Below are 115343 nucleotides of genomic sequence, written 5' to 3' on the forward strand. Positions count from 1 at the left end.
CGCCTACGGCGCCGAGAGCCACTCCGGCTCGCACTCGTTCAAGGGCACGAGCGGATCGGTCACCTACGCCGACTCGACCATGGCGGTCAACGGCTGCGCCGGCTACGCGCAGGCCCGCTCCTTCGCCACCGTCACGGTGAACACAGACACCGTCACCAGCACCACCACCCTGTGGGGCCAGCCCTTCAGCATCGGCTGAGACCACCCCACCCTTCCAGCGCTTCGCGCAATGCCATGAATTGCGGGCGGCCCCACCACCCAGTGGTAGGGCCGCCCGCCCCTCACCACAAGCTCTAGGAGACCTGATGACCGAGGCACTCTCACCGCCTGCCGGTGCGCGGTGACCGACGATCTCGCCGCCTACCGTCGGGACTTCGAAGCGATCGAGCATCGCGTGGCCCGCGAATTCGACACGGGGCGGCGACTGCCCGTACTGATCGGAGCGGTCGCCCTCCTCGTGGTGGGCCTGTTTCTCCCGCACGCCGAATCGGTGTCGGGGTGGACAGCACTGACCGACACCTCGGCGGTCCACCGCTGCACTGTCACTGCACCGCTACGTCTGTTCGTCTGTTTCATGGTGGTGTTCGGGATTGTCGCCTCCACCGTCGCCTTGTGGACGCGACGATGGGCACTGGCGTGGTTCGCGATGGCCGGCACCGGGGTGGGGACCGTGCTCGGGCTCCTTGCCTGTTGGTCGCAGCAGAGTCTTCCGGTCGGCACTCGGCCCGACGGCCTCCCGTACGGGTTGGTCATGACCTGGGCCGTGATGGCCGTGCTGACCGCGCTGTGGGTCCCGGTGGTGTGGAGTCGCACGAACGTGATGCAGGACGACCCGATGTGACCGATTGCACGCACCCGGGCCGTTCGCCGACGCGGCCCTCGATGGCAGACTGAACGTGTCATCACCCACAACCCGGGGACCCGCACTGGGCCTCGAGGCACGAAAGGGACACTGATGTCCGAGAACTCTGTCTACGGATCCGCGACCGCCGCATCGGCGCCGAAGCGAACCAAGATCCGCACCCACCACTTGCAGACCATGAAGGCCGAGGGTCAGCGCTGGGCCATGCTCACCGCGTACGACTACTCCACCGCGCGGATCTTCGAGGAGGCCGGCATCCCGGTACTCCTGGTCGGCGACTCCGCCGCGAACGTGGTCTACGGCTACGACACCACCGTCCCGATCACCATCGACGAGCTGATCCCGCTGGTCCGCGGCGTGGTGCGCGGCGCCCCGCACGCCCTGGTGGTGGCGGACCTGCCGTTCGGCAGCTACGAGTCCTCCCCCGCGCAGGCCCTGGCCACCGCCACCCGGTTCATGAAGGAGGGCCTCGCGCACGCCGTGAAGCTCGAGGGCGGCGAGCGGATGGTCGACCAGATCGCGGCGATCACCGCGGCCGGCATCCCCGTGATGGCCCACGTCGGGTTCACCCCGCAGTCCGTGAACAGTCTGGGCGGCTTCCGCGTCCAGGGTCGTGGCGACGGCGCCGAGCAGTTGATCGCCGACGCCATCGCGGTCCAGGAGGCGGGCGCCTTCTCCGTGGTCATGGAGATGGTCCCGGCCGAGGTCGCCGCGCAGGTCACCGGCAAGCTGACCATCCCGACGATCGGCATCGGAGCCGGCGTCGAGTGCGACGCCCAGGTGCTCGTGTGGCAGGACATGGCCGGCTACACCAGCGGCCACACCGCGAAGTTCGTCAAGAAGTTCGCGTCCGTCGGCGACGAGTTGCGTGGCGCCGCAGCGGCATACGCCGCCGAGGTCGCCGCCGGGACCTTCCCCGCCCAGGAACACAGCTTCTGACCCCTCACGCTCGCACCCCGTTCCCCGGCCGGGTGGCACACTCGGTTGTGCTCACCCGCCAGGGGAACGTCTTCCGACAGGGCCGCTCCACCCGACCGACTCGTCCTTCGCCAGACACGTCCTTCGACAGACAGGCTGCCTACATGTCCTACCGCCGTTTCACAGTCGTGGCCGCCGGAGCCGTCGCCGCCCTCGCCCTCACCGCGGGCTGCGCGACCGAGAACACCCCGACCACCCCCAGCGCCGGCGACCACGCGCTGCCCTCGAGCACCGTCGCCCCCGCCCCCGCCCCGGCACCCGGCGCCGACGCCGCGACCGGGGGCGTGACCGCCGACCAGGCGGCCAAGCTGTGCTCGGACATGCAGGCGCAGCTGCAGAGCTGGCGCACCTACACCCCGACCATCGGCAAGGGCGGCCTGAACACCGTCGTCGGGTCGTGGGCCGCCCAGAACGGCATCAACATGATCGACCTGATCGCGCACAAGGCGCGGGTGGACGCGATCACCCAGCAGTACTGCCCCGAGGTGCGGCAGGGCGCGATCGAGGCGCTCGAGATTCCGGACCTGGCGTCGGGCCTGATCGGGTTCTGACCGCCGTGCGCACGCCGTACCCGGAGCTGGAACCGCACCAGTCCGGCCTGCTCGACGTCGGCGACGGCCAGCGGATCCACTGGGAGGTCAGTGGGAACCCCGACGGCAAGCCGGTGGTGTTCCTGCACGGCGGGCCCGGCGGCGGCACCACCGCGGACCACCGCCGCTTCTTCGACCCGGCCGCGTACCGGATCGTGCTCTTCGACCAGCGCGGCTGCGGGCGTTCGATCCCGCACGTCGCCGACGGCGCCGACCTCTCGGTGAACACCACCGCACACCTGGTCGCGGACATCGAGTCGCTGCGCACCCATCTCGGGGTGCAGCGCTGGCAGGTCTTCGGCGGATCGTGGGGTTCGACACTGGCACTGGCCTACGCGCAGACCCACCCCGACCGGGTCACCGAAATGGTCCTGCGCGGCATCTTCCTGTTGCGGCGCAGCGAGATCGACTGGTACTACAACGGCGGCGCCAGCGCGCTCTACCCCGACCTCTGGGAACAGTTCCTGGCGCCGGTCCCGGAGTCGGAACGCGACGGCGACCTGGTCGAGGCCTACCACCGGCTGCTGCACTCGGACGACTCCGAGGTGGCGCTGGCCGCAGCGGTCGCCTGGTCGTCGTGGGAGGGCGCCACCAGCACGCTGCTGCCCACGCCCGAACACGTCGAGCGGAACGCGGAGCCGCGCTTCGCCTTGGCGTTCGCCCGGATCGAGAACCACTACTTCCGCCACCACGGGTTCCTCGACGAGAACCAACTGCTGCGCGACATCGCCTCGGTCGCGTCGATTCCGGCCGTCCTGGTGCAGGGCCGCTACGACGTGGTGTGCCCGGCGACCAGTGCGTGGGCGCTGCACCGGGCGTGGCCGTCGTCGCGACTGGTGATCGTCGACGACGCCGGTCACGCGGCGAGCGAACCCGGCATCACCCACCACCTGGTCGAGGCCACCGACGGGTTCCGCTGACGCCGGCGCCGCACCGCCTCGACGGGACCGGGCGGGTGCGGTAGACCTGACGGCATGGGGAGCAAACGCGACAAGGCAGACGCCGAGCGGGTGATCGCCGCGGTGCGCGGGCACCGCGAGCGGCTGGACTCCCTCGCCGACACGGTCCGCCGGGACGACGAGGACGCCGTCCACCAGATGAGGGTGTGCACCCGGCAGCTCCGCAGCCTGCTCGGCACCTTCCGCGACGGGTTCGGCCGAGAGTCGGTGAAGCCGATCCGGTCCGAGTTGCGTTGGCTGGGGACCGTTCTCGGACAGGCGCGGGACGAGGAGGTACTGGCTGCCCGGTTCCTGGCGCTGCTCGACGCCCAGCCGCCGGCGCTGGTCCGCGGTCCGGTGCGCTACCGGTTGGTGACCGCCCACGCCGCCGGGTACGCGGCGGCGCACCGCGGCGCGGTCGCCACCCTCGACGGCGACCGGTACCGACGCCTGCTCGCCGACCTCGACGGCCTGCTCGCCCACCCACGACCCCCGGGCGACCTCTCGGTCGAGGAGTCGCTGCACAGGGCCGTACGCGAGGTCCGCAAGACCGGCCGGAAGGCCGGGCTCCGGGGTCCGGGCGGGGCCGGGGACGACGCCCCGCCGGAGTTGCTGCACACGGCTCGCAAACGCGCCAAGGCCCTGCGCTACGCGGCCGAGGCCGCCGCCGGTTCGGGGCGTCGACGGTCCGCCCTCGCCAAGGCCGCGAAGAAGCTGCAGACCACGCTGGGTGAGCACCAGGACGCAGTGGTCGCGGGTCGGCAGCTGCTGACGGCGGCGGACAGGGCCCGCGCCGCGGGCGAGGACACCTTCACCTACGGCCTGCTGGTCGCGGCCGAGTCGGCGTGTGCGGACCAGGCCCGCCGCGACGCCCACGGCCGCCTGCGGGACCTCAGGTCGCGGGCTCGGAAGCTCTGAGGTCGAACTCGAATTTCACTGCGCGGGTGTCGATGTCGGCCTGCACCAGACGAACCGACACCGGCACACCCTCCGGTGGGGTGCCCGCGCACTTGGCGATCACCGCCGGCTCGGGCACGAAGATTTCGGCGTCCCGCTTGCTCTCCGAGGCGCGCAGGACCACGGCATCGAAGCGCTCGCCCTCGCGACCGGACAGCAGCGTGGCCTCGGTCAGGTCCACGCACGCACGGTCCACCTTGGCTGCCAACGAGTCCGACCCCTTCATCAGATCGGGCAGCGCCGGCAACGCCTCGCGAACCCACTGCGGCACCGCCGTTCCCGCGGTCAACGCCAGGCAGACCTCGGTGCTGAACCGGTCGGAGAGGCGGCGCAGCGGCGCGGTGACGTGGGCGTAGGGCGCGCCGATGCCGGAGTGCTCGAGCAGTTCCGGCAGCGTGCCGTCGAAGGCCGCGTAGCCGGCGCCCCGCAGCAGGGCGGTGGCGTCGCTCATCATTACCAACGTGTCAGGGGTGCTCGGCTCCAGGCCTGCCAGCAATTCACCGACCGAAACGTCCTGCGGCCATTCGATTCCCAGGGCGCGGGCGGTCCGGCGCAACGCACGCACGGCGTCCGATGCGGGTTTCGGGAGGGTTCGCACCAGCCCGACCCCGCCGTCGATCATCAGTCGGGCCGCACACATCCCGGTCAACAGCGACACCTCGGCGTTCCAGTCGTCGGCCTCGGTCCGGGGCTGGAGGTCGAGCCGCCAGCCGTCACCGTCGGCCACCACCTCCTGCTCGGGCAGCTTGAGCTCGATCGCGCCACGGTCGAGCGCCGACGCCAGGCGCAGCTTCCCGAACTCGGGCAGTGCGGCGATCGACGGGTGCAGGGACCCGGACTCCGAATCGGCCTGCACGCCGGCGTAGTCGAAACGTGCCACCGACCGCACCAGCGCACGGGTGACGCCGAACGAGACCGGCTCGGCCCGCTGGTCCAGTTCGATCCGCCACAGGGCGGCGGGGCGCGCCTGGTCCGGCAGCAGGCTCGCCGCGGCCTCCGAGAGCACCCGCGGGTGCAGAGGCACCGAGCCGTCGGGCAGGTAGAAGGTCTGGCCGCGGCGCCGGGTTTCCTCGTCGAGGCGCCCGCCGGGGGCCACCACCGCCGCGACGTCGGCGATCGCGTAGTGCAGCACGAAGCCGGTTTCGGTGCGCTCGAGGTGCAGCGCCTGGTCGAGGTCCATCGAGGTGGGCGGGTCGATGGTGACCAGCGGCAGGTCGGTCCGGTCGACGCGTCCGGCGGCGTGGCGGTCGACGGCGGCCTCGGCCTCCGCCAGCGCCCCCGCGGGAAAGTCGGCCGACACCGCGAAGTCGGTCCTGATCGCCCCGAAGTCGATGCCCCGGGCGGAAATGCGCGTCATCACAAGTGCCGAGCCTAGCCCCGGGCCACGTCCGAAACCCGGCGCGCCACGAGCGGTGCGCCGGTGGTGACGACGGCGGTTACTTGTTCCAGTCGTCGTCGGAGTCGTCGGCGGCCTTGTTCCGCTGCGCGGCGATCTCGAGCGCACGGGCCGCGGTCTCACGGTCCGGATAGGGCCCCATCCGATCGAGTCCGCGGGCGTCCTTGCCCTGGCGAACCGAGCCGTCGGACACGCAGTAGTACCAGAGGTTCTCGTCGTCGCTCATGGCTCTCAGTGTGCCCGCCCGGAGCCTCTCAGGCCACGTGTATCGGTCCGCGAAAGACATTTCTGGGAGACCGCTTGTTGACGACTCACAAGCATGAGATTCTTACGCGCGGCCAACGCTCGCGTGGCGATTTGAAGATCGCACCCGGGACAACGATCTTCGTGGATCGACGTCGGACCGCATCACCACAGTATGAAACGGAGAAACGCCAGCATGTCCCCCATGTCCTACATCCTGTTCGACGCACTCGTCCCCCATCTCGGACCCGAGGCCGCCACCCACTGGGCGACGACGTTCGTGATCAACCCGGTCTGACGACCCCGTGAGCAATGCCCCCACTCTGGATCAGGTGGGGGCATTGCCATGTGCGGGACCGGAAGTCGCCGACGGCGACCGTCCACACAGCCCGGTCACCTACCGGGCGACGCTAGCGGCGCGCCGCCGATGCGTTCGGGCCGCGCTCCCCGACCTCGCGCCCGGCGCCGGGGTCGGCAGGATCGTCCCTGCCCTCCCGGCGGAGCCGACGCAGTTCGAGCAGGAACGTGGCGCACACCGTGCCGTAGACACCGAGCACTCCCAGCACGGCGATGACCGGGGTCAGGACGAAGAGAAGTTCCACAGGTACCTCCCACGGGCGATGCTGGTCCGGGGGTGGCCGGTCGATCCGGTCTGCCCACCGGAAGGTCACAACCCGACGGTAGGCAGGCCGACGCCGTCACGGGGTAACGCCGACGTGAACAGTCCTGTGAGCCGCGTCACCCACCCGGGCGCGGGCCGACCGGATTTGTCGGCGCGGCCAGCCGGGGCATCGGCTCGGTCAGCGGATCGGCCGGGCGACCCGGCCTCGGCCGACCGCCTGCGGTCAGCCCTACCCCGGTGGCAATCGGCATCGTAATCGCTTCGCCACCAGGGATTTGCCGCAGGATCTCGGTGTCCTCGCCGACCTCCGCCGCGGGTGTCGAGCGGTCCATGGCGGCGAAATCCGGGATGTCCGCCGGCATCCGCTCGTCGTCGAGGATCGGCTCGCCGAGGCCGAGCTTCTCCTGGAAGCGCTTCATCCACGCGGGCGCCCACCAGCAGTCGTCGCCGAGCAGCTTCATGGTCGCCGGGACCAGGAACATGCGGATCAGGGTGGCGTCGATGATCAGCGCCGCGATCATGCCGTACGCGATGTACTTCATCATCACCAGCTCGGAGAACGCGAACACGCCGGTGACCACGATCAGGATCAACGCGGCCGCGGTGATGATCCGGCCGGTGTGCGCGGTGCCCACCCGCACCGACTCGGCGGTACTCGCTCCCTGAGCCCGCGCCTCGACCACCCGGGACAGCAGGAACACCTCGTAGTCGGTGGACAGGCCGTAGACGATCGCCATGATCAGCACCAGCACCGGCGACATGATCGGGCCGGGAGAGAAGTTCATGAAACTGGCACCGTTGCCGTCGATGAAGATCCACGTCAGGATGCCGAGGGTCGCGCCGAGGCCGAGGGCGGTCATCAGCACGGCTTTGATCGGCAGCACCAGCGACCCGAACGCCAGGAACATCAGCAGCGTGGTCAGCAGCACCACCATCGTCACCATCAGCGGCAGATTGTCGAGCAGCGCCGCAATCGAGTCGTGCTCGATCGCGGGGGTGCCACCGACCAGCACGGTGACTCCGTCGGGGACGTCCATCGCCCGCAGGTAGCCGATCGTCGCATCGGAGTCGTTGCGGTCCACCAGGCCGGCCTTGAAGACCGTCACCCCGTCCTTGGTCGGGTTGTCGATCGTGAACTTCTCGACCAGCCCCGGCGCCGCGCTCGCCTCCTTGACGATCCGGGCGATCTCCGCACCCTGGGCCCCGTCGACCACCAGCTTGATCGGCTCGGAGCGGAAACTCGGGAACAGCTCGTCGAACTGCTCCTGGGCGACTCGGGTGGGATTGTCCGGGGGCAGGTAGGTCTCGTTGATCCCGCCCAGCTTGATGCCCGCGATCGGAAGGGTGAGCAGCAGCAGCCCGACCACGATCGGCACCACGACCTTGACCGGATGCTTCATCACCCACTGCGTCAGCCGACCCCAGATGCCGTTCTCGATCTCGTCGGCGGTCCTGGTCTTGCGCATCGCCTTCAGCCCGAGCGCGTCCACCCGACGACCCAGGATCCCCAAGATCGCCGGCAGCACGGTGATCGAGACAAGTGCGGCCAGGACGACCGCGGCGATCGCGCCGTACGCCATCGACTTGAGGAAGCCCTGCGGGAAGATGAGCAGGCCACCGAGGCTGGCGACGATCATCGTCGCGGAGAAGACCACGGTCCGGCCGGCGGTCGTGACGGTCCGTCGCACGGCATCGGCGGTGCCGTACCCCTCCGCGATCTCCTCCCTGAACCGACTCACCATGAACAGGCCGTAGTCGATCGCCAGGCCCAGACCGATCAGCGAGACCACAGACAGGACGAACCCGTTGACCTCGGTGAACTGGGCCAGCGCCTTGACCACGCCGTTGGCGGCGATGATCGTCAGGCCGCCGACGATCAGCGGCAGGGCGGCGGCCACGACGCCGCCGAAGATGAAGAACAGCAGCACCCCGACGGCCGGGATGGCCAGGATCTCCATCCGGTGCAGGTCGTCGGCCATCGTGTCACTGATCGTGCCGGTCACCGGCTGCAGCCCGGTGAGCTGGGCATCGACGCCGGGTATCGCGAACTGGTCTCGGACCTTCTTGAAGTTGGCCGCGACCTCGGTGTCGTTGTCGCCCTTGACGGCCACGCTGGCGATGGCGTGTTGCTTGCTCGGGTCGGCCATCAGGGCGAGCCTGGTGGACCAGTAGCTGCCGTTGACCCGGAGAATCTCGTCGGGGTTGTTCGCGGCAAGGTCCCCGAGGCTCTGGGTGATCGTGGCGGCGAACGCCGGATCGTCGACCGTCTTGCCGTCGGGCGCGGTGTAGAGGATCACCACGTCGGCCTTGGTGTCGCGTCCGAAGGTGCCGTCGGCCAACTCCGCGGCGGCCACGGACTCCGAGCCCGGGTCGACCAATCCGCTTTGGCTCAGGTGCTTCTCGACTCCGAGGCCGTACGCCGCGAGGCCGAGCAACAACGCAACCATCACCCCGATCACGGTGAACCGCAGCCGATAGGCCAGCCTCCCCCAGGTAGCGAACACCTACTGCACTCCCCCCTCGTGGTGCAGTTGCCCAGGTCGGACCCGGAGCCCGGCGTGCCTCGTCGAACATGCCGATGCCGTTGTCCCGCCAGGGGCCTCGACCAGCCGAGCGCTGCGCTGACCACCGTACGCAGGACTCCCACTCCCGAGGCCGGAGTGCGCTCTAAGAAGTTGCTAAGAACTTGCGCAGACCAGCGCGGTCGCCCGCCGGACCACCGAACCGCCGCGGAAATCACGGAAGACCGGCCCGGAAAGGTCACCTGCCCGTCACAACGGGCCACGGATCCGCATCGCTCATGTAATTAACTGCACCACAACGCTATTGACGAAAGAAGTCCGCTCCGAGGTGCGTTACGAATGCAGCAGGCGCCCGAAAGCGGCGTCACCACGAAGCAACGCGTCACGGCCGACAAGGAGTAGTTCAAGGGTCCCTCAGCAGCAGAGCTCGGCCAGGTAGCGGCCAGCGCACCCTCCGCGCGAGGTGGGTTCGGCCGTCTGCCTGACCCAAATACCAGCAGCAGGCGGTTACGTTGGCTAGGTTGAGAATCGGATGGCGACAGCGTCGGGCACGACGAGAGAACACGGGGGCTGGTCGCGCGCATGATAGCCACCTTCGATGCCGTGCAGATTTCTCGACAAGGAACGCCGTGACCCGCACACCCCCGGATGCCGAGAGCGCCCCGCCCCTCGCCGTGTTCTCTCACCAGAACGAGGCCTGGCTGCCCAGCGTGCTCTCGCGCGGCCCGTGGGATGCGCGGGCGCAGCACGGCGGCGCGCCCAGTGCCCTGTTCGCGCACCTGGCCGAGGCCGCCCTGCCCGAACCCGGCTGGCAACTCGCCCGCCTGAGCATCGAACTGGTCAAGCCAGTGCCGGTGGCCCCACTGACGGTGCGCCAGGAGACCTTTCCGGGACGCTCCACCACACGGATGACCATTGACCTGCTCGCGGACGATGCACTGGTGACTCGTGCACACGCACTCCTCCTGCGGGGCAAACCACTGACGCTGCCTCCGGGGTTGCCCGGCTGGTCGCCAGCCGAGTTGCTGCCCCCACCCGCCGACTGCCGGGAGCGGCTTCGAATTCCCGGCATCCCCGGCGGGACCTCGTTCTACGAGTCCGCGATGGAGATCCTCGTGGCACAGGGCGGACCGGCAAGCCCGGGTCCGGCCGCCGCCTGGTTCCGGCTGACTGTCCCGCTGGTGCAGGACCAGCCCACCTCGCCCGCCATGCGGGCAGCGGCCGCCGCCGATTTCGGCAACGGGCTGAGCTGGGTTCTGCCGCTCGACCGTTATCTCTTTGCAAACGCAGACCTCAGCCTGCACCTGCACCGCCAACCCGAGGGCGAGTGGATCGGCCTGATGTCGGAAACCCAGGCCGACGGCGGCGGTGCGGGCACCACGCTCTCGCGCCTGTACGACGTCCGTGGGCCGATCGGCGTGGCCACCCAGACCCTCGTGATTCGCGAGCGGCCCACGCCGTCGCCGCCCCCTGTCGCACAGGGTTCGGCAGGATCTGCCCCGGATTTCGGGGCCGATCCTGCCGAGTAAGCGGCGCCCTGACGTAGGGCCGGAGAATGGGGCGGACGAGTCGGCCTGTAAGCCGGATCCTGTTCCCGACACCGAGGCGTCGGGCGACGACCATCCATCTGGGCACACCGTTGCCGGGTACCTCGAGCGGTCCACCCGCAGGCTCGGGCGAGCAGCCCTCGAACACCTGCGCAGCCGCACCCCGAGGGGTGCGGCCTTTGACCTTGCTCCGGGCGGGGTTTACCTAGCCACCCCAGTCACCTGGGGTGCTGGTGCGCTCTTACCGCACCGTTTCACCCTTACCGACGCTTGCGCGCCGGCGGTCTGTTCTCTGTGGCACTGTCCCGCGGGTCACCCCGGGTTGCCGTTAGCAACCGCCCTGCTCTGTGGAGTCCGGACTTTCCTCGGCGGTGGGCCTGCGCGCTGATGCGCACGGTTCCCCTCGCCGCGGCCGCCCGGCCAACTCGTCCGCCGGTACAGACTACTGGGTTCTCGGCACCCCTTTGCACATTCGAACACTTGTGCCATTCCAGCGGCGGCGCTACTGTCGGCCCATGGCACGATTCGTAGCGTTGCTCCGGGGCGTCAACGTCGGCGGCATCAACATCAAGATGGCCGACCTGAAGGCCGCGGTCGAGGCACTGGGGCTGACGAACGTCAAGACGGTGCTGGCGTCCGGGAACGTCCTGTTCGACAGCGAGCGAACCGATCTGGCGGCGCTGAAGGCAGAGATCGAGACCTGCCTGCGCAACCGGTTCGGCTACGAGGCGTGGATCGTGCTGCTGGATCAGTCGACCCTCGCCCGGATCGTCGAGGACTTCCCCTTCGAGGCCGACCGCGAGGGCTGGCACCCCTACGTCCTGCTGTCCTCCGACCCCGCGTCGCTCCGGGACCTGCTCGCCTCGGCCGACGGCCTCGACACCGCCGACGAGGGCATCCAGATGGGCGACGGGGTGCTCTACTGGCACGTCGAACGCGGCCGGACACTGGACAGCCCGTTCGGGAAGCTCACCGGCAAGGCGAAGTACAAGTCGACCACCACCAACCGGAACCTGCGGACACTGCGCAAACTGCTCTGACCGAGGCGCCGACCGACCACATCCGGACACCTACCGGGACGGTCGTCGTGGTGGCTGCCCCCGGACGCGACGCGGGGCCGGACCGAGGCAACCGGTCCGACCCCGCGTGGGCGTGCGCGCCGGGTCAGACGAGGGCGGGCACCTTCTCCGCCACGTCCTTGCCGCCAGTGTTCTTGCCGTCGGCGTTCTCACCGGCTGCGTCCGTGCCGTCGTTCTCAGCCGTGACCTCCGCCGCGGCCCGCTGCTCGAGCAGGTCCTCGTCGGCGAACGGGTCGCCGTTGCGGGGCGCGTTGTAGAGCTCCTCGTCGAGGATGCCCTCCCGCTTGGCCACGATGGTCGGCACCAGGGCCTGACCGGTGACGTTGACCGCGGTGCGGCCCATGTCGACGATCGGCTCGACGGCCAGCAGCAGGCCGACGCCGGCGAGCGGCAGTCCGAGCGTGGACAGCGTGAGGGTGAGCATCACCGTCGCTCCGGTGGTGCCGGCGGTGGCGGCCGACCCGATCACCGAGACCACCACGATCAGCAGGTAGTCGGTGATGCTGAGCTCGATCCCGTAGAACTGCGCGACGAAGATCGCGGCGATGGCCGGGTAGATCGCGGCGCAGCCGTCCATCTTGGTGGTCGCGCCGAGCGGCACCGCGAAGGACGCGTACTCGCGCGGCACGCCCAGGTTGCGCTCGGTGACGCGCTCCGTCAGCGGCAGGGTGCCGATCGACGAACGCGACACGAAGCCCAGCTGGGTGGCGGGCCACACACCGGAGAAGAAGCGGCGGACCGAGAGCCCGTGCACGCGAATGAGAACCGGGTACACGACGAAGAACACCAGAGCCAGGCCGATGTAGATGGCGACCGTGAACACGCCGAGCTGACCGATCGCGTCCCAGCCGTAGGTGGCGACTGCCTTGGCGATCAGCGCCGCGGTGCCGATCGGGGCGAGGCGGATGATCCACCACAGCACCTTCTGCACGATGGCGAGCAGCGAGGCGTTGAGCTTGAGGAACGGCTCCGCCTTCTCCCCGACCTTCAGCGCGGCCACTCCGACCGCGACGGCGATGACCAGCAGCTGCAGCACGTTGAAGCTGAGCGCGGTGGTCGCGGTGACACCGCTGATCGAACCGTCCGCGGCGACCTGTCCTCCGGTCGCCGTCGTCTTCGCGCCGAGGGCGAGGACGTTCTGCGGGACCAGCCCGGTGAGGAAGGCCCACCACGAGCCGGAGCCCTTCGGCACGGCGGCGTCGTCGGGGTTGACCGTGGTGTTCGAGCCCGGATGGGTGATCAACCCGACCGCGATCCCGATGATCACCGCGATCAGCGCGGTGATCGCGAACCACAGCAGCGTCTGCACGGCGAGGCGGGCGGCGTTCGCGACCTGACGCAGGTTGGCGATGGAGCTGACGATGGCGGTGAAGATCAACGGGATCACCGCGACCGTCAGCAAGGAGACGTAGCTGGAGCCGATCGTGGTGACCGTGCCGGTCAACCAGTTCGCGCTGCCGTCGTCGGCCTTGGGCATCGAGCGGGCCAGCAGGCCGATCAGGACGCCGGCGAGCAGGCCGGCGACGATCTGCGGGCCGAAGGCGGTGGCCCAGCTGGGCAGGCGGCGGGGGCGGGCGGCGGCTGGGTGGGCACCGGGGGCGCGGGTGGGGGCCGACATTCGACGGGCCTTTCGTCAAGGATGCGCAGCGCCGTACCATCCGGCCACAGGGGCACGGCGGTCAGGGGCGCGCAGAAAGAGCGTGCGGAGGGTGAATGCAACTCGCGGCCTCAGGCAGCAGTCCCGGGACGTGTTCGTCAACCAGGGATCGGGGCAGGGCCAGGCGTCAGCGCGGACAGACAGCGCTCTGCTGCAGACAGTTGTCGACGTACCGTCGACTGGTCAGCAGTGAGTTCACGCGGGCAATGTTACCTCAGCTAAAAACCCGCGACGCACCGGTGCGGGTCCGACGGCCCGAGGGCCCGCACCGGCGGCGGCCGGCTAGAGGTGCGAGGTGTCGTTGACGAGGCGCACCGAGGCGCCGCCGTCGGGGTAGAACTCGGCGACGGACAGCGATGCGAGGTCCAGGTGCAGCCGGTAGAGCAGCGACGGCCCGACGTCCAGCGCCAGCTGCAGCAGCGTCTTGATCGGGGTGACGTGCGAGACGACCAGCACGTTCGCCCCGGGGTACTCGGCGAGCAGGTCGTCGCGCGCCGCGGTGACCCGGGTGCGGACCTCCTCGAAGCTCTCCCCGCCGGGCGGGTGGACCGAGGTGTCGCCCAGCCAGGCCCGGTGCAGTTCCGGGTCCCGCTTCGACGCCTCCGAGAAGGTCAGGCCCTCCCACTCGCCGAAGTCGGCCTCGATCAGCCCCTCGTGCACCTGTACGGGCAGGGACAGTGCGGCGGCCACGGCCTCCGCGGTCTGCCGGGTGCGACCCAGCGGGGACGACACGACGGCCGTGATGCCGCCGCGGGCGGCGAGCCGGGCGGCGGCGGCGTTCGCCTGCGCCTGTCCGACCTCGGACAACGCCGGGTTGCCGCGGCCGGAGTAACGCCGCTCCACCGACAGCGGGGTCTGCCCGTGCCGCAGCAGCAGCAGCCGGGTCGGCTTGCCGATGGCCCCGGTCCAGCCCGGTGCGGTCGGGGCCTTGGTGGCCGCCGCCCCGCCCGCCGGCGCCGAGACGACCGGGGTCGGGACGACCGGGGTCGAGGGCGCCGAGGACTGGCCGGCGTTGCCGTCCATCGCCTCGTTCGCGAGCCGGTCCGCGTGCGAGTTCTCCGCCCGCGGGATCCAGGTGTACCGGACGGAGTCGAACTGCTCGGCCAGCTCGCCGGCCCGCCGCGCGAGCGGAATCATGTCCGGGTGCTTGACCTTCCAGCGCCCGGACATCTGCTCGACCACCAGCTTGGAGTCCATCCGGACGTCCACCGTGCGCGCGCCGACCTCGGCGGCCGCGGTGAGCCCGGCGATCAGGCCCCGGTACTCGGCGACGTTGTTGGTCGCGAAGCCGATGGCCTCGTTGCGTTCGGCGAGCACCCGGCGGCTGTCCCCGTCGAACACCACGGCGCCGTAGCCGGCCGTGCCCGGGTTGCCGCGGGAGCCGCCGTCGGCCTCGACGACGACGCGGTCCGGAGCGGAGCCCGCAGAGCGAGCCCCTTGTCCAGCCGAACTCACAGACCGGATTCCTTGGTGCGCACCATGATCGCGCTGCACTCGGGGCAACGGACGACGACCTGCGGGTCCGTGGCGGCGATCCGGGCGATCTCGCCGCGGTCGATCTCGATGCGGCACGCGCCGCACCGGCGCGCCTGCAGCAGTGCGGCGCCGACGCCGCCGGTGCCGCGCTGGCGCTCGTACACCGCCAGCAGCTCCTCGGGGAACTCGTTGACCAGGGCGGCCCGCTCCCCCAGGTGGCGCTGTTCGACGCTGTCGAGGTCCGCGAGCGCGTCGTCGCGGCGGCGGGTCGCGTCGATCATCGCGTCCTCGATCTGGCTGAGCTGTCCGCCGGCGTGCTCGTAGTCGGCCTGGGTAGCCTCGCGACGCTCCATCACCTCGAGCAGCTCGTCCTCGAGGACGCCCTGACGGCGTTCGAGGCTGCCGAGCTCGTGCTGCAGTTCCGAGAGCTGCTTGGCGGCGATGGTGCCGCTCTGCAGCATGGTGCGGTCACGGTCGCCGCGCTGACGAACCGCGTCGACCTCGCCCTCGAGCTTCTTGATGTCCCGGTCCAGGTCGTCGAGGACGATCTGCACCGCTACCGCGGCGTCCTTGCGCTGCACGCGGTCGGACTCGAGGCGCTGCACCTCTTCTGCCTCGGGCAGCGTCTTGCGCCGGTGCGCGACCCGCGTCAGCTCGGTGTCCAATGCGGCGAGGGCGAGCAACTTTGCCTGAATCCGGGGTTCGACGTTCACGCGTGCGGGCTCCTGCTGTGGTGCGGATGTACGGGGGGTGTCGCTAACCGTACCGCCCGCCGACCGGTGCCCAGTACCGCCGCGTCGGACCGGTCAGTGGCAGCCGACCGTCCACGGGTCGGTGCGCGTGGTGGACACCGCCGCCGACCACTCCGGCATGCCCGCGAATCGGGCGTCGAGCACCGCGGCGGCCTGCGCGCACCAGGGCTGTTCGCTCGCCCAGTGCGCCACGTCCACCAGCGCCGGGCCGCCCCCGCGCAGGTGTTCGTCGGCGGGGTGGTGACGCAGGTCCGCGGTGACGTAGGCGTCGACCCCGAGCGACCTGGCGGCGCCGAGCATCGAGTCGCCGGAGCCGCCGCACACCGCGACGGTGCGGATCGGTGCGTCGGGGTCGCCGGCCGCCCGCACCCCCCACTCGGTGACGGGCAACGCCCGGTGCACCCGCTCGGCGAACTCGCGCAGCGTCTCGGGCTCGGGCAGCACGCCCACCCGCCCGATGCCCAGCGAGGACCCCAGGTCGGCGAGCTCGAACACGTCGAACGCCGGCTCCTCGTAGGGGTGCGCGGCCCGCAACGCCGCCAGCACCCGGCCGCGCAGCGACCGCCGGGCCACCACCTCGACGCGGTCCTCCGCGACGTGTTCGAGGCGGCCCGCCTCGCCGAGGGTGGGGTTGGCGGCCGCGGACGGCAGGAACTGCCCGGTCCCGGCGACTGTCCAGCTGCAGTTCCGGTACTCCCCGATCTCGCCGGCGCCGGCCGCGAACAGCGCGTCGCGCACCGTCTCGGTGTCGGCCGCGGGCACCAGCACCACCCACTTGTCCAGCCGCTCGGACGGCGCCGGCTGCAGCGGGCCGGTCACCGTCAGGCCGAGCGCCGCGGCCAGCGCGTCGGAGACGCCGGGGTCGGCCCGGTCCGCGTTGGTGTGAGCGGTGTACAGCGCGCAGCCGGACCGGATCAGCCGGTGCAGCAGCGCCCCCTTGGGGGTGTGCGCGCCGACGGTGTCCACCCCGCGCAGCAGCAGCGGGTGGTGCACCAGCAGCAGCTGCGCGCCCCCGGCGATCGCCTCGTCCACCACCGCCGCGGTCGCGTCGACGGCGATCAGCACCCGCGTCACCTCGTCGGCGGGGTCCCCGCACACCAGGCCCACCGAGTCCCAGGACTCCGCCAGCGCCGGCGGGTAGGCCGCCTCGAGCACCGAGATCACCTCGGACAGAAGCACACTCATGCCAGAACCCCGTTCCTCTCGAGAAACACCGTCATCCCAGCACCTCCGCGAGCGCCGCCACCAGCCGCCGCGCCTGCGGGGCCGCGCGGACCGCGACGCGCAGGTGGTCCGGGCCCAGCCCGGGGAAGGTCTCGCCGCGCCGGACCGCGACGCCCCGCTCCCGCAGACCCTGCCGGACCCGCTCGCCGTCCGGGACGTGCAGCAGCAGGAAGGGCCCGCGGGCCGGTTCGTGCACCGAGATGCCAGCCCCGGCGAGCAGCGCCACCATCTCGGCGCGTTCGGCGTCGATCACGTCGGCCTCGCGCTGCGCCCACGCCACCGCCGCGGGCTCGCAGCAGGCCCGGATCGCCTCGACCTGCAGGCTGCCCAGCGGCCAGTGCGCGCGTCCGACCTGCAGCCGGGCCAGCAACTCCGGCGGGCCGAGGAGGTAGCCGCAGCGCAGTCCGGCCAGCGCGAAGGTCTTGGTGAGGCTGCGCAGCACCAGCACGTCCGGCAGCGACACTCCCGCCAACGACTCCGGCTCCCCGGGCACCGCGTCGCCGAAGGCCTCGTCCACCACCAGGATCCGGCCGGGACGGCGCAGCGCCAGCACGTCCGCGGCCGGGTGCAGCACCGAGGTCGGGTTGGTGGGGTTGCCCAGCACCACCAGGTCGGCGTCCGCCGGGACCGCGGCGTCGGCCAGCCGGTACGGCGGGGTGAGCCGCACCTGCGTCGTCGGCACCCCGGCCTGGCGCAGCGCCCACTCCGGCTCGGTGAACGAGGGATGCAGCACCGCCGCCAGCGAGGGCGTCAGCCGCGGCAGCATCGCGAAGCCCTCGGCGCCGCCGGAGAGCAGCAGTACCTCCTCGCGACGGCGGCCGTGCCGGGCCGCGACCTGGTCCCGGGCCGCGTCGTCATCGGCGGCGGACGGGTACCGGCCGAGGGTCGTCAGGGCCCCCGCCAGTCGGTCGCGCAGCCACTGCGGCGGGCCGTCGCCGCGGACGTTCACGGCGAAGTCGAGCAGTCCGGGCTCGGCGTCGACGTCGCCGTGATGGCGGAGGTCGGTCAGGTCGGCGGGGCGGGTGTGCACGAGGTGAGCTTATGGCGGCGGCCGGCCGCGTCCGGCTGCCGGGCAGGATGGAGGGGTGAGCACCAGCCCTTCCACCGCCACGGTGACCCTGTTCGACCTCGACGGCACCCTGACCGACTCCGCACCCGGCATCGTCGCCGGCTTCCGGCACGCGCTGGCCGTGGTCGGCGCCGAGGCACCCGACGGCGACCTGGAGGAACTGATCGTCGGCCCGCCGATGGCGGACACGCTGCGCACCCTCGGCCTTGACGAGCCGACCGTGGCGACCGCCCTGGCCGCGTACTTCGCCCGGTACGACGAGATCGGCTGGGCCGAGAACGCGGTGTTCGACGGCATCGGGGACCTGCTCGACGCAGTCGGTCGGGACGGCGCGCGCCTGGCCGTCGCCACCTCGAAGTCGGAGCGGTTCGCCCGCCGGATCCTCGAGCACTTCGGGCTCGCGCACCACTTCGAGGTGATCGCCGGGGCCAGCGCCGACGGCACCCGGCGCGCCAAGGTCGACGTGATCGAGCACGCGCTGCGCGGGCTCGGCCTCGCTCCCACGGCCGCCGCCGACGGCGGGACGGCCGGGGTGGTGATGGTCGGCGACCGCGAGCACGACGTGCACGGCGCCGCGCACTGGGGCATCCCCACCGTCTTCGTGGGCTGGGGATACGGCTCCGCCGAGGAGGCCGCCGGCGCCCGCTGGAGCGCGGCCACCGTCGCGCAACTCGGAAGGATTCTCGATGTCACACCCTGACGCCGCCCCGCTGCACATCACCTTCGTCTGCACCGGGAACATCTGCCGGTCCCCGATGGCCGAGAAGATCCTGCTCGGCCGCCTCGCCGCGGAGGGCCTCGGCGCACGGGTCCGGGTGACGAGCGCCGGCACCGAGGACTGGCACGTCGGCAGGGAGGCCGACGAGCGCACCAACCGGGTGCTGGTCGGCCACGGCTACCCGACCGGCCACAGCGCCGCGCACCTCGGCGCGGACCACCTGGGCGCCGACCTGGTGGTCGCGCTGGACACCGGACACGACCGCGCGCTGGCCCAGCTCGGCGTGCCCACCGAGCGCCGTCGCCTGCTGCGCAGCTTCGACCCGGACGCGGACGGCGACTCCGTGCCCGACCCGTACTACGGCGACTTCACGGGCTTCGAACTGGTGCGTGAACAGATCGAGGCCGCCCTGCCCGGCCTGCTGGACTGGGTGCGCGCCCAGCCCTGACCGCGGCACCGGCCGGTCGGGCCGCGGCCGTCAACGGCTACCGTGGAGACGTGCAAAGGTTGAAGTTTCTGCTGCGTCCGGGCTGGTTGGTACTGGCAGTGATCGTCGCCGGCTTCGCCTACATGTGCTTCACCGTGCTGGCGCCGTGGCAGCTGGGGAAGAACACCAGCACCGAGCACCGCAACCAGCTGATCGAGCAGTCGGTGTCCGCGGACCCGGTGCCCGTCGAGTCGATACTGCCGACGTCCGGCCCCCTCGCCGACGACGACGAGTGGCGCCAGGTCACCGCCAGCGGCAGGTACCTGCCCGACACCGACGTGCTGATCCGGCTGCGGTCGGTCGAGGCGGCCCCGGCCTACGAGGTGCTCACCGCCTTCGAGCTGACCGACGGCCGCGTCGTGCTGGTCAACCGCGGCTACGAGCGACCGATCGAGGGCACCCGCGCGCCGCAGATCGAGCCCGCCCCGACCGGACCGGTCACCATCACCGCCCGCACCCGCCAGTCCGAGGGCACCGTGCCCGGCAAGGACCCGCTCGTCGAGGACGGCCTGCGTCAGGTCTACTTCATCGACGCGCCGCAGATCGGTACGACGCTGGGCCTGGCCCCGGCGGACCTGTACCTGCAGCTGGCCGGCGATCAGCCCGGCTCGCTGAACCCGATCCCGCTGCCGCAGCTCGACGCCGGGCCGTACCTCTCCTACGGGCTGCAGTGGCTGGCGTTCGGCATCATGGCCCCGCTCGGCCTGCTCTACTTCGCGCGCGCCGAGATCAAGGAACGCCGACGGTCCAAGGCGCGGTCGGCCGCCGGGACCAGCGAGCCCGCCGAGGCTCCTGCCGTTCCCACTGTTCCCGAGGCAACCGACGCACCGGCCGCCCCCGCGGCGACGGTCACCGACGAGGCCGCGGCCCCCGACGACTTCGTGTTGCCGCGCCGACGGTTCGGCCGGTCACAGCCCGCCGAGCCGACGACGCTGACCGCGACGGAAGCGAAGCTCGCCGACCGCTACGGCAAGAGCCGCTGAGCCGAGGGCGGCGCCCAGCTGCACCGCCGCGGACAGCCGCGCGGCCCGGCGCACGTCGGCGATCGCCGGGGCCGGTCCGTCTCCGAGCGTCGGGCGCTGCTCGACGCCGTGCGGGTACTCGGTGCGCCCCCCGAGGCGCACCCCCAGCGCCCCGGCCATCGATGCCTCCGCGACGCCCGCGTTGGGGCTCGGGTGTGAGCGCGCGTCGCGTCGCCAGGCCCGCACCGCGTCCTCCGGCGCCCCGCCGACCACCGGTGCGGCCAGCACCGCCAGCACCCCGGTGACCCGGGCCGGCGGCAGGTTCACCACGTCGTCGAGCCGGGCCGCGGCCCACCCGAACCGCAGGTAGCGCGACGAGCGGTACCCGATCATCGCGTCGAGGGTGTTGACGGCGCGGTACCCGAGCACGCCGGGAACGCCCGCGACGGCCGCCCACCAGAGCGGGCCGACGGTGGCGTCGGAGGTGTTCTCCGCCACGGACTCGACCGTTGCCCGGGTGACCCCGGCCGCGTCGAGGGAGTCGGGGTCGCGCCCGCACAGCGACGGCACCAGCAGGCGGGCAGCGCCGAGGTCGCCGTCCTCGAGCCGGGTCGCCATGTCGGCGCCCACCCGGGTCAGCGAGGTCCCGCCGAGCGCGGTCCAGGTGGCGGCGGCGGTCACCGCGGTCTCCCCCAGCCAGCCGAGCCGACCGGCCGCCCGCGCGGACACCGCCCCCGCCGCGACCACTGCGCCGGCCAGCACCGCGGTGTGCGCGACTCCCGCCGGCCGGTGGTCGCGGTAGCTGCGGGTCTCGAGCCAGGCCGCGGCCCTGCCGAACCCGGCCACCGGGTGCCAGCGCACGGGGTCCGCGAAGGCCACGTCCGCCGCGTACCCGAGCAGAATTCCGGCCGCTCTCGCCGTTCCACGGCCGCTCAACTTCACGAGGACTAGTTGTATCAACACCGGTCGGGGCGACCTGCGCGGGACCGTCTAGACCGGCAGGTCCTTCACCCGCCGGGCCGGGTTCCCCGCGTAGAGGCCGTTCGGCGCGCAGTCCTTGGTGACCACGGCGCCGGCGCCGACGATGCAACCGGTGCCGACAGTCACGCCGGGCAGCACCAGCGCGCCGGCCCCGATCCAGGCGCCGTCCTCGACGACGATCGGCAGGTGGTAGACGCGGCCGCCGCGACCGTCGGGCGGTCCGACCTCGTGGGTGCTGGTGATGAATCGGGCACCGTGTCCCACCGCGACCTGCCGGCCCAGCGTGATCGGCGCGGTGCAGTCGAAGAGCACGCCCCGGTTGACGAAGGTGCCCAGGCCCATCCGAATGTCCTTGCCGCCGAAGTGACATCCGGCGTAGATCCCCGCACCCCAGACCCGTGCTCCCCCGATCAGCAGCAGCACGATGCGCAGCCACACAGGGACGAGGCGCCAGGACTGGACGATGTTGATGAGCCGCACGAGCAGTGAGGATAGCCCCGTCAGGCCGCGCCCCTTCGGCCGAACACCGGTTCCAGAACCGTCCGAACCGGCCAGTTCAGGGTCTGCCCGTACCGGGCGAACAGCTCGTCACGCGAGTCGAACTCGCCGAGCGTGGCGGCGACGTACCCCGAAAGGTCCAGGCAGCCGGGCGAACTCGTCGGCCTCCAGCTGACCGGGCTGCGGGCGACGGCGTCGAAGAGCGTCTCCTCCCCGCTGTTGGTGAACTGCTGCGGCGCGGCGCAGGTCGCGTTCGGGAAGGCCTGCGAGACGTCGATCCACTCGCCGTCGACCTCGAAGCTCGGCCAGGCCAGCAGGACCCGGTCGGGCACCAGCGCCCGGAGCCGGCGAAAACGCGGGTACCAGAACTCCCCGCGCAGCACGAGGCCCTCGACCTTGGTGGCGATTCCGCGGCGCCGGGCCAGCGCCTCGACCACCGCCAGCCGCTGGCTGCACGACCCCCGGCCCCGGGTCAGGGTCACGAACGCCGGCTGCGTGTCGTCGAGCGCGTACACGGCACGCACCCGCTGCCCCGCGAAGCGGTGTGCGGCCCGCAGGAATTCGACGCTCGCCCCGTCCGCGGGAAGGTCGACCGCCGAACTCGCCGCGTCGAACACCGGGTCGTGCCAGTCGAGGATTCGGGTCGCCGCGGAGCCCCCGGCGGCCGCCGCGCCCGAGGGCCGCAACTCCCGGCCCCGCCACGTGGTGACCAGCGCACATGTCATCGGATCAGGCTAGCCGACCGGCCGCGCCCGATTTCGTGTCACACGGCCTGGTCGTTACTTTGGATTGGCATCGTCTTGCAGAGGGGCTGAGGCGAGGTCCGGGGGGAGGGACTGTTCATCATGCGTGGGGGCACCAGAGATCTGCCGGCACCGGACTCCGATGCCACCGGCACCCGAGGTGATCGGCGGCTGGCCGCACGATGGCCCGCACTGGCCGGGATGGCCCTCGCCGCGATCGCGACGACGGTGCTGCTGGTCGCCACCGTCGACCCGTGGCTGCCCAACACGGGACTGTTCATGGGTGGCATGGACCTCGACGTGTACCGGAACGGCGCCCGCCACGTCCTGGCGGGACTGCCGCTCTACACCGAGCCGGTGATCCACGGCCTGCTCTACACGTACACGCCGTTCTCGACGCTGATGTTCGTCCCGGTCGACCTGCTGCCGGACGAGGCCGGCCAGTACATCTGGATGGGGTTCAACCTCGTCGTGCTCGTGGCCGTCGTCACGCTGTGCTGGCGGATCCTCGGCTACCGCATCACCGGCCGGGTCGTCGGCGTCTCGGCGTTGCTCTCCCTCGCGTGCGTGTTTCTCGAGCCGGTGCGCACCACGCTGTTCTTCGGCCAGATCAACCTGGTGCTGATGCTGCTGGTGTTGTGGGACACCTCGCGGGGCGAGACGAGTCGGCTGCGGGGCGTCGGCGTCGGCATCGCGGCGGGCATCAAGCTGACGCCGGCGTACTTCGTCCTCTACTACCTCGCGCTGCGGCAGTGGCGCGCCGCCGCGGTCTCCACCATCACGATCCTCACGACCATCGCGGTGAGCTGGGCTGTGCTGCCGAAGGATTCGCAGCACTACTGGACCGCGACGTTCTTCGATTCCACCCGCATCGCCGACGAGGCGCACGCCGCGAACCAGTCGCTGCGCGGGGCACTCACCCGGATCATCGGCGACCCCGCACCCACGTGGCTGTGGTTGCTGCTCGCGGCAGCCGTCGTCGCCGTGAGCATGTGGGTGGTGGCCCGACTCCACCGCCGCGGGGAGGCCCTGCTCGCGGTCACCGTCGCCGGCTTCACCGCCGCGGTGGTCTCCCCGTTCTCGTGGAGCCACCACTGGGTGTGGTTCGTCCCGCTGCTCGTCTGGACGGTGCACCGCGCCCTGACGAACACGTGGTGGTGGCTGGGGTTGGTCGCGCTCTTCGGCGTCGCCGGATCGTGGGCCTACCACTTTCCCGACCGGTTGGTCGTCGGGCTGTACCTGTTCCCCGCCAGCTGGATTCCCTGGGACGTGCTGGTGAACCTCTACGTCGTGGCCTACGCGGTCGTCCTGGTCGGCGCGGCCGTCATCGCCGTCCGGCCGCCCCCCGATCGCCCGCGGCCGCTCACCCTGACGGAAGGCTCGCAGCCACCCATCGGGCTCTCCGTTCCCGAACCGGACGCCGCGACACCCGTCCGGTGAGCCGTCGGGCGCGCCCGGCGCGGGCGCAGGTACCGCGAATCGGGCCGACGAGGTGGCAGTATCCCCGGAATCGGGAGGCAGCGAATGGAGTGTCGGTGGTGGTGACGGCAACAACCGTGAAGACCGCACGTAAGCGTTTGAAGGACCTGGTCCGGCGGGTGAACGACGACACCGTCGCCGTCGAGATCGCCGGCAAGAACGCCAACGCCGTCCTGATCTCCGCGGCCCGTTACAGGACGCTGCAGGAGGCGACCTTCCTGCTCCGCTCCCCCGAACTGATGGACAGCCTGCGCCGCAGGGCGGCCGCCGAGTCGCTCCGCGAGTCCACTCCGACGCTCGCCGTCGACCCGGCGACGCGGCCGAGGAAGTCGAAGAAGGCCGGCAAGAAGAGAAAGCGGAAGTTGCGTGCGGCGAAGCACCGGTGACCCGCACGCCGCCCGAGGTGATCTGCGGTAGGGCGACCGGTTCGCCCCGGGTCACGCACCGCCGAGATCGTGCAGCAGGTCGACGGCCGCGCGGGCGTACTCGCCGATCCAGCGGTCGTGGATGCGTTTGATCGGCAGCGGCGCGAGAGCGAGCCGACGCTCGCGTCCGACCTTGCGGCCGGTGACCAGCGCCGCCCGCTCGAGCACGCGCAGGTGCTGGAGCACCGTCGTGCGGTCGAGCTCGGGAAAGTGCGCGCAGAGTTCGCCCGTCGTACAGGAACCACCCTTGAGCACGTCGAGCATCCGTCGCCGAGTGCCGGACGCCAGCGCCTTGAACACCCGGTCGTCGTCCTCACCCTCACCACTATTCATGTTGTAAAATTACAACATGAATGACTCGACGAACCTGACCGAACTCTCGTTCACGGTCTCCGGTCACGTCTCCCGCCCCTGCGCCGAGGTGTACGAGGCGGTCGCGGACCCGGAGCAACTCTCCCGGTACTTCACCACCGGCGGCGCCCGCGGACGCCTCGAGGCCGGCGCCGAGGTCACGTGGGACTTCCACGACTTCCCCGGCGCCTTCCCCGTCTCCGTGATCGAGGCGCAACCGTCGCGGCGCATCGTCATCGAGTGGGCCGGCACCGCCACCGCGAGCGAAAACGGCCGGACCACCACGACATTCGAGTTCGAGCCGGTGGACGACGGCACCCGCACACTCGTCACCATCACCGAATCCGCCTGGCTCCCGACCCCCGACGGCGCCACCAACGCCTTCGGCAACTGCCAGGGCTGGACCGGTATGCTCGCCGCCCTGAAGGTGTGGGTGGAGCACGGCATCAACCTGCGCGCCGGCTTCTACAAGTAGGCCGCTCCGCGACTCGTGCGCGCACGAAGTGCCTGGTTTCTCCACTTTTCTTACAACGTCTAAAGTTCAACTGAACGAGCCGGTTCCGGCTTCCGGCCCTGCAACACCGCCCTCGAGGACATCTTGAACACACGACTCGGCGGCCGCCCGAACCGCCCGACACCCGATGCCCGGCCCACGATCACCCCGCCCTGGCTGCGACGTCTGGTCCCACCCACGCCTCGCGCCGCACCCGGCCCCACGCCTCGTGCCGCACCCGGCCCCACGCCTCGGCCGACGTACCCGGCGCCACCGTTCGAGCCGTCGAGGCCGGTGCAACCTCCCGGACGGACGCCGGGACCGTGGCCCGGTCCCCCCGGCGCTCCGGCGCCCACACCGCCCGACACCGGCCGCCGGGCCACCTGGCTCCGCTGGGGCAAACGGGCCGCGATCGCGGCCCTGGTCTGGATCGTCGTGACACCGGTCGTGTTCCGGGTCTGGACCCCGCCGCGGACGATGTTCATGCTCACCGACGAGGCCGGCGGCCCCACCGTCTTCCAGGCGGTGTCGCTCGACCACATCAGCCGGCACTACGTCGCGGCCGTGCTCGTCCACGAGGACGCCCGGCTGGGCACCCGGACGGGCCCGTTCGACGTCGGCGTGTTCAACGAACGCGTCGGGGCGTTCCTGTCCGGCGAGGAGGACCCCTCCGGTTCGACGATCCCGCAGCAGCTGGTGAAGAACATGTTCCTGATCCGGGGCGAGTGGCAGATCGTCAAGGCGGCGCGAAAGGTCGCGGAATCGGTCCTGTCCTATCCGTACAACCTCATGGGCGACAAGCGGCAGCTCGAGCTGTACCTGAACTACGCCCAGTTCGGCCCGAACCTGTACGGCGTCTGCGCCGCGAGCTGGTACTACTTCAACCGTCCGCCGTGGGACGGAAACCCCTGGGACGCAGCCACTCTGGCCGGCCTGCTGCCACTGGGCGAGGATGTCCGGCGCGCTCCCGGCGGCGGCGTCGACATCGAGAGCGACGGGACGTGGCTGGTGGCCAGCACCGTCGCCAACGCCCGGAACAAGGTGCCCCAGCGGATCCGCGAGATGGGCGGCTGGGAAGGCGTGGTCGCCACGGTCGGCATCACCGACGCGGCCGGCGACCACACGCTCGGCGACGACGCCGGCAGCTGCTCCGCGATGCCGCAGAGCGTGGCCGATCGCCTGGAGGCGGAGGGGGCCCGGTGAGGTCCTGTCGAACTCGATCGCAAGGCCAGCACACGGCAGTCCGGTAGGCGGCTACCGTTGAATTCGGTACCGCACGTCGGGGGTAGGTGCCGAGCAGTCGTTCACCGAACGAAGGGTTCACCCCATGTTCGAATCCGCGATCGCCACAGCGCTGACCCTCGCCGCCCTTGCGGCCGCCCCCCTCGCCATGAGTACCGCAACGGCGTCGGCGACGACAACCATGCCGTTCCAAATTCCGAGGGTGTGGGGAATCAACATCTACGGGCTCTGCGAGCCCGCCTGCGTCGACTACCCGGTCGCAGTTGTGGGCGAGACGGACGGCGTCGTGACCTTCCCGGCACCCCGACCCTTCGCGGTCCCCGGCGCGTACGCGGTTCACTGGAAGAACATCTCCACAGGTGCGGCCGGCACCTCGGCGATCGACACATTCCATCCGGCCGTCGCCCGCACGGGGCCAGGGGTGGTGACCGCGACGGTAACCACGGGTGACTCACTCGAGTACCTCAGCGCTCGCGGAATCTTCCTCGTGCCCTGAAGCCCCGATGACGGCCGTCCGCTCCCGGAAACGCCGCGGCACAGGGGATCTGCCCATTCCATGACCGGATCATCACGAAGCCAATAGCGTGTCCTGACTGACCCCGACAACCACGAGGAGAACGTCAGTGCGCAGAACCACGGGAATCATCGGCGCCACCATCGCAGCGGTCGGCCTCACCATCGGCACCGCCGGCCTCGCCAGCGCGCTGCCCACTGCCATTCCCGGCACCACCGGCCACCCCTACGTGGCCGGCGTCGACGTGGAGTCGGGGTCCTACATGTCCTTCAACTCGGACGCCACAGGCCTGAGCTGCTACTTCGGCGTCACCCCTGGAGGCAATGGTCAGCCGAACTCCAGCTTCGGTCCCGGTTTCAGTTTCGTCACCCTGGAGAGCGGCGACCGGTTCGACTCCGCCGGTTGCGGCGACTGGTTCCTGCTGCCGGCGGCGCTGGGTTCGGTCGGCTCGGTGGACTCGACCGGTTCCTGACGAACAATTCCGTCGCGATCCAAGACAGAATGAAACCCCCTGCCTCGTCGAGACAGGGGGTTTCCTCTGTGCGACAGCGAGATCGACGATCGCGACTGTCGGGGCTGCGGTGGGCGCGGAGGGTTTCGAACCCCCGACCGCTGGTGTGTAAAACCAGAGCTCTACCACTGAGCTACACGCCCGAAATTCGGCGGGCCGGAGCCCGCCGAATGACACTCAGGAATCTAGCGCGGCAAGCGCATTCTCCCAAGCCGCCTGGTCACGGGCCTCGCCGGGGCCGTTCATCTCGGCGAACCGGATGATGCCCTCCTTGTCGACGACGAAGGTCCCGCGGTTCGCGAACCCGGCCTTGTCGTTGAACACGTCGTAGGCCTGGGCGACCGCACCGTGCGGCCAGAAGTCCGAGAGCAACGGGAAGGTGTACCCCTGCTCGGACGCCCAGATCTTGTGCGTCGGCGGCGGGCCGACCGAGACGGCGAGCACGGCGGCATCGTCGTTCTCGAACTTCGGCAGTCCGTCACGCACCCGGCAGAGCTCACCCTGACAGGTGCCGGTGAAGGCCAGCGGGTAGAAGACGATCAGGACGTTCTTCTTGCCGCGGTAGTCCGCGAGCGAGACTTCCTGATTGTTCTGGTCCTTGAGCGTGAACTCCGGCGCGACTGCACCAACCTCGAGAGGCATGGAGACTCCTTCGTGATCGGCGGGTCAGCGCTTGGCCGGTCGGGCCTTGGGCTGCACCAGGCGACTGCCGGTCCATGCACCGAGATTCGCAGCCGACGTCTGCGTCAGGCCCGCGGTGGGTGCGGATTCGGCGATCTCACTGGGTTCGACATGTCCGGGTTGACCGGTCTTCGGGCTCAGGACCCAGACGAATCCCTCGTCCGAGAGGGGCGCGATCGCGTCCATGAGCGCGTCGACGAGGTCCCCGTCGCCGTCCCGCCACCACAGCAGGACTACGTCGATCACCTCGTCCGAATCCTCGTCAACGAGCTCTCCACCGATGATGTCTTCCACCGATGACCGCAGGTCATCGTCGGTGTCCTCGTCCCATCCCAGTTCCTGGACAACCATGTCGTTGGTAATGCCGAGCTTCTGGGCGTAGTTCTGGGCGTCCGCCGCGGCGACCACGGTGGTGTCCTCCTTTTGTTGACAGGGCTGCAACCTCCAGCACCCGTTCCGTGTGGATCAGTAGTGAAAGCGAACAGGGTAAACGCGTCTCGCGCAAGCGGACCGCGCCGAAAACTTCCACAAATGTTTTCCGAACCCCCCGGATGGAGCCTCGGATGCCACGTATGCGGGGGCATGCGGCAAGATTGAGGGAGATCACCATCAACGTCAGACGTGGTCCGCCGTCACACGGGTGGACCACCAGGATTGGATGCCGCACCCGAGCGTCCATCGCGGATGAGGAGCACAGTTGTCCGACCACACCCAGGACCCCGTAACACCGCCATCGCAGCGTCCCGTTCCCAGTGCCGACGGCCGGGTTCGAGTCATTCGCGAGGGCGTGGCGTCCTACCTCCCCGACATCGATCCGGACGAGACCGGCGAATGGATCGAGAGCTTCGACGACCTGCTGCAGCGGTCCGGCCCCTCCCGCGCCCGGTACCTCATGCTGCGACTGCTCGAGCGCGCCGGCGAGAACCGGGTCTCGATCCCCGCCCTCACCTCGACGGACTACGTCAACACCATCCCCACCGAGAACGAGCCCTGGTTCCCCGGCGACGAGGAGGTGGAGCGCCGCTACCGCGCCTGGATCCGCTGGAACGCCGCGATCATGGTGCACCGCGCGCAGCGACCCGGCGTCGGCGTCGGCGGGCACATCTCCACCTACGCGTCTTCCGCCGCGCTCTACGAGGTCGGCTTCAACCACTTCTTCCGCGGCAAGGACCACCCCGGCGGCGGCGACCACGTCTTCATCCAGGGCCACGCCTCCCCCGGCATCTACGCCCGCGCCTTCCTCGAGGGCCGGATCCCGGCCGAGCAGATGGACGGCTTCCGGCAGGAGCACAGCCACGCCGACAAGGGCGGCGGACTGCCGTCGTACCCGCACCCGCGGCTGCTGCCCGACTTCTGGGAGTTCCCCACGGTGTCGATGGGCCTGGGCCCGATGAACGCCATCTACCAGGCGCGTTTCAACCACTACCTGCACGACCGCGGCATCAAGGACACCTCCGACCAGCACGTGTGGGCGTTCCTCGGCGACGGCGAGATGGACGAGCCCGAGTCGCGCGGCCTGGCACACGTCGCGGCCACCGAGGGCCTCGACAACCTGACCTTCGTGGTCAACTGCAACCTGCAGCGCCTCGACGGACCGGTGCGCGGCAACGGCAAGATCATCCAGGAGCTGGAGTCGTTCTTCCGCGGCGCCGGCTGGAACGTCATCAAGGTGGTGTGGGGCCGCGAGTGGGACGCGCTGCTGCACGCGGACCGCGACGGCGCGCTGGTGAACCTGATGAACATCACCCCGGACGGCGACTACCAGACCTACAAGGCCAACGACGGCGCCTTCGTCCGCGACCACTTCTTCGGCCGCGACCCGCGCACCAAGGAGCTGGTCAAGGACCTCAGCGACCAGGAGATCTGGAACCTCAAACGCGGCGGCCACGACTACCGCAAGATCCACGCGGCGTACGCCGCGGCGATGGCGCACAAGGGCCAGCCGACGGTGATCCTGGCGCACACGATCAAGGGCTACACCCTGGGCAAGCACTTCGAGGGCCGCAACGCGACCCACCAGATGAAGAAGCTGACGCTCGACGACCTCAAGGCGTTCCGCGACCTTCAGCACATCCCGATCTCGGACGCCGAGCTGGAGAAGGACCCGTACCTTCCCCCCTACTACCACCCGGGCCCGGACGCCCCCGAGATCCGGTACATGCTCGACCGGCGCAAGGCCCTGGGCGGGTTCCTGCCCTCGCGCAACACCGACGCCGCACCGCTGCAGCTGCCGCCGGACTCGACCTACGACCCGGTCCGCAAGGGCTCCGGCAAGCAGGAAGTGGCCACCACCATGGCCCTGGTCCGGACCCTCAAGGAACTGCTGCGCGACCCGGTGATCGGCAAGCGGATCGTGCCGATCATCCCGGACGAGGCCCGCACCTTCGGCATGGACTCGTGGTTCCCGTCGCTGAAGATCTACAACCGCAACGGCCAGCTGTACACCTCCGTCGACGCCGAGCTGATGCTGGCGTACAAGGAGAGCCCGATCGGCCAGATCCTGCACGAGGGCATCAACGAGGCCGGCTCGACGGCGTCGTTCACCGCGGTCGGCACCTCTTACGCCACCCACGGCGAGCCGATGATCCCGCTGTACATCTTCTACTCGATGTTCGGCTTCCAGCGGACCGGCGACGGCCTGTGGGCGGCGGCCGACCAGATGGCGCGGGGGTTCGTGCTCGGCGCCACCGCCGGCCGCACCACGCTGACCGGCGAGGGCCTGCAGCACGCCGACGGGCACTCGCTGCTGCTGGCGTCGACCAACCCGGCCGCGGTCACCTACGACCCGGCGTTCTCCTACGAGATCGCGCACATCGTCAAGGACGGTCTGCGCCGGATGTACGGCGGCACCGAGGGCGTCGAGGGCTTCGGCGGGGAGAACATCTTCTACTACATCACCCTCTACAACGAGCCCTACGTGCAGCCCGCCGAGCCGGCGGACCTCGACGTCGAGGGCCTGCTCAAGGGCATCTACCTGTTCCGCAAGTCCGACGAGGACGGCCCGAAGGCGCAGATCCTGGTCTCCGGTGTCGCCATGCCAGAGGGCCTGCGCGCGCAGCAGCTGCTGGCCGACGAGTGGGGCGTCTCGGCGGACGTGTGGTCGGTGACCTCGTGGGGCGAGCTGCGCCGCGACGGCGTGCTGTGCGAGCGTGAGGCGCTGCGCCACCCCGGCGAGGAGGCCCCGGTCCCCTACGTGACCACCGCCCTGTCCGCGGCCGAGGGCCCGGTCGTCGCCGCGTCGGACTGGATGCGTTCGGTGGCCGACCAGATCCGGCAGTGGGTGCCGAGCGACTACACCACCCTGGGCACGGACGGCTTCGGCTTCTCCGACACCCGGACCGCCGCCCGCCGGTACTTCAACGTCGACGCCGAGTCCATCGCGGTGGCCGTCCTGGTCGCCCTCGCAAAGGAGGGCCGGATCGACCGGCTGACCGCGGTCACCGCCGCGCAGCGGTACCGGATCGACGACGTGCTGGCCGCGCCGACGTCGCTGAAGGACCCCGGGAGCGCGTAACCGCCGCGACAAATCGCACCCACCGGACGCCCCGGACACCGTTTTGCCGGTGTCCGGGGCGTCCGTCGTCGGCGCCGGGGCGTAGGTTGCGGAGTTATGGGTGAGCAGCAGCCCCGACCCGGGGCGACGCCGGGCGACGGCGAGGAGACGGTGACGGTGGCCGCGGCGGCGGTATTCTCCCGCAACCGTCAGCCCCGCGAGCCGCTGCCGGACGCGCTGCTGCGCCGGGTCAAGCAGTTCTCCGGGCGGCTGTCCACCGAGGCCGTCAGCACCATGCAGGTGCAACTGCCGTTCTTCGCCGACCTCGACGCCGACCAGCGCGCCAGCGTGCAGATGCTGGTGCAGACGTCGGTGGTCAACTTCCTCGAGTGGCTGCAGAACCCGCAGAGCGACATCCGCTTCAGCCTCGACGCCTTCCAGGTGATCCCGCACGACCTCGCCCGACGGCTCACCCTGCGGCAGACCGTCGACATGGTCCGGGTGGCCATGGAGTTCTTCGAGCAGTGGCTGCCCGCGCTGGCCCGCAACGAGCGGCAACTCGTGGCGCTCACCGAGGCGGTGCTGCGGTACGGGCGCGAACTCGGGTTCGCCGCCGCGTCGGTCTACGCCAGCGCCGCCGAGTCCCGCGGCGCCTGGGACACCCGGCTCGAGGCGCTTGTGGTCGACGCGGTGGTCCGCGGGGACAGCGGCCCCGACATGCTCTCGCGCGCGGCGACGCTGAACTGGGATGCGAACTCCCCGGCGACGGTCCTGGTGGGCACTCCGCCGCCCGACCAGGGCGTGTCCGTGGTGAGCACGATCCACACCATCGCCCACAAGCACGGCAGGGCCGCGCTCGCGGTGGTGCAGGGCTCGCGGCTGGTCGCCGTGGTCAGCGGTGAGATGCAACCTTCACCCGAGAGCCGGCAGTTCATGGCCGACCTGTTGACCAGCTTCTCCAGCGGCCCGGTGGTGATCGGCCCGTCCACCCCCACCCTCGGCGCCGCCCACTTCAGTGCCGTGGAGGCGTTGGCGGGAATGGAGGCGGTTGCCGGCTGGCGCGGAGCGCCGCGGCCCGTGCACGCGGCGGAACTGCTGCCCGAGCGCGCGCTGATCGGCGATCACGCGGCGTTGGACCTACTCAACGATCTGCTGGTACAGCCCCTGGCCGCCGCTGGTTCGTCCCTCTCCGACACCCTCGACGCCTACCTGGACTGCGGGGCGGCCGTCGAGACGTGCGCTCGACAACTGTTCGTCCATCCAAATACGGTCCGCTACCGGCTCAAGAAGATCGCCGAGATCACGCGCCGGGATCCGACCAACCCCCGCGACGCCTACGTGCTCAGAGTGGCGGCAACCGTGGGCCGACTGGCCCCAACAGGTAACAGAACGATGAATTCTGCCACTTCAACAACAGCCGCAACTTTTCCCGGCAGACGGGTGTAACGAAGACCGGGCCACTTCCGATGGGAAATGCCGACGTGGCCGTTTGTGGGAACCCTACAAAACACTTGTCCAAGGTTCAGTGTCAACAACACCTCGCAGGTTGGCCTGAACGGTGTTCTCTTAGCTTGTGATTGCGTTGCTTGCCCCCGGACAGGGCTCCCAGACCCCCGGCATGCTCAGCACCTGGCTGGAGCTGCCCGGCACCGCCGACCGCCTGGCCATCTGGTCGAAGGCCTCCGGCCTCGATCTCGAGCGCCTCGGCACCACCGCGACCGCGGAGGAGATCACCGACACGGCGGTCACCCAGCCCCTCGTGGTGGCCTCCGCGCTGCTCGCCTTCGAGGAGATGGAACGCCGGGGCCTGGTGCCCGCCGACGTCGTGGCCGCCGGGCATTCGGTCGGCGAACTGGCCGCCGCGGCCATCGCCGGCGTCATCTCCGCGGACGACGCGGTCACCCTGGCCGCGATCCGCGGTTCGGAGATGGCCAAGGCCTGCGCGCTCGAACCCACCGGAATGTCGGCCGTGCTCGGCGGCGACGAGGAGGTCGTCCTCGCCCGGCTCGCCGAGCTGGGACTCGAGGCCGCCAACCGCAACGCCGCAGGTCAGATCGTGGCAGCGGGCCTCCTCAGCGCGTTGGAGGAACTGGCGGCGACGCCTCCGGAGAAGGCTCGGGTCCGGGCACTGCCCGTGGCAGGCGCGTTCCACACCGCGTTCATGGCGCCGGCACAGGACGCGGTGAGCAAGGCCGCGTCCCAGATCACCCCCGCCGAACCCACCCGCATCCTGCTCTCCAATTCCGACGGTCAGCCGGTCGCCTCCGGCGCCGACGCACTGACCAAGCTGGCCGCACAGGTGACCAGGCCCGTGCGCTGGGACCTGTGCACCGACTACCTCCGTACCGCCGCGGTGTCCGCCATCGCGGAACTTCCGCCGGCCGGAACCCTGGTCGGCATTGCCAAGCGCGAGATGCGCGGCACCCCGACCCTGGCGCTGAAGACGCCGGCAGACCTCGACGGTCTCACCGCGCTCACCTCCGCCGGTTAGTATCCTGCGTCGCCGCTTCGCGGTGACGGACCGAAACATTTCGGCCGGTGTCCGCACCGTCCGAAAGTTGGACCCACGATTCACCAACCAAGAAGGGAGCCACCCAAGTGGCACTCACCCAGGCAGAAATCATCGCCGGCCTCGCCGAGATCATCGAGGAGGTCACCGGCATTGAGCCGTCCGAGGTGACCATCGAGAAGTCCTTCGTCGACGACCTGGACATCGACTCGCTGTCCATGGTCGAGATCGCTGTCCAGACCGAGGACAAGTACGGCGTCAAGGTTCCGGACGAGGACCTGGCCGGCCTGCGCACCGTCGGCGACATCGTCGCGTACATCGAGAAGCTCGAGGCCGAGGGCGGCGAGACTGCCGAGGCAGTCAAGGCCAAGCTCGACTCCACCAACGAGGAGTGAGTCGGTCCGTGACTTCCACCAGGAACTTCCCCAACGTCGTCGTCACCAGCCTCGCGGCTACGACGTCGCTCGCTGGTGACGTGGATGCCACGTGGAAGGGCCTGCTCGCTGGTGAGTCCGGGATCGGGATCCTCGACGATCCGTTCATCGAGGAGTTCGATCTTCCGGTCCGCATCGGCGGCCACCTGAAGGTAAGCCCCGACGATTCCCTCTCCCGTGTCGAGATCCGGCGGATGAGCTACGTCGAGCGCCTGGCGCTCGTGCTCGGCCGTCAGGTGTGGGAGAACGCGGGCAGCCCCGAGGTCGACAAGGATCGCCTCGGCGTGGTCCTCGGCACCGGCCTCGGCGGCGGCGAAGCCCTGATCGACACCGTCGACAAGATGAAGGCGGGCGGCTACCGCAAGGTGTCCCCGTTCGCCGTCCAGATGGTGATGCCCAACGGTCCGTCCGCGGTGGTCGGGCTCGAGCTCGGCGCCCGCGCCGGTGTCATCACCCCTGTGTCGGCGTGTTCGTCCGGTTCGGAAGCGATCGCGCATGCGTACCGGATGCTGATCATGGGCGACGCCGACATCATCGTCACCGGCGGTGTCGAGGGCGTCATCGACCCGGTCCCGATCGCGAGTTTCGCGATGATGCGTGCCCTGAGCACGCGCAACGACGACCCGAAGGCGGCGTCGCGGCCGTTCGACAAGGACCGCGACGGGTTCGTCTTCGGTGAGGCCGGGGCCATGATGGTCCTCGAGACCGAGGAGCACGCGAAGGCGCGCGGTGCCACCATCCATGCACGACTGTTGGGTGCGGGCATCACCTCGGACGGGTACCACATCGTGGCACCCCACCCCGAGGGTCTCGGCGCGGCGCGGGCCATGACCAGGGCCATCCAGACGGCCGGCCTGGTCAAGACCGACATCACGCATGTCAACGCGCACGCCACCGCGACACCGATCGGCGACATCGCGGAGGCCGCGGCCATCCGGGCCGCCGTCGGCGATCACGCCTCGGTGTACGCACCGAAGTCCGCACTGGGCCACTCGATCGGCGCCGTCGGCGCCCTCGAGTCGGTGCTGACGGTCCTGAGTGTGCGGGACTCCGTCGTCCCGCCCACGCTCAACCTCGAGAATCAGGATCCAGAGATCGAGCTGGATGTCGTGAAGGGTGAACCCCGTCAGGGCCAGATCGATTTCGCAATCAACAACTCGTTTGGATTCGGTGGGCACAACGTCGCGCTCGCCTTCGGAAGGGCCTGACAGGTCGGCACAGCCCGAACGGTGGGGGTTCCACAGCCAGCGGGACCCCCACCCCGACCACCGCCCGTAGGCGGCTCGCACAAGGAGGACCGGCGATGACCATCCTGGAACCGATCAGCAGATCCGAGACCCCGCTCGATCCCCGTGACCCCTTGGCGCGGCTGGAACAGCTCTTCGACCCTGGTACCACGGTCCCCCTGCACCCCCGCGACAAGTCGGGCGTGCTGGCCGCCGCGGGCACGATCGACGGTGTGCGCACCGTCGCGTACTGCTCCGACGCCACCGTGATGGGCGGCGCCATGGGCGTCGAGGGCTGCAAGCACATCGTGAACGCCATCGACACCGCAATCGGCGATCAGTCACCGATCGTCGGGATCTGGCACTCGGGCGGCGCCCGCCTGGCGGAGGGCGTCGAAGCCCTGCACGCCGTGGGCCTCGTGTTCGAAGCCATGGTCCGCGCCTCCGGACTCGTCCCCCAGCTTTCCGTCGTCCTCGGCTTCGCCGCGGGCGGCGCCGCCTACGGTCCCGCGCTCACCGACGTGGTGATCATGGCGCCCGAGGGCCGCGTCTTCGTGACCGGCCCCGATGTGGTGCGGTCCGTCACCGGCGAGCAGGTCGACATGGCCTCGCTCGGCGGCCCCGACACCCACACCAAGAAGTCCGGCGTCGCGCACATCGCGGCCACCGACGAGCCCGACGCCTTCAACCGCGCCCGCCGTCTGGTGTCGATGTTCTGCGACCAGGGCGCCTTCGACCTGGTGGCCGCCGAGCACGGCGACACCGACCTGCGCGCGCTGATGCCGGCCTCCGCCAAGCGTGCCTACGACGTCCGCCCGATCCTGCACGAACTGCTCGACAACGTGGACGGCGAGTCCGACTTCGAGGAACTGCAGGGCAACTACGCCCGCAGCATCGTCACCGGCCTCGGCCGGCTCGGCGGCCGCAGCGTCGGCGTGATCGCCAACAACCCGCTGCGCCTGGGCGGCTGCCTGAACTCCGAGAGCGCCGAGAAGGCGGCCCGCTTCGTGCGGTTGTGCAACGCCTTCGGGATCCCGCTGGTGGTCGTCGTCGACGTTCCCGGCTACCTCCCCGGCGTGAGCCAGGAATGGGAGGGCGTGGTCCGACGAGGCGCGAAGTTGCTGCACGCGTTCGCCGAGGCCACCGTCCCCCGGGTCACCCTGGTGACCCGGAAGATCTACGGCGGCGCGTACATCGCGATGAACTCCCGGGCGCTCGGTGCGACCGCGGTGTTCGCCTGGCCCGAGGCCGAGGTTGCCGTGATGGGCGCCAAGGCCGCCGTCGGCATCCTGCACAAGCGGGCCCTCGCCGCAGTCCCGGAGGAGGAGCGCGAGGCCCTGCACGACCGCCTGGCGGCCGAACACGAGGCCATCGCGGGCGGCGTCGGACGCGCCATCTCGATCGGTGTCGTCGACGAGCTGATCGACCCGGCCAAGACCCGCAGCACGCTGGCCGCCGCACTGGCCGCCGCCCCCGCCGGCCGCGGACGGCACAAGAACATCCCGCTGTGAGCTGACAGCGCGGCAACACAGCAGCAGGCCCCCGACATCTCGTCGGGGGCCTGCTGCTGTCAGTGCGGCGCTGGTTCGTGCAGCTCAGCGCGGCGGCACTATACGACCGTGGCCGGTCAGAGCGGGCGCACGGAGGCGGCCTGCGGACCCTTGGGTCCCTGCACCACCTCGAACTCCACCTGCTGGTTCTCGTCGAGGCTCTTGAAACCAGAGCTTTCGATCTCGGAGTAGTGGACGAAGACGTCCGGTCCGTCGGCGCGGGCGATGAAGCCGAAGCCCTTCTCCGCGTTGAACCACTTCACTGTTCCCTGAGTCATGTTTTCTCCTTACAGGGCTGGGATGCGGGACCCACACCGTGTGGCGTCCCGGGCCGGTTCGAAACTCGGCGTCTCCAGATTCCTGAAGGCAGACAGAGCATGCGCAACAAATGTTCCGCTCGACAAAAGTTCCTTGCGAGCGTGCAAAAACACAGACACAGAAAAACTACGACCATCAGGGTCAACCGCACCGGCGCCGGGTTCATTCCCGGTGCCGGTGACGAGGCCCGGGTGCCGACGCGCACCGACCGCGTCAGCCGACGGCAACCAGCACCCCACGGCGGCCCGTGCGCCCGGCCTCGTCGACCAGGGCGACGCGAGATCGGCGTACGAAAAGGCCGGCGCACCCGCCACGTTCCCGACCGGTCCCGGCGCGGCCGAGGCCGTCGACGAGGGCCCGGGCGGCGGCGACGTAGAACTCCGTCGACGGGACGTCCATGCGCGCCGCGGCGCTGATCGCGACGCCCGGGCCGCACACGAGTTGCGGGCCGGCGCCTAACCGACGTCGCGGTGCAGCCAGGTGACCTCCGCGCCCTCGCCGCCGCTGCGGTAGGGCTCGAGCTCAGTGTCCCAGTCGGAGCCGAGTGCGACATCGAGTTCCGACGCCAGGTCGCCGGTGTCCCGGTGCGCCGCGATGATGGCCCGGAGCCGCATCTCGCCGAGGATGACGTCGCCGTTGGCGCTCATCGATCCGTGCCAGAGCCCGAGTCCCGGTACATGACTGAATCTTTCGCCGTCCACGCCCTCGCTGGCGTCCTCGGTCACCTCGAACCTCAGCATCGGCCAGGGCCGCAGCGCGTTGACCAGCCTGGCGCCTGTGCCGACCGGCCCCGTCCAGTTGCTGGTCGCGCGCAGCAGTCCTGGCGAGGCGGGCTGGGAGGACCACTTGAGATTGGCCCGGCAGTCCAGGGTCGCGGTCAGCGCCCACTCGACGTGCGGGCATACGGCCGCGGGCGAAGAGTGCACGTGCAGTACACCATTCGTGCCTTCAGCGAACTGATTCAACGCGTGCACGGGATACCTCCAGCTTCGACGAGGGACGTCTTCCCCAACGACCTCGTGTCGGCTCCGCGCGCTTTCGAGGTATCAGTGTGCACCAGGGGCCAGCTTTACGCATCACGAACAAATAACCGGCAGTTACCCGACGGTCCGGCGCCTTCTCGGCTACGGTCCGGACGCCTCCGCGAGCACCGCGTCGCTCAGCGGCGGCCAGGCCTGCTTCGCCCAGTCCCCGAACGGCTTGTCCGCCAGCGCCACACACGCGAGCGACCGCGCGGGGTCGACCCACAGGAAGGTGCCGGACTGTCCGAAGTGCCCGTACGTGGCAGGCGAGTTCGCGGCGCCGGTCCAGTGCGGCGCCTTGCCGCCCTTGATCTCGAACCCGAGCCCCCAGTCGTTGGGCCGCTGCGAGCCGTAGCCCGGCAGCAGGCCGTCGAGTCCGGGGAACTGGACCGCGGTCGCGTCGGCGGCGGTCTGCTCGGAGAGCAGGGTCGGGCGCAGCAGTTCGCGGGCGAAGCGAGACAGGTCGGCGACCGTGGAGCGAGCGCCGTGCCCGGCCGGGCCGTCGAGCGTGGACGCGGTCATGCCCAGCGGCGCGAACACCGCCTCGCGCAGGTACTGGGGGAACTCGATCCCGCTCTCGGCGGCGACCAGGTCCGCGAGCACCTCGAAGCCGGCGCTGGAGTAGATCCGCTTGGCGCCGGGCGCGGCCGCCACCACGTTCTCGCCGAACGCGAGGCCGGAGGCGTGCGCGAGCAGGTGCCGCACCGTGGACCCGGGCGGTCCGGCGGGCTGGTCGAGCTCGACGGCGCCCTCCTCGACGGCGACGAGCACCGCGTACGCCACCAGCGGCTTGGTCACCGACGCCAGGGCGAACACCCGGTCCTGCTCCCCCGCCACCCCGATCGGGCCGTCCGGACCGATCACCGCCGCGGCGGCATGGTCGACGGGCCACTGGGCGATCGCATTGAGGCTCTGCACCCGGTCAGCCTACGAGGGTGGTCCGACACCGGACACGACGACGGCGCCGGGCCGCTCAAATGAGCTGCCCGGCGCCGTCGAGTGGTGCGAGGTCTAGCGGTCCGCGTCGGTGTACTTGATGACGCCGCGGAGGTTCTTGCCGTCCAGCATGTCCTGGTAGCCCTCGTTGATCTGCTCGAGGCTGTAGGTGTTGGAGATCATGTCCTGCAGGTTCAGCTGACCGGACTTGTACAGGTCGAGCAGCATCGGGATCTCGTGACGCGGGTTGGCGCCACCGAAGACGTTGCCCTTGAGCGTCTTCTGCAGCATCGCGAAGAGGAAGAGGTTCATCTTCACGTCCATGTCGGACATGTTGCCCATGGAGGTCACGACGCAGGTGCCGGCCTTGGCGGTCAAGGTCAGCGCCGGGTCCACCAGCGCGCCGTCCATCTCGCCCATGGTCAGGATGACCTTCTGGCACATCTTGCCCCAGGTCAGCTCCATGACCGGGACGATGGCCTCCTCGAGGCTCGCGTAGGCGTGGGTGGCACCGAACTTGAGGGCCTGCTCGCGCTTGAACGGGACCGGGTCGATGGCGATGACGTGGCGTGCACCCGAGACGACCGCGCCCTGCAGCGCGGCCATGCCGACGCCGCCGACGCCGACGATCGCGACGGAGTCACCGGGACGAACCTGCGCGACGTTGGTCGCCGAACCCCAACCCGTCGTCGTGCCGCAGCCGACGAGCGCGGCGACCTCGAACGGGATGTGCTCGTCGATCTTGACCGCGGAGTACTCGTGCACGGTCATGTAGGGCGAGAACGTGCCGAGCAGGGACATCGGGATGACGTTCTGGCCGCGGGCCTGGATGCGGAAGGAGCCGTCGGAGATGGACTGGCCGGTGAGCAGGCCCATGCCGAGGTCGCAGAGGTTCTGGTGACCCTGCGTACACGGGTCACAGGCGCCACAGGCCGGGATGAAGGACAGGACGACGTGGTCGCCCTCCTTCAGCCTCTTGACGTTCGGGCCGACCTTGGTGACGACGCCCGCACCCTCGTGCCCGGCCAGGACCGGGAAGGACGGCAGCGGGGTGGCGCCGGTGACGAGGTGGTAGTCGGAGTGGCACATCCCGGCCGCCTCCATGCGGATCTGGACCTCGCCCTCCCGCGGATCACCGAGTTCAATCTCCTCGACCGAGAACGGCTCGTTCAGTCCCCACAACAGCGCGCCTTTAGTCTTCATCTTCGTTCTGGCCTTTCGTCCGCGTCAGCTTGTCGTGATCGAGGTGACGGTGATCACAGGGCACACGATAGCCGGAATCCGGCCAAATTGGAACACGTTCTAGGCGAATTTCGTATCAGGGTGAAACGAAGAGGGAAACGCGCAGTTCAACGGGGGTGCACCCGCCGAACTTCCGGCGCGTCGGCGGCCCCCGGAGGGCGGATTCCGGCCTCGAACTGGACGCTCGTTCGCCAGCCTCGCACATCGTGCAGATGATGAACACACTCGTGGGCGAGGTACCGCGCGGGGGACTCCACGGCGACGGCGGCACCGGCGCCCCGCAGGCGCCGCCGGCCGGCGGCACCCCGGCGAAGGCGACCCCACGCTACGAACCGCCCCGGCGCCGCGTCAGCCGATCTGAAGCGGCAGGCTGTGGTGCCGCCGCACGAAGATGCTGGGCACCCAGACTGCATCGCCGGCGAGCCCGACGTCGGAGCTGCGGTCGAGGAGCAGGGTGATCGCCGCGAGCGCCTCCATCCGGGCCAGCGCCGATCCGACGCAGAAGTGCGCGCCCTTGCCGAAGGCCAGGTGCGAGCGGATGCTCGGGCGGTCGAGGACGATCTCGTCCGGACGCTCGAACCGCGCCGGGTCCCGGTTCGCGGCGCCCCACAGCAGCAGCAGGTGACTGCCGGCGGGCAGCGCGACCCCGCCGAGGGTGGCGTCGGAGACGACGTGCCGGTGGTGCGCGCGGAACGGCGACTCCAGCCGCAGCGCCTCGTCGAGGAAGGCGTCGACCAGCGCGGGCTCGGCGCGCAGCCGCTCCTGCACGTCCGGGCGGGCGGCGAGCAGTCGCGCGGCGCTGGCGATCAGCCCCGCCGTCGACTCGCCGCCGGCGCCGACCAGCTGGATCAGGATCAGGACCGCGACGTCGTCGGTGAGCTCCCCGGCCCGGCAGGCGGCCGCGAGCACGCCCATGAGGTCGTCGCGTGGGTCCGCCTTGGCCGCGACGAAGCGGGTGTGGAGGTAGCCGGCGAGCTCCACGGACGAGGCGACGAGCCGGCCGAGCCGGTCCCCCGTGGCCACCCCGCCGAGCAGTTCGGTGCTGTCGTACGCCCAGGCCAGCAGCTGCGGCACGTCCTGCTCGGGCAGGCCGACGAGGTGCGCGATCAGCGCCAGCGGCAGCTTGTCGGCCATGTCGGCGGCGTAGTCGATCCGGCCGTCGCGCAGTCCCTCGGCCCACAACCGGTCGGCCAGCAGGTCGACGGTCGGCCCGAGCGCCCGGATCCGCCTGCCGAGGGTGTGCAGCACCAGCTTGCGGTGACGGCCGTGGGTGGGGTCGTCGGCGGTGGCCAGCACGTGCACGGCCCGCCCGCCGCCGTCCATGTCGAAGGTGACCGGCGGCCCGTCCGGCTGCTGGACGAGGACGCCGGTCAGGTTGGACGAGAAGTCCTCGACGCGGGCGGTCGCCTCGGTGACGAGATCCCAGGTGGAGACGAGGTAGAAGTCGGTGCCCGGGACGCGGTGGACGGGCGAGCTCTCGCGCAGCGACCGGTACAGCGGGTTCGGGTCGTCGAGGTTCGCCGGGTCGAAGATGTCGATCCCGTCGAGCGGCAACGCGGTCATCGGCGACTCCCAGCAGTAGTAGAACCCGTTACAGATTCACCACCGTTCACCCTCGCCGCAGCCCTGTCAAGCAGGGAAAACGGGCTGAGATCGAGGCCTGAGCGCCGGCCGGGTCCGGCGTCTCACCGGCCCGGCGGCGCCCCGTCCCGCCGCTGCTCAGCGCCGCGCCGGCCGGCGCCGCGCCTAGACTCACCCGCAATCTCGTCTCACACGTGAGACGACTGTGAGACGGAGAATCGGGGGCCCTGGTGGACGAGTCGCACCGTCGGCAGGACTGGCTGGGCACGGACCCGCGGCGCGCGGCCGCGATCGCGCGGATCCGGGGCGCCGCCGCCGAACTGTTCCTCGAGCGCGGCCTCGACCAGGTCAGCGCGGAGGACGTCGCGGCGCGGGCGGGATGCTCCCGCGCCACCCTCTACCGGTACGTCGGCGGCAAGTCCGCCCTGGTGGGCGGGGTGGTCGCGGCCGCCGCGGAGACGGTGGCCGAGCGGGTCGCCGCCGCGGTGGCGCCGCTGACCGGGTCGCGGCGGATCGTCGAGGCGATCCTGGTCTCGGTGGCGGCGGTGCGCGCGGACCCGGCGCTGGCCGCCTGGTTCGCCCACTCCGGGCCCGGACGCGGCGACGACTACCTGGCGTCGTCGCCGGACCTCGGCCGGATCGCCACCGCGCTGACGGGCATCGCGCCCGACGACGACGCCGCTCAGTGGATCGTGCGGGTGGTGATGTCGCTGCTGGCGCTGCCCGCGGCCGACCCGGCCGTCGAGCGGCGGATCGTCGAGCGGTTCGTCGAACCCGCGTTCCGGTAGCGCCGACCGTTCACGGGACCGTCGACGGCGGTCCACCCGCGGTCGACCGCTCGGCCACCGGGGCAGATCAAGGTGACTCGCACTTCCCCGTCGACCAGGAGATCACCCACCCATGCCCCTCACCCCACGCAGCGCGTTCACGACGCTTGCCGCGTTTGTCCTCGTCGGCGCCGGCGCCCTCGGCGCCACCGGGACCGCCCTCGCCGGACCCGACCTGAACGCGCCCACCTGCGGGCCCTCCGCGGGCAGCCTGTCCGACCTGCTCCCCAACGGTTCGTCGAGCGGGTCGGCCGCCGGCTTCTCCGACTCCCCCTACCGATGCGCCGAGGCCGGCGACCTCATCGACGTCCGGATCGGCGACGTGCGCGCCACCCAGCCCTCGCTCGGGTACGACGAGGTGTACTACAAGCTCGGCCGGTACACCCTCGGCAAGGACCCGATCAACAAGAAGTTCGACGACTGGTGCGAGGCGAACGGTCAGGTCGAGGCGGTGTCGGCGACCCCGGCCGCCAAGATCTCCGATCCGGGGTCGTTCGCCTGCGCGCTGCCGGTCGGCCAGGAGACGGCCGAGTCCATCGCGCCGATGAAGACCGTCGTGGTGGGTCCCGCCGGCAAGCTCTACCTGACCGACGGCCACCACACGCTGACCTCCTTCTACGAGACCGAGGGTCCCGACGTGCACGTGCGGTTGCGCGTGCTCGGCAACCTGAGCGCCCTGTCCGGCAACGCCTTCTGGGCCGAGATGCAGAAGAACGGGTGGGTCTGGAACCGCGACGTCGACGGCAAGGAGGTCCCGGTCGCCGGCCTCCCCGCCGGGGTGGGCCTGGCCAACTTCGCCGACGACCGGTACCGCAGCCTCATGTACTTCGCCCGGGACATCGGCTTCACCGCCGGGACAATCCCGTTCCAGGAGTTCTACTGGGGCGCATGGCTGCGCGACACCCAGGCCGCCGACCTGAGCGGCTGGAACCCGCACGAGCCCGCCAGCTACCTCGACACCGTCAAGCGGGTCACCAAGGCGCAGACGGCCCTTCCGTCTGGCGCAGTGGTCGACGGCGGCTTCACGGCCGGCCAGCTCGGTGCGCTGGCGGAGTGGAACGACGGCAAGGCCGAGGACAAGGGCGAGTTCGCCAAGCTGTCCAAGCCGTACTCCGACGGCAAGCCCGGCAAGATCGCCTACGCGCTGGAATACAAGGCGGCGCACGGGAAGTAGGCTCCGTCGCCGCCCGAGAATCGGCGGTGTCCGCCTGACGACGGAGGCCCCGGAGCCATGCGCCGGGGCCTTCGCCATGCCCAGCGACGGTAGAGTGCGGCCATGGCGATCAGCCGCAAGTCCAGGTACGCGCGGCGACGCAAGCGGCGGATGGACCTCGTCGAGCACGACCTCACCGCGCCGCAGTGGACCGCGCTGCAGGAGGCGTGGAACGGCTGCGCCTACTGCGGCGCCCAGGACCAACCGCTACAGCGCGACTGCGTCCTGCCGATCTCGCGAGGCGGCCGCTACACGCTGGGCAACATCGTGCCGGCCTGCGCCTCGTGCAACTCCAGCAAGTGCAACGGCGAGGTCACCGCCTGGATGCGCCGCAAGGGACACGACGAGGAGGCCTTCCTGCTGCGCCTGCACGAGATCGGCGCGGCGATGAGGGCACTCTTCCCGAGTCCGCCGGACGGCGATTCACGGATACCATAGAACTGGTCGCGGGCGGGCGACTCGAACCCGCGACCAAGGGGTCGATGCCCCACCAGACTTAATGGCACGAACGCCGACAGGACCGCCGACAATGCTCCACCGACGAGATGGGTTCTCGGGGTGCCTGACTCGCAGCCGGACCGGAAGCGAGTAAACGATTACTCGCGGCATCCAGTCGTCACCTTGGAACACTGTGAAGTAGATCGCACGCATGGGCTGATATTGGCGTAACCAGTTGTACCACCGGACAAAAGGAACGACCTCATCATTTCTGTGTCCTGTGGGGGGTAGACGATGAACGAACACGAACAGCTCCGGACGGCGTGGTTGGAGCAGGCCCGGGCCGCCGCGAGGCGTTACGGACAGTCGGAGATAATGAGGGAGGACGTCGAGCGGCGACGCGATGCCAGGGACAGCCCCGTCGTCGACTCCGCAGAGCGGATTATCGCCCGTGCGGAGCGGATCATCGGACCTGCCACAACCCTCACCTTCGAGCCGGGAGTGATAGGCGCAACCGCACCGATTGAGGGGTTCGAGGCCCGTCCCGGTAGTACTGTCCGATTATGCGGGGACGATTCGTGGGTATCGGAATCGACGACTACTCGATCGCCAGGCTGCGACACCTCGAGGTGATCATGCACCGGGCGAACTTCATCGAGTTGAATGGCAGCACACCACCTGTCGACTGTCGAGGATCTGCGGGATGCCTTCGATTACCTGGTCGCCGAGATTCGGCTGCGCCAGCCGCCACCGTTCGATCCGAATGACCCGGCGAATGTGCACACGCTCCACGTCACACTCGCGATGATCGCGATCGATCCGTTGGACCTTACCGAAAGCCTACGAGCTGCGCGGCTTGTATCTCGGGCGGCGCAGGGGATCGTTGCGAAACCGCCGACGAGTATTCCTGTCGAGGTGATTGCCCCGTACTCCATTGCGGTGATCTTCTCCCAGGCTGCGCTGACCGGTTCCGGATTCACCGCCGCCATGGTGCGGGATCTGTTTGCCCAGGTCGGCGTGATGACTCTCTTCTTTAGCACCAACTGAGGAACTGCAATGACAGAGAAACAGAACAAGCCGACGACCCGAACGCGCAGGACTGCGCCGAAGGCCGACAACGAAGGGAAGGCCGAAAATGCGGGTCCGCAAATCCAGCCGCAAGTGGAATTGTCGAACGTCACCATCGAGCGGCTGCGCGCACGGCTCACCCGCAAGTATCACTAGGGAGCACCAATGAGCGTCCGCTACATCCGGGTGAAACCGATCGTCGATCTGTTCGCGCCCGCCATTCGCGCGTTCGGCAATATCGCCATCGTCGGTCAGGTCTCGCCCGTCCTCGGAGCCCCGGCCGCGCCGACCGCCGCAGCGGCTGCGGGGACCGCACTCGAGGTCGGCACCTATCGATATTCGGTGTCGCTGGTGACGTCCCGAGGAGAGACCGATCCCGGCGCAGAGGTCGCGGTCACGACCACTTCCACCAACCGGGCGGTCAACCTGACCGTACCGACCGGGACCGGCACCGACATCAGCGCGCGCCGAATCTATCGGACGGTCGTCGACGGCCCTGCGGACTCTGGCCGTCTGTTGGCGACGATCGAGGACAACACCACGACCAGCTTCAACGACCGGACCGGCGATGCGCAGCTGGGCGGAGTGCCATCGATCTTGCGACTGAACACGCCGGTCGCCTTCACCGATCCAGCCGAGGCGCGCCGGCGCGCGCCCGGCGAGTTGAGTACCGCGATCGCGCTGGCATTCGCCCAGAGTCCCGGGCCAACGCTGGTGTACGGCGTGCGCGTCGCATCGCCCACGCCGGAGGTCGGCGCCGCGCTCGACGCCGTCGCCAAGCTCGATGTGCAGCTCGTCGTGCTGGCCAACACGGAACTGACTGCCACGACGACCGTCGCGAACGGCCCGTTGGCGAAGCTCGTCGACCATGTCACATCGGTGTCGAACACTGGGCGCGACGGGCAAGAACGAATGGGCGTGGCCATGCTGCCGAAGGGGTCGACCAGTGTCACGTCGGTGCTCGCGAGCGAACGGATGGTGTACATCGCGCACAACAGCGACCAGGATGCGGCCGTCGCCGTGGCCGGGACGATCGCCGGCTACGAGCCGCACATCTCCATGTTGTTGAAACCGGTGAACATCACCAGTCCGAACTTTTCCGCCACCGACATCACCGCGCTGAACGGAGTAGAAACCTTCGACTCCGGACCGGCGGGTAAGGGCGTGAACTGGCTGACCAATCCATCGCTGATCCCGGGTACCGGTGTGTACCTGGGGGAGGGCTACACCGCGGGACTTGGACCCGGGCAGAAGCGCTACATCGACATCGTGCGCACCGTCGACGACGTGTCCTTCCGGCTCAAGGCGCAGCTGATTAAGACCATCGGCAACCTCCGGGTGAGTCGTTCCGGGCTGCGTGCCCTCATCGCGCAGATGGAGGCGATTCTCGATCCGCTCGTCAAGGCCGAGGTCTTGGAGGACTACGAACTGGTCGTGCCGTTGCTCGCCATGCTCGACAAGGATCCGGCGACGCTCACTCCGTCTGAGGTCACCCAGATCAACAACGCCCAAGCCCAGCGGGTCGTTGAGGTCATGGTCGCCGTGGACTACGCCGGCGCGATTCACCGCCTGGCGATCACCCTGAAGTTCGAGTAGAGGAGCTGCAATGCCGGACTGGAACACCCGCCTCGAGGTCAAGTTGGGTGACGCCACGATAACGCCGATCTCGACGTTCACCCCGACCTTCAACGTGCCGCACACCGTGCTCCACAGCGTCGAGGACGACAATGTCGGCTACGTCCGACAGCCGTTCACGTTCACCTTCACCATGGGTGTACCGGCGGTGGCCTCCGCGGTGGCCGACCTCACCGAGCTCGCCGCGAATGGCAAGGAGTTCTCGGTCGTGGTGAGCGGAGAAGAAGGTCGGGGCGGACTGGGAATGGTGGGTCGGCGCAAATGACCCCGGCGTTGGCTGGCTCTGCCTGAAAATCCAGGCGAAGCGCGTTCACGGCCACGTCTACTCCAAGTTGCACCATCACGGACCGGGGAACCGCCAGTACGACACCCTGATCGGGAGCTGCGAGAGGCGGCGGCAGGAATACCCGTTCCACGTCTTCTACAACGGCTGGCCAAACAACCTTTGCGATGGACGCGCCGTTGAAGACCTACTTCCCAACGGCGGTCGAATGGAGGAAGTGATCCGCGAGCTCCGAGGAGTCCCGCTTGAGTGGATACCGCAGGACCCGATGTTCTGGGGTTGTGCAGCGGTGCCGTCGGAGCAAGTTCGCGAAATCCACATGACCGCGATGCGAAACCGAACCGCTGGCGGTTCCACCTATGCACCGCTGTACCTGCAGCACTCGATCCCGTGGTCTGAACTATTCCTTCCACGATCCGTTCTCGCTGCCGCATCCAATCCTGGCGAGGTGCTCGACGGACTTCAGCTCATGTTGGACATGCTGAGTGCCGGCGAGCATGACGGACAGCTGAGGGACGACGTCGACGATGCGCGGCGTGGGCGGCACCAGCGGCTCCCTGACTACGTCATCGACGCGTTGCAGGGTGACCCGCTGAGTCGCGAGCCCCAAACCACAACGGTCGGCCGCCGATTCCCGAAGGCAGTTGTCGTCGCCCACCTGGGATTGGAACGGTTGTTCGTCGACGAGCGCGAAGAGCTTCGCTGATGGCCGGGGCGAATCCTGACAGTTGGGCTACCACATCGACCCCGCCCAAAACCGTGACCGGTGCTCGAACGAGGTTCCTGCTCGACTTGCACGGAAGGGACCTGCTGTCCGTCCACGGCCGAACGCCTGTCACCAATCCGCACCGTTCGTGATGGAACCGTTCACGGCCCGCCTACGTCAAACCAAACGGGCTTTGCTGTGAGGCCCCGTACCACACAGCAGTGCCCGGCACCGCTGTGTCTGGAAGAGAGACGGGGAGCGTCGCATCGGGAGATCAGCTGGGCGTCGATACTGACGCGTTGCGTTTGCTCGCTGCATCGTTGAGGGGCGAGGCCGACCGAATCTCGGGAATCGACCCGTCCGGTCCGATCGATACCGCGGCTGGCGCGATGCCGGGGTCGTCGATCGGGGCCGCAGCGGCACGCGCCGGAGCCCCATTACTCAAGGCACGCCGCGACAGTGGGTGGCCATCCATCAATCCATCGATCCATCCATTCCAGCAAGACTGAAACCTCTCCAGGAGGATCAGAAGCTCGCGGGAAGTCCCGCGTTCCAGCGGTTTCCGGCCAGGACCAGGCGCTGAGGTTGCGCCCGCGCCGTACGTGGCGGCCATGAAGGTCGGGTGATGACCTGGTGTAGATACGTGCACGCATCCATTCCCAGCGAGGTGGTCGCAAGTTCGAGTAGTTGACTACTTGTGACAGTCCGTGGGTTCGGCCCGACAATGCGACTCCGGCGCAGCTTGTGTGACGAAGTCTGCGACATGAGCGAGCTGAGCTATCCACGGCGGGGGAGACGGAGGCGTGGCTGTCATGACGGACGGAACGATTTATGGCGTGAAGCCCAATGGTGATCTGCAGTAGTATCGCCACGATGGCTGGCAGGACGGCACCGCACATTGGACCGCCGGCGCCCCTTTTCACCACGAATTGCAACAGCTGACCGTGCCCCTGATGGACCGGGATGTCTGTCCAGACGCACGGCTGAGCCGCATCCTCGTGCATCTTTCGCTGCAGCTCGGTCTGCTTCACCGCGATCATCGCCTGAAGCGCCATGGCATAGAGCGCACCACACGCGATCACAGCAGCCGCGACGGCAGCTGCCGCAGAGAAGTCTTCGGCCTGCATGTGAGCCCGCCGTTCAGACGCCAGAGCTACCCCAGGAATAGAGCAGCATCAAACATCGCCACATAGCCGCCACAGAATTTCACAGGCGGAAGGACACGTCACTATGACCGTGGCGGGTGCTGCCCCGGCACCTAGGCTGCGGGCGACAGACACCGCAACAGTGACTAGGCGCCGATTGGGTTCGGCCCCGACGTGCTGGGGGCTGGCGAATTCCGATGCGCGACATCGAAGGCCGACCGGGCGCACCGTCGCCTGGCGAGCATAGCTCAGTAAATTAGGTAGCCGACTACTCGACTCCATTGGCCCGCGCCTCACGTAGAATGCGATGTGGCGGTGCCAGTCGCGGCAATGAACAGGCGCGTCGCGTTCTCCGCAGGGGCCGCCCACAGGAACGGAGCCGCGGACATGCTCGACGCCGACGGGGTAATGATGTTGCTCCCAGCAAAGGCAGGCGGGACAGACTACCGGCTCGGCTCGGACTGCCCCGCAGACGATCACGATCATTTGCATCTGTGGGCCGACACCTTGACGAAGGAAACCGAAGACGGTGTGACGTTCTGGCGGTCAACTGGTCACCCGATCCAATACGCCAGCGGCAAACCCGACGGCACCAGTCACCGAATAACGATCATCGCCGGCGGCGGCGCACAGGCCTACAACTGGAAGACTGGCGCAATCGAGCACGGCTTCTGTGGTAACGCGCACGACCTGAGCGCGTTCGAAGCGACTATCTACTGCCGCCTGCACACACCGACTGGAACTCACGAATCGGTCAGTTGGATCATCCGTGGCGGCGAACACGATGCGCAACGCCCCGAAGACGCCAGCTGCATCGGCATCAGTTTGAGAGATGCGCCCAGCCAGAACTCGGTTTTCAAGGAACTCACCCATCCGGTCTACGGATATAGCGACGTCAGGCCCAAGTTTGACTACACAAAGGCCTCCGGGAAATGGCTTGGGATAAAGGTAGTTTCGTATATCGACAGCACCACCACCGTGCGCAATTTGATGTATCTTGATACCGACCCCTACAGCAGCGCAGGAAGCAAGAAAAACGATTGGCGCCCGTACCTGGAATGGACCGACACTCAAGGTGTGGTTATGGGCGCCTACGCGCAGGCCGCGTTGTGGGCGGGCTGGATGAACACCTTTCGCGTCGACGGATGGACGCTAGTCGACTTCTCGATTGTGTCGGCCAGGGAGATCGTACTTCCTTAAGCGACGGTTTATATGCTACGCCACCGATCGCTATCTCCGGAGCGGAGGAGTCTTGGTTCGCCAGGTTACACGTCGCCGGTAGCCAGCGCGCGAATGACCGCCTCGTCTTCTCAGGGACATGAGCCGTGATGCCCGGCGATCTCATTGAGAACAATCCTGAACTGTCGCTCGGGAGGTGATCTGACTCGTGATATCCGTTAGGTCGACGCCGTTTGTCACAAGCCAGGTCGACGGCCACATCATTAATGCCTCTGGCGTAGTGCCGGTGAGCGCCTCTCGGTTCGTGTTCATCGACAACAGCGATCCCCGCGCCCTGCTCGAGTTGAACCTCAACCCTGACGGCACACAGGACGGCCCGATCGTGAGGCGGCACCTCGTCGGGCTGGCCGCCGGCGCATTGTCGGATCCAGAGGGAATCGCGCGTGTCGACACCGGCGCCGGATTCGACCTGATCGTCACATCGTCGCTTTGCGTCAAGAGCGCTCCCCCGCCGGGAAAGGTTCATGCCCACGACGGGCTGGTGCGGATCCGATACACACCCGATGGTGATCTGCACGCCGACCCGATGCATGGATTTCGCGACTGGCTGATTGCCTGCCACCCCGCGCTGCCGGCGGCTGCGCAACTTTCACCCGACCAGAGCGGTTTGAACATCGAAGGCGTCGCATGGGATCCGTCGCGGCGCGCCCTGCTGTTCGGCGTCCGCTCCCCAGTCACGGCGGGCCGAATTCCGGTGCTGTGCGTCTGCCTGGACACTGATGCGCCCTGGAGCACCACTGCACTGCAACCGGGTCCTGAATTGTCCATCGAGAAGTCCGATTTTGCGTCGCCACAAGGTATTCGCGATATCGAATACGACTCAGCACGGCAGGAGTTCCTAGTCGTCCTGGGCCGGTCGCTCAGCCTTGGCACTGCGCCGTTTCAGCTGTGTACCTGGGATGGCACGGCATCCTCGGTCACCGTCCTCGACGTAAAGTTCGAGCCATCGACAATGAAACCCGAAGGTGTCGCGGCCATCCCGGGTGGCGGCGCGCGCAGCATCGTGTTCGTCGACGACGCGGGCGGCTTCGCAGTACTCAATGGTGCCTGAACAAGCATCCCCACAGCGAGTGAGAACGCCTGAACAGCCGTCAAACCAGAATCAGATCGGCCCGAACTTTCCGCAGAGTCCCAAACTAACAGAACCATGCCGAGCACGAACGCGACAGGCGGTCGGAACCTGATGTGGGCAAACAGCCACGGCTGTACGGGATATGATGCTTCCACACGCGGAGGGGGCTGCGGCTCTAATGATCGCCGTCCTTGCCTGTCGTGATATGTGGCCTCACAGCTCGCAGACTGCGCTTCCTCGCCCCGACTCAGGTCCGCCAGCCGGTTGGACCGGGTGTACAACGAGCCGGCCAGATCAGATTCGAAGACCTCAGGTTACGCATCCGCCAGCCTCCGATTGAAGCCGACGGCCTCGTGACTCGCCGCAACCGCGTCGGCGCGGCGGCCCAGCTCGCCGAGGTTATTGGCTTGTAAGTCCAGTGCTCGGGCCAAGGCGCGAATTGGGACGCGCTCGGGTGGTCGATGACGATCTGCAGGCACAACGTCACAGCGCCGGTACTCGAGGCCAGCTCTTCGACCTCTTTTGAAGCGGGTTTGTGTCGGTGGGCCACCCAGGCCGGCATGCACGCAGCTTGCCAACCCAAGATCCGGGCGGCACCAGGGGATAAGCCAGGCGCCGGGCGGTTCCCACCCTGGTCGTTAGATCAGCCTGATTCTTTTGCCGCCACGTCGCCAAGCCGACGACAACAGTAACAACCGCTCCGGCCGCTACGATCAGAGCCATCACGTCGATGTCGCCACGACTAACCCCTGCCTTCACACCTGCTCATCTGCGACGGGCAACGCCGCGCCGCCCATCTCCCTTACCAAGTATCTCGGCGACCTAGGACAGGCCAGAGCTACGTACGGCATCCTTCGTTGAGTCCGCCGAGCCACGGTGACGGTTACCGAGCACCGGGTGCGGCACCACCACGCTCGGCCGCCCCGCGGACTTGGCAGCCAGCACCGCGGGCAGGACGCCGCGGACCCCGCACAGTCGGCCATCCAGCGCCAACTCCCCGAGCAGCACCGATCTCTCAAGGTCCGCGGTCGGCGCCCGACCGTCGGCGACCGGGACCGCGCAGGCCAAGGCCAGATCGAAGCCGCTAACACCCCTCCATTCATTCCATCCATCCATCGTCTGTCACCAACTCGTGCAGCAGTCCGTGGTCTGGAAGTAACGATTCGCGTTCGACACTCGGATCGTGACTGACTCGCGTCAAATCGTAGTTCTGAGCATCAGGCGACTGCTGTCGACCTGGTATGTCCCCGGAAGAGGTGTGATCCTGGAGATTGCGAAACCAAGCGACCCTGATCTTGCTGGACCGCGCCTGGAGGGTCCAGCGCTGCGGTAACGTCTTGCGATGACCCAAATTCAGGCTTGGCTAGCTGGAGGAACACTTGGGCTAACTACGCTCATGCTGCTCGCACTGTGGGCCTTGGTGTGGACACATCGTAGGAGTAAGGCTGAAGTGCTCCTCCTCGGAGTTCCCACCGGCGAGGTCGCCGTTTCCTTGGGAAGCATCGGTATCGTCGCTACTCTCGCCTTCAGCGGCGTTTTGGACGCAAAGATTGCCGGCACGCTGCTTGGCGCTCACGTCGGGTACCATGCGGCGGCGTCCAAACGACGATAGGCGGCTGGTCTTGAAAGGGGTGTGGCCCGCCAATGGCGCCAAAGCATCAGGGCCGATTGGCCGTTCGGCCGACAGTCTCGGGAGTCGACGGAGTCGACGGAGTCGACGGAGTCGACGGAGTCGACGGAGTCGACGGAGTCGAACTTACGACGGATCAGGCCGCCGCGTAACATCCGCAGGACTCAACTCACCCTGACACGCAGGAGACCCACACACAGGCACTCGGTTCCGACTTCGAGCTTTGAGCCGATCGCCCCACCGACTGCGTGCATGGACCGGTAGTTGTCGAGGTGGTCGAGGACCATCCTCACCGCTCGCTCAAGCCATTCGGCCGGGTAACGCTTGGGCATGATCCGCATCCCTAACAAGAAAGGAAGCAGATCAAGCCCGGGGACGGTTTACCGTGCTCCGCGCGAGCCGGGGACTGCCCCCGATTCGGGTGGCACGGCACCGATCACTCAAACTGGCACTTCGACTGTGCAGCAGCCGCGCGAATCTGGAACTCCTCCAGTTTTGTGTGATCAGGCCCCCCCGTTAAGTGTGATCACCAACTGGTTAACCTATCCAATCCGCTTGCTGCCCAACACGCTCCGCCATTGGTGAACACCTCTACAGCAGGCAAACGGGGTTCTTCCCGATTCAAAGTGCTCGTCCAAATCCTATGACCTATCCCTTAACTGGACGATGTGGTCCACTAAAGGGCACAGACGCTCCAGATCGAGGCGTCAGCGGCGATGGTGGAGAAGAGAACTGCACTCAGTCCGCCGTCAGGTCGTCGGCCATGTCCCGCAGATCCTGCTCGTGGCCACCGGTGACTGCCAGTTCGGCGGGCGAACGTGGATCGTCGGCGAACGCGGTCGGGTTCAGCCACCACGACGCCACGCCCCACGGATCTCCCTTGGCGTTGAGCTGCTGGTTGATCTCGGCAACGATCGGCCGAACCTGTTGGCGTGCAGCGTCGAACTGGAAACCGTTGAACACGAAGCGCTGGCACCTGCACGCGGCGGCCTTCACTACGTCTACCAACATGACCTCGACACGATCGTTGCGGCACAGCGACACTTAGAAGAGAGTGAAGCGCAGGTCGATCAGGCGCTCGCCGTCTCCCAGGTCATGCGGCTCGCGATTGAACTATCCGAGGGGAGACAGGGACCGTACGTCGTGCACTGGTTAGCACCTTCAATTACACGCTGGCTGGCAATCCACCTACGGACCACCAAGGAAGACGTACTGAGACTTATTGGCATTCCGACAGCGGTCGTCAATGACGAGTTGACCCGTGCCGACAAGGACTTTCATTCCTTCGAAATGTCCGGCCTCGACTTGGAGTGGGATGGGCCAGACTATGCTCCGAACTTTGGAAAGTGGATCCGCGGCTTCACAGGCCACAAGGAACACACCGTTCAGCAAGAGATTCAAGGACGGGGTCGGGAGCTCCTACTTCACAAGGTCCAGGAGCACCTGCATGACGCTGCGATCACCCTCCTTTGGCGTCGCTACTTCCCGTTCGTAACCGAGGCCCCGACCGCTCGGGGTGGCCGAGTCGAAAGGCTCAGAACCCCAGCCGTCGAAGGAGTCGACATGACCGACATTGATGCGAAGTGCACATCACCCCGTCTCACTTGAAATGAATCGCTAGATGGCTGGCAGACCGCCGCTTCGAATCGGGCAGCATGGAAAGATCATCCGCCGCCAACTTGGCGGCGGCATTTGGTTGGCGCACTGCCGATTCCGCGACACAGACGGGGTAGTCCGCCGAGTCGAGCGGCGCACCCCGGCTGGCACCCGCGACCAACACGGGAAGCTCGCCGAACAGGAGCTACTCGACCACCTCGATTCGCGCCGCGCACCGAGCGAGGACGAGGTGACCGACTCGACCACGATCACGGCGTTGGTGACGACGCATCTCTTGCGCCTCGAGGACGAGGGGCGGGCCGCGGCGACGATGGACACCTACCGGTTCGCGGCTGGGAAGCTCGAGAGCAAGCTCGGCGGTGTCAGGGTGAGCGAGGCCACGGCCGGCCGAATCGACAGCGCCATACGGGCAATGAGCAAGGCGCACGGACCGACGATGGCGCGGCAGGCGAAGACGATCCTTCGGGGTGCCCTCGGTATCGCGGTGATCGCCGGGGCGCTCGACTCGAACCCGGTGCGCGACGTCTCCCCCATCAAGTCCAAGACACCCCGAAGGGTGCACGACCACACACTGCCGACGAGCTGCGCGCGCTGCTCGTCGCGCTCGGCGAGTCGGACTACTGCGCGGCGAACGATCTGGTCGACCCGATCACGCTCCTGATCGCGACGGGCCTAAGGCGCTCGGAGCTGCTGGCGCTGCGGTGGTCCGACGTCGACGACGACGCCGGCACCGTGACAGTGTCCGGGAAGGTCGTGCGAGCGAAGGGCGACGGGCTGCAGCGCGTCGAGGCGGCGAAGACGGCGGCGGGTCTGCGGACCATCGCCTTGCCGCTGTTCGCGCTCGAGGTGCTGAAGCGTCGGGCCGACGAGCCGCAGCTCGGGCAGCTCGGCGTGATCTTCCCGTCGACAGCCGGCACCCTGCGCGACCCGAACAACTTCGGGAAGCAGTGGCGGAAGGTCCGCGACGACCTCGGGGTGCCGGGGGTGACGACGCACAGCTTCCGGAAGGCGCTCGCCACGCTGATCGACGAGGAGGGGCTGTCTGCGCGCATCGGTGCCGACCATCTCGGGCATCGGCGTCAGCATGCCGATGGACCGGTACATGAGCCGCGGCCGGACGCACGCGGTTGTCGCGGATCTGCTGGACCGGACCGTTGCCGTAAACGACGATTAAACGTCGGATGGCACCTCCCCCGATTGGGAAAAGTGCCATCTACGTGGGGCGGGCGGGGCTCGAACCCGCGACCAATGGATTATGAGTCCACGGCTCTAACCGACTGAGCTACCGCCCCAATTCCGCGCGGGCGACGCCGGCGGACTGCAGAGCAGAATGCTACCGGCCCCCGCGACGCGCACGAGCGGAGGGTGCAGTAACCCATCCGGACCTACGACCGGCGCGACCGCCCACCGGGCAGGTGATCCTCATCACATCCCAAACTACAGCCCGAACCGGGCGAACCCCCGACACCAAAGAAGCCGCCCACCAGGTGATCCTGGTGGGCGGCTTCTCAGTGTGCTCCCCCGACTGGACTCGAACCAGTAACCGTCCGATTAACAGTCGGAAGCTCTGCCAATTGAGCTACAGGGGATTACTTCAGCGCCTCCCGTTTCCGTTTGGCTGCAGAGAGACTTTAACCCATAACCCCACCCAGGTGCCAAATCGCCTGCCCAACGCGTTGTCAGGCACACTGTGGGCAGGCCGTTCGTCGGGGAGGAAAGCAGGAAATGATGCGCTTGTTGATCGGTATCGCCGCGGGCTACGTGCTGGGAAGCAAGGCAGGCCGGGCTCGCTACGAACAGATCAGCCGGGCCGCCAAGGCCGTGGCCGGCAGCCCCGCCACCAAGAAGGTGATCGAGGTGGGCCGTCAGAAGCTCTCCGACAGCCTCAGCACCCAGCCGAAGCTCGAGCCGCTCAAGCAGATCGACACCGAACCCGACACCACCATCTACGTGCCACGCGAACGCCTGTAACGGCTCCCCGCCGGGGGCTAGATGTCCTCCGAGTTGTCCCCGACCGCCTGCTCCAACAGGCTGCGCCGGTACTGCTCGAGCGCGACCAGGTCGCCGAAGAGCGACATGTACTCGTCGGGGTGGTCGGCCTGCGACATCCGCTGCAGCTTGGACTTGAGGTCGGCGACCTGCTGGCCCACCCACACCTCCTGCAGCCGGGCGAGCACCCGCGGGATGTAGTCGGCCATGTCGGAGGCCCGCATCGGCTCGACGGCCAGCTCGGTCACCAGCGACTGCAGCGGCTCCACCAGCCGTCCCACGGCCTCCATCCACTCGGCGCCGCCGAGGCCGGCCCCGGTCCCGCCGGCGTCGGCGACGGCCTGACGGATCATCGCGTAGGCGGGGTGGCTGAACGTCTCGACGGGCAGCGAGTCGAACACCGACCCGGCGATCGCCGGGTACTGCAGGGCCGCCTTGAGCGCGTCGCGCTGCGGCCACAGGGACGGGTCCTTGGGGTTCGGGCGGGCGGGCACGGCCGGGCCGTCGGTGGCCGGCGCGGGCGTCTCGGCGAACGACCCGGACTGCTGCGGCCGACCCCGGGCCGCGTTGCGCGGCGAGTTGCGACGCGCCTCGTCGCGGACCCGCTTGATGACGGTCGGGATGTTGTCCCAGCCCACCCAGCCCGCGAGCTGACGCGCGTAGTCCTCGCGCAGCGCCTCGTCCTTGATCCGGGCCACCACCGGCACCGTGCGGCGCAGCGCCTCCACCCGGCCCTCGCTGGTCTCGAGGTCGTGCTCGGTGAGCAGCGACTTCACCACGAACTTGTACATCGGGATCCGGCGCGCCACCAGGTCCCGGACCGCCGCGTCGCCGGCCGCCTGCCGCAGCTCGCACGGATCCATACCGTCCGGCGCGACCGCCACGAACGACTGCCCGGACATCTTCTGGTCGCCCTCGAACGCCTTGAGCGCCGCCGCCTGGCCGGCCGCGTCGCCGTCGAAGGTGTAGATGACCTCGCCGCGAAAGTAGCTGTCGTCCATCAGGAGCCGGCGGAGCATCGCCAGGTGGTCCTCGCCGAACGCGGTGCCGCACGCCGCGACCGCGGTCTTCACCCCGGCCAGGTGCATGGCCATCACGTCGGTGTAGCCCTCGACGATCACCGCCTGGTGGCCCTTCGCGATCTCCCGCTTGGCCAGGTCCAGGCCGAAGAGCACCTGAGACTTCTTGTACAGCATGGTCTCCGGCGTGTTGATGTACTTGCCGGGCATGGTGTCGTCGTCGAAGAGCTTGCGGGCGCCGAACCCGATCACGTCGCCGCCGAGGTTGCGGATGGGCCACACCAGCCGCCGCCGGAACCGGTCGATGGGGGTGCCGCGCTTGCCGGGCGTCGCCAGCCCGGCGTCGATGATCTCCTTGGCCTCGAACCCCTTGGTCATCAGGTGCTTGGTCAGGGTGTCCCAGCCGTCGGGGGCGTACCCGCAGCCGAAGGTGACGGCGGCCTGGCCGTCGAAGTTGCGTCCGGTGAGGTACTCGCGGGCGGTCTCGGCGTCGGGTTCGCGCAGCCGCGCCGCGTAGAACTCCTGGGCCGCCGCGTTGGCCGCCACCAGCCGGGCCCGGGTGCCGCGGTCGCGCTGCACCGACGGCCCGCCGCCCTCGTAGGAGATGGTGTAGCCGACCCGGTCCGCCAGCTGCTCGACGGCCTCGACGAAGGAGACGTGCTCGATCTTCTGCAGGAACGAGTAGACGTCGCCGCCCTCGCCGCAGCCGAAGCAGTGGTAGGTCCCGTGGTTGGGCCGGGCGTGGAAGGAGGGCGACTTCTCGTCGTGGAACGGGCACAGGCCCTTCATCGAGTCGCCGCCGCTGCGCTTGAGCGCGACGTACTCCCCCACGATGTCTTCGATGTGTACCCGGTCGCGAATGGCCGCGATGTCTCGTTCAGAAATTCGGCCCGCCACTGGGCCAGTGTAGGCGCTGCGCGTCGGTGAGCTTTTCAGGCAGCCCCGGCCACCAAAAGTACTCACGGGCGCGCAGCGCCTCCTAGGATTCGCGACATGTCGTCTCCGAAGCGCAGGTGGCTGCGTCCCATCCTGATCGGTTCGCTGGTCCTCGGCGTCGTCGCCGTGGTCGGCTTCTTCACGGTCGCGCCCGGCGCCGTCGAGCGAAGCATGAACAAGACCGTCGCCGCCGACCTACCGGAGGTCAGCGCGCAGACGCGCGAGCTGCACGACAGTCTGCAGATCGCCGACATGCACTCGGACACCCTGATGTGGGACCGCGACATCCTGAAGCGGTCCAGCCGCGGGCACATGGACCTGCCCCGCCTGCAGGACGGCAACGTCGCACTGCAGGTCTTCTCGTCGGTGTCGAAGTCGCCGAAGCACCAGAACTACGACTCGAACTCCGACCAGACCGACAACATCGAGCTGCTGACGGTCGCCCAGCTGCAGCCGCCGCGCACCTGGGGCTCCCTGCTGCAGCGCTCGCTCTACCACGCGGAGAAGCTGGAGAAGGCGGCCGCCGACTCGGACGGGCAGCTGCGGCTCGTCCGCACGCGGGCCGACCTGGCGAGCGTGCTCGACGACCGGGCGGCCGGGCAGAACGTGACCGGCGCGCTGTTCTCCGTCGAGGGCCTGCAGAACCTCGAGGGCAACGCCGCGAACTTCGACCGGCTCTACGACGCCGGCATGCGGATGGCGGGGTTCACCCACTTCTTCGACAACGAGACCGCCGGCTCGATGCACGGCGAGGAAAAGGGCGGCCTCACCGACCTCGGGCGGACGGTGTTCGCGGAGATGGAGCGGCGGGGGGTCATCGTCGACATCGCGCACGCGAGCCACCCGGCGATCAAGGAGATGCTCGAGCGGGCGACGCGGCCCGTCGTGGCGAGCCACGGCGGGGTGCAGGCGACGTGCGACGTCAACCGCAACCTCACCGACGACGAGATCCGCGGCGTCGCGGCCACCGGCGGCGTGGTCGGGATCGGCTACTGGGACGCGGCGGTGTGCGAGCTGACCCCCGCCGCGGTGGTCGACGCGATCGAGCACGTGATCAAGGTCGGCGGCCTCGAGACCGCGGCGCTCGGCAGCGACTACGACGGGGCGACCACGGTGGCCTGGGACACCAGCGAGATCGCGGTGATCACCCAGGAGCTGCGCGACCGCGGCCGCAGCGACGACGAGATCCGGGCGATCATGGGCGGCAACACGCTGCGGGTGATGGCCGAGGTGCTGCCGTAGGCGTTCCGCGCCTAGCCCCAGGCGGCCTGCGCGCCGAGGCTCTGCTTGTCCACCCGCTCGAGCCGGCTCTCGGTGTAGGACGCAATCTGGTCGACGATCACCCGGGTCCGCGCCGCGTCGTCCCCGGCCCGTTCCCACGCGGGCAGCAGCAGCGGGTCGAGCCCCGACGGCGCGGTGCGCAGCAGCCACTGCGCCACCCGGTGGATCCGGTCGCGTTGGCGGTCCTGCCGGGTCCGGTGCCCGGCGTCGGACATCACGTACCGCAGCGCGACCGTCTTGAGCAGCGCCACCTCGGCCGCCACGATCGGCGGGATCTCCAGGTCGGCGTCGTAGCGGGACAACGGCACCCCGCCGGTGACGGCCAGGGTCTCGGTGACCGCGGCGGTCGCGAACCGCCCGACCAGCTCGCTGGTCAGGTTCTTCAGCGCCACCGAACTGGCCAGCGTGCCGTCGTAGCTGCCGACGCCGACGACCACCGGCAGCACCGAGAGTCGTTTCGCCGCCTCGACCAGCTCGCCGACGACCAGCCCGCGGAACTCCGAGGCACCCATCTCCGCGAGCGCGCGCTGCTCGGCGGGGTCGGCCAGCGCCCGCAGGTCGATCCGGCCGGCGATCACCCCGTCCTCGACGTCATGCACGGAGTAGGCGACGTCGTCCGCCCAGTCCATGACCTGCGCCTCGAGGCAGCGGCGGGTCCCGGGCGCGCCCTCGCGCACCCACTCCAGGATCTCCGCGTCGTCCTCGTAGGCGCCGAACTTCGCGCCGGGCGCCGGCCGGGTCCACGGGTACTTCACCGCCGCGTCCAGGGCCGCCCGGGTGAGGTTGAGCCCCACGCTGCGACCGTCCGCGTCGAGGACCTTCGGTTCCAGGCTGGTGAGGATCCGCAGGTTCTGCGCGTTGCCCTCGAAGCCTCCGCAGTCGGCGGCCACCTCGTCGAGCGCCTTCTCCCCGTTGTGCCCGTAGGGCGGGTGCCCGATGTCGTGCGCCAGGCCGGCCAGGTCCACGAGGTCCGGGTCGCAGCCGATGCCGTCGGCGATGCCGCGGCCGATCTGCGCGACCTCGATCGAATGGGTGAGCCGGGTGCGCGGGGTGTCGCCGTCGCGCGGGCCCACCACCTGCGTCTTGTCGGCCAGCCGGCGCAGCGCGGCGCAGTGCAGCACCCGGGCGCGGTCGCGGGCGAAGTCGCTGCGCCGGGCGGAGGTGCCGGGCAGCCCGCCGACCTTCGGCGCCTCCACGACGCGGCGGTCCACGTCGTGCGGGCGGTACACCGCGGTCACCGGTTCGCCGTTCATCACTGCACCGCGGTGTACGGGAAGTCGGCCGAGAAGTGGGTGAGCTGGTACCAGAGCAGCGCGCCGGTCTCCCGCATGATGCCGTGCGCCTGCGACTCCCGGGTGAACACCGCCGGCCCCTGCCGGGTCGGCGCGGTCCAGGCCTCGAGCCCGGCGTCGCGGGCCATGGTCCGGGCGCGCAGCGAGTGCCAGGGGTCGCTGACCAGCACGGCCGAGGTCATCCCGTTCTCGCCCATCACCCGGCTGACGCCCTCGACGCTGAGCAGCGTGTCCGAACCCTCCTCGACGGCGATGATGCTGTCCGCGGGCACGCCGCGGCCGATCATGTAGTTCTTCCCGGACGCGGCCTCGGTGTAGACGTCCCCGACCTGCTTGCCGCCGACGGTGACCACCTTCGGCGCGACGCCCTTGTCGAAGAGCTTGACAGCCTGCTCGAGGCGCGCCGCGAACACCGACGACGGGGTCCCGGAGTACTGGGCGGCGCCGAGCACCACGATCGCGTCGGCCGGGGTCACGTCGCTGATCCGGGCCACCTGCCACACCCGGACCGCGGTCCCGCCGACCAGCACCACCGCGATCAGGATCGACCCGGCCACGAAACGGCGGGCCCACCGGGCCAGGGTGCCGCCGAATCCGAGTCGGTCGGCGTCGCGCTCGACCAGTGCTGTTGAACTCACTCCGTAAGTCTGCCAGCAACCGCGCGCGGCGCGTGGCCCGGCGCGCCCGTTCGGCGCCGGTCGAGCCGTTGGACCGCGACCGTCGGCGTGGCTCGCCGGTCGCGGCGGTGACGGCAGCGAGAAGTCGTCCCCTCCCGATAGATTCATCCCCATGGCATTCGCACAGCCGCGCGCTCGCGCTCGACACGCCGACCACCGGGCCGGGTTCGCCCGCTTCTCACTCGCGGCGGTGTTGACCACAGTCGCGGCCCTGCTCGGGCTGCTCACCCTGCCCGGGCTCGCGGCGGCCGAGGCGCCGTTCCGGATGCCGGGGCAGATCTCGGACCGGATCGGCGTCCTCGACGACACCCAGCGCGCCGACGTCCGCTCCGCGCTGGACACCCTCTTCGACGAGCAGCACGTGCAGCTGTGGGTGGCCTACGTCAGCAGCTTCGACGGCATGGACGCCGACAGCTGGGCCGCGAAGACCGCGCAGACCAGCGGGCTCGGCAGCCAGGACGTGCTGCTGGCGATCGCCACCGACGACCGCGCGTACGCATTCGACGCGCCGTCGGACCTGAAGAACGTCACCTCCTCCGAGCTCGACAGCATCGAGCGTGACGGCATCGTGCCGGCGCTGCGCGAGGACGACTGGTCCGGCGCGGCGATCGCGGCGGCGGGCGGACTGTCCGACGCGATGAGCAGCTCCGGCTCGTCCGGCACCGCGAAGTACCTGCTGGTCGGCGGCGCCGTGGTGATCGTCGGCGCGGGCGGCACCGTGCTGTACACCCGCCGCAAGAAGAAGGACCGGATCCGCGCCGGCGTCGACGCCGCGCGGGACGTGGACTGGACCGACCCCGTCGCCGTGGCCGCGTTGCCGCTGACCACGCTCGACGCCCGCGCCCGGGAGGTGCTGGTGGAGACGGACAACGCGGTCCGCACCAGCGAGGAGGAGCTGAACCTGGCCACCGGCGAGTTCGGCGAGCACGCCACCGCACCGTTCACCGCGGCCTTCGAGTCCGCGAAGGCCGCGCTCGCGTCGGCGTTCACCATCCGGCAGCGGCTCGACGACGACGTGCCCGAGACGCCGGAACAGCAGCGGGACATGCTCGTCACCCTGATCTCCACCTGCAGCAAGGCGGACGCCGAACTGAACTCGCAGGTCGCCGAGTTCGACGGGATGCGCGACCTGCTGATCGACGCCCCGGCCCGCCTCGACGCCCTCACCCAGCAGGTGGTTGAGCTGACCGTGCGGATCCCCGCCTCGGAGACCGTCCTCGACGGCCTGCGCACCGAGTTCCCGGCGCCGTTGCTGGCGCCGGTCGCCGAGAACGTGACCCTTGCCCGCCAGCAGCTGGCGTTCGCGGACCAGAACATCACCGCCGGCCGCGCCGCCACCGCCCTGCCCGCGGGCAAGCAGGGCCCCGCGGTCACCGCGATCCGCGCGGCCGAGGGCGCCGTCACCCAGGTCCGCGACCTGCTCGACGGCGTCGACCACGCCGCCGACGACATCCGCAACGCCATCGCCACGCTGCCCGCGGCGATGGACGAGACCCGCAAGGACGTCGCGGCGGCCGTCGGGCTCGCGGAGTTCGGCGGCGAGCGGCTGGCGCAGGCGAAGGCCGCCGCGGAGGCCGCGCTGGCCCGGGCCGAGGCCGACCAGCACAACGACCCGCTGGGCGCGTTCACCGAGATCGCGAAGGTCGACCGCGAGCTGGACACCATCCTGGCGGCCGCGCAGGACGCGCAGCAGCAGGCCGAGCGGGCCGCCGCGCGGCTGACCCAGGACCTCACCGCGGCGCAGGCGCAGATCACCGCCGCGACGGACTTCGTCAACACCCGGCGCGGCGCGGTCGGCGCGGAGGCCCGGACCCGGCTCTCCGAGGCGCAGCGCCACTACGAGGCCGCCCGTCAGCTGGCCGCGTCGGACCCGTCGAAGGCGCTGCAGCACGCCCAGGCCGCCGGCGACCTCGGCGCCCGCGCGATGCGGCAGGCCCAGTCCGACGTGCAGCGCTGGGAGGCCAGCCGTCGACCGCAGCAGAGCGCGGGCAGCAACACCGGCGCGATCCTCGGCGGCATCCTGATCGACTCGATGATGCGCGGCGGCATGAGCGGCGGCTGGGGCAACCGCGGCGGCGGGGGCGGCGGCGGTCGCTCCCCCGGTTCGTTCGGCGGGCCCAGCAGCTCCGGCCGGATCACCCGCAGCGGGCGGTTCTGAGCGCAGCCGCCTCTGCGCACCGCTGACGGCCGATAGACTCGCCTCTATGGCCGGTCTGGTCGACTCCGCGAAACGGCATGGCGTGCAGGCACTGCTGTCGCTGCCACCCGGCGTTGTCCGCCGTCTGGCGGGGCCGCCCGTGGAGATTGCGGGCAACATCCTCGACGCCGAGATGCAGCTGGCCCTCACTCTCCAAAGGCTCGAGGGCAGGGCGATCGAGGACCGCCCGATCCCGGAAGGCCGTCGCGTTCTCCTGAGGCGCTCCAGGGCGGTCGGTGGGCACCTGCCGATCGGCGCGGTCACCGACCTCGACATCGCGGGACCAGCCGGTCCACTCAGGTTGCGGTTCTACACCCCTCGCGGCCTGTCGACGCAGTCCCCGGCGCTGTTCTTCGCCCATGGTGGCGGCTTCGTCTACGGAGACCTCGACAGCCATGACGCGGTGTGCCGTTTCCTCGCAGAGCGGGCCGGAATCCGCGTCGTTGCCGTCGACTACCGGCTCGCCCCCGAGTCGCCCTTCCCCGCCGCAGTCGAAGACGTCGAGACCGCCTACTCGTTTGTGACCACCAACGCGACCGGCCTCGGCATCAACCCGAACCGGATCGCCGTCGGCGGTGACAGCGCGGGCGCAAACCTCGCCGCGGGACTGGCCCAGCGCGCAGCGCACGAGGACATCGCGGTGCCGCCCGCATTCCAGCTCCTGATCTACCCCGCTACAGATTTCGCCGTCGAACGTGCCAGCAGGACGACCTACGAAAACGGATTCTTCCTGTCCAGACGATTCACGGAAGTCGCCGAGAACAGCTACATACCCGCCGGAACGAACCGGACCGACCCACGACTGTCCCCCATCTACGGTGACCTCACCGGCCTTCCGCCCGCCTACGTGGTCACCGCCGGATTCGACCCGTTGCGCGACGAGGGTGACGAGTACGCCGAGAAGCTGCGCCAAGCGGGTGTCGCGGTGGAACACGTCGTCGAGAGCGGGCTGATCCACTCCTTCGCCAACATGGTCGGGGTCGGCCGATCTGGTCCCGAAGCGATGAGCCGGGCCGCGGCCGCGCTGCGGCGGGCCCTGTTCAGCCCCACCGCCAGTTCCCCGGCATCGTCGACGCCTCCGATCGGCTGAGGCCGGGGCCACATCGGAGACTGGGGTGAGACGGCGCTCGCGTCTGTTGCACCGGGGAGAGGAGCAGCGGTGAGCACCTCGCTGGCGCACCCCGGCCTCGCCCTGGCCGTGGTGTGCACGGTGATGGCGCTGGCCGCGGCGCTGGTCTACCGGGTCGCCGCGCTCGACCACCCCCTGGTGGTGCCGCGGGCCGCGCTGCGCGGTGCCGCGCAGTTGGCCGCCGTCTCCGTGGTGCTGGCCGCGGCGCTGACGCACCTGTGGTCGGCGGCGGCGGTGCTGGCGCTGATGTTCGCGGCGGCGTCGGTGACCTCGGCCCGGCGGGCCGACGCCGGGCGGTCTGCGGCGTGGTTGAGCGTGGCACTGGCGGCGGGCGTCGGGGCCGTGCTGCCACTGCTGCTCGTCAGCGGGGTGGTCCCACTCGAGGGCGTCGCCGTCATCCCGATCGGCGGCATCGTGCTCGGCGGCGCGATGACCGCGACCTCGCTGGCCGCCAAGCGGTCGCTCGACGCCATCACCCAGCGCTACGGCGAGGTCGAGGCGGCACTGAGCCTGGGGCTGAGCCTGCGGGACTCCCGGATGGAGGTCATCCGGACCGCGGCCTCCGACGCGCTGCTGCCGGGTCTGGACCAGACCCGCACCGTCGGGCTGGTCACGCTGCCCGGCGCGTTCGTGGGTGTGCTGCTGGCCAGCGGGTCCGCAGTCCAGGCCGGGGCCGTGCAGATCCTGGTGCTCGTCGGCCTGCTGCTGGCCCAGACCTGCGCCGTCGCGGTGACGATGGAACTGGTCGCCCGGGCGGTCGTGAGGCGGGGCGTGCCGGTCTAGCCCGGGTTGAGAAGGAGGCCCGGTTTCGCCGCGCAGCGCAAGGCATCGAAGCTGTCGAGGTCGTGCTCGAAGGCGGCGCGGGCCAGTGCCGTGCGATTGGACACTCCGACCTTGGCCAGCGCCGACTCGATGTGGCTGCGCGCAGTGCGGACCGAGATGCCCAGAGCTTCGGAGACCCGCTCATTCGACCAGCCGCGGGCGACCAGACCGACGACGTCGAGTTCACGGGCGGTGAGGCCACCGAGAACGTCGGCTCGGCCGATCCGGACAAGTGCGGCGCCCGACCTGGCGACGACGCGCACACGCCACCACTGCCCGTCGGCGCCGCGCTGATGCAGGCCGGCCCGAACGCCACCATCGGCCACCGCGAGTCGAGCCAGTCGACGCAGGTCCGAGGTAGACAGCGCGGCGCCGTCCAGCGTTCCGACCCGGACATCGACCGAATCGCCCTTCACCCAGACGACCAGTTCGGCCGACGTGTCCTCCGGCTCGGCACCAGGATCGATCAGTCCGGCAAGCTCGCTCGACAGCATTGTCAGCGCCAGTCGCGCGTCGTCGTCGAGTGGCCGGGCGTGGGTCGAGCTCATCGCGACAAAGCCGGGGCGCACCGTGCCACCCGCGTCGACCACCAGCGGCAATGTCAGGCCTTCATGAAAACCGTTTGGTTGCAGCACCTCTCGATAAGTGCGGGTCGTGTGAAAGTCGAAGGGTAGGTCTACGAATCTCATGGCGACGGGATGCCTCAGCGCATAGTCGTGACCAGGGCAGCTGCGCGCGTAGACCGACGCGATGAAGTCGATGACATCGCTCGGATAGTCGATGTTGACCAGTACCGGCTGGGCGCCCGCATGACCGTCGAACCCGTGTCCCATGAGTGCGGCACAGTCGAAACCCAGCCCGTCGCGTGCGGTGCGGACGGGCGCCGAGACCGGCAGGTCGCCGTGCCCCGCCGCGCGCACTTCCTCCGCGAACCGGGTCCACCACCGGATGCTGTTCGCCACGCCGCCTCCCGAATTGGCCGAAGCCTGTCGCCGGATCGGCCGAACGGCCGATGTGTCCCGCGACACATTCGAGCACGATCGGCGTCGAGCCACCCCGAGCGGGGTGGTCCCACCGGACCCTCGAGGAGATTGAGCCATGAACATCGACGAGTACGCAGCCCTCGACGCAACCGGCCTGGCCGCGGCGATCGCCTCGGGCGACGTGACTGCCGACGAGGTCGCGGCCATCGCGACGAAGGCGCTCGACGACGTCAACGACAAGCTCAACGCCGTGGCAACAGGACCGTTCGAGAAGCCCCTCGACTACGCCCGAGACGGCCGATTCGCAGGTGTGCCGTTCGTGATCAAGGACTTGGTGTGCCACGCAGAGGGCGTGCCGACCCGGATGGGTACACGCATGCTGGGCGACGGCATCCGCCCGCCCGCCGACACTCATCTGATGGAGCGGTTCCGCGCCGCCGGGCTGGCCACGCTCGCGGTCTCCACGACGCCGGAGTTCGGCTTCAACGCCAACACCGAGGCCCTCACCTACGGCTCCACGCGAAATCCCTGGAACCTCGACTACAGCGCGGGCGGGTCCAGCGGCGGCTCGGCCGCGCTCGTCGCGGCGGGCGCGATCCCGATGGCCCACGCGAACGACGGCGGCGGCTCGATCCGTATCCCGGCCGCCAGCAACGGCCTGATCGGCCTCAAGCCCAGCCGTGGCCGGGTGCCGCTGGGACCCGACCTCGGCGACGCGTTGAGCGGATTCGCGATGGAGTTCGCGGTGACCCGCTCGGTCCGCGACACCGCCGCGCTGCTCGACGACGTGGCGGTGAGCTACCCCGGCGACCGCTTCGTCATCGCCCCGCCCAGCCGCCCGTGGGCCGCCGAGGTCGGCGCCGACCCCGACCGCCTCCGGATCGCCGTGCACACGGAGTCCTGGGCGGGCACCTACGTCGACCCGGAGGTCGCGGCCGCCGTGGACTCTGTGGCGTCGACCCTCGCGGCCGCCGGCCATCACGTCGAGCGTGCCACCCCGGACTTCGACTGGGAACCGCTCCTGCAGGCGAACGTGGTGATCTGGTCGGCCTTCCTGGCGGAGTCGGTCGCCGGAGTCGAGGCCATGACCGGCGTCCTCGCAGGCCCGGACAACCTCGAGCGGACCACGTGGGAATGCGTCCAGTTCGGCCGGCGCGTCACCGCGGTGGAGCTCGGCCTGGCCAACGCGACGATCAACACGGTCTCCCGCGAGGTCGGCCGGTTCTTCACCGACTACGACGTGTTGCTGACCCCCACGTCCAACTCGCCGTCGGTCCCGCTGGGCCAGTTGGACGCGAACGCCGACCTGACCGCCGCGGAGTGGACCAAGCAGATCTTCGACACCTGCTCGTTCACGCCGCTGTTCAACGCGACCGGCACCCCGGCGATCAGCCTGCCGCTCGCCCAGTCCAAGCAGGGCCTGCCGATCGGCGTCCAGCTGGCCGGACCGATGTGTTCGGAGGCGATGCTGCTGCGCGTGTCGGCACAGCTCGAGCAGGCCCTGCCGTGGGCCGATCGACGTCCCGGCGTCCATGTGACGACGCTGTGACCGGTCGTTGAACAGCGAAGGTCTCCTGTCGTCGAGTGGAGCTACGACGACCCACGCAACGCCAGGAGACCTTCGTGGTCCACGACCCCCGGCTCAACGCCGGCGGTCGCCCATACCGGCTAGCCTGAGTTGGGTAGGAGGCCAGCCGACATGCTGCACGTCTCCCTCCTCGGGGAGCAGGCAATCACCGACACCGCGACCGGGACCGCCGCGACCCGGTCGCCGCGCGCGGTTGCCCTGGTGGCCTTCCTGGCGGTGCACGCGGGCACGCCACAGCCCCGGCAGCGAATCGCCGAACTCTTCTGGCCGGACTCGGCGGACGGTCAGGCGCTGACCAACCTGCGCCGCGAACTGCACCACCTGCGCCGCGCCCTCGGCGACGCGGACTCCCTGGTCGTGACCTCGACGGACCTGTGCTGGCGCGACAGCGACACCTGCCGCGTCGACGTCCGGGCCTTCGACCTCGAACGCCGGGTCGCGCTGGCCGCGGCGGCGGCGGGCGACGACCACGCGGCCCTCGCCCACGCCCGGGCGGCCATCGCCGCGTACCGCGGCGAGTTCCTGCCCGGCGGGTACGACGACTGGCTGCTCGAGGCCCGCGCGGAGCTCGAGCGCCAGTGCGTGGACCTGTGCGACCTGGTCTGCGCCGCGAGCGCTCGCGGCGGCGACCCGGCGGCGGCGACCGAGGCTGCCCGTCGGCGGATCCGGCTGCAACCGCTGGAGGAGGTCGGCTACCGCACGCTGATGCGGTTGCAGGTCGACGCGGGTGACCGGGCCGGAGCGCTGAGCACCTACCACCGCTGCGCGTCCGTCCTCGAGCGCGAGCTCGGTGTCGCCCCCGAACCCGCGACCAGGCAGGCGGCGGCAGCCCTGCTGGCGACGCCGGCCGACGCGCCGCGGCCCGCCGGTGCCGTCGGCCGATCCGGACCGGCCGCCGCCGAGTTCGTCGGCCGCGCCCGCGAACTCGGCCTGCTCCGGGACCGGTGGCGAGCCGCCGCGGCGGGCCACCCGGGCATCGCACTGGTCGGCGGCGGCGCCGGGGTGGGTAAGACCCGACTGCTGCGCGAGGTCGCCGCGCTGGCCCGGTCGCAGGGCGCCGTGGTGGCGGCGACCCGGTGCTTCGGCGCCTCCGGGCGGCTGCCACTCGCTCCGGTGGCGGACTGGCTGCGGAACCCGGCAATCCGCGACGCGACGGCGACGCTCGACCCGCTCTGGCGCGACGAGGTGGACCGGCTGGTGCCGTCCGGCGCCGGTTCGCCCGGAGCCGCCGTTGTCCGGCCCCGCGATCCCGGCGCCGGTTCCCGCGCGATGGTCGACGCCTGGCAACGCCTCCGCTTCTTCGAGGGCCTGGCCCGGGCGCTGATCGGCGACGGCCGCCCGCTGCTGCTGGTGGTGGACAACCTGCAATGGTGTGACCAGGAGACGCTGACGTTCGTCGCGTTCCTGCTGGGACTGACCACGGACACGCCGTTGCTGGTGGCCGCGGCGCTGCGCGACGAGAACCACGACCCCGGCCCCGACCTCGGGGCGTGGACCGCGCGGATGCGGGCCACCGGGCTGCTCACGGAGCTGGACCTGAGCCCGCTCGACGTGGACGACACCGCTCGGCTCGCCGAGGCCACGGCCGGCAGGCCACTGCGCGCGGACGACCTGGAGCTGCTGCAGGCGGCGACGGGCGGGTTCCCGCTGTACGTCGTCGAGGCGATGCGCACCGCCGCGGAGGACGGCGAGACTCCTCTTCCGGTCGGCGATCTCACCACGGTGCTGCGCACCCGTCTCGAGCACGCGAGCCCGGCCGCCCGCGAGGTCGCCGGGCTCGCCGCGGCCGTCGGGCGGAACTTCACCCTCGACCTGCTCACCGAGGCCAGCGACCTCGACGCCGACACCGTGGTCCGGGCCGTCGACGAGCTGTGGCGGCGGCGGATCCTCCACGAGTTCCGGGACGGCTACGACTTCTCCCACGACCTGCTCCGGGACGCCGCGTACGCACAGGTCGGCCCGCCCGCGCGGTGGCTGCTGCACCGGCGCCTGGCCCAGGGCCTCGAACTGCTTCACTCCGGCGACACGGACTCCGTCTCCGCCCAGCTCGCCGAGCAGTACGCGCGGGGCGGCCGGGCCGAGCGGGCGGTGGCCTACTACCGGCGGGCGGCCGAGGTCGCCTCCGGCACGTTCGCCCACGCGGAGGCGATCCGCCTGCACCGAGAGGCCCTCGCGATCGTGCGCGCACAACCCGGCGGACGGGGCGCGCTCGCCCGGGAACTCGACATCCTCGAGTCGATGGCGGCGCCGCTCAACGCCCGGTACGGCTACTCCTCGCCCCAGTTGCAGCACACCCTTGAACGCTCGATCGAGCTGGCCGAGGTGCTCGGCCGCCGGGACTCGACGGTCGTCGCGCTCGTGGGACTCTGGACGTCCCGGTTCGTCCAGGGCGACACCGCGGGCGCACACCGGGCGGTGTCCCGCGCGCTCACCCTGGTCGACTCCGACTCCGACGCCGACTCCCAGCTGAGCGGCAGCGCCCACTTCGCGTTCGCCGGGTCCGCCGTCAGCCTCGGCAGGCCGGCGGAGGCACTGCACCACTTCGAGCTCGCGGCCGAGCTGACCCGGGGCGCCCACTCGTTGACGGTCGGTACCCGACCGGACGTGCACTCCCTGGCCTGGTCCGCGCACGCGCACTGGCTGCTCGGCCACGACGACGACGCCCGGTCGAGCTGCCGTGACGCCGTCGCACTCGCCCGGGGCGCCCGGCACCCGTACAGCCTGGCCGTGGCCCTGGCGTACGGCGGTATCACCCTGCAGATGCTCGGCGACCGCGACGAACTGCGGGACACAGTCGGCGAGCTGCAGGACCTGTGCGACCGGTTCGACTTCGCCTACTACCGCGAGTGGGCCCTGATCCTCGGCGGCTGGTCCGAGCCCGGGCCGTCCGGGATCCCGCTCGCCCGGCGGGGCCTCGAGAACCTCCGGGCGGCAGGCTCGTTCGCCCGGATGCCGTACTGGCTCTCGCTGCTCGCCGACCTGTCGATGCGGGAGCAGCGGCCCGACGCCGCGCGCGCGACCCTGGACGCCGCCGTCGTCGCCGGGCAGGCCCGCAGCGACCTGTGGTGGCTGCCCGAGGTGATGCGACTGCGCGCCGCCCACGACGACCCCGACGGCGCCCGCACCCGCCTGCGCGCCGCCGCCGCGATGGCGTCCGAACACGGCAGCGCCGCGCTGCTGCGGCGATGCGAACGCGACCTCGAGGCGCGGGGCGTTCGCCCGACCCGATGACCGCGACGGCGGACGAACGCTGCGCGAACGCCCCCTTCGTAGCTTTGGTGATGCGGGCACCCGACGAGCGGGAGCCACACCACCGGAAGGGAAGCGTCATGTCCACCACGACGTACGAAGACCTGGCCGCGACGCTGCGCGGCGACCTGATCACCCCGTCCGACGCCGGGTACGACGCGGCGCGGGCCGTCTACAACGCCATGATCGATCGGCGCCCCGCGGCCATCGCCCGCTGCCGGGACGTCGCAGACGTCATCAACTGCGTGCGGTTCGCCCGCGAGCACGACGTCGAGATCGCGGTGCGCGGCGGCGGTCACAACGCCGGCGGCCTCGGGGTGTGGGACGACGCCCTGGTCATCGACCTGTCGCTGATGCGCAGCACCACCGTCGACCCGGTCGGCCACACCGTCCGCGTGGACGGCGGCTGCACCTGGGGCGACGTCGACCACGCGACCGTCGCGTTCGGCATGGCCACCCCGTCCGGCTTCCTCGCCTCCACCGGCGTCGGCGGCCTGACGCTCGGCGGCGGCATCGGCTACCTGTCCCGGCGCTTCGGCCTCACCGTCGACAACCTGCTCGCCGCGGACGTGGTGCTCGCCGACGGCACCTTCGTCACCGCCAGCGCGAGCGAGCACAGCGACCTGTTCTGGGCCCTGCGCGGCGGCGGCGGGAACTTCGGGGTCGTCACGTCGTTCCGCTTCCGCTGCCACGACATCGGCGAGCATGGCGTGGTCATCGGCGGCCCCGTGCTCTACGACCTCGCCGACACCCCTGCGGTGATGCGCTGGTACCGGGAGCTGCTGCCGTCGCTGCCGGAGGAGCTCAGTGGCTGGCTCGGGCTGATCACCGTCCCGCCGGCGCCGCCGTTCCCGGAGGAGCTCTGGGGCCGCAAGTCCTGCGCCATCGTGTGGTGCTACACCGGGTCGCACGAGCGGGCGGACGAGGTGCTCGAGCCGATCCGGTCGTTCGGGTCACCGCTGCTGGTGGGCCCCCATCCGATGCCGTTCAACGTGCTGCAGAGCGCGTTCGACGGGCTCTACCCGGCCGGGCTGCAGTGGTACTGGCGGGCGGACTTCTTCAACGAGATCTCCGACGCCGCGATCGACGTGCACTGCAAGTTCGGTGCGCAACTGCCCACGGGGCACTCCACCATGCACCTCTACCCCATCGACGGCGCCGCGGGCCGGGTGGCCGAAGACGCGACCGCCTTCGCCTACCGGGACGGCGGCTGGGCCGGCGTCATCGTCGGGGTGGACCCGGACCCGGCCAACGCGGACACGATCACCGCCTGGGCGAAGGACTACTGGACCGAGCTGCACCCCACCTCGGCGGGCGGTGCCTACGTCAACTTCCTGATGGACGAGGGTCAGGACCGCGTCCGGGCGTCGTACCTGGGCAACTACGACCGGCTGGCCGAGGTCAAGGAACGGTACGACCCGGACAACGTCTTCCACGTCAACCAGAACATCCGGCCCGCCGCGGTGGCGACCCGCTGACGGACCGCGAAAAGCGAAGCGCCGGACGCCCTTCGATCCGCGAGGCGGTCGAGGGCGTCCGGCGCTGCCGGCCGGGGACCCGGGGCTCTAGGAGCCGATCAGGTGCTGCGCGAGGTAGCCCTCGACCTTGTCGAGGGAGACGCGCTCCTGCTCCATCGAGTCGCGCTCGCGGACGGTGACGGCCTGGTCCTCGAGGGTGTCGAAGTCGACGGTGATGCAGAACGGGGTGCCGATCTCGTCCTGGCGACGGTAACGGCGACCGATCGCGCCCGCGTCGTCGAACTCGATGTTCCAGTTCTTGCGCAGCGCCGCGGCGAGGTCCTTGGCCTTGGGGGTCAGGTCCGCGTTGCGGCTCAGCGGCAGCACCGCGGCCTTGATCGGGGCGAGCCGGCGGTCCAGGCGCAGGACGGTGCGCTTGTCGACGCCGCCCTTGGCGTTGGGCGCCTCGTCCTCGGAGTACGCGTCGACCAGGAACGCCATCAGCGAACGGGTCAGGCCGGCCGCGGGCTCGATGACGTACGGCGTGTACCGCTCGCCGCTGGCCTGGTCGAAGTAGTTCAGGTCGGTGCCGGAGTGCTTCGAGTGGGTCGTCAGGTCGAAGTCGCCGCGGTTGGCGACACCCTCGAGCTCGCCCCACTCGCTGCCCTGGAACTGGAAGCGGTACTCGATGTCGACGGTGCGGTCGGAGTAGTGCGACAGCTTGTCGGCCGGGTGCTCGAACAGGCGCAGGTTCTCCGGGTCGATGCCGAGGTCGGTGTACCAGGCCATCCGGGTGTCGATCCAGTACTGGTGCCACTCCTTGTCCTCACCCGGCTTGACGAAGAACTCCATCTCCATCTGCTCGAACTCGCGGGTGCGGAAGATGAAGTTGCCGGGGGTGATCTCGTTGCGGAAGCTCTTGCCGATCTGGGCGATGCCGAACGGCGGCTTCTTGCGCGAGGTGGTGAGCACGTTCGCGAAGTTCACGAAGATGCCCTGCGCCGTCTCGGGCCGCAGGTAGTGCATGCCCTCCTCGGTCTCGACCGGGCCGAGGTGGGTCTTGAGCATCATGTTGAAGTCGCGCGGCTCGGTCCACTGACCGACGGTGCCGCAGTCCGGGCACACCACCAGGTCCATCGTGACGTCGTCCGGGTTGTCGAGCTTCTTCTTCTCCGCGTACGCCTCCTGCAGGTGGTCCTGGCGGTGGCGCTTGTGGCAGTTCAGGCACTCGACGAGCGGGTCGTTGAAGACGCCGACGTGGCCGGAGGCCACCCACACCTCGCGCGGCAGGATCACCGACGAGTCGAGGCCCACGACGTCGTCGCGGCTGGTGACCATGCTCCGCCACCACTGCTTCTTGATGTTCTCCTTGAGCTCGACACCGAGCGGGCCGTAGTCCCACGCGGACCTCGTACCGCCGTAGATCTCACCGCACGGGAAGACGAGTCCTCGGCGCTTGGCGAGGTTGGCAACGGTTTCGACCTTGGACTTGGGTGCCACTTGGGGAGCTCTCCATCTGGGTAATAGATGCTGCGTCACGGGGGTTTGCTGGGTACCAGCCTATCTGCCCCCGGGGGCGTGCCCAATTCAACCGTTTGACATGCATACTCGTGCATATCAAAATGGAATCGATTTGCAATAAGGTGGCCGGCGGACGACCTCTCCGCGGCCGCAGACCGCCGCCACGAGAACGCCAGGAGCCCGCCGAGTGAGCATCACCGACGCCGACGACGTGCACGGCGACCCGGGCCCGCATCACCACGGCGACACGTCCACGCCACCGGCGACACTGCCCAGCAAGGACGCAATGGCCGCGGCCGGTGACCTGCTGCGCGCCCTGGCCGCGCCGGTCCGTATCGCGATCGTGCTGCAGCTGCGCGAGACCGAGCGCTGCGTGCACGAACTGGTCGAGGCCCTCGGGGTCACCCAACCGCTGATCAGCCAGCACCTGCGGATCCTCAAGGCCGCCGGTGTGGTCCGTGGCGAGCGGACCGGCCGGGAAGTGTTCTACCGTCTCGTCGACGACCACCTGGCGCACATCGTGATCGATGCCGTCGCCCACGCCGAGGAAGGACCGAGACCGTGACAGAGAAGGCCGGGCCCCGTACCCCCGTCGTCGTCGGCGTCCGCGCCACCAAGCAGCGCAGCGCAATCTCCGCGCTGCTCGACGACATCGACGAGTTCCGCTCCGCACAGGACCTGCACGACGAACTGCGCAGGCGCGGCGAGGGCATCGGGCTGACCACCGTCTACCGCACCCTCCAGACGCTCGCCGACGCCGGCACCGTCGACGTGCTGCGCACCGACACCGGCGAGTCCGTGTACCGACGCTGCTCCTCCGGGCACCACCACCACCTGGTGTGCCGCAGCTGCGGTTTCACCGTCGAGGTCGAGGGCCCGATGGTCGAGCAGTGGTCGCAGTCGATCGCCGACGAGAACGGCTTCACCGACGTCAGCCACACCGTCGAGATCTTCGGCACCTGCCGCAACTGCTCCGCCTAGCGGCGCACGGCCTGACATCCCGCGATCGTCACGGACACCGCGATTGCGATCTTGACGCACTCGGCGACGTGCACGGGAAGGACCGACGATGGTTCGTGACGTCGTGCGCCGCGCGCGCGAGCTGCTCGAGGCAGGTGACCAGGAGCAGGCGCACGCCATCCTGGCGCTGGCGCTGGATGCGCCGCGGCGTGCCGCTGAGGACATGGAAGCCATAGCCGTGGCCGAGGCGACCGGGATGCTCGTCCAGTTGGAAGCCCCGTGCGAACCACGCGATGCCCTCGAGCGGCGCATCGCGCGGATGACCGAACTCACGGACGGCTTCGACGCCGACGCCGTCCGTGAGGCGCGCGCGCTCGCCGAGCTCGAGTCGATCGAGTGGGTCCACCGGCACGAGCCCGACGACGCGATCGTGCTGGTCGACGTGCTGCGAGCGGCGGAGTCGTTCGCAGCACGGCACATCGGGGACGATCAACCGCTCGGCGTTCGGCAGGCACGCGCGGAGGCATTGTTCACCGCCGAGATCCTGCGACGCCACCTGGGACGAGATCGCCATCGGGTGGCAGTCGGCCTCGAGACGCTGGCGCTCACGCTCACCGCGGAGTCCGACGAGCGGTTGCGTCATCTGCGCATCGCCGCGCTCTACCAGGCGGCGCGGATCCGTTACGACAGCGGAGACGACCCGGAGTCGGCGGTCGCGCTGATGCACCGTGTCGTCGCCGAGGCGGAGCCGCTCCCCTCGGCCCGGGCGCTCCTGCACGCCGCGTCGCTCTGCCTGGTCGACGACGAGATCGGCCGGGGAGCGCCGGCGGCGGTGGCGATCGGCCACGGCCTGCGCGCCCTGGATGTGCCCGTCGCCGATCCCGGCTTCGAGGCGGCCACCGAACAGGCCCGGCATCTCGACCAGGTGCTGGAACGGCTTCCCGACACCGAGCGCGACCGTGCCGCCGCGGAACACTCCGCCGCACTGGTGGACCGCTATGCCACCTGTGCCGCCGAGGACGCGCGTGAGGCGATCCTGTGGTGGGTGCTCAGGGGTGTTCCCGAGGACGCAGGCGCGGTGACGACGGTGGATCGACAGGTCCTCGCCCACGCCGACCACGCGTTCGACACCGATCCGAGCCCGCTCACGGCGGCGGCACGGGCGCGCGTGGCGTCACGCCTCGCCGAGGTGACCGCGCACCTCGGCGACCCCGCGGGCGCCGTGCGACTCTACGAGCGGCTCGAAGCGCAATTCCCCGGGCACGAGCACGACGAGCGTCTCGTCGTGCCGCTCGCCCTGGCGATGGTCGACCGGGCGCTTCGACTCGCAGACATCGGACGACGCGGCGACGCCCTCGAGGCGCTGGCGCAGGTGCCGCACCGCTACGCACCCGCCGCCGGCGTGCCCGGCGTCCCGGCCGCGATCGCCCAGGCGGTGTACTGGCGAGGACGCCTGCTGCGGGAAGCAGGCGAGCTGGCCGAATCTCGCCGCGTCATCCGCGACACCGTGGACCGCTCGGCCGTCGACGCCGACGCCGACGTCCGCCTGTGGGCGGCCAACTCCCTCTTCTCCGTGTGGCAGTCGCCCGGGCTCGATCCGACCGAGATCGATGATGCGCTGCATCGGTTTGCGGACCTGTTTGCCGACGATCCGGACGTGCGCATCCGCCGCCTGGACGCCCGGCGCCGCCTCGTTCAGTCGACACGCGCGGCAGAACGCGGCGAACGCGGGGTGGCGGCGACCCTGCTGCAGGGGCTGGTGGCCAGCCACGCCGACAGCGACGACCCGGACATCCGCGACACCGTCGAACTCGCGGCCGAGAATCGACGGATCCTCGAGATCACCTCCCCCACCGATGCGGCCCCCGCCTCGGCGGGAGAGGCCCGCTACCGCGATCTTCGCGAACGGCTGTACGGGGCCGACAGGGCAGTCGACGAGGGGCGACGAGCCGACGCCGAAGAAATCCTCGCGGCGATCGCCGCCGACACCGTCGTAGACCCAGACGAGAACATCGTCATGCTCGGGCTCGCGGCGTTGGACGTGCTCGGAGGACTTCTGCTCGACGCCGGGCGGTGGGAGGAGCTCGTCGCCGCGGCACGCAGCGCCGCCCTGCGCCGCCCCGGTCTCGACACCCGGGCACGCCGGGTGCACGCACGCGGTCACCTGCGGCTCGGCATCGCGCTGGGCCGACTCGGCGAGGAGGGTGCAGCGATCGAGGCCTACGAGGCGCTCGAGCGGCTCGCCGACGGAGCGACCGACGGCGACATCGTGAACGCCCGCGAAGTGGCCACCTACAACCGCGCCGTCCTGGTCGACGGACTGGGCGACCCGGTCGCCGCGATCGCCGCCTACGACCACGTCCTCAGGATCCACGACCAGTCCGTCGACTCCGCCGAACGCCGGCTCCGCCGTGTCAAGACACTGCGCAACAAGGCGCTGCTGCTGACCGGGCTCGGCCGCCTACCCGACGCGACCCACGCCCACCGAACGATCCTGGACATCGCGGGCGCCTTTCCGGACGCCGAGATCGCCGCACGAGGCCGCAAGTCCGCCTTCGACCTGGCGGCCTGCTACACGCGGCTCGGCCAGCATCGTGTGGCATCGGACCTCTACACCTGGATGCGATCCGCCCGTCATCTCGGATTCACCCGCGACGAGCTCAAGAGCATCACCCGCTCCGCCAAGACTGCAGCCCGCGAATCCAAACGCGCACATCGGTGACGAGTGGATCCCGATCGCGCACCTGAGCGCTGCGACTAGGGCAGCAACCCCTGCCGCCCCTGATCCGCGCCCGAGAGCACCAGCAGCAGCATCGTAGTCAGCGCCTCGTCCCCGAGCCCGGCGGCGGGGAAGGTGTAGCGCAGGATGACGTCGGCCAGCTTGCCGCGGGTGATCACGGTGATCGACCCGAACTGCATCATCGAGTTCTTCTCGGCGACCTTCTTGTGCAACGCGGGCTTGGCCGGGCGGTCCCAGGCCAGCACCGCGGTCACCGACAGCACGTCCAGGCCGGGCGAGAGGGTCACCGCGCGCAGCGAGCACAGCGCGCCGGCGTACTCGAAACCCAGCGACCCGTCCTCGGACACCCGGACCTCGGTGAAGTGCGACAGCGCTTCCTGCGCCCGGGCCTGGAGAAGTTCGGCCGTCTCGGCGGCCACTACTTGACCCCGCCACTGTGCTTGTTCATTTGACTCCGCCGAACCGTCGGTCACGGGAGGCGTACTCCACGCAGGCCGCCCACAGGTCGCGGCGGTCGAAGTCGGGGAAGAGCTTCTCCTGGAACACCATCTCGGCGTAGGCGGACTGCCACAACAGGAAGTTCGACGTCCGCATCTCCCCCGACGGCCGCAGGAACAGGTCGACGTCCGGCATGTCCGGCTCGTCGAGGTACTTCGCGACCGTCGCCTCGGTCACCTTCTCCGGGTTCAGCTGACCCGACGCCACCCGGCGCGCGATTTCCCTTGCCGCGTCGGCGATCTCGGCCCGTCCGCCGTAGTTCACGCACATCGTCAGGGTCATCACCGTGTTGTCCTTGGTGAGTTCCTCGGCGATCTCGAGTTCCTTGATGACGGAGGTCCACAGTCGCGGCCGTCGACCGGCCCAGCGCACCCGCACGCCCATCTCGTTCATCTCGTCGCGCCTGCGGCGGATCACGTCGCGGTTGAAGCCCATCAGGAACTTCACCTCGTCGGGGCTGCGCTTCCAGTTCTCGGTGGAGAACGCGTACGCGGAGAGCCACTTGACGCCCACCTCGATGCACCCGCAGACGGAGTCCATCAGGACCGCCTCGCCGCGCTCGTGTCCGGCGGTGCGCGGCAGCCCGCGCTCCTGCGCCCAGCGCCCGTTGCCGTCCATCACCAGGGCGACGTGCCGCGGGATGAGTTCGGGCTGGAGGATCGGTGCCCGCGCCCCCGACGGGTGCGGGTCCGGGGGCCGGACGGCCCGGCTAGGCGTGGCTTGCGGTTCGCGTCGTCGAATCACGGTCCCCATCCTGCCCGACCGGACCAGGCGCCTGCGCCACCGGTGGCGATTCCACCGGCCCGACGCCGGCCCCGGCGGGCTCCGGCTCCACCGCCGCATGCGGCCGGTGCCGTTCGATCAGCGGCAGGGTGCGCAGTTGTCGTTCCAGGTGCCACTGCAGGTGCGCGGCCACCAGACCGCTGGCCTGGCTGCGGATCGCGCCGGGGGCGTCCTCGGTGCGCGCCCAGTCGCCGCGCGCGAGAGCGTCCATCAGGTCCAGCACCCCGGGCGACGGGGTCGCCGCGCCGGGTGGGCGGCAGTGCACGCACACCGCGCCGCCCGCGGCCACGTGGAAGGCCCGGTGCGGACCCGGAGCGGCGCACCGCGCGCACTCCTCCAACGCGGGGGCCCAGCCCGCGAAACCCATGGCCCGCAACAGGAATGCGTCGAGGATCAACTCGGCTGGACGCGCCTGCTCCCCCACCGCGCGCAGGGCCCCGACGGTGAGCTGGTGCAGTCGCGGGGCCGGGGCGCGTTCCTCGCCCGCCAGGCGTTCGGCGGTCTCGAGCACCGCGCACGCGGTGGTGTACCGGCCGTAGTCGTCGACGATGTCGCCGCCGAAGGCGTCGATGGTCTGCACCTGGGTGACGATGTCGAGGTTGCGGCCCGGGTAGAGCTGCACGTCGATGTGCGCGAAGGGCTCGAGCCGGGCGCCGAACTTGGACTTGGTCCGTCGTACGCCCTTCGCCACCGCCCGCACCAGCCCGTGCTGGCGGGTGAGCAGGGTGACGATGCGGTCGGCCTCGCCCAGCTTGTGCTGGCGCAGCACCACCGCATTGTCCCGGTACAACCTCACAGACCCGATCTCCCGTCGCTTCGCTCGCCCGTCCAGTCTCCCACGGTGCGGCGACGCTCCCGTTCCCGCGAGGCGGCCTGGTCGCGCGTCCCGCGCCGGCACCGTCGCGCCGGTTCACCGCGCGCGGACCTCCCCGGTCTGCCAAGCTCGACTATGGCCTCGAGACGGATTCTCGTGTTGGCATGCGTTCTCGCACTCCTGTCCGCGTGCGGGTCGAACAATCCGTCCTCCCCCGGTATCGCCTCCACGACCACCACCGTCCGGACCACCGCGGCCTCCGCCGATCCGGCGCAGGCCGACGCGGTGATGAAGATCGTGCGCGACGCCATGTCGCAGGCCCACCTGAAATCGGCGATCGTGCGCGTCACGATGGACGACAAGGAGATCGTCACCGCTGCGCTCGGCGAGTCGATGACCGGCGTCCCCGCCACCACCGACATGCACTTCCGCAACGGCGCGGTGGCCATCTCGTACGTCTCGACGCTGCTGCTCCAGCTCGTCGACGAGAAGCGGGTGAGCCTCGACGACAAGGTGTCGACGTGGCTGCCCGACATCCCGAACTCCGACCGGGTGACACTCGGCCAGCTCGCCCAGATGACCTCGGGCTACGTCGACTACGTCATCGGCAACACCGAGTTCGACGCCGCCATCTACGCGGACCCCTTCCGCAACTGGACGCCCGAGGAACTGATCTCCTACGGCACCGACAAGCCGCTGCTCTACGAGCCCGGCACCAACTGGAACTACGCGCACACCAACTACGTCATCCTCGGCCTGGCCCTCGAGAAGATCACCGGTCAGCCGATGACGCAGCTGATGCAGGAGAAGGTGCTCGGGCCGCTCAGGCTGGCGAACACCACCGACCCGGGGACGGCGGCGATCCCCGAGCCCGTCCTGCACGCGTTCAGCTCCGAACGCCGCGAGGCCCTGCAGATCCCCTCCGGCGTGCCGTTCTACGAGGAGTCCAGCTTCTGGAACCCGTCGTGGACCATCACCCACGGCGCCATCCAGACCAGCAACATCTACGACCTGCACGCCACCGCGGTCGCGATCGGCACCGGCAAGCTCCTCTCGCCGGAGTCGTACCAGGCGATGGTGTCGACGGCGCTGCGCGGCAAGACCACCACCCTGCCGGGGTGCACCACCTGCTTCGTGCAGGACATCGGCTACACGTACGGGCTCGGACTCGTCATCACCGGCGACTGGCTGATGCAGAACCCCCTGTTCAGCGGCTACTCCGCGTCCGAGGCCTACCTGCCGTCGAAGAAGATCGCGATCGCCGTCGCCACCACCTACGACCAGGCCGCCTTCGACGACACCGGCGCCTACACGAACGAGGCCGACCTGCTGTTCCGCAAGATCGGCGCCCAGCTCGCGCCGGACGATGCCCCGCCCATGCCGCCCGCCAAGTAGCCGTCCCCGGCCCAGGTACCGGCGTCCCCGACCCAGGTGCCGCCGTCCCCAATGTCACATCGGGGACCCTGTGGGTAACCGATGTGACATTGGGGAAGTCACATGCCGCAGCTCATGCGGAGAACTGTTCGCGCAGCGTGAGCTTCTTGAACTTGCCGGTGGCCGTCCTCGGAATGGTGGAGACGATCTCGAACCGCTCCGGCAGCTGCCACCGCGAGAACTCGGTCGACAGGTGCTCGCGCAACTGCTCGGGGTCCGCGGTCATGCCGTCCCGGAGCACGAGTACCGCCAGTGGACGCTCGCCCCAACGGGGGTCGGGTACGGCGATCACCGCGGCCTCGGCCACCGACGGGTGTGCCATGAGGTGGTTCTCGAGGTCGACCGAGGAGATCCACTCGCCTCCGGACTTGACCAGGTCCTTGGAGCGATCGCAGACCCGGATGCAGCCGCGGTGGTCGATGCGGACGATGTCTCCGGTACGGAACCAGCCGTCAGCGGTGAAACTGTCGGCGCCCTTGCCGTTGTGGTAGGCCGCGGCAACCCACGGACCGCGCACCTCCAGCTCGCCCATGGCACGGTCGTCCCACTCGATGAACCCGTCGTCCTCGCTGCGGGCCCGGATGTCGACGAACGGCATGGCGACACCCTGCCTGGCCCGGAAGGCGTACTGCTCGTCGGCTTCGCCCTCCCGAAGATCCACGGGGAGCCGGCTGACCGTGCCCAGCGGTGCGGTCTCCGTCATTCCCCACGCCTGGACGACCGTCAGGCCGTGCCGGTCGTACCCCTCGAGCAGGCTGCGCGACACCGCCGCCCCGCCGACGATCAGCCGATCGAGGTGGCCCAGCTCCCAGCGCTGCGGCTGCGCGTCGAGCGCGTCGAGCATCGCCATCCACACCGTGGGCACCCCGGCCGTCATGGTGACCTTCTCCGTGGCGATCAGGTCCAGCACGCTCACCGGATCCAGCTTCGGGCCGGGCAGCACCAGCCGCGCCCCGAGCAGCGCAGCGGCATAGGGCAGACCCCAGGCGTTGGCGTGGAACATGGGCACGACCGGCATCAGTGTGTCCTGTGTCGACACCCCCAACGAATCGGGCAGTGCCGCGGTCAGCGAATGGAGTACCAGCGCCCGGTGCGAGTACACCACGCCCTTGGGTCGTCCGGTGGTTCCGGACGTGTAACACATTGCGCCGGCACGACCTTCGTCGAGTGCCGGCCACTCCATCGGCTCGGCGGCACCGATCAGGGCCTCGTAGTCGAGGGTCCCGTCGGGTGCCGTGTCGCTGTGCGCGACGACGATGACGTGCTCGAACTGGTGCGCATGACGGAAGGTGTCCAGCACCTCGAGCAGCGATTCGTCGACCACGATCACCCGGTCCTGCGCGTCGCCGACGATGAATCCGAGCTCGTCGGCGTGCAACCGTGGGTTGAGCGTGTGCACCACCGCCCCCATCGCCGGGACCGCGAAGTACATCTCGAGATGCTCGGCCTGATTCCACAACAGCGTCGCCACCCGGTCACCGTCGGCGACACCGAGCCCCGCCAACGCGGTGGCGAGCCGACGCGAGCGCCGGGCGCACGCCCCGAGGGTGGTCCGGGCGATGCTGCCGTCGGGGCGGCGGGAGACGACATCCTTGCCGCTGTGGAATCGCTCGGCACGCTCGACCACCCCGGTCAGCGTCAGCTGGTAGTCATCCATGGTCAGGCCGTTGATCACGTAACACTCCTAGGTAGGGGAAGAATTCGGCGAACGCGGTCACGCACGGACCGGGCGAGGGTGCGGCTACCGGCGGGGGCCACGGGCAGTGTCCGTGGCCCCCGCTCGACTGGGGGCGCCGTCGAAGGGTCAGGCGTGGTGGGTGAAGCCGACCTGGCCCGGGCGGCGGTTCGGCGCGTAACCGAGCTTCGCCAGCGTCTCGTCGGCGTCGGCGTAGGTCTCACCGATCTTGTAGATGTCGCGGGCGTCCTTTCCGGTGGCGACCTCGCGTCCGAGTTCACTGGCGATCCGGACCAACTGCTGGATCTGCTGAACCGAGGTCATCTTCTCGCCCTTGCGGCCCCAGATGGTGTCCTCGTTGCCGCAGCGGGTGTGCAGGCCCATCGCGATCGCCATCGTGTTGACGGGCAGCACGCTGCGCATGAGGGACTCCAGGGTCAGGGCCGCTCCGTCCGGGACGCGCTGGATGAAGTTCATGATGTTGTACGGGTTCGGTCCCTCCATGCCGCCGCCGATGCCGGTCCAGGTCACATTCAGCGGACCGGTGTAGACGCCGCGGCGGATGAGCCGCTCGACGCTCTCGAGTCCGGTGATTCCGGTCAGCGCGAACAGGGGCTGGATGCCGGCGGCCTGTAGGCGACGCAGGTGCTCCTCAACCCAGGCCGGTCCGGCCGGGATCGTCATCTCCCGGTACGTCTCCTGCAGTTCCGGACGCGCCAGGGACGTGCCCGCGATGTCGTCCGCGGTCAACAGCTCCGCGATGTTCATCTGGCTGGTGTTGATCGCGATCGTGACCTGGTCCGGCTTGGGGTCGAGCTCGGCGAGCATGTGCCGGGTGTCATCGGAGAGCCACTTGGCTTCGGCGCCTTCACCTTCCGGCGCGAATGAGATCGAGCCTCCGACCTGCAGGACCATCTCCGGGACGGCCTCGCGCAGCCGACCGAGCAGCTCGTTGAACTTCGAGAGCCGCTTGCTGCCCTTGCCGTCGAGCTCACGGACGTGGATGTGCAGCACCGACGCGCCGGCCTCGTAGCAGTCCACCGCTTGCTGGACGTGCTCGTCCATCGTCAGCGGCAGGTCCTCACGGAAGTCGTTGGGCTCCCACTCGGGGCCGTACGGTGCTGCGGTGATGACCAGCTTGTCCTGGTTCTCCGGGAAGAGTGCATCATCGTGGAAGTGCATGGTGTTGCTCCTGTCGGGATTGGCAGAAAGTGTTGCCGAGGAAGGGCATTCGACTGAATCGCGGATCGGCCGCGGTCAGATGACGGCGCCACCGTTGGGGCTGATGACCTGGCCGACGAGGTAGTGGGTCTCGCCCGCGAGGTAGACGGCAAGGGAGGCGTACTCCTCGGGAGTGCCGAGCCGGCCCACGGGAATGATCTGGAACAGGCTGCGCTTCTGCTCGTCGGTCGCGTGGTCGAGGTATTCCTGGAACGGAGGCGTCAGGACACCTCCGCAGGCGATGGCGTTGACGTAGACGCCGGCGCCCGCAACGTCGAGGGCGACGGTCTTGGTCAGACTCACGACGGCGGCCTTGGCGGCCGAGTAGCCGGGGCTGTGAGTGCTTGCGGTAGAGGTGCCGGCGACCGACGCAATGTTGATGATGCGGCCGTAGCCCTGAGGCTCCATGAACTTCAATGCCTCACGGGTGCAGTAGAAGACACCGTGAACGTTGACGTCCCACCACTTGAGCCAGTCGTCGTCGGTCAGACTGCTGGTGATACCGATGGACTGGCGCTCCATGGGGGTGGTGACGTAGGCGTAGTGACGGCTACGTCGCTCTTCGTCCGCCGGCATGTTGGGCACGCGTGCGGCGTTGTTGACGAGGATGTGGACGGTCCCGAACTGCTCGGCAGCCCGGGCGAACATCTCGACGACCTGATCCTTGGAGGAAACGTCGCAGCGCAAGGCCAGGCAGTTGCGTCCCAGCGCCTCGATCTCGGCGGACACCTCCGCCAGCTTGTCTTCCTGAAGGTCGCAGAGGACGAGGTCCGCGCCCTCGTGCGCCATGGCGAGCGCGATCGAGCGGCCCAGGCCCTGAGCCGCTCCGGTGATCACGGCAACCTTGTCGAGTAGCTGCTGCATTTCTCTGACTTTCCTTCGGTGGATGGGATTGACCGACCGTCTCGACGCTCGGGACGGTCGACAGAAGTCGGATGGTCGTGGCGATCTACGCCGAGGCCACGAGCGTGTCTGCCGAGTCCTGCGACACGTCAGCGGAGTTCTTCGACTCCACCGCGGCAAGCTTGCGGAGACCTGCGGGATAGAGCTTCATGCCGAGGCCCAAGACCACGATCGAAACGACGGATGCGAGTGGGACCCACTGCAACGCACCGAGCAGACCCAGTCGATCGGACAGCAGTCCGACAACGAACGGCCCGAGCGCCAGCCCGAAGACGTTGTTCGCGAGCACGCCCACACCGAGGGCCGAGGCTCGGATCGACGGGTGGGACAGGCTGGCGACGACCGCCGTTGTGGCACCGGAGAATCCGGAGCAGAAGAACGCCCCGACGCCGATCAACACCATCTGCACAGGCCCGTTCGCGAGCTGGAAGCCGACCATCAGGGACACCATCGCGATGCCGGCGAACGCGATCGCCGCACTCCACCTGTGTTCGGGTCGCCGGCGACCGAACCGGTCGGCGGCGATGCCACAGAGCACCGTGCCGGCGCCGATCAGGAGCACGAAGACCGATGCCGCCAACCCGGCATCCGTGGCCGCCATGTCGTGGTAGCGGTTGAAGTAGCTGGGAAGCCAGGCGAGCAGCACACCCGAGACGAAGAACTGGATTCCGGCACCGACGTAGGCACAGGTCAGCGAGGCGTTCGTGAGCAGGCTCGAAATCGGGGCGCGTCCACTCCCGGAGGCGGGCGCCCCTGAGACCGGACGATCGGTGGCATGACGCGCCAGCCGCTGCTCGTTGACGAGGATCCGGAACAGGATGATCAGACACAGACCGAAGGCCGCCATGACCAGGAAGGCCGCGCGCCAACCGAGCCGATCCGCGAGCACGCCGCCGAGCGCGACACCGACGACCGAGCCGAAGAACGCCGCACCGAGGATGGCGCCGCTGAGCGAGGCATGCAGTCGCGGGGCAAAGACTCCCAGCATGACGGCCATGCCCACACTCGCGTAGGCGGCCTCGCCGAACCCGAGCAGAAATCGTGCGCCGAGCAGCTGGGAGTAGTTCCCCGCCGCGGCGCACAGGACGGTCGCGACACTCCACAGGACTGCCATGAGGACCACACTGCGGACGCGACCCCAACGGTCGGCGAGCAGTGACATCGGCAGCGCCAACACACCGACCATCAGGGCGACGACGCTGGTCAGGGCCGCGAGTTGCGAATCCGACAGATCCCACTCCGCTTTCAGCACGGGGAAGACGGAACTGAGTACCTGCCGGGACATGTAGTCCGACATCATCAGCCCGAAGATCAGGGTGAAGACCACCCACGGAAAGATCTTCGAGGGGGCGCCTGCGCCGGGGACCTCTCGGGGTGGCGTTGACGCCGGGGATTCCAGTTCCATGCGAATTCCTGTTCGTGAAGGGCGCGTTGGGGCGACGCGTCTCGGATATGACCGGTTCGGAAAGCTCGCTGCGGTCCTGAACCGAGGTGTGAACTGCACAACGGACGTGCGTCGATGCGGCGACGCCTTGATTCGAAGGCGCCGCATCAAGTCCTGACAGGGCATGCGACGGCCGGGGATTGCCCAGCGGAGTCACCGCGCGGACGGATGCGACCAAGCGCGGTGACTCATGTCACGCTATACGCATTGGGGCAAGATCACTTGGCCCATTGGGACACATTCTTTGGCAGCTTGGGACAGGGGCAATCGATGACGTCGCAGAAGGTACGGAGTTCGGCCCTGACCGGGTACGTCGAGTTGACCCAGTCCCTCGGCTCGGACCCCGATCTGTTCATGCGTGCGGTGGGCATCGACCCGACCGCCCTGGCCATCCCCAACACGTGGCTTCCCGCGGAGCGCGTCGACGAACTGCTCGAGCGCACCGCCGAGGCAACGTCCTGCATGGACTTCGCGGTCAGGATGGCGGACGGAAGGGGCGTGTCGATACTCGGCGCAGTGGGGTTGGCCGCCCGCGAGGAGCCGGACGTCCGTAGCGCGATCGCGCTCATACTGCGCCACATGCGGGTACACAACGAGGCGATCCAGATTCGGCTCGTGGAGTTGAACGGGCTTGCCTCACTGCGGATCGAGCCCGCGGCCGGGATGACACTCGGTCGCCAGTCCATCGAACTGGTCGTCGCGTCGTTGGCCCGGATCCTCAGCGCGTTCCTTCCGGACGGTTGGCGGCCGCTGTCCACGTGCTTCGTCCACGACGCGCCAGCCACACTCGACGTCCATCACCGTGCATTCGGGACGGGTATCGCGTACGAACGGGACTTCAACGGTTTTGTGCTCTACTCGAGCGACCTTGACTCCGTCAACCCGTTGTCGGACCCGATGTTCCAGCCCTACGCGAGGCAGTACCTGGACCTGCTCGCGCCGCCGGAGGATGCCTCCGCCGTCGGACGGGTGCGCGAGATGATCGAGGCGCTCCTGCCGGGCGGAAAGTGCACCGCGGCCCGGATAGCGCGCAGCCTCGGGATGGACCGGCGAACCCTGCACAGACACCTGTCCCAGGCGGGCGAAAACTACTCGTCCGTGGTCGATTCGGTGCGCGCAGATCTCGCGCGGCGGTACGTCACGCGCGGGAACCGGAACCTCACCGACATCGCGGGCGAACTCGGCTTCTCCGACCTGAGTGCCTTCTCGCGCTGGTTCCGCCGACAGTTCGGCATGAGTCCGACCGCATGGGCAGCCCGGGAACGCGAACTCGGCACGCGGTCGCCAGGAGACCCTCCGGCGAGGTAGCACCCCGGCCGGATCCCCCGTGTCTCGCTCGAAACCGGGACGGCCACCCGCCGTCGGCGCTACTGTTCGTTCGAACGAACAGGACGGAGACACCCGGTGACCACTCACGCCGAAGACACCCGCGAGCTGGGGCTCGAGGACACCGCCGCGGCACTGGCGAACGGGACGACCAGTTCCGTCGACCTGGTGCGGCGCAGCCTCGACGCCGCCGAGGCCAGCCAGCCGAGCCTCAACGCCTTCCGGATCCTCCGGCGCGAGGCCGCCCTCGCCGAGGCCGCCGAGGCCGACCGACGCCTGGCCGCGGGTGAGCGCGCGCCGCTGCTCGGCGTTCCGATCGCGGTCAAGGACGACGTGGACGTCGCGGGCGAACCGACCGCCTTCGGCTGCGCGGGCGAGTTCCCCGCCAAGACCGCGGACTCCGAGGTGGTGTGCCGCCTTCGCGAGGCCGGGGCCGTCATCGTCGGCAAGACCAACAGCCCCGAGTTGGGCCAATGGCCTTTCACCGGTGGCAGTTTCGGCCACACCCGCAACCCGTGGGCGGCCGGCCGGACCCCCGGCGGCTCCTCGGGCGGCAGCGCCGCGGCCGTCGCCGCCGGGCTGGTGCCCGCCGCGCTCGGCTCGGACGGCGCCGGGTCGGTACGGATCCCCGCGTCGTGGACCAACCTGGTCGGCATCAAGCCGCAGCGCGGCCGGGTCTCCACCTGGCCGGAGACCGAGGCGTTCTACGGCATCACCGTGATCGGGCCGCTGGCCCGGACCGTCGCCGACGCGGCGCTGCTGCTGGACCTGGTGTCCGGCTCGCACGAGGGCGACCTGCACCAGCCGCCGCCGGTGACGGTGCGCGACGCCGTCGACCGCGAGCCCGGCCGGCTGCGGATCGCGCTGTCGCTGAAGATCCCGTACACCGCGACCCCGCGGACCCTGCACCCCGAACTCAAGGACGCGGTCGGCGAGACCGCACACACCCTGCGCAAGCTCGGCCACGAGGTGGTCATCGCCGACCCCGCCTACGGCCTGCTGCTCGGCCTGAACTTCCTGCCCCGGTCGATGGCCGGGCTCGAGCAGTGGCGCACCCGCATGCCCGATCCGTCCCTCCTCGACCCCCGCACGCAGGCCAACGCCCGCACCGGCCGACTGCTCGGCGGGCTGCCGTTGCGCGCGTCCCGGGCCGCCGAGCCCCGCATGCGCAGGCGGATTGGCGCCATCTTCGACGACTTCGACGTGATCCTCGCGCCCAGCACCGCCACCCCGCCGCCGCCGGTGGACGCGCTCGACGGTATCGGGCAGTTCGAGACCGACAAGGTGATCACCGCCGCCTGCCCGTACACCTGGCCCTGGAACATCCTGGGCTGGCCGAGCGTCAACGTGCCCGCCGGGTTCACCTCCGACGGCCTGCCCCGCGGCGTGCAGCTGATGGGTCACCACGACACCGAGCCGATGCTGGTGTCGTTGGCCGCGCAGCTCGAACGCGAACTACGGTGGGACCGTGAACGTCCCGAGCAGTGGTGGTGAAGTGAGTGGTGGTGAAGTGAGCGAACGGACACCGGCGCGGGAGCGGATCCTCGCGGCGGTGCTGCACGTGATCGGCACGGACGGCATCGCCGCGGTGACGAACCGGCGGATCGCCGCGCAGGCGCAGGTGTCGCTCGGCTCGATCACCTACCACTTCCCCAGCCAGACGGACATGCTGCGCGACGCCCTGCTCGGCTTCGTCACCGAGGAGACGGCACGCCTGACCGAGTTGGCGGAGCAGTACCGTGACCACGGACTGAGCGTGCAGGATGCGGCCTCACTCACCGAGCAGGTGGTCCGCGACCTCGGCTGGGCCGCCGAGCGGGTGGCCCCGTTCGAGCTGTACATCCAGGCCGGCCGCGACCCGGCGCTGCAGGAGGCCGCGAGCGAGTGCTTCGCCGCCTACGACACCCTCACCGTCACCATCCTCGAGGCGCTGGGCGTGCCGAACGCGGCGATGCTGGCCCCGACACTGGTCGCCACGATCGCCGGCCTGCAGCTGCGCCGCCTGGCGACCGGCGGCGCGGGCACCGACGTCTCCACCGCGATCCTGCTGCTGGTCGGCGGGGCGCAGGCGTGATGCAGGTAACCGCCTCCTACGGTTCGAACACCAGCAGCGGTTTGCCCCCGTGTTCGGGAGCTTCGGCCAAACAGACGGCTTCGCTGAACTTTTCGACGGGGATCGGCTGGCCCTCCGGCACGCGCAACACTCCGCTGTCCGCGAGCTGAACCGTCCGGTCGATCGCCGCAGCCATCCGATCCTTCGGGGTCTCGGTGAACCAGCGCAGCAGCCAAAACCCGCGAACGATCTTTGTTTCGTAGATCAGCGAACGCGCGAAGATCGGGATGGTGAGTTTGTCGGGATCGGTTTGGCGGTGCGTGGACAGCGCACCGTAGACGACCAGCTCACCGTGCGGTGCGAGTGCACGCGACACGTCGGCACCCACCTGACCGCCGACACAGTCGATCGCCTTGGACACGCCGTCGTGGCCTGCGATGTCGGCCACCCGTTCGCGCAGGTCCTCGTCCTCCGTGCAGATCACCGCGGTGCCCCCCAGCGCGAGGATGCCCTCGACAGCGGATCGACGGCGGACCACGTTGAGGGTCTTGAAGCCGACGTGCGCCCCGAGTTGGATGACCGACTGACCCACGGTCGAACCGGCCGCCGTCTGCAGGAGCCACTCGCCCGGTCGAACATCGAGCTCGTCACCGGTCAAGATCACGGCGGCGAGAGGATTGGCGAGAATCTGGGCGGCCGTGGAATCGCTCATGCCGGCGGGAACCGACAAGACCCGCCCGGCATCGGCGACGACATACTCCTGCCACGTTCCCGTGACTCCGATCGTGATGACGCGTTGCCCGACGGTCAGACCGTCTGTGCCGCTACCGAGTTCGTCGATCACACCGACGGATTCGATTCCGGGCACGGTCGGGAACTCCGGGGTGAATCCGTACCTCCCGCGGATGGTGTGCAGATCGCTGGCATGGACAGGTACAGCTGTCACCCGAATCCGGACCTGACCGGGACCGGGATCCGGAAGCGGGCGGGTGCGCAGGTGCAGGACCTCGGACGGTTCGCCCAAATTGTCGGCTACGACAGACCGCATCGTTCGCATCGTCATGACGCTCCTTCGGTCGGATCCAGATCTCACCGTGGTTCGGTCGCATGGCGTCGACCCCGCTCTTTGGCGGCGACATTCGGATCAGCGCGGTCAACGACGGCCGTACCAGCGCCAATGCTGCCACCACTGCGGGGTCAGTGTCGGCGTCGAAACTATCGGTCGGTCTTGCCGTGGCGATCGATCTCGAGCCGCCGGCCCGACTGGGAGGGCGATGCCGAACCATCCACGCGAGCCGATCTGCCGGCTTGGCTCACCCCACATTCCCGGGGATTGCAGTGAGTTCGAGGGCGGCGTTGAAGCAGAGCCCATTCACGAAGGCGGGTCCCGAATAGAAACCCGGGAGGGCGGGACCGTATCCGACATAACCGCCAGGGTGGGTGACGACACCCAATCCCGGCGGTACCACGGCGGTCCCTATCCCCGCCGTCGCGAACACCGCGCACGTCCATGCGGGGTCCCTGGCATCGTCGAGGTACAAGGAGCCCTGGACGCCGGGGGCCGGGTCGCCGCTGATCAACACCGGGTCGGCTGATGCGAGCCCCGGCGAGAGGGCGATCGCTGCTGCAAGGCTGAGGGAATCACCGACGGCTCGCCACGTGCTGTTCATGATTCGATCCCTTCTGATGTCAGCCCAGGAGTTCGGCCGCCCAACGGCTGGGCACATCCCGCCGGACCCTATGGGAGCGTGGTGATCTGAAGGGCGGTCCGGAGACCGCCGGGCGAAGATGCGGTGGACTGGATGCAGTCTCACTGATTCGAGGTCCGCTCGATCCACGCGACGAGGGCGCTCAGAGTTTGTAACCGATCGTGCGGAGCAGCGCCTTGCGGTCTGCGACATCGCCGCTCGTCTCCACGCCGGCAGGTGGGTACCCGTCGATCACACCGACAATGCCCCGGCCGAGCTCCGTCTCGGCCACGATGACCTCGACGGGGTTGGCCGTAGCGCAGAAGATGCCGCACACCTCCGGCACCTGCTTCAGCGTGTTCAGGATGTTCACCGGATAGCCCTCCTCGACGAACACGAAGAACGAGTGGCCCGCGCCGACCGTGAGTGCGTTGCGCGTGGCCAACTCGACGAGGCGGTCGTCGTTGCCCGAGCAGCGCACGAGGCGAGGGCCCGAAGCTTCGCAGAACGCCACGCCGAACCGGAGGTGGGGACTCACTCCAGCCAGTGCTTCGTGCAGGTCCTCGACGGTCTTGATGAAGTGAGCCTGCCCGACGACAACGTTCATGTCGTCGGGCTTGTCGACCGCCACGATGTGCAACTCCACGATTGCCTCCTCGGTTGCTGCGACTGTGCAGGCCAGCGTCGAAACAAGTCTGCCTCGCTCCGGTAACGACGGCAACGACGGCAACGACGGCAACGACGGCAACGACTCCACCGGCACAGGCCGGATTCCGATGCCGTCCACGTGGTCTGGCATGCATCCTCGTCGACGACGGGCACCCCCGCCTGGCGGAACCGGCAGACGCGCGGGTTCAAAATCCGGTATCCCCGGTATCCGTAAGGGTGGGGGTTCGATTCCCCGTCGCCGCGACACCCCGCATCCACCCTCTCCCCTCCGTCTGGCAGTGCTGTCCCACCGATCGTGAGGCCCCTCGCGAGAACATCGCCGCCGTGAAACGGCGGGCCGAGGATCGGGTTCCCCGAGTACCTGTCCCCAGGGGTCGGGCAGGTTGCGTTCGAGGTGCCAGTACCGCAGCGTCACCACATTGACAACGAAGGGTCGGACATTGACCCTCCCGATAGGCTGTTCGGACGGTCGGGACAAATCACCCATCCCGGAGGTGTTGCGGATGCTGCCGCCAGACGCAATTGACCGGATATGGCAGTTGGACGGCAACTACCGCTGCCCCAGGCATGGCGGATCACGCTGTGGCCGATCTCGGATGCGACTTCGGCGGACACTGCCCCTGACCCGAAAGGTTCCCCGACGTGTTCCAACTGTGGTGGTACACCATGAACCTGCCGAAAGACTGGATCCAGGCACTGAATGCCATAACCCCTTGCGAGTGGTGGGGATGGGGACACTGTCCGTATCCGTGATCAGTTGTTGGTGATCACGAAGCCCTTGCCCGCCGGATTACCCTGCACCGCGATGCTTTTCTTGGAGGTCGCCATGATCGATTTCGTTCGCCGATCGGTCGCCTGCGCGGCCATCGTGGCCGGTTCGGTTCTGACGCCGGCGGCCGTCGCCTCCGCCGCTGTCACCGTGCCGTTCCAGATCAACCCCGCGCCGTTCGGAAACCCGTACGGCAGCCTCGACGTTCCCTCGATCCGCTGTGTGGCCGTGGTCGGCGAACAGCCTGGGACGGTGACGATCACCGGACCGAAGGAAGGCTGGTGGGGGTGCCTACTCCCGGGCGAAGTGCACTGGCTGAACCTGTCGAGCGGAGCCTCCGGCTCCGCCCGGATGTCGGCCGGAGTGGACGGACACCCGGCAGCGATCCTGCCGACCGGGACCGGGCAGGTCGTCGTCGCCGCCACTTCCGACGCCGGCCCGTACACGCCGGGCGTCGTAACCGTCTACGTTCCGTAGGCGACGGCCCCGCGGTCCGGGAGGGCGCGCGGGTTCCCGCTCACCAAGTGGTCGCCGGCTTCGTCGATTTCTGACGCCGTACAGGTGCCTTCGTCGCCTGGTAACGCCGCCCCAGAAGCGAGGTGATGCTCAATGGGACCTTCGGGTGGTCCCATGCTCGTGGCAACGAGGTGGTCCCATCGCCCTGGCAAGCGACACCGCCACCTACGGGGGGGTGATCGCGGCGCTGGAGACGTGGCCATCCCGGACTCGAGATTCAAATCCGCTGCTCGAAACTTCACCACGGCACGGTGGACTGCTTCAGTCGGCCACCTGATCCTGCGCCTGGCCGCCACAACCTGGAGCTCATCCAGATTTGTGTGACTAGGTGTACTGACCGGAAAGGTTGATTGAGTGACTCACTCCCCCCCGACCGTGTACCGGTCTGGCGTTCGCTGGGGGTTCTCCGACCTCGTGGATGGTGTGGCCGCTGCAGGCCGTCTTAGTTACGGTGGCCTGCTCGATGCGCGACACGGTAAACCATCGCATTGCGTCGCGCTTTCGGCACCATCCAATTAAGTACCACTGGCCGTTCGTGGAGGCGAACAGCACGGGCTCGACGTCGCGGGTGGTCGTGGTGCCGTCTCTCGATGTGTAGCGAATACGGATCACTCGCTGCTCGGCCATCGCCTCCTCCAGGGCCGACTTCGTTGCGCGTGAAGATGAGGGAACCGCGTTGACCCACACACGGCGGGCTAGATCGTCGGCCCTTGCTCGCGTTCTGGGATCGAGAACATCCAAGACCTTTTGGATGCCGGCTGCTGCCAGATCAGCGTAGGGGGCATCGGGCGCAGCGGACACGGCCGCCATGAGCGCCACAGCCTGCGCCGGAGACAGACTGACGGGTGGCAAGGACGCGCCTGTAGCCAATCCGTATCCACCGCCCGGACCTGGGCGCGACCATAGAGGCGCGCCGCTGTTCTCCAACGCATCGAGGTCTCTCTTGATTGTGCGCACGGACACCTCGAACTCTCTCGCCAGCCGTTCGGCGGAGACCCCCCGCGCGCCGCTGCGGCGCAACATCTCTGATATTGCATGGAGCCGTTCCGCTCGCTTCACTGTTCGGACCCCGGCAAATTCATGACATAAATAGTGACATACCATTGTCCGCAGGGCCTGCGAGAGTTGTGGCATGACAACCACTATGAGCAGTCCGACCATCATCCTTATCGCCGGCCACTGGCTGGGCGCTTGGGCGTGGGATGAAGTCCTTGAACACCTGAAAACCGACCATTCTCGTGCAATCGCGATGACGCTGCCTGGTCTCGACGGGGACGATCCCGAGCGTGCGGCGAAGACTCTCGACGATCAAGCCGCAGCGATCCTAGGCGTCATTGCCCAACACGGGAATCAGCCTGCGTTCTTCGTCGCTCACAGTGGAGCCAACGCTCCCGTCAGTCTCGTCATTGACCGACACCCTGAGCTTGTCCACCGGGTGGTGTGGGTCGACTCCGGCCCGGTGGCGACGGGAAGTGTCTTCGCTCCAGACCTCCCGGAGGGGTTGAAGGAGCTTCCGCTGCCGTCCTTCGACATCCTCGCACAGCAGGCGAGCCTCGAAGGCCTGAGTGCAGAGGTCCTCGAGCGTTTTCGGGCCCGGGCCGTCCCTGAGCCCGGCCCCGTGCTTCGTCAGCCCGTCGAGCTCACGAACGACGCCCGCCGCAAGGTCCAGACCACCCTGGTGTGCTGCTCGATCCCGGGCGCGCAGGTGCTTGAGCTGGCCCGAGCAGGCCATGCCATGTTTGCCGAAGTCGCGAACCTCGAAGACCTCGACGTCATCGACCTCCCGACGGGGCATTGGCCTATGTGGAGCCGTCCCCGCGACCTCGCCAAGGCCATTCACTCAGCGGTTTCTCGAACCAACTGAACTGCACGCACAACCTGAAGGGGTCAGCCGAATCCGGCTGGCCCCTTTGCTTCTCCGAGGGAATTCATGACACACCCAAACGCTGCTCTCACACCGCGCCACCGGCTAAAGGTCGCCCGCCTCGTCGTCGATGACGGTTGGCCGATCAGCGAAGTTGCCGCCCGATTCCAGGTCTCGTGGCCCACGGTCAAGAGATGGGTCGAGCGATACCATCCCGGCTTCGACGGCGTGCTGAAGTTCGTCTGGCACGCGAAGCAGACTCAGGTGTATCCCGAGTTGAAACGTCTTGCCGCCGACGGGTTGATACGTGAACAAGGGGAAGGTCCACGCGGCCGCCGGCCGTACGAGATCACCGAAGACGGCCTGACCGAGCTTCGCCAGTGGTTGACCGTCGCAGCCCCGGATCACTCATTGAGGAACGAGACCGTCCTGCGGTCCTTCGCATTGTGGCTCGTCGAGCCGGAGGAGGCACGAGAGTTCCTGTCCGGGGAGCTCGAGTACCACCGAGCGCGGCTACGTGGAATGCGAGTGCTCAAGCAGAGTCTCGACCTGGCCAGTCCCGCTGACCGAGCAGCACTGCTCGGTTTGGAGGCAGGGATCCGACGCCTGGAGGCAATGATCTCCTGGGCCGAATGGGCAATCGAGACGGTCGCGACCTGGCCGAGCCGTGAGGAGCAGGCCTCCGCATGAAAGACACCTCGACAAGCATCGAACTGGAAGACGGCCGCCGGATCGGATTCGCCGAATTCGGTGACCCCACCGGCATGCCTTGCTTCTTCGTCCACGGTTACTCGTCTTCTCGGTGGATGGCGGGCTGGACCATGCCGGGCGAGCTGCTCGAGCGCCACGCCATCCGGGTCATCGCCATCGACCGCCCGCATTACGGGCTGTCGTCACCACACCCGGCCGGCGGATTCAGGCAATGGGCCGCGGACGGGACCGCATTGGCTGAGCACCTCGGTCTCCATCGGGTGGCCGTGGTCGGCGTGTCGATGGGCGCGGGACCCGCGCTGGCGCTCAGTGCGCAACGCCCGGACCTCGTCACCAGCACAACGATCCTCAGCGGCATGCCGCCGGTCGATGCACACGAACGGTGGACCCCCGCCAACCGGGGCGACGCCCTCTATTGGCGTCTCGCGCGAAGTGCCCCGTGGCTGCTGCGGTCGCTCTGCGCCCTGACCGCATCGACGTTGGCCAAGGCGGCCGACGGGGACGCCGACAAGCTGATCGCGAGGATGGATCGCGCGCTCCCGACGTCCGACCGCCAGGTCTTCCGCTCGCTCCTCAGCAACGACGCCAGCCGCGCGGCGTTCATCTCCGATATGCGGGAGAGTTCCCTGCAGGGTGGAGCTGCCGCAGCTCGTGACCTTCGGCAGTATCTGCGACCATGGGGATTCGAGCCGGCCGACGTCCCCGGCCCTGTCCGGTTGTGGCATGGGCTCGAGGATCCGAAGGTGCCTGTCGAGTTGGCGCGACGACTGGCCGACCGCCTCCCGCAATGCACAGCGCGGTACGTCGCTGGCGGCCACTTCTCGCCGTTTGCGCATCGCGAGGAGATCCTGGACGACCTGTCAGGCGATACCCGGTAGTAGCGGGATACCGCCGGAAGGCCCGCCGGATCATGTTGGTACGCCTCGCCCAGTCGGCTTTGTCTCAACAGCTACAGCTGAGTTTCGTCTCGACGCCCCTGTTTCCCTGGTTCCGGCCTCAACTCTCCGCGAGCGCGGCGGGTCAGGAACCCACGACCGAGCGGTGGTGACGGGCGCCTGCTTTGATCACGGGTGCGACGTCAACCCGAGGAGCCGAATTGTCCGCCCACCACGCCCCCGACCCCACGACCGTGCACCCGGTCGCGGGACAGCCGCGAGTCGTCCTGCTCAAACCGCTGATCGACAACCCCCTGATCGAGATCGGGGAGTACACCTACTACGACGACCCCGAGTTCGCCGAGCAGTTCGAGACGCGAAACGTGCTGCACCACTACGGTCCCGACCGACTCGTGATCGGAAAGTTCTGCGCCCTCGCCACGGGGACGACCTTCATCATGAACGGCGCGAACCACCGGATGGACGGGGTCTCTACCTTCCCCTTCCCGATCATGGGCGGCGCGTGGGCCGAACACCTCGACCTGGTGACCGACCTGCCCTCACGGGGCGACACCGTCGTCGGGCACGACGTATGGATGGGCGGCAACGTCACCGTCATGCCCGGCGTCCGCATCGGACACGGGGCGATCATCTCCACGGGATCCGTTGTCACCCGCGATGTTCCCGACTACGCCGTCGTCGGCGGCAACCCTGCCGTCCACATCAAGGACCGCTTCGCCCCCGACGAGGTTCGGGAACTGCTCGCCCTCGCCTGGTGGGACTGGCCGATCGAGACCGTCACCGAGCACCTGCGGACCATCGCCTCGGGCACCGTCGCCGAGCTGGCCCTGGTCGCTCCGCACCCGTGAGCGGTTGACGGGTCCGTGGACCCGTCAACCGCGCACGGGCGGCGCAGCCGCCTAGAAGCCCAGGCGGCCCAGCTGCTTCGGGTCGCGCTGCCAGTCCTTGGCGACCTTCACGTGCAGCTCCAGGAACACCCGGGTGCCGAGCAGCTTCTCGATCTGGGTGCGGGCCTTGGTGCCGACCTCGCGCAGCCGGACGCCGCCCTTGCCGATCACGATGCCCTTCTGGCTGGGCCGCTCCACGTAGAGCAGCGCGTGCACGTCGAGCAGCTCGCCCTGCTTCTCGGTGCGACCCTCGCGCGGGATGATCTCCTCGATGACGACGGCCAGCGAGTGCGGCAGCTCGTCGCCCAGGCCCTCGAGCGCGGCCTCGCGGATCAGCTCCGCCATCAGCGTCTCCTCGGGCTCGTCGGTGAGCTCCCCGTCCGGGTAGAACGCCGGCCCGGGATCCATCTTCGACGCGAGCAGGTCGACGACGACCTCGACCTGCTCCCCCGACGCGGCCGAGACCGGCACCACGTCGCAGTCCGGGCCCAGCAGCTTCGACAGCGCCAGCAGCTGCTCGGCGACCTTCTCCCGGCTCACCTTGTCGATCTTGGTGACGATGCCGATCAGCGTGGTCTTCGGCGCCATCTGCCGCACCTGGTCGAGGATCCAGCGGTCGCCGGGACCGATCTTCTCGTCGGCGGGGATGCACAGGCCGATCGCGTCGACCTCGGAGTAGGTGTCGCGCACCAGGTCGTTGAGCCGCTGACCGAGCAGCGTCCGCGGCCGGTGCAGGCCGGGGGTGTCGACCAGGATCAGCTGCGAGTTCTCGCGGTGCACGATGCCGCGGATGGTGTGCCGGGTGGTCTGCGGCCGCGACGAGGTGATCGCGATCTTGCTGCCGACCAGCGCGTTGGTCAGCGTCGACTTGCCGGTGTTCGGCCGGCCGACGAAACAGACGAAGCCGGAACGGAATTCGGTCTCAGTACTCACAGGTGTTCTCCATCGGTAGGGCTGTCGGGCGTCCAGCCCATGACGTGCGGTGCCGACCCGTCGGCGCGGGCGGCGATGAGTTTGACGGTCGTGGTCACCTCGGTGAGGGCGAGCACGCCGGGTTCGGCGTTCCAGACGGCCTCGACGATCTCCTGGGCGGTGCCGGTCAGGTCGGCGTCGACGACGGCGGCGGCCTCGAAGCCCTGCGCACCGCTCGACAGCGCCGCGACCACCGCCGCCTGCAGCGCGGTGAGGGTCAGCGCGTCGAGCGAGACCGGACCTGCGGCGTAGGTGCGGCCGTCGAGGTCCCGCACGGCGGCGCCCTGGCGCCCGCCGGCGCGTCCCATGGCGGCGCGGGCCAGGACCACCAGCTTGGCGTCCTCCTCGGCGAGTTGGTCACTCATGTCGGCCCCTCCCGGTCTCGGTCCGTCCACCCGGTTCGTCGTCCGGTTCCGGCAGGCGCCACGCCAGCACGGTGTTGATCCGGACCCGGCCGCGCGGGTCGCCGCCGCCCTCGGCACGCAGCGCCAGCCCGTGGGTGTTCACCTCGGAGCCGGGCAACGGGACCCGGCCGAGTTCGTAGCCGAGCAGCCCGCCGACGGTCTCGACCTCGTCGTCGTCGATCTCGATGTCGAACAGTTCGCCGAGGTCCTCGACGGGCAGGCGCGCGGACACCCGGAAGCGTCCGTCGCCGAGCGTCTCCACCGGCGGTGTCTCGTCGGTGTCGTACTCGTCGGCGATCTCGCCGACGATCTCCTCGATCACGTCCTCGATGGTCACCAGCCCGGCGATGCCGCCGTACTCGTCGACCAGCAGTGCCATGTGGTTGCGGTCGCGCTGCATCTCGGCGAGCAGGCTGTCGAGCGGCTTGGAGTCCGGCACGAACACCGGTGGCCGCATCACCTCCTCGACGGTGACGCCGCCGCCGCCGTCGGTGGAGTGGTAGGTCCGCGCCACCAGGTCCTTGAGGTACACCACGCCGAGCACGTCGTCGACGTTCTCGCCGATCACCGGGATCCGGGAGTGGCCGCTGCGCACCGCCAGCGACGTGGCCTGGCCGGCCGACTTGTCCGCCTCGATCCAGACCATCTCGGTGCGCGGCACCATCACCTCGCGGGCCGGGGTGTCGCCGAGTTCGAAGACGGACTGGATCATCCGGCGTTCCTCGTCGGCCACCACGCCGCGTTCCTGCGCCAGGTCGACGAGCTCGAGCAGCTCGATCTCGGAGGCGAACGGGCCGTTGCGGAAGCCCTTGCCCGGGGTCAGCGCGTTGCCGAGCAGGATCAGCAGCCGGCTGATCGGGCTGAGCAGCACCGCCAGCGCCTGCAGGGGCATCGCCCCGACCAGCGCGATCGAGTACGCGTGCTGACGGCCCACGGTCCGCGGTCCGACGCCGATCGCCACGTAGTTGACCAGGATCATCACCACCGCCGAGATCACCAGCGCCCAGCCGCGGCTGAGCAGGTCCAGCAGCGCGGCGGCCAGCAGCACGGTCGCGCAGATCTCCGCGGCGATCCGCAGCAGCACCACCAGGTTCACGTACCGCGGACGGTCCGAGACGACGGCCAGCAGCCGCTGCGCACCCGGGCGGCCGTCCTTGACCATCTCCTCCACGCGGGCGTGGGAGACCGTGTTGAGCGCGGAGTCGACGGCCGCGAACAGGCCGCCGACCAGGACGAGGACGACGGCCAGCAGGATCAGCCCGATGTCACCGGTCACGGACACTCACGGCTCGCCGGGTTCGCCGAACTCCACGGTAGGCACCGCCTCACTGCTGGGGGCCGTCGACAAACCCGGTCTTGCCGAGCAGCCGCTGGTCTCGGGCGGCCAGCTCGGCCTCCCGCTCGGCGCGGGCGAGGTCCTCGTACCAGTCGGCGAGCAGGCTGTTCTGCAGCGCGAACATCTCCTTCTCCTCCTCCGGCTCGGCGTGGTCGTAGCCGAGCAGGTGCAGGACGCCGTGCACGGTGAGCAGGGCCAGCTCATGCGCGGTGGAGTGACCGGCCTTGGCGGCCTGGTCGGCGGCGAACGCCGGGCACAGCACGATGTCGCCGAGCATGGCGGGGCCGGGCTCCGGCGCGTCGGGCCGTCCGCCGGGCTCGAGCTCGTCCATCGGGAACGACATCACGTCGGTGGGGCCGGGCAGGTCCATCCACCGCATGTGCAACTCGGCCATCGTGTCGAGGTCGACGAGCACCATCGACAGCTCGGCGGCCGGGTGCACGTCCATCTGGGCGATGACGAACCGCGCGACGTTGATCAGCTCGGGTTCGGAGACGTCGATCCCGGACTCGTTGGATACCTCAATGCTCATGACAGTCGATCTCCTCGGGCGGCCGCGTGGGTGACGGTGGTGGGGTCCAACGGACGGGGCGGCACTAGCGCCGCTGCGAGCGGGCCGACGCCGACCGCCGGTGCGCCCGGTTGCCGAGCGTCACCTCGTCGACGCGCTCGGTCTCGAAGCGCTCGTAGGCGTCGACGATGTCGGAGACCAGCCGGTGCCGGACCACGTCGGCGCTGGTCAGCTCGGCGAAGTGGATGTCGTCGATGTCGGTGAGGATCTCGCTGGCCGCGCGCAGGCCGGAGCGGGCGCCGCCGGGCAGGTCCACCTGGGTGACGTCGCCGGTGACCACGATCTTCGAGCCGAAACCCAGCCGGGTCAGGAACATCTTCATCTGCTCGGCGGTGGTGTTCTGCGCCTCGTCGAGGATGATGAACGCGTCGTTGAGGGTGCGTCCGCGCATGTACGCCAGCGGCGCCACCTCGATCACCCCGGCCTGCATCAGCTTCGGGATGGCCTCGGGATCCATCATGTCGTGCAGCGCGTCGTGCAGCGGCCGCAGGTACGGGTCGATCTTCTCGTGCAGGGTGCCGGGCAGGAAGCCGAGCCGCTCGCCTGCCTCGACCGCGGGCCGGGTCAGGATGATGCGGCTGACGTTCTTGGACTGCAGCGCCTGCACGGCCTTGGCCATGGCCAGGTAGGTCTTGCCGGTGCCGGCCGGGCCGATGCCGAACACGATGGTGTTCGCGTCGATCGCGTCCACGTAGCGCTTCTGGTTGACCGTCTTGGGCCGGATGGTCTTGCCGCGCCGGGACAGGATGTCGAGGCTGAGCACCTCGGCCGGGGACTCCCCCATGCCGTCGGTGAGCATCCCGACGCTGCGCCGCACCGCGTCCGGCGTCAGCGACTGGCCGCGGGCGACGAGGACGGCCAGTTCGCCGATCGCCCGCTCGGCCAGGGCGACGTCCGCACTGGTGCCGGTGAGGGTGATGGTGTTGCCGCGCACGTGGATGTCCGCGGTGAGTGCCCGCTCGAGAGCCTTGAGGTTCTCGTCCGCGGAGCCGAGCAACGGGAGCGCAATTTCGGGGTCGATCTCCATGCTGGAGCGGACCGTACGCTGTGCCGGGCGGTCCCGGCTCCCGTCCGGCGTCGACACCGAGGTCACCGTGGTCTCGCCCATTTCGCTGTCTGCACTCACGTGTTGGCTTCGGCCTGCTTCCCTGACTCGACGATGCCTGTGCCTGCAGTCTATCGCGGGTCCACGCGGCCACCCACCGAGTTCACCCGGCCGGGACCCGCCGCGGGCAACCGCCCGCCCCGGCATCCCGGCTCCACGCCCGCGCCTGGTCGACCACCGCCGCCTCGCCCGGCAATTCCAGTTCGTGCTCGGCCACGGACCGCTCGAGACCGGATCTCGCACCCCCCGATTGCTCTAGCGCTAGAGTAGTCCCGTGACCGACCATCTGACGGATGCCGAGCTGACCCTGCTCGGCCTCCTGAGTGAGCGCCCCCGGCACGGCTACGACCTCGACCGCGTGATCGAGGACCGAGGCATGCGGGAGTGGACCTCGTTGGGGTTCTCCTCGATCTACTACCTCCTCGACAAGCTCTCTCGCAGAGGCCTTGTCGAGCCGGAGTCCGCGGACGAGCCCCGTTCGCGGCGTGCGACCTACCGGCTCACCGAGGCAGGTCACGCGCTGGCGGCGGCGCAGACGCTCGACGCCGTCGACACCCTCACACCGATCCGGGCGAGGGTCCTCGTCGGCATCGCCAACAGCCCGGACCTCGGCACGCCGGAGGTGACGGATCGGCTTCGCCGTCGGGCCGCGCGCCTCCGGGCGCAGCTCGACACGCTGCGCGAACGGTCGCGGGCGCAGTCGCCGCTCCCCGACCACGCGGCCGAACTCTTCCGTTACAGCGAGGCAATGATCCTGGCCGACATTCAGTGGACCGAGGATCTCGTCTCCCGACAGAAAGCCGCCGGCATGGACAAGTACGACATTAAGAAGGCGCACAAGCAGCTGTACGCACCGAACGCGAAGGCGTTCGCACTCGTCGACGTCCCGGAGCTGACATACATCGCCGTCGACGGGCACGGCGACCCGAACACGTCGCCCGCGCACGCCGCCGCCGTCGAGGCGCTCTACGCCACCGCGTACGCGATCAAGTTCGCCAGCAAGAACGCAGTGGGCCGAGACTTCGTGGTCGGGCCGCTCGAAGGTCTGTGGCGCGCCTCCGACATGCGCAGCTTCGTCACCGGCGACAAGGACGGTTGGGACTGGACGATGATGATCGTGCAGCCCGAGTGGATCACCGCGGCCGACATCGAGCGGGCGCGCGCGGAGGCCGGCGCCAAGAAGGATCTCCCCGCTCTGGACCGGCTGCGCCCGATCACCCTCGCCGAGGGGCGGAGCGTGCAGATCCTGCACCTCGGCCCCTACGACGACGAGGCACCCACCCTGGCCCGGCTGCACGACGAGTTCATGCCCGGGCACGGACTTGCCTTCAACGGCGATCACCACGAGATCTATCTCAGTGACGCCCGCAGGACGGCTCCGGCGAAGCTCAGGACGATCCTCCGGCAACCCGTCCGGTCCGCACAGCCCGTGTCACCGTCGGGTGGGAGCGGTGACGCGCGAGAGGGGTCGCCGGATGAATGACCTCCGCATCGCCGAGGTCACCTTCACTGACACAGACGTCGTCCTGACCCTCGCGAACGGCGGCGTGGTGACGACGCCGCTTGTGCGGTACATCCGGGTCGAGAAGGCGACACCCGCCGAGCGCACCCGCTGGATGCACGCCGACGACGGGCACGGTGTGAACTGGCCGGAGCTCTGGGAACCCGACGACGAGGGCATGGTGAGCATCTGGGACATCCTCCAAGACCGGCTCTACGAGGCCGCGCTCGGTCGCGTGCAGCAGGCCGGCTGGGACGTGGACGCCCTGTCGCAGCGTGACCACGAGCTGGTCGCGCTGTGGCGGCTGGAGGCCGACATCAACAACGGCGGGTTCTTGCAGTTCTTCGGCAACTGGGGCGTGCGCAACCATCTCACCGCCGTCGCCGCACTCGACCTGATCGGTGCATGCAGGGCCGCAGAGCTCGTCCGCAGGATGCATGCGGTGATCGAGCCGTACGCCGACGAGGTCGTCTCACCCGCCGACCTTCCAGGTCTGCTCACCGAGTCCGACCATGACCGGCTGCAGGAGCTGGACGAGGCCTTCTGGGAGTACCCGGACCGGCTCGCGCGGCTCGTCGTGCAGCACTACGACGCCCACACTCACGACGACGGCACACGACGATCACACGGAGGCGCGCAATGACCGAGTGTTCGCATCGCGTGGTGTCCACTGCCCTTGCTCTTCGAGCAGTGTCGATACTGGTCAACACGTAAGCCCCGGCAGTGGGTGCAGAGCAGATGGAGCACAGGCGTTGATCAGAGTGATGGTGGGAAGCACCGTGCCGACCGAACACCTCGACAGGGTTCTCGCGCTGTACGACCGGCTGGTGACCGAGACGCGGAAGGAACCTGGTTGCACGAGCTATGAACTCCTGCAACGGGAGGACGATCCACGAGAACTGATGTTGGTCGAGGAATGGGAATCCCAGGAGCACCTCGACGCGCACACCAGGACGTCCCACTTCGTGTCCATTGTGGGGGAACTGGACCAGCTCGAACGGGCTGCACCAGCACTCATCTACAACCAGGTCTTCTAGGCCGGCAGGTCACCAGCACCTGCCGATGACCCCTAGGGGATGCGGCCCACCGACTCCCCCGCCGGGTCTCCTGCGGACGCGAAGCTCATCGAGTCCGCAACCGAACCGTGACGCAACGTGACCAGGTCGCGGAAGAAGTTCATCCGCAGCCGCCACGGCGGCGCGTCGCCCTGCTTCGGGAAACTGTCGACCGTGCGCAGCACGTACCCGGCAGCGAAGTCGAGGAACGGCTCCTCTCCCACCGCGGGGTCACGACGCGGCACGCAGGACGCGTAGCCGCCGGCGTCCATGTGGCCCAGCAGGCGAACGACGTACTCGCACACCAGGTCCGCCTTGAGGGTCCACGACGCGTTGGTGTACCCGACGACGAACGCGAAATTCGGTACCCCGCTGAGCATCATGCCCTTGTAGGCCATGGTCTCCGGGAGCGACACCGTGTCGCCGTCGACGACGATCTCGATGCCGCCGAACGCGATCAGGTTCAGGCCCGTCGCGGTCACGACGATGTCCGCCGGTAGCCGCTTACCCGACCGCAACGTGAGGCCGAATTCGGTGAAGGTGACGATGTGGTCGGTCTCGATCTCGACGTCGCCGCGCCGTAGGGCGCGGAACAGGTCGCCGTCGGGGACCAGGCACAGACGCTGGTCCCACGGGTCGTACCGCGGCGCGAGATGGGTGTCGATGTCGAAACCCTCACCCACCCGGCCGACCTGGGCCCGCCGGATCAGAGCCCGCGCGGCCCGCGGGAACCGTTGGCACAGCTCGTAGACCGCCACCGAGCGGGTGATGTTCTTGGCCCGGGCCACCGCGTAGGCGGCGCGGGTGGGCAGCACCCGGCGCAGCGCCGAGGCCATGGCGTCCTTCGCCGGCGCGGCCACGATGTAGGTGGGTGAACGCTGCAGGATCGTCACCCGCGCACCCAGTTCCGCCAGGGCGGGCCCCAGCGTGACGGCGGTCGCGCCGCTGCCGATGACGACCACCCGCTTGCCGGCGCAGTCGAGGTCCTCGGGCCAGTGCTGGGGGTGGACGACCCGGCCCGCGAACTGATCGACACCCGCGAAGTACGGCGTGTACCCCTCGTCGTAGCGGTAGTAGCCGCTGCAGGTCATGACGAAACCGGCGGTGAGCGTGACCCGTTCCCCGGTGTCGCTGCGCCGGGCGTCGATCGTCCACCGACTGTCCGCGCTCGACCACGTGATCCGAGTCACCTGGTGCCGGAAGCGGATGTTGCGGTCGATCCCCGCGTCCGCGGCTGTGTCCCGGATGTACTGCAGGATCGACGGGCCGTCGGCGATCGCCTTGCCCCCGGTCCACGGCCGGAACCGGTAACCGAGGGTGTACATGTCGGAGTCGGACCGGATCCCCGGGTAGCGGAACAGGTCCCAGGTGCCGCCGATGCTCTCGCGCGATTCCAGGATCGTGTAGGTCTTGTCCGGGAAGTTCTCCTGCAGATGATGCGCGGCGCCGATTCCGGAGAGTCCGGCCCCGATGATCAAGACGTCGACGTGGTCGGCGGTCGGTTCTGTTCGCATCGCGTGGCGTCCTCCGCTCTTGCTCGTCGAGCCGTGTCAATACTAGTCAACACGTAAACCCCCCAGCCGGGTGCAGAGCTCAGGCCCGCAGCTCGTCCAGTCCCGCAGCCCATCGGGGCGAGTCACCCCTGGTCCCCAGGCGGCCTCGCACCGATGAGTTTCGCCCGCTCGAGACGTCTACCTCCCCTGAACGACAGCCGGAGGCGGATCATACGAATGATGCAGACACTGGCGAACGGCTTCGGCCAGCTGGAATCCCCACGCTGGCACGACGGCCGACTGTGGTTCGCGGACTGGACGGCCGGGGTGATCCACGCGATCGACCCGGCGGGCCGGATCGAGGCCGTGGTCGAGCATCGGTCGTTGCCGCTGTGCTTCGACTTCCTGCCCGACGGTGCACCGGTGCTCGCCTCGGGCCCCGAGCGGGCGCTGCTCCGCCTGTCCCCGGACCGGACCCTCACGCGCTACGCGGACCTGTCGGCGCTGTCGCCGTACGGCAGCAACGACATCGTCGTCGACGGCCGGGGCAACACCTACGTCAACAACGTCAACTTCGAGTTCGCCGCGGGGCCTCCCGCGGGTGAGTGCGCGCCGGGATTCGTGGCACTGGTTTCGACGGACGGGCGCGTCCGCGTTGTCGCCGACGACCTGGCCTTCCCGAACGGCATGGCGGTCACTGCCGACAACGCCACCCTCGTCGTCGCCGAGTCCTACCGTCACCAGCTGACCGCCTTCGACATCGCGGCCGACGGTTCGCTGACGAACCGCCGCGTGTGGGCCGACGTCGGCAACCACTCACCGGACGGCATCTGCCTCGACGGCGAAGGCGCCGCCTGGTACGCGGACGTCGGCGACCGGTGCTGCGTGCGGGTCGCGGAGGGCGGTCAGGTGCTCGATCGGGTGCAACTCGACCGGGGCGCGTTCGCCTGCGCGCTCGGCGGGGCGGACGGCGCCACCCTCTTCGTCGTCGCGGCGCGGTGGCCCGGGGCCGAGCGGTTCACGGACCACACGGCATGGGACGGCACCGTGGTCAGTACCCCCGCGCCGGCGCCGGGGGCCGGGTGGCCTGGGGCCTGACTCACGTCGGCGCCCGGCCTGTGTCACTGCGGCGGCGCCGACCAGGGATCGTCGTCGAGCAGTGCCCGCAGGGTGAGGTCCCAGCTGCGGGAACCGCGGGAGAGGAAGTCGTTGTGCCCCTCGCCCGGCACCTCCCAGAACGCCACCGTGTCCCCGGCCGCCGCCGCGGCGTCCCGGTACGCGCGGCTGGCGGCGGCGGGTACCTGGACATCCTCCGCGCCGTGAATGCAGACCGCCGGAACGCCGATCGGGACCCGGTACACGGGCGAGGCGTCGCGATAGAGCTCCGGCGCGTCCTCGTACCGGGCGCCGAAGAACGCCGCCAGGGCGGCACCGGCGGTGCGACCGGCCGCCCGCGCGGCCAGGTCCATCGCACCCGCCTGCGCGACGACCCGCTCGGGGCGGATCTGGGAATCCCGTTGCCCGGCAACCCACAACGCCAGCTGCGCGCCCGCGGAGTGCCCGACCACCCGGACGTTGCCGAGGTCGAGCGGGATCGGCGACAGGCCGGGCAGCACGCCGCCGACCGCGGCCAGCGCGGCCTCGATATCGGCACTGGTCTGCTCCCAGCCGCCACCAGCGCCGACCCGGCGGTACTCGACGTTCCACGACGCCACCCCGAGCCGAGACAGTTCGATCGCGAGGGCGGTCGCCAGGTTCAGGTGGAAGTCGGCGCTCCAGTAGCCGCCGTGGACGAGCATCACCACCGGCACGGGCTCGGTGACCGGGACGGAGGGCAGGTACAGGTGCCCGAACTGCTGCGGCTCGGGTCCGTAGTCGACGCGTTGACGGGGCACCGCTAGTCCTGCAGGGGCCGCGCGGACCAGCGGTCGGTCAGCACACCGAGCGCGCCGAGCGCCACCGCGGCCGCCGTCGAGGTCCGCAGCACCGTCGGGCCCAGCCGCACCGCGACCGCGCCGGCCGCCGTCAGCGCCTCGACCTCCGAGCCGTCCAGGCCGCCCTCCGGGCCGACCACCAGCACCACTTCCGCCACGTCCGCCAGCTCGAGCCCGGCGAGCGCGGTGGTGGCCGACTCGTGCAGCACCCCCACCACCCCGCCGGACGCCGTCACGCGGCGCACCAACTCGACCACCGCGGCGGTGCGGTGCAGTTCGGTGACCTCCGGAATGTGTGCGCGCCGTGACTGTTTCGCCGCGGCAACCGCCACCGCGCGCCAGCGGGCGACGCCCTTGTCCGCCTTCGGCCCCTCCCAGCGGGCGACGCAGCGCGCGGACTGCCACGGCACGATGGCGTCGACGCCGGCCTCGGTGGCCAGTTCGACGGCCAGCTCGGAGCGCTCGGCCTTCGGCAGCGCCTGCACCAGCGTCACCGTCGGCGTCGCGGGCGGCAGGCTGTCGCGTTCGCCGACCTCGAGGTCGAGCCGGTCCTTGCCGACCGCGACCACCACGGCCCGCGCGATGCCGCCGTGGCCGTCGGAGAGCACCAGGTGCTCACCCACCCGGATCCGGCGCACCGTGGCGGCGTGCCTGCCCTCCTTGCCGTCGAGCACCGCCGGCTGACCGGCGGCGGGCAGCGGGTCCAGGTAGAAGACCGTCGCGGCCATCGGTCAGACCCCGCCCTGTGCGGCCGGCATCCGTCCGTCAGCGGCCACTGAACGCGTCCCGCAGTCGGGAGAAGAGTCCGCCGTTGTGCTGCGAACCGGTGGTCACGACCTCGGCGTGGTCCTTGTCGCGCAGGTCCTTGAACTCGCGCAAGGCCGCGGCCTGCTTGCCGTCCAGGCGCGAGGGCACCACGACCTCGAGGTGGGCGTGCAGGTCGCCGCGCACGCCGGAGCGCAGCTTCGGCATGCCGTGCCCGCGCACCGACTCGACCGTGCCGGGCTGGGTGCCCGCCGGGATGTCGATCTCCGTCGGCCCGTCGAGGATGGTGTCGACGACGACCTTGGTGCCCAGTGCGGCGTCGGCCATCGGCACCCGGATGGTGCAGTGCAGGTCCTCGCCGTCGCGCACGAAGGTCTCGTGGGGCTGCTCGCTGATCTCGACGTACAGGTCGCCGGACGGTCCGCCGCCGGGACCGACCTCGCCCTGCGACGCCAGCCGGATCCGCATGCCGCTGCTCACGCCGACCGGGACCTTCACCGCGATGTCGCGGCGGGCCCGGACCCGGCCGTCGCCGCCGCACTTGTGGCAGGGGTCGGGGATGGTCTCGCCCGCGCCGCGGCAGGTGGGGCACGGCCGCGACGTCATCACCTGGCCGAGGAACGAACGCTGCACCGACTGCACCTCGCCGGCGCCGGCGCAGGTCTCGCAGGTGACGGGCTTGGAGTCGCCGTTGGTGCCGGAGCCGGTGCAGCTGTCGCACAGGATCGCGGTGTCGACGGTGATGTGCTTGGTCACGCCCGTCGCGCACTCGTCGAGCGTCAGCTTGGTGCGCAGCAGCGAGTCCGCGCCGGGCTGGACGCGGCCGCGCGGGCCGCGGGCGGCGCCGCCACCGCCGCCGAAGAACGCCTCGAACACGTCGCCGAGACCGCCGCCGAAGCCGGCACCGCCGAAACCGCCGGCGCCCCCGCCGCCGCCCTGCGCGAGCGGGTCGCCGCCGAGGTCGACGATGCGCCGCTTCTCCGGGTCGGAGAGCACCTCGTAGGCGGTGGAGATGTCCTTGAACCGGGCCTGCGCGGACTCGTCGGGGTTGACGTCGGGATGCAGCTCCCGGGCCAGCTTGCGGTACGCCCGCTTGATCTCCTGGTCGGTCGCCTTGGATCCGACTCCCAGCAATCCGTAGTAGTCCCGTGCCACGTTCTCGTCTCTCACCCTCGTTGGTTGATCAGCATGAAGAAAAATCGGTCAGTAAGCGGGCCCGACCGGGCCCGGGACGCGCGAAGTCCGCGCGTGGTTCAACGCTCGGCGAGCACCTCGCCGATGTACCTGGCAACCGCGGCCACCGAGGCGATTGTTCCCGGGTAGTCCATCCGGGTGGGGCCCAGCACACCCACGCCGCCGAAGCGGGTGCTCGCGGTGCCGTAGCCGGTGGTGATGACGGAGGTGCCGCGGATCTCCTCGACCTGCGTCTCCTCGCCGATCCGGACGGTCACGGTGCCGGCGTCGCCGGTCGCGGCCAGCAGCTTGAGCACGATCACCTGCTCCTCGAGCGCCTCGAGGACGGAGCGCATCGAGCCGGGGAAGCCGGTGAAGTCGGCGGCGTTGCGCGTCAGGTTCGCGGTGCCGCCGAGCACCAGCCGCTCCTCCGGGTGCTCGACGAGGGTCTCGATCAGCACGGTCGCCGACCGCACCACCGCGTTGCGCAGGTGGTCGGGGGCGTCGGCCGCCAGCTCCGAGACGGCGATGGACGCCGCCGCGAGCTTCTTGCCCTCCAGGGCGCCGCCGAGCAGGTCCCGCAGCCGGGCCAGGTTCTCGTCGTCGATGGTGTCGCCCAGTTCGACGATCCGCTGGTCCACCCGGCCGGAGTCGGTGATCAGCACCAGCAGCAGCCGGGCCGGGGTCAGCGCGACCACCTCGAGGTGCCGCACCGACGACGCCGACAGCGTCGGGTACTGCACGACGGCGACCTGGCGGGTCAGCTGCGCCAGCAGCCGGACGCCGCGCCGGAGCACGTCGTCCAGGTCGACGCCGGACTCGAGGAACTCGAGGATGGCCCGGCGCTCGGCCGGCGAGAGCGGCTTGACGTCGGCGATCCGGTCGACGAACTGCCGGTAGCCCTTGTCGGTGGGCACGCGGCCGGAGCTGGTGTGCGGCTGGGCGATGTAGCCCTCGGCCTCGAGCACCGCCATGTCGTTGCGGATGGTCGCGCTGGACACCCCGAGGTTGTGCCGCTCCACGAGTGCCTTCGAGCCGATCGGCTCCTGGGTGGCGACGTAGTCGGCGACGATCGCCCGCAGCACCTCGAATCGTCGGTCCTCGGTACTCGACACGCCGGCTCACCTCCGTTTCCCGGATCACACCGCCGGATTCCCGGCGACAGTCGTCCCTGTGTAGCAGGGGTGCGCACACCCCGCTGTCAGTAACCACTCTAGTAGCCGGTCACGACCGCCCCGTGGAGGCCTTACTGTGGGTGGCTGCGCGACACAGACAAGTGCCCGACGGCACACCACCGACTACGGCGACGGATGCATCGATGATTTTCAAGGGCGTGAGGGACGGCAAGCCATACCCCGAGCACGGGTTGTCGGTCCGTGACTGGTCGAAGATCCCACCGCGCCAGGTGCGCCTGGACGAGATCGTCACCACCACCAAGGTGCTCGAGCTGGACCGGCTGCTGTCCGAGGACTCCACCTTCTACGGCGACCTGTTCCCGCACGCGGTCCAGTGGGACGGCGTGATCTACCTCGAGGACGGCCTGCACCGGGCGGTCCGCTCGGCGCTGCGCAACCGCGTCGTGCTGCACGCGCGGGTGTTCGACTACGACGCCATCCGCGCCTGACGACCCGCCAGGTCCGAGCTCACTTCCCGGCCGTCTGGTACGCGTCGATCGCCTTCTGCAGCCGGTCGACCGCCTCCCGGAGCTGCGCGATCGCCGCATCGAGTGCGGCCTTGGCCGGGTCGGGCGGTGCGGGTGCGGCCGTCGGCGGCAGGGCGGGAGCACCCGGGATCGGCGGCGGCTGCCCGGGGTGCCCGCCGGGCGGGGTCGCGACGTTGCCCGTCCCGGAGCCGAAGATCTGGTCGAGCGCCTCCCCGAGCGTCGGGGCGTACCCCACCCGGACCCCGCCCGTGGCGCCCGGTTCCCGGTAGCTGACCAGCATCCGGGCAAGCTGCGGGAAGGTCGAGACGTTCTGCGCCGACGCTATCCGCTCGGTGAACAGCGGCTCCACATAGAGCGCCCCACCGTCGGCGATCGGCAGCGTCAGCAGGTTGCCGTACTGGATCCGGTTCGACCGCTCCAGCAGGGTGCGCTCGGACGCCACCCGGGTGTCCGAGATCATCGAGTTCTGGATCTGCTGCGGTCCCTGCGTCAGGGCGTCCGTCGGCAGCTGGAGGACGGTGATCTTGCCGTAGTCCGCCGGGTCCGAGTTCGCCGAGATGTAGGCGGCGAGGAACTCGCGCCGGAAGCCCACCATCGCGCTCGCGAGACGGAACGACGGCGCCGCGGTCTGCTGGTCGCCGACGAGCACGTAGAACGGCATCTGGTACGGGTTGGTCTCGACCGTCGGGTCGCTCGGCACACCCCAGAAGGCGTTCGTGGTGAAGAACTCTCGCGGGTCGTCGACGTGGTACTTCGCCAGCATCTCGCGCTGGATCTTGAACAGGTCCTCCGGGTACCGGAAGTGGGCCCTGAGCTCGTCGGGGACGGAGTCCGCGGGTCGCACCGTGCCCGGGAAGGCGCTCATCCACGCCTTGAGCACCGGGTCCTGGCGATCGACCTGGTACAGCGTCACGGTGCCGTCGTAGGCATCGACTGTGGCCTTCACCGAGTTCCGGATGTAGGACACCTCCGCGCCCGGCTGGTTGGGCGGGTTGCCGACCGCGAGGGCGTCGAGCGAGCTCCGCTGCGCGTACGGGTAGTTGTCCACTGCGGTGTAGGCGTCGACGATCCACACGATGCGGCCGCCGACCACGGCCGGGTAGGGGTCGTGGTCGGCGGTCAGCCACGGCGCCACCAGGTGCACGCGTTCGGTCGGGTCACGGTTGAAGATGATCTTCGAGCCGGGCCCGATCGCCTTCGAGAACACGATGTTGCGCTCGGTGTACTCGAGGGCGAACGCCACGCGGTTGAACCAGTTGCCGATCGGGACGCCGCCGGACCCCGCGTAGGTGTACTTGGCTGCGTCGGTGTCGTACTCGCGCGGTCCGTCACCCGCCGGCCCGCCGACAACGGCGTAGTCGGGATCGGACTTCGCGATCATCTCGCCGAAGTAGATGCGCGGTTGGTCGACCCGGATCACCTGGTGCCCCGACTCCCCGGTGGCGATGTCGCTCACCGTGTAGACCGGGTAACCGCTGTTGCTGCTGGACGTGTCGCCGGTCGCCTCGCGAACCGCGGCGTTGACCCGGTTCGCGGGCGCGGCCACGAACCCGTCGCCGTGGGTGTACACCGTGTGCTGGTTGACCCACTGGGTCTGGTTCCCGCTCAGACTGCTCGGAGTCAGTTCGCGGGCTGCGACGACGTAGTCGCGGAGTTGACCGTCGACGACATACCGATCCAGGTCCAACGTCGGCGGAAACGCGTAGAAGTTCTTCAGCTGCTGCTGCTGGATGAAGGTGTGCGAGAGCACGTTCGGGTCCAGCAGCCGCGCGTTGGCGAGGGTGGTCACATCCGCCGGGACGTCGTGCGGCGACTTCGTTCCGATCCCGGGGTAGGCCTGGTACGCGACCTTGTCGGCGCCGATCCCGTAGGCCATCCGGGTGGCCTCGATGTTGCGTTCTATGTAGGGGCTCTCCCGGTCCGCCGCGTTGGGGCGCACGGAGAACTGTTCGACGGCCAGCGGCCACGCCACACCCACCAGGAGCGAGGACAACACCAGCAGGATCGCGGTCATCGCCGGGATCCGCAGGTCGCGAACGACGATCGCGGCGAAGAACGCGGCGGCGCAGAGGACCGCGATCGCGCACAGGATCATCCGCGCCGGCAGCACCGCGTTGATGTCGGTGTAGCCGCCGCCGGTGAAGGTGGGTTCCTTGCGTCCGCTCGACAGCCGCGCGTACCGATTGAGCCAGTACGCAA

The 115343-nt window shown here is 69.5% G+C and carries 108 protein-coding genes, 3 tRNA genes, 1 other RNA gene and 5 pseudogenes (1 of these 117 running past the window's edge); 62 read left to right on the top strand and 55 right to left on the bottom strand.

The window, feature by feature from the left end; genetic code table 11:
* The 6 genes from RT2_RS15965 to RT2_RS15990 all read left to right on the top strand — a co-directional run.
* Positions 1 to 199: MspA family porin (locus RT2_RS15965; RefSeq protein ID WP_174556720.1), on the top strand; the 199-nt coding region annotated here is incomplete at its 5' end.
* Between the two features lie 141 nt (positions 200 to 340).
* Positions 341 to 841 (top strand): Rv2732c family membrane protein, encoded by a 501-nt coding sequence (locus tag RT2_RS15970; RefSeq protein WP_072845789.1) that lies wholly within the window; start codon positions 341 to 343, stop codon positions 839 to 841.
* A 114-nt stretch (positions 842 to 955) separates the two neighbouring features.
* A complete protein-coding gene (panB, locus tag RT2_RS15975) occupies positions 956 to 1801 on the top strand; it encodes a 3-methyl-2-oxobutanoate hydroxymethyltransferase (RefSeq protein WP_072845790.1) in 846 nt (281 codons plus the stop codon).
* Positions 1802 to 1944: 143 nt separating this feature from the next.
* Positions 1945 to 2391, top strand: a complete 447-nt coding sequence (locus RT2_RS15980) for a hypothetical protein (RefSeq protein ID WP_072845791.1) — start codon at positions 1945 to 1947, stop codon at positions 2389 to 2391.
* A complete protein-coding gene (gene pip / locus RT2_RS15985; RefSeq protein WP_072845885.1) occupies positions 2388 to 3350 on the top strand; it encodes a prolyl aminopeptidase in 963 nt (320 codons plus the stop codon). The genes RT2_RS15980 and pip overlap by 4 nt, the downstream gene beginning before the upstream one ends.
* A gap of 54 nt (positions 3351 to 3404) precedes the next feature.
* On the top strand, positions 3405 to 4286 hold the full coding sequence (locus RT2_RS15990) for a CHAD domain-containing protein (RefSeq protein WP_072845792.1): 882 nt from the start codon (positions 3405 to 3407) through the stop codon (positions 4284 to 4286).
* On the opposite strand, the gene RT2_RS15995 is transcribed toward RT2_RS15990, so the two are convergent.
* From RT2_RS15995 to RT2_RS16010, 4 genes are all read right to left on the bottom strand, one after another.
* Complete coding sequence (locus RT2_RS15995) at positions 4261 to 5682, bottom strand: RNB domain-containing ribonuclease (protein WP_072845793.1); 1422 nt, start codon at positions 5680 to 5682, stop codon at positions 4261 to 4263. The two genes, RT2_RS15990 and RT2_RS15995, sit on opposite strands and share 26 nt — an antisense overlap.
* Positions 5683 to 5761: 79 nt before the next feature.
* Positions 5762 to 5947, bottom strand: coding sequence for a hypothetical protein (locus RT2_RS16000; protein ID WP_072845794.1), 186 nt, complete (start codon positions 5945 to 5947; stop codon positions 5762 to 5764).
* A gap of 427 nt (positions 5948 to 6374) precedes the next feature.
* Positions 6375 to 6566: a hypothetical protein gene (locus RT2_RS26480; protein WP_072845795.1), complete on the bottom strand. Its 192-nt coding sequence runs from the start codon at positions 6564 to 6566 to the stop codon at positions 6375 to 6377.
* A gap of 136 nt (positions 6567 to 6702) precedes the next feature.
* Entirely contained in the window at positions 6703 to 9090 is a 2388-nt protein-coding gene (locus RT2_RS16010) for an MMPL family transporter (protein ID WP_245709344.1), read from the bottom strand.
* 647 nt (positions 9091 to 9737) lie between these two features.
* Between RT2_RS16010 and RT2_RS16015 the strand changes: the two genes are divergently transcribed.
* The gene (locus RT2_RS16015; protein ID WP_072845796.1) at positions 9738 to 10637 is read left to right on the top strand and encodes a thioesterase family protein; all 900 of its coding nucleotides are present in this window, start codon (positions 9738 to 9740) and stop codon (positions 10635 to 10637) included.
* A gap of 32 nt (positions 10638 to 10669) precedes the next feature.
* On the opposite strand, the gene rnpB is transcribed toward RT2_RS16015, so the two are convergent.
* An RNA gene (gene rnpB / locus RT2_RS16020) (RNase P RNA component class A) lies at positions 10670 to 11083 on the bottom strand.
* Positions 11084 to 11170: 87 nt separating this feature from the next.
* On the opposite strand from rnpB, the gene RT2_RS16025 reads away from it, so the two are divergent.
* The gene (locus RT2_RS16025; RefSeq protein WP_072845797.1) at positions 11171 to 11695 is read left to right on the top strand and encodes a DUF1697 domain-containing protein; all 525 of its coding nucleotides are present in this window, start codon (positions 11171 to 11173) and stop codon (positions 11693 to 11695) included.
* Positions 11696 to 11819: 124 nt separating this feature from the next.
* Here RT2_RS16025 and RT2_RS16030 read toward each other — a convergent pair whose 3' ends face one another.
* The 5 genes from RT2_RS16030 to cobC all read right to left on the bottom strand — a co-directional run bounded on the left by RT2_RS16030 (position 11820) and on the right by cobC (position 17873).
* The gene (locus tag RT2_RS16030; protein ID WP_083577417.1) at positions 11820 to 13352 is read right to left on the bottom strand and encodes a dicarboxylate/amino acid:cation symporter; all 1533 of its coding nucleotides are present in this window, start codon (positions 13350 to 13352) and stop codon (positions 11820 to 11822) included.
* Positions 13353 to 13673: 321 nt separating this feature from the next.
* Positions 13674 to 14846, bottom strand: coding sequence for a bifunctional RNase H/acid phosphatase (locus RT2_RS16035; RefSeq protein ID WP_072845798.1), 1173 nt, complete (start codon positions 14844 to 14846; stop codon positions 13674 to 13676).
* Entirely contained in the window at positions 14843 to 15580 is a 738-nt protein-coding gene (locus RT2_RS16040; RefSeq protein WP_072845799.1) for a zinc ribbon domain-containing protein, read from the bottom strand. Before RT2_RS16040 ends, RT2_RS16035 begins: the two co-directional genes overlap by 4 nt.
* Positions 15581 to 15673: 93 nt before the next feature.
* Positions 15674 to 16804 carry a Nif3-like dinuclear metal center hexameric protein gene (locus RT2_RS16045; RefSeq protein WP_072845800.1) on the bottom strand — a complete coding sequence of 377 codons (1131 nt, stop codon included), beginning with the start codon at positions 16802 to 16804 and terminating at the stop codon, positions 15674 to 15676.
* 31 nt (positions 16805 to 16835) lie between these two features.
* Positions 16836 to 17873: an Rv2231c family histidinol phosphate aminotransferase CobC gene (gene cobC / locus RT2_RS16050; RefSeq protein WP_072845801.1), complete on the bottom strand. Its 1038-nt coding sequence runs from the start codon at positions 17871 to 17873 to the stop codon at positions 16836 to 16838.
* Positions 17874 to 17928: 55 nt separating this feature from the next.
* On the opposite strand from cobC, the gene RT2_RS16055 reads away from it, so the two are divergent.
* From RT2_RS16055 to RT2_RS16065, 3 genes are read left to right on the top strand one after another with little or no spacing between them, the layout of a single operon-like run.
* On the top strand, positions 17929 to 18612 hold the full coding sequence (locus RT2_RS16055; RefSeq protein WP_072845802.1) for an HAD hydrolase-like protein: 684 nt from the start codon (positions 17929 to 17931) through the stop codon (positions 18610 to 18612).
* Positions 18599 to 19078, top strand: coding sequence for a low molecular weight protein-tyrosine-phosphatase (locus tag RT2_RS16060; RefSeq protein ID WP_072845803.1), 480 nt, complete (start codon positions 18599 to 18601; stop codon positions 19076 to 19078). The genes RT2_RS16055 and RT2_RS16060 overlap by 14 nt, the downstream gene beginning before the upstream one ends.
* A 50-nt stretch (positions 19079 to 19128) precedes the next feature.
* Complete coding sequence (locus tag RT2_RS16065; RefSeq protein ID WP_072845804.1) at positions 19129 to 20100, top strand: SURF1 family cytochrome oxidase biogenesis protein; 972 nt, start codon at positions 19129 to 19131, stop codon at positions 20098 to 20100.
* Here the strand turns inward: RT2_RS16065 and RT2_RS16070 are convergent.
* Genes RT2_RS16070 through RT2_RS16080 form a run of 3 tightly spaced genes read right to left on the bottom strand, consistent with a single transcriptional unit; the run spans position 20026 to position 22283 of the window.
* Entirely contained in the window at positions 20026 to 21021 is a 996-nt protein-coding gene (locus RT2_RS16070; RefSeq protein WP_092776126.1) for a cobalamin biosynthesis protein, read from the bottom strand. The two genes, RT2_RS16065 and RT2_RS16070, sit on opposite strands and share 75 nt — an antisense overlap.
* A gap of 48 nt (positions 21022 to 21069) precedes the next feature.
* On the bottom strand, positions 21070 to 21540 hold the full coding sequence (locus RT2_RS16075; protein ID WP_072845805.1) for an acyltransferase: 471 nt from the start codon (positions 21538 to 21540) through the stop codon (positions 21070 to 21072).
* A gap of 20 nt (positions 21541 to 21560) precedes the next feature.
* Complete coding sequence (locus RT2_RS16080) at positions 21561 to 22283, bottom strand: hypothetical protein (RefSeq protein WP_072845806.1); 723 nt, start codon at positions 22281 to 22283, stop codon at positions 21561 to 21563.
* A 120-nt stretch (positions 22284 to 22403) separates the two neighbouring features.
* Between RT2_RS16080 and RT2_RS16085 the strand changes: the two genes are divergently transcribed.
* Together RT2_RS16085 and RT2_RS16090 are read left to right on the top strand one after the other, a co-directional pair.
* Complete coding sequence (locus tag RT2_RS16085; protein WP_245709346.1) at positions 22404 to 23741, top strand: glycosyltransferase 87 family protein; 1338 nt, start codon at positions 22404 to 22406, stop codon at positions 23739 to 23741.
* Between the two features lie 101 nt (positions 23742 to 23842).
* Complete coding sequence (locus RT2_RS16090) at positions 23843 to 24166, top strand: type II toxin-antitoxin system Phd/YefM family antitoxin (RefSeq protein ID WP_072845887.1); 324 nt, start codon at positions 23843 to 23845, stop codon at positions 24164 to 24166.
* Positions 24167 to 24217: 51 nt separating this feature from the next.
* Here the strand turns inward: RT2_RS16090 and RT2_RS16095 are convergent, their stop codons facing one another.
* Entirely contained in the window at positions 24218 to 24538 is a 321-nt protein-coding gene (locus tag RT2_RS16095) for an ArsR/SmtB family transcription factor (RefSeq protein WP_072845808.1), read from the bottom strand.
* Between the two features lie 16 nt (positions 24539 to 24554).
* On the opposite strand from RT2_RS16095, the gene RT2_RS16100 reads away from it, so the two are divergent.
* The 4 genes from RT2_RS16100 to RT2_RS16115 all read left to right on the top strand — a co-directional run bounded on the left by RT2_RS16100 (position 24555) and on the right by RT2_RS16115 (position 27277).
* Positions 24555 to 25031, top strand: a complete 477-nt coding sequence (locus RT2_RS16100; protein WP_072845809.1) for an SRPBCC domain-containing protein — start codon at positions 24555 to 24557, stop codon at positions 25029 to 25031.
* A 312-nt stretch (positions 25032 to 25343) separates the two neighbouring features.
* Positions 25344 to 26252 (top strand): biosynthetic peptidoglycan transglycosylase, encoded by a 909-nt coding sequence (locus RT2_RS16105; protein WP_092776129.1) that lies wholly within the window; start codon positions 25344 to 25346, stop codon positions 26250 to 26252.
* 124 nt (positions 26253 to 26376) lie between these two features.
* Complete coding sequence (locus tag RT2_RS16110; protein WP_072845810.1) at positions 26377 to 26787, top strand: hypothetical protein; 411 nt, start codon at positions 26377 to 26379, stop codon at positions 26785 to 26787.
* A 127-nt stretch (positions 26788 to 26914) separates the two neighbouring features.
* Positions 26915 to 27277, top strand: a complete 363-nt coding sequence (locus tag RT2_RS16115; RefSeq protein ID WP_072845811.1) for an Rv1352/Rv1906c domain-containing protein — start codon at positions 26915 to 26917, stop codon at positions 27275 to 27277.
* A 110-nt stretch (positions 27278 to 27387) separates the two neighbouring features.
* On the opposite strand, the gene RT2_RS16120 is transcribed toward RT2_RS16115, so the two are convergent.
* The 3 genes from RT2_RS16120 to RT2_RS16130 form a co-directional block, all read right to left on the bottom strand.
* Positions 27388 to 27459: transfer RNA gene (locus RT2_RS16120), tRNA-Val, on the bottom strand.
* Positions 27460 to 27493: 34 nt separating this feature from the next.
* The gene (locus RT2_RS16125; RefSeq protein WP_072845812.1) at positions 27494 to 27958 is read right to left on the bottom strand and encodes a peroxiredoxin; all 465 of its coding nucleotides are present in this window, start codon (positions 27956 to 27958) and stop codon (positions 27494 to 27496) included.
* A gap of 24 nt (positions 27959 to 27982) precedes the next feature.
* A complete protein-coding gene (locus tag RT2_RS16130; protein WP_072845813.1) occupies positions 27983 to 28405 on the bottom strand; it encodes a DUF3052 domain-containing protein in 423 nt (140 codons plus the stop codon).
* Positions 28406 to 28694: 289 nt separating this feature from the next.
* On the opposite strand from RT2_RS16130, the gene aceE reads away from it, so the two are divergent.
* The 6 genes from aceE (at position 28695) to RT2_RS16160 (ending at position 37170) form a co-directional block, all read left to right on the top strand.
* On the top strand, positions 28695 to 31511 hold the full coding sequence (gene aceE / locus RT2_RS16135) for a pyruvate dehydrogenase (acetyl-transferring), homodimeric type (protein ID WP_083577420.1): 2817 nt from the start codon (positions 28695 to 28697) through the stop codon (positions 31509 to 31511).
* Positions 31512 to 31607: 96 nt separating this feature from the next.
* A complete protein-coding gene (locus RT2_RS16140; RefSeq protein WP_072845815.1) occupies positions 31608 to 32936 on the top strand; it encodes a PucR family transcriptional regulator in 1329 nt (442 codons plus the stop codon).
* Positions 32937 to 33063: 127 nt separating this feature from the next.
* On the top strand, positions 33064 to 33981 hold the full coding sequence (locus RT2_RS16145) for an ACP S-malonyltransferase (RefSeq protein ID WP_072845816.1): 918 nt from the start codon (positions 33064 to 33066) through the stop codon (positions 33979 to 33981).
* A 107-nt stretch (positions 33982 to 34088) separates the two neighbouring features.
* Entirely contained in the window at positions 34089 to 34394 is a 306-nt protein-coding gene (gene acpM / locus RT2_RS16150) for a meromycolate extension acyl carrier protein AcpM (protein ID WP_072845817.1), read from the top strand.
* An 8-nt stretch (positions 34395 to 34402) separates the two neighbouring features.
* Positions 34403 to 35641, top strand: a complete 1239-nt coding sequence (locus RT2_RS16155) for a KasA/KasB family beta-ketoacyl-ACP synthase (protein WP_371851176.1) — start codon at positions 34403 to 34405, stop codon at positions 35639 to 35641.
* A gap of 95 nt (positions 35642 to 35736) precedes the next feature.
* Positions 35737 to 37170 (top strand): acyl-CoA carboxylase subunit beta, encoded by a 1434-nt coding sequence (locus RT2_RS16160; RefSeq protein ID WP_072845819.1) that lies wholly within the window; start codon positions 35737 to 35739, stop codon positions 37168 to 37170.
* Positions 37171 to 37286: 116 nt separating this feature from the next.
* Here the strand turns inward: RT2_RS16160 and RT2_RS16165 are convergent, their stop codons facing one another.
* The 6 genes from RT2_RS16165 to RT2_RS16190 form a co-directional block, all read right to left on the bottom strand.
* A complete protein-coding gene (locus RT2_RS16165; protein WP_072845820.1) occupies positions 37287 to 37487 on the bottom strand; it encodes a cold-shock protein in 201 nt (66 codons plus the stop codon).
* A 253-nt stretch (positions 37488 to 37740) separates the two neighbouring features.
* Entirely contained in the window at positions 37741 to 37965 is a 225-nt protein-coding gene (locus RT2_RS26225; RefSeq protein ID WP_072845821.1) for a hypothetical protein, read from the bottom strand.
* 17 nt (positions 37966 to 37982) lie between these two features.
* Positions 37983 to 38501 (bottom strand): DUF3145 domain-containing protein, encoded by a 519-nt coding sequence (locus RT2_RS16175; protein ID WP_072845822.1) that lies wholly within the window; start codon positions 38499 to 38501, stop codon positions 37983 to 37985.
* 150 nt (positions 38502 to 38651) lie between these two features.
* Complete coding sequence (locus RT2_RS16180; RefSeq protein ID WP_072845823.1) at positions 38652 to 39467, bottom strand: serine hydrolase domain-containing protein; 816 nt, start codon at positions 39465 to 39467, stop codon at positions 38652 to 38654.
* Positions 39468 to 39560: 93 nt separating this feature from the next.
* Positions 39561 to 40688: an NDMA-dependent alcohol dehydrogenase gene (locus RT2_RS16185; protein ID WP_072845824.1), complete on the bottom strand. Its 1128-nt coding sequence runs from the start codon at positions 40686 to 40688 to the stop codon at positions 39561 to 39563.
* A gap of 387 nt (positions 40689 to 41075) precedes the next feature.
* Entirely contained in the window at positions 41076 to 42290 is a 1215-nt protein-coding gene (locus tag RT2_RS16190) for a cytochrome P450 (protein WP_072845825.1), read from the bottom strand.
* Between the two features lie 248 nt (positions 42291 to 42538).
* Between RT2_RS16190 and RT2_RS16195 the strand changes: the two genes are divergently transcribed.
* From RT2_RS16195 to RT2_RS16235, 10 genes and pseudogenes are all read left to right on the top strand, one after another.
* Entirely contained in the window at positions 42539 to 43096 is a 558-nt protein-coding gene (locus RT2_RS16195) for a TetR/AcrR family transcriptional regulator (RefSeq protein WP_072845826.1), read from the top strand.
* Between the two features lie 112 nt (positions 43097 to 43208).
* Complete coding sequence (locus RT2_RS16200; RefSeq protein ID WP_072845827.1) at positions 43209 to 44309, top strand: ParB/Srx family N-terminal domain-containing protein; 1101 nt, start codon at positions 43209 to 43211, stop codon at positions 44307 to 44309.
* A gap of 150 nt (positions 44310 to 44459) precedes the next feature.
* Positions 44460 to 44786 carry an HNH endonuclease gene (locus RT2_RS16205; RefSeq protein ID WP_217635609.1) on the top strand — a complete coding sequence of 109 codons (327 nt, stop codon included), beginning with the start codon at positions 44460 to 44462 and terminating at the stop codon, positions 44784 to 44786.
* 663 nt (positions 44787 to 45449) lie between these two features.
* On the top strand, positions 45450 to 45833 hold the full coding sequence (locus RT2_RS16210; RefSeq protein ID WP_072845829.1) for a hypothetical protein: 384 nt from the start codon (positions 45450 to 45452) through the stop codon (positions 45831 to 45833).
* A gap of 9 nt (positions 45834 to 45842) precedes the next feature.
* Positions 45843 to 46010 carry a hypothetical protein gene (locus RT2_RS25955; protein ID WP_169888403.1) on the top strand — a complete coding sequence of 56 codons (168 nt, stop codon included), beginning with the start codon at positions 45843 to 45845 and terminating at the stop codon, positions 46008 to 46010.
* Positions 46011 to 46019: 9 nt separating this feature from the next.
* Entirely contained in the window at positions 46020 to 47450 is a 1431-nt protein-coding gene (locus RT2_RS16215) for a hypothetical protein (protein ID WP_217635606.1), read from the top strand.
* Positions 47451 to 47460: 10 nt separating this feature from the next.
* A complete protein-coding gene (locus tag RT2_RS16220) occupies positions 47461 to 47754 on the top strand; it encodes a hypothetical protein (protein WP_174556721.1) in 294 nt (97 codons plus the stop codon).
* A gap of 13 nt (positions 47755 to 47767) precedes the next feature.
* Positions 47768 to 48478 (top strand): annotated as a pseudogene (locus RT2_RS25520) (DUF6615 family protein); the annotation flags it as partial.
* A 1532-nt stretch (positions 48479 to 50010) separates the two neighbouring features.
* Complete coding sequence (locus tag RT2_RS16230; RefSeq protein ID WP_139191201.1) at positions 50011 to 50823, top strand: hypothetical protein; 813 nt, start codon at positions 50011 to 50013, stop codon at positions 50821 to 50823.
* A 283-nt stretch (positions 50824 to 51106) separates the two neighbouring features.
* The gene (locus tag RT2_RS16235) at positions 51107 to 51913 is read left to right on the top strand and encodes a hypothetical protein (RefSeq protein ID WP_139191202.1); all 807 of its coding nucleotides are present in this window, start codon (positions 51107 to 51109) and stop codon (positions 51911 to 51913) included.
* Between the two features lie 906 nt (positions 51914 to 52819).
* On the opposite strand, the pseudogene RT2_RS26485 reads toward RT2_RS16235, so the two are convergent.
* Positions 52820 to 53020, bottom strand: a pseudogene (locus RT2_RS26485) (magnesium chelatase domain-containing protein); the annotation flags it as partial.
* A gap of 1282 nt (positions 53021 to 54302) precedes the next feature.
* On the bottom strand, positions 54303 to 54608 hold the full coding sequence (locus RT2_RS16245) for a hypothetical protein (protein WP_245709348.1): 306 nt from the start codon (positions 54606 to 54608) through the stop codon (positions 54303 to 54305).
* Positions 54609 to 55410: 802 nt separating this feature from the next.
* Between RT2_RS16245 and RT2_RS26490 the strand changes: the two genes are divergently transcribed.
* Together RT2_RS26490 and RT2_RS26495 are read left to right on the top strand one after the other, a co-directional pair.
* Positions 55411 to 55842 carry a hypothetical protein gene (locus RT2_RS26490; protein WP_169888399.1) on the top strand — a complete coding sequence of 144 codons (432 nt, stop codon included), beginning with the start codon at positions 55411 to 55413 and terminating at the stop codon, positions 55840 to 55842.
* Positions 55773 to 56201: pseudogene (locus tag RT2_RS26495) on the top strand (site-specific integrase); the annotation flags it as partial. The gene RT2_RS26490 and the pseudogene RT2_RS26495, both read left to right, overlap by 70 nt.
* Before the next feature lie 198 nt (positions 56202 to 56399).
* Here the strand turns inward: RT2_RS26495 and RT2_RS16255 are convergent.
* Positions 56400 to 56473: transfer RNA gene (locus tag RT2_RS16255), tRNA-Ile, on the bottom strand.
* Positions 56474 to 56697: 224 nt separating this feature from the next.
* A tRNA-Asn gene (locus RT2_RS16260) sits at positions 56698 to 56770 on the bottom strand.
* Between the two features lie 136 nt (positions 56771 to 56906).
* On the opposite strand from RT2_RS16260, the gene RT2_RS16265 reads away from it, so the two are divergent.
* Complete coding sequence (locus RT2_RS16265) at positions 56907 to 57152, top strand: hypothetical protein (protein ID WP_072845833.1); 246 nt, start codon at positions 56907 to 56909, stop codon at positions 57150 to 57152.
* Between the two features lie 17 nt (positions 57153 to 57169).
* On the opposite strand, the gene dnaG is transcribed toward RT2_RS16265, so the two are convergent.
* Positions 57170 to 59086: a DNA primase gene (gene dnaG / locus RT2_RS16270; RefSeq protein ID WP_072845834.1), complete on the bottom strand. Its 1917-nt coding sequence runs from the start codon at positions 59084 to 59086 to the stop codon at positions 57170 to 57172.
* Positions 59087 to 59182: 96 nt separating this feature from the next.
* Between dnaG and RT2_RS16275 the strand changes: the two genes are divergently transcribed.
* Positions 59183 to 60367: a dipeptidase gene (locus RT2_RS16275; RefSeq protein WP_174556722.1), complete on the top strand. Its 1185-nt coding sequence runs from the start codon at positions 59183 to 59185 to the stop codon at positions 60365 to 60367.
* 11 nt (positions 60368 to 60378) lie between these two features.
* On the opposite strand, the gene RT2_RS16280 is transcribed toward RT2_RS16275, so the two are convergent.
* Both RT2_RS16280 and RT2_RS16285 read right to left on the bottom strand, forming a co-directional pair.
* A complete protein-coding gene (locus RT2_RS16280) occupies positions 60379 to 61659 on the bottom strand; it encodes a deoxyguanosinetriphosphate triphosphohydrolase (RefSeq protein ID WP_072845835.1) in 1281 nt (426 codons plus the stop codon).
* Positions 61659 to 62336, bottom strand: coding sequence for a YdcF family protein (locus RT2_RS16285; RefSeq protein ID WP_072845836.1), 678 nt, complete (start codon positions 62334 to 62336; stop codon positions 61659 to 61661). Before RT2_RS16285 ends, RT2_RS16280 begins: the two co-directional genes overlap by 1 nt.
* Positions 62337 to 62487: 151 nt before the next feature.
* On the opposite strand from RT2_RS16285, the gene RT2_RS16290 reads away from it, so the two are divergent.
* The 3 genes from RT2_RS16290 to RT2_RS16300 all read left to right on the top strand — a co-directional run bounded on the left by RT2_RS16290 (position 62488) and on the right by RT2_RS16300 (position 66484).
* Positions 62488 to 64533 carry a TPM domain-containing protein gene (locus RT2_RS16290; RefSeq protein ID WP_083577423.1) on the top strand — a complete coding sequence of 682 codons (2046 nt, stop codon included), beginning with the start codon at positions 62488 to 62490 and terminating at the stop codon, positions 64531 to 64533.
* 46 nt (positions 64534 to 64579) lie between these two features.
* The gene (locus tag RT2_RS16295; RefSeq protein ID WP_083577424.1) at positions 64580 to 65662 is read left to right on the top strand and encodes an alpha/beta hydrolase; all 1083 of its coding nucleotides are present in this window, start codon (positions 64580 to 64582) and stop codon (positions 65660 to 65662) included.
* A 69-nt stretch (positions 65663 to 65731) separates the two neighbouring features.
* Positions 65732 to 66484 (top strand): ABC transporter permease, encoded by a 753-nt coding sequence (locus tag RT2_RS16300; protein ID WP_072845838.1) that lies wholly within the window; start codon positions 65732 to 65734, stop codon positions 66482 to 66484.
* On the opposite strand, the gene RT2_RS16305 is transcribed toward RT2_RS16300, so the two are convergent.
* On the bottom strand, positions 66481 to 67485 hold the full coding sequence (locus tag RT2_RS16305; protein WP_245709350.1) for a helix-turn-helix transcriptional regulator: 1005 nt from the start codon (positions 67483 to 67485) through the stop codon (positions 66481 to 66483). The two genes, RT2_RS16300 and RT2_RS16305, sit on opposite strands and share 4 nt — an antisense overlap.
* Positions 67486 to 67621: 136 nt before the next feature.
* Here RT2_RS16305 and RT2_RS16310 point away from each other — a divergent pair, with 136 nt between their 5' ends.
* The 3 genes from RT2_RS16310 (at position 67622) to RT2_RS16320 (ending at position 73821) form a co-directional block, all read left to right on the top strand.
* The gene (locus RT2_RS16310; protein ID WP_072845839.1) at positions 67622 to 69055 is read left to right on the top strand and encodes an amidase; all 1434 of its coding nucleotides are present in this window, start codon (positions 67622 to 67624) and stop codon (positions 69053 to 69055) included.
* A gap of 150 nt (positions 69056 to 69205) precedes the next feature.
* The gene (locus tag RT2_RS16315; protein ID WP_072845840.1) at positions 69206 to 72325 is read left to right on the top strand and encodes an ATP-binding protein; all 3120 of its coding nucleotides are present in this window, start codon (positions 69206 to 69208) and stop codon (positions 72323 to 72325) included.
* A gap of 98 nt (positions 72326 to 72423) precedes the next feature.
* Positions 72424 to 73821, top strand: coding sequence for an FAD-binding oxidoreductase (locus tag RT2_RS16320; RefSeq protein ID WP_072845841.1), 1398 nt, complete (start codon positions 72424 to 72426; stop codon positions 73819 to 73821).
* A gap of 87 nt (positions 73822 to 73908) precedes the next feature.
* Here the strand turns inward: RT2_RS16320 and RT2_RS16325 are convergent, their stop codons facing one another.
* Entirely contained in the window at positions 73909 to 75300 is a 1392-nt protein-coding gene (locus RT2_RS16325) for a glycine--tRNA ligase (RefSeq protein WP_072845842.1), read from the bottom strand.
* A 289-nt stretch (positions 75301 to 75589) separates the two neighbouring features.
* Between RT2_RS16325 and RT2_RS16330 the strand changes: the two genes are divergently transcribed.
* The 3 genes from RT2_RS16330 (at position 75590) to RT2_RS16340 (ending at position 79003) form a co-directional block, all read left to right on the top strand.
* On the top strand, positions 75590 to 75886 hold the full coding sequence (locus tag RT2_RS16330; RefSeq protein ID WP_245709370.1) for an ArsR/SmtB family transcription factor: 297 nt from the start codon (positions 75590 to 75592) through the stop codon (positions 75884 to 75886).
* On the top strand, positions 75883 to 76302 hold the full coding sequence (locus tag RT2_RS16335; protein WP_072845843.1) for a Fur family transcriptional regulator: 420 nt from the start codon (positions 75883 to 75885) through the stop codon (positions 76300 to 76302). The genes RT2_RS16330 and RT2_RS16335 overlap by 4 nt, the downstream gene beginning before the upstream one ends.
* 88 nt (positions 76303 to 76390) lie before the next feature.
* A complete protein-coding gene (locus RT2_RS16340) occupies positions 76391 to 79003 on the top strand; it encodes a hypothetical protein (protein ID WP_072845844.1) in 2613 nt (870 codons plus the stop codon).
* A 35-nt stretch (positions 79004 to 79038) separates the two neighbouring features.
* Here RT2_RS16340 and RT2_RS16345 read toward each other — a convergent pair whose 3' ends face one another.
* Genes RT2_RS16345 through recO form a run of 3 tightly spaced genes read right to left on the bottom strand, consistent with a single transcriptional unit; the run spans position 79039 to position 81098 of the window.
* Positions 79039 to 79440 (bottom strand): hypothetical protein, encoded by a 402-nt coding sequence (locus RT2_RS16345; protein ID WP_072845845.1) that lies wholly within the window; start codon positions 79438 to 79440, stop codon positions 79039 to 79041.
* 25 nt (positions 79441 to 79465) lie between these two features.
* Positions 79466 to 80263 carry an isoprenyl transferase gene (locus RT2_RS16350; protein WP_217635607.1) on the bottom strand — a complete coding sequence of 266 codons (798 nt, stop codon included), beginning with the start codon at positions 80261 to 80263 and terminating at the stop codon, positions 79466 to 79468.
* Positions 80229 to 81098 carry a DNA repair protein RecO gene (recO, locus tag RT2_RS16355; RefSeq protein WP_072845847.1) on the bottom strand — a complete coding sequence of 290 codons (870 nt, stop codon included), beginning with the start codon at positions 81096 to 81098 and terminating at the stop codon, positions 80229 to 80231. Before recO ends, RT2_RS16350 begins: the two co-directional genes overlap by 35 nt.
* A 153-nt stretch (positions 81099 to 81251) precedes the next feature.
* Here recO and RT2_RS16360 point away from each other — a divergent pair, with 153 nt between their 5' ends.
* Entirely contained in the window at positions 81252 to 82511 is a 1260-nt protein-coding gene (locus tag RT2_RS16360) for a serine hydrolase domain-containing protein (RefSeq protein WP_072845848.1), read from the top strand.
* A 112-nt stretch (positions 82512 to 82623) separates the two neighbouring features.
* On the opposite strand, the gene RT2_RS16365 is transcribed toward RT2_RS16360, so the two are convergent.
* From RT2_RS16365 to RT2_RS16380, 4 genes are all read right to left on the bottom strand, one after another.
* Positions 82624 to 84225 (bottom strand): long-chain fatty acid--CoA ligase, encoded by a 1602-nt coding sequence (locus tag RT2_RS16365; RefSeq protein WP_072845849.1) that lies wholly within the window; start codon positions 84223 to 84225, stop codon positions 82624 to 82626.
* A 129-nt stretch (positions 84226 to 84354) separates the two neighbouring features.
* Positions 84355 to 85407, bottom strand: coding sequence for a beta-keto acid cleavage family enzyme (locus RT2_RS16370; protein ID WP_072845850.1), 1053 nt, complete (start codon positions 85405 to 85407; stop codon positions 84355 to 84357).
* A 75-nt stretch (positions 85408 to 85482) separates the two neighbouring features.
* On the bottom strand, positions 85483 to 86283 hold the full coding sequence (locus tag RT2_RS16375; protein WP_245709351.1) for an SDR family NAD(P)-dependent oxidoreductase: 801 nt from the start codon (positions 86281 to 86283) through the stop codon (positions 85483 to 85485).
* A gap of 112 nt (positions 86284 to 86395) precedes the next feature.
* Complete coding sequence (locus RT2_RS16380; RefSeq protein WP_072845852.1) at positions 86396 to 87754, bottom strand: MFS transporter; 1359 nt, start codon at positions 87752 to 87754, stop codon at positions 86396 to 86398.
* Positions 87755 to 88063: 309 nt separating this feature from the next.
* Between RT2_RS16380 and RT2_RS16385 the strand changes: the two genes are divergently transcribed.
* From RT2_RS16385 to RT2_RS16395, 3 genes are all read left to right on the top strand, one after another.
* Positions 88064 to 89101: an AraC family transcriptional regulator gene (locus RT2_RS16385; RefSeq protein WP_072845853.1), complete on the top strand. Its 1038-nt coding sequence runs from the start codon at positions 88064 to 88066 to the stop codon at positions 89099 to 89101.
* Positions 89102 to 89197: 96 nt separating this feature from the next.
* Entirely contained in the window at positions 89198 to 90613 is a 1416-nt protein-coding gene (locus RT2_RS16390) for an amidase (protein ID WP_072845854.1), read from the top strand.
* 16 nt (positions 90614 to 90629) lie between these two features.
* Complete coding sequence (locus RT2_RS16395) at positions 90630 to 91193, top strand: TetR/AcrR family transcriptional regulator (protein ID WP_072845855.1); 564 nt, start codon at positions 90630 to 90632, stop codon at positions 91191 to 91193.
* Positions 91194 to 91209: 16 nt separating this feature from the next.
* Here the strand turns inward: RT2_RS16395 and RT2_RS16400 are convergent, their stop codons facing one another.
* The 4 genes from RT2_RS16400 to RT2_RS26500 all read right to left on the bottom strand — a co-directional run bounded on the left by RT2_RS16400 (position 91210) and on the right by RT2_RS26500 (position 94561).
* Positions 91210 to 92235, bottom strand: coding sequence for a zinc-dependent alcohol dehydrogenase family protein (locus RT2_RS16400; RefSeq protein ID WP_307718219.1), 1026 nt, complete (start codon positions 92233 to 92235; stop codon positions 91210 to 91212).
* 250 nt (positions 92236 to 92485) lie between these two features.
* Positions 92486 to 92842: a hypothetical protein gene (locus RT2_RS16405; RefSeq protein WP_072845856.1), complete on the bottom strand. Its 357-nt coding sequence runs from the start codon at positions 92840 to 92842 to the stop codon at positions 92486 to 92488.
* Between the two features lie 181 nt (positions 92843 to 93023).
* Complete coding sequence (locus RT2_RS16410) at positions 93024 to 93506, bottom strand: adenosine-specific kinase (RefSeq protein ID WP_072845857.1); 483 nt, start codon at positions 93504 to 93506, stop codon at positions 93024 to 93026.
* 776 nt (positions 93507 to 94282) lie between these two features.
* Positions 94283 to 94561 carry a hypothetical protein gene (locus RT2_RS26500; RefSeq protein WP_245709395.1) on the bottom strand — a complete coding sequence of 93 codons (279 nt, stop codon included), beginning with the start codon at positions 94559 to 94561 and terminating at the stop codon, positions 94283 to 94285.
* Here RT2_RS26500 and RT2_RS16415 point away from each other — a divergent pair.
* Complete coding sequence (locus RT2_RS16415) at positions 94449 to 94775, top strand: hypothetical protein (protein ID WP_245709376.1); 327 nt, start codon at positions 94449 to 94451, stop codon at positions 94773 to 94775. The two genes, RT2_RS26500 and RT2_RS16415, sit on opposite strands and share 113 nt — an antisense overlap.
* A gap of 363 nt (positions 94776 to 95138) precedes the next feature.
* Here the strand turns inward: RT2_RS16415 and RT2_RS16420 are convergent, their stop codons facing one another.
* Entirely contained in the window at positions 95139 to 95918 is a 780-nt protein-coding gene (locus RT2_RS16420) for a helix-turn-helix transcriptional regulator (RefSeq protein ID WP_255312546.1), read from the bottom strand.
* A 28-nt stretch (positions 95919 to 95946) separates the two neighbouring features.
* On the opposite strand from RT2_RS16420, the gene RT2_RS16425 reads away from it, so the two are divergent.
* The 5 genes and pseudogenes from RT2_RS16425 (at position 95947) to RT2_RS16440 (ending at position 99133) form a co-directional block, all read left to right on the top strand.
* Positions 95947 to 96678 carry an alpha/beta fold hydrolase gene (locus tag RT2_RS16425; protein ID WP_072845859.1) on the top strand — a complete coding sequence of 244 codons (732 nt, stop codon included), beginning with the start codon at positions 95947 to 95949 and terminating at the stop codon, positions 96676 to 96678.
* 66 nt (positions 96679 to 96744) lie between these two features.
* A pseudogene (locus RT2_RS26505) lies at positions 96745 to 96897 on the top strand (helix-turn-helix domain-containing protein); the annotation flags it as partial.
* Between the two features lie 9 nt (positions 96898 to 96906).
* Positions 96907 to 97368 (top strand): PadR family transcriptional regulator, encoded by a 462-nt coding sequence (locus RT2_RS16430; protein ID WP_245709377.1) that lies wholly within the window; start codon positions 96907 to 96909, stop codon positions 97366 to 97368.
* Positions 97365 to 98267 (top strand): alpha/beta fold hydrolase, encoded by a 903-nt coding sequence (locus RT2_RS16435; RefSeq protein ID WP_072845861.1) that lies wholly within the window; start codon positions 97365 to 97367, stop codon positions 98265 to 98267. The genes RT2_RS16430 and RT2_RS16435 overlap by 4 nt, the downstream gene beginning before the upstream one ends.
* 218 nt (positions 98268 to 98485) lie before the next feature.
* Entirely contained in the window at positions 98486 to 99133 is a 648-nt protein-coding gene (locus RT2_RS16440; RefSeq protein ID WP_083577426.1) for a CatB-related O-acetyltransferase, read from the top strand.
* A gap of 51 nt (positions 99134 to 99184) precedes the next feature.
* On the opposite strand, the gene era is transcribed toward RT2_RS16440, so the two are convergent.
* From era to RT2_RS16465, 5 genes are all read right to left on the bottom strand, one after another.
* Positions 99185 to 100105 (bottom strand): GTPase Era, encoded by a 921-nt coding sequence (gene era / locus RT2_RS16445; RefSeq protein ID WP_072845862.1) that lies wholly within the window; start codon positions 100103 to 100105, stop codon positions 99185 to 99187.
* Positions 100102 to 100509: a cytidine deaminase-like protein gene (locus tag RT2_RS16450; RefSeq protein ID WP_072845863.1), complete on the bottom strand. Its 408-nt coding sequence runs from the start codon at positions 100507 to 100509 to the stop codon at positions 100102 to 100104. Before RT2_RS16450 ends, era begins: the two co-directional genes overlap by 4 nt.
* Complete coding sequence (locus RT2_RS16455; protein WP_072845898.1) at positions 100502 to 101824, bottom strand: hemolysin family protein; 1323 nt, start codon at positions 101822 to 101824, stop codon at positions 100502 to 100504. The genes RT2_RS16450 and RT2_RS16455 overlap by 8 nt, the downstream gene beginning before the upstream one ends.
* Positions 101825 to 101873: 49 nt before the next feature.
* Positions 101874 to 102416, bottom strand: coding sequence for an rRNA maturation RNase YbeY (gene ybeY / locus RT2_RS16460; RefSeq protein ID WP_072845864.1), 543 nt, complete (start codon positions 102414 to 102416; stop codon positions 101874 to 101876).
* Positions 102417 to 102480: 64 nt separating this feature from the next.
* Positions 102481 to 103563, bottom strand: coding sequence for a PhoH family protein (locus RT2_RS16465; protein WP_072845865.1), 1083 nt, complete (start codon positions 103561 to 103563; stop codon positions 102481 to 102483).
* A 271-nt stretch (positions 103564 to 103834) separates the two neighbouring features.
* Between RT2_RS16465 and RT2_RS26510 the strand changes: the two are divergent.
* The 4 genes and pseudogenes from RT2_RS26510 to RT2_RS16480 all read left to right on the top strand — a co-directional run.
* Positions 103835 to 104071 (top strand): annotated as a pseudogene (locus RT2_RS26510) (PadR family transcriptional regulator); the annotation flags it as partial.
* Positions 104072 to 104368: 297 nt separating this feature from the next.
* The gene (locus RT2_RS26515; protein ID WP_245709379.1) at positions 104369 to 105043 is read left to right on the top strand and encodes a GyrI-like domain-containing protein; all 675 of its coding nucleotides are present in this window, start codon (positions 104369 to 104371) and stop codon (positions 105041 to 105043) included.
* Positions 105036 to 105704: a DMP19 family protein gene (locus tag RT2_RS16475; RefSeq protein WP_072845867.1), complete on the top strand. Its 669-nt coding sequence runs from the start codon at positions 105036 to 105038 to the stop codon at positions 105702 to 105704. Before RT2_RS26515 ends, RT2_RS16475 begins: the two co-directional genes overlap by 8 nt.
* A 118-nt stretch (positions 105705 to 105822) precedes the next feature.
* Positions 105823 to 106098, top strand: coding sequence for a putative quinol monooxygenase (locus RT2_RS16480; protein ID WP_245709380.1), 276 nt, complete (start codon positions 105823 to 105825; stop codon positions 106096 to 106098).
* 32 nt (positions 106099 to 106130) lie between these two features.
* Here the strand turns inward: RT2_RS16480 and RT2_RS16485 are convergent, their stop codons facing one another.
* The gene (locus RT2_RS16485; RefSeq protein WP_072845869.1) at positions 106131 to 107630 is read right to left on the bottom strand and encodes a flavin-containing monooxygenase; all 1500 of its coding nucleotides are present in this window, start codon (positions 107628 to 107630) and stop codon (positions 106131 to 106133) included.
* Between the two features lie 216 nt (positions 107631 to 107846).
* On the opposite strand from RT2_RS16485, the gene RT2_RS16490 reads away from it, so the two are divergent.
* The gene (locus tag RT2_RS16490) at positions 107847 to 108707 is read left to right on the top strand and encodes an SMP-30/gluconolactonase/LRE family protein (protein ID WP_072845870.1); all 861 of its coding nucleotides are present in this window, start codon (positions 107847 to 107849) and stop codon (positions 108705 to 108707) included.
* Between the two features lie 23 nt (positions 108708 to 108730).
* Here the strand turns inward: RT2_RS16490 and RT2_RS16495 are convergent, their stop codons facing one another.
* The 4 genes from RT2_RS16495 to hrcA all read right to left on the bottom strand — a co-directional run bounded on the left by RT2_RS16495 (position 108731) and on the right by hrcA (position 112596).
* Positions 108731 to 109504 carry an alpha/beta hydrolase family protein gene (locus RT2_RS16495; protein WP_072845871.1) on the bottom strand — a complete coding sequence of 258 codons (774 nt, stop codon included), beginning with the start codon at positions 109502 to 109504 and terminating at the stop codon, positions 108731 to 108733.
* A gap of 2 nt (positions 109505 to 109506) precedes the next feature.
* Positions 109507 to 110271, bottom strand: a complete 765-nt coding sequence (locus RT2_RS16500) for a 16S rRNA (uracil(1498)-N(3))-methyltransferase (protein WP_072845872.1) — start codon at positions 110269 to 110271, stop codon at positions 109507 to 109509.
* Between the two features lie 37 nt (positions 110272 to 110308).
* Positions 110309 to 111463: a molecular chaperone DnaJ gene (gene dnaJ, locus RT2_RS16505; RefSeq protein ID WP_072845899.1), complete on the bottom strand. Its 1155-nt coding sequence runs from the start codon at positions 111461 to 111463 to the stop codon at positions 110309 to 110311.
* A 98-nt stretch (positions 111464 to 111561) separates the two neighbouring features.
* On the bottom strand, positions 111562 to 112596 hold the full coding sequence (gene hrcA, locus RT2_RS16510) for a heat-inducible transcriptional repressor HrcA (RefSeq protein ID WP_072845873.1): 1035 nt from the start codon (positions 112594 to 112596) through the stop codon (positions 111562 to 111564).
* 203 nt (positions 112597 to 112799) lie between these two features.
* On the opposite strand from hrcA, the gene RT2_RS16515 reads away from it, so the two are divergent.
* A complete protein-coding gene (locus tag RT2_RS16515) occupies positions 112800 to 113105 on the top strand; it encodes a type II toxin-antitoxin system VapB family antitoxin (RefSeq protein ID WP_072845874.1) in 306 nt (101 codons plus the stop codon).
* Between the two features lie 19 nt (positions 113106 to 113124).
* On the opposite strand, the gene RT2_RS16520 is transcribed toward RT2_RS16515, so the two are convergent.
* On the bottom strand, positions 113125 to 115343 hold the 3' portion of the coding sequence (locus tag RT2_RS16520) for a UPF0182 family protein (RefSeq protein WP_083577428.1). It continues 676 nt past the right edge of the window; only the last 2219 of its 2895 coding nucleotides appear in the window; its start codon lies beyond the right edge, outside the window — the gene reads right to left on this strand; its stop codon occupies positions 113125 to 113127.

The sequence above is a fragment of the Rhodococcus tukisamuensis NBRC 100609 genome, assembly GCF_001894985.1.
Lineage (GTDB): Bacteria > Actinomycetota > Actinomycetes > Mycobacteriales > Mycobacteriaceae > Rhodococcus_G > Rhodococcus_G tukisamuensis.

What these genes read in the sequence shown, in the direction of transcription:
- RT2_RS16360 (WP_072845848.1), top strand. Translation starts at nt 81,252, where the DNA reads ATGGCCTCGAGACGGATTCTCGTGTTGGCATGCGTTCTCGCACTCCTG.
- RT2_RS16140 (WP_072845815.1), top strand. Translation starts at nt 31,608, where the DNA reads ATGGGTGAGCAGCAGCCCCGACCCGGGGCGACGCCGGGCGACGGCGAG.
- RT2_RS16045 (WP_072845800.1), bottom strand. Translation starts at nt 16,804, where the DNA reads ATGAGTGTGCTTCTGTCCGAGGTGATCTCGGTGCTCGAGGCGGCCTAC.
- RT2_RS16080 (WP_072845806.1), bottom strand. Translation starts at nt 22,283, where the DNA reads ATGACATGTGCGCTGGTCACCACGTGGCGGGGCCGGGAGTTGCGGCCC.
- RT2_RS16210 (WP_072845829.1), top strand. Translation starts at nt 45,450, where the DNA reads ATGGCAGCACACCACCTGTCGACTGTCGAGGATCTGCGGGATGCCTTC.
- RT2_RS16165 (WP_072845820.1), bottom strand. Translation starts at nt 37,487, where the DNA reads ATGACTCAGGGAACAGTGAAGTGGTTCAACGCGGAGAAGGGCTTCGGC.
- RT2_RS16220 (WP_174556721.1), top strand. Translation starts at nt 47,461, where the DNA reads ATGCCGGACTGGAACACCCGCCTCGAGGTCAAGTTGGGTGACGCCACG.
- RT2_RS16190 (WP_072845825.1), bottom strand. Translation starts at nt 42,290, where the DNA reads ATGACCGCGTTGCCGCTCGACGGGATCGACATCTTCGACCCGGCGAAC.
- RT2_RS16475 (WP_072845867.1), top strand. Translation starts at nt 105,036, where the DNA reads ATGAATGACCTCCGCATCGCCGAGGTCACCTTCACTGACACAGACGTC.
- RT2_RS16465 (WP_072845865.1), bottom strand. Translation starts at nt 103,563, where the DNA reads ATGGGCGAGACCACGGTGACCTCGGTGTCGACGCCGGACGGGAGCCGG.
- RT2_RS16500 (WP_072845872.1), bottom strand. Translation starts at nt 110,271, where the DNA reads ATGGCCGCGACGGTCTTCTACCTGGACCCGCTGCCCGCCGCCGGTCAG.
- RT2_RS16385 (WP_072845853.1), top strand. Translation starts at nt 88,064, where the DNA reads ATGACGTCGCAGAAGGTACGGAGTTCGGCCCTGACCGGGTACGTCGAG.
- RT2_RS26515 (WP_245709379.1), top strand. Translation starts at nt 104,369, where the DNA reads ATGGACAAGTACGACATTAAGAAGGCGCACAAGCAGCTGTACGCACCG.
- RT2_RS16025 (WP_072845797.1), top strand. Translation starts at nt 11,171, where the DNA reads ATGGCACGATTCGTAGCGTTGCTCCGGGGCGTCAACGTCGGCGGCATC.
- RT2_RS16095 (WP_072845808.1), bottom strand. Translation starts at nt 24,538, where the DNA reads ATGAATAGTGGTGAGGGTGAGGACGACGACCGGGTGTTCAAGGCGCTG.
- RT2_RS16205 (WP_217635609.1), top strand. Translation starts at nt 44,460, where the DNA reads ATGGACCTCGTCGAGCACGACCTCACCGCGCCGCAGTGGACCGCGCTG.
- RT2_RS16000 (WP_072845794.1), bottom strand. Translation starts at nt 5,947, where the DNA reads ATGAGCGACGACGAGAACCTCTGGTACTACTGCGTGTCCGACGGCTCG.
- ybeY (WP_072845864.1), bottom strand. Translation starts at nt 102,416, where the DNA reads ATGAGCATTGAGGTATCCAACGAGTCCGGGATCGACGTCTCCGAACCC.
- RT2_RS15980 (WP_072845791.1), top strand. Translation starts at nt 1,945, where the DNA reads ATGTCCTACCGCCGTTTCACAGTCGTGGCCGCCGGAGCCGTCGCCGCC.
- RT2_RS16280 (WP_072845835.1), bottom strand. Translation starts at nt 61,659, where the DNA reads ATGAACGGCGAACCGGTGACCGCGGTGTACCGCCCGCACGACGTGGAC.
- RT2_RS16030 (WP_083577417.1), bottom strand. Translation starts at nt 13,352, where the DNA reads ATGTCGGCCCCCACCCGCGCCCCCGGTGCCCACCCAGCCGCCGCCCGC.
- RT2_RS16200 (WP_072845827.1), top strand. Translation starts at nt 43,209, where the DNA reads ATGCCCCTCACCCCACGCAGCGCGTTCACGACGCTTGCCGCGTTTGTC.
- RT2_RS16100 (WP_072845809.1), top strand. Translation starts at nt 24,555, where the DNA reads ATGAATGACTCGACGAACCTGACCGAACTCTCGTTCACGGTCTCCGGT.
- RT2_RS16320 (WP_072845841.1), top strand. Translation starts at nt 72,424, where the DNA reads ATGTCCACCACGACGTACGAAGACCTGGCCGCGACGCTGCGCGGCGAC.
- RT2_RS16315 (WP_072845840.1), top strand. Translation starts at nt 69,206, where the DNA reads ATGCTGCACGTCTCCCTCCTCGGGGAGCAGGCAATCACCGACACCGCG.
- RT2_RS16060 (WP_072845803.1), top strand. Translation starts at nt 18,599, where the DNA reads ATGTCACACCCTGACGCCGCCCCGCTGCACATCACCTTCGTCTGCACC.
- RT2_RS16275 (WP_174556722.1), top strand. Translation starts at nt 59,183, where the DNA reads ATGTCGTCTCCGAAGCGCAGGTGGCTGCGTCCCATCCTGATCGGTTCG.
- RT2_RS16420 (WP_255312546.1), bottom strand. Translation starts at nt 95,918, where the DNA reads ATGGTATGTCACTATTTATGTCATGAATTTGCCGGGGTCCGAACAGTG.
- RT2_RS16405 (WP_072845856.1), bottom strand. Translation starts at nt 92,842, where the DNA reads ATGAACAGCACGTGGCGAGCCGTCGGTGATTCCCTCAGCCTTGCAGCA.
- RT2_RS16110 (WP_072845810.1), top strand. Translation starts at nt 26,377, where the DNA reads ATGTTCGAATCCGCGATCGCCACAGCGCTGACCCTCGCCGCCCTTGCG.
- RT2_RS16515 (WP_072845874.1), top strand. Translation starts at nt 112,800, where the DNA reads ATGATTTTCAAGGGCGTGAGGGACGGCAAGCCATACCCCGAGCACGGG.
- RT2_RS16400 (WP_307718219.1), bottom strand. Translation starts at nt 92,235, where the DNA reads ATGACGATGCGAACGATGCGGTCTGTCGTAGCCGACAATTTGGGCGAA.
- RT2_RS25955 (WP_169888403.1), top strand. Translation starts at nt 45,843, where the DNA reads ATGACAGAGAAACAGAACAAGCCGACGACCCGAACGCGCAGGACTGCG.
- RT2_RS16380 (WP_072845852.1), bottom strand. Translation starts at nt 87,754, where the DNA reads ATGGAACTGGAATCCCCGGCGTCAACGCCACCCCGAGAGGTCCCCGGC.
- RT2_RS16265 (WP_072845833.1), top strand. Translation starts at nt 56,907, where the DNA reads ATGATGCGCTTGTTGATCGGTATCGCCGCGGGCTACGTGCTGGGAAGC.
- RT2_RS16450 (WP_072845863.1), bottom strand. Translation starts at nt 100,509, where the DNA reads ATGAGTGACCAACTCGCCGAGGAGGACGCCAAGCTGGTGGTCCTGGCC.
- RT2_RS16125 (WP_072845812.1), bottom strand. Translation starts at nt 27,958, where the DNA reads ATGCCTCTCGAGGTTGGTGCAGTCGCGCCGGAGTTCACGCTCAAGGAC.
- RT2_RS16290 (WP_083577423.1), top strand. Translation starts at nt 62,488, where the DNA reads ATGGCATTCGCACAGCCGCGCGCTCGCGCTCGACACGCCGACCACCGG.
- RT2_RS16160 (WP_072845819.1), top strand. Translation starts at nt 35,737, where the DNA reads ATGACCATCCTGGAACCGATCAGCAGATCCGAGACCCCGCTCGATCCC.
- RT2_RS16310 (WP_072845839.1), top strand. Translation starts at nt 67,622, where the DNA reads ATGAACATCGACGAGTACGCAGCCCTCGACGCAACCGGCCTGGCCGCG.
- RT2_RS16185 (WP_072845824.1), bottom strand. Translation starts at nt 40,688, where the DNA reads ATGAAGACTAAAGGCGCGCTGTTGTGGGGACTGAACGAGCCGTTCTCG.
- RT2_RS16340 (WP_072845844.1), top strand. Translation starts at nt 76,391, where the DNA reads ATGGTTCGTGACGTCGTGCGCCGCGCGCGCGAGCTGCTCGAGGCAGGT.
- RT2_RS15995 (WP_072845793.1), bottom strand. Translation starts at nt 5,682, where the DNA reads ATGACGCGCATTTCCGCCCGGGGCATCGACTTCGGGGCGATCAGGACC.
- RT2_RS16485 (WP_072845869.1), bottom strand. Translation starts at nt 107,630, where the DNA reads ATGCGAACAGAACCGACCGCCGACCACGTCGACGTCTTGATCATCGGG.
- RT2_RS16085 (WP_245709346.1), top strand. Translation starts at nt 22,404, where the DNA reads ATGCGTGGGGGCACCAGAGATCTGCCGGCACCGGACTCCGATGCCACC.
- RT2_RS16215 (WP_217635606.1), top strand. Translation starts at nt 46,020, where the DNA reads ATGAGCGTCCGCTACATCCGGGTGAAACCGATCGTCGATCTGTTCGCG.
- RT2_RS16230 (WP_139191201.1), top strand. Translation starts at nt 50,011, where the DNA reads ATGCTCGACGCCGACGGGGTAATGATGTTGCTCCCAGCAAAGGCAGGC.
- panB (WP_072845790.1), top strand. Translation starts at nt 956, where the DNA reads ATGTCCGAGAACTCTGTCTACGGATCCGCGACCGCCGCATCGGCGCCG.
- RT2_RS15990 (WP_072845792.1), top strand. Translation starts at nt 3,405, where the DNA reads ATGGGGAGCAAACGCGACAAGGCAGACGCCGAGCGGGTGATCGCCGCG.
- RT2_RS16490 (WP_072845870.1), top strand. Translation starts at nt 107,847, where the DNA reads ATGATGCAGACACTGGCGAACGGCTTCGGCCAGCTGGAATCCCCACGC.
- RT2_RS16425 (WP_072845859.1), top strand. Translation starts at nt 95,947, where the DNA reads ATGACAACCACTATGAGCAGTCCGACCATCATCCTTATCGCCGGCCAC.
- RT2_RS16295 (WP_083577424.1), top strand. Translation starts at nt 64,580, where the DNA reads ATGGCCGGTCTGGTCGACTCCGCGAAACGGCATGGCGTGCAGGCACTG.
- RT2_RS16370 (WP_072845850.1), bottom strand. Translation starts at nt 85,407, where the DNA reads ATGCACTTCCACGATGATGCACTCTTCCCGGAGAACCAGGACAAGCTG.
- RT2_RS16435 (WP_072845861.1), top strand. Translation starts at nt 97,365, where the DNA reads ATGAAAGACACCTCGACAAGCATCGAACTGGAAGACGGCCGCCGGATC.